Source organism: Gammaproteobacteria bacterium (assembly GCA_029881255.1).
Classification (GTDB): Bacteria; Pseudomonadota; Gammaproteobacteria; order S012-40; family S012-40; genus JAOUMY01.
In genome coordinates this window covers 115344-230686 of sequence record JAOUMY010000005.1, presented here as the reverse complement: position 1 = coordinate 230686, position 115343 = coordinate 115344, and the positions used below count along the sequence as shown (strand labels likewise).

At 48.1% G+C, this 115343-nt stretch carries 99 protein-coding genes and 2 pseudogenes (2 of these 101 cut by a window edge); 63 read left to right on the top strand and 38 right to left on the bottom strand.

Going from position 1 to position 115343, the window contains the following annotated elements; translation table 11 throughout:
• Positions 1-46, top strand: the 3' end of a protein-coding gene (locus OEZ43_12095; GenBank protein MDH5546326.1) for a tetratricopeptide repeat protein. It extends 2765 nt beyond the left edge of the window; only the last 46 of its 2811 coding nucleotides appear in the window; its start codon lies off the left edge, out of view; its stop codon occupies positions 44-46.
• Between the two features lie 177 nt (positions 47-223).
• Here OEZ43_12095 and OEZ43_12090 read toward each other — a convergent pair whose 3' ends face one another.
• Positions 224-1459: a hypothetical protein gene (locus tag OEZ43_12090; protein ID MDH5546325.1), complete on the bottom strand. Its 1236-nt coding sequence runs from the start codon at positions 1457-1459 to the stop codon at positions 224-226.
• 234 nt (positions 1460-1693) lie between these two features.
• Here OEZ43_12090 and OEZ43_12085 point away from each other — a divergent pair, with 234 nt between their 5' ends.
• Entirely contained in the window at positions 1694-3205 is a 1512-nt protein-coding gene (locus tag OEZ43_12085) for an ATP-binding cassette domain-containing protein (protein ID MDH5546324.1), read from the top strand.
• 21 nt (positions 3206-3226) lie between these two features.
• Entirely contained in the window at positions 3227-3988 is a 762-nt protein-coding gene (locus OEZ43_12080) for an ABC transporter permease (GenBank protein ID MDH5546323.1), read from the top strand.
• Positions 3989-4047: 59 nt separating this feature from the next.
• Here OEZ43_12080 and moeB read toward each other — a convergent pair whose 3' ends face one another.
• Positions 4048-4794, bottom strand: coding sequence for a molybdopterin-synthase adenylyltransferase MoeB (gene moeB, locus OEZ43_12075; protein ID MDH5546322.1), 747 nt, complete (start codon positions 4792-4794; stop codon positions 4048-4050).
• Between the two features lie 19 nt (positions 4795-4813).
• Entirely contained in the window at positions 4814-5740 is a 927-nt protein-coding gene (locus tag OEZ43_12070; GenBank protein MDH5546321.1) for a hypothetical protein, read from the bottom strand.
• Between the two features lie 529 nt (positions 5741-6269).
• On the opposite strand from OEZ43_12070, the gene moaA reads away from it, so the two are divergent.
• The 4 genes from moaA (at position 6270) to OEZ43_12050 (ending at position 8674) form a co-directional block, all read left to right on the top strand.
• Positions 6270-7367: a GTP 3',8-cyclase MoaA gene (moaA, locus tag OEZ43_12065; protein MDH5546320.1), complete on the top strand. Its 1098-nt coding sequence runs from the start codon at positions 6270-6272 to the stop codon at positions 7365-7367.
• 119 nt (positions 7368-7486) lie between these two features.
• The gene (moaC, locus tag OEZ43_12060) at positions 7487-7972 is read left to right on the top strand and encodes a cyclic pyranopterin monophosphate synthase MoaC (protein ID MDH5546319.1); all 486 of its coding nucleotides are present in this window, start codon (positions 7487-7489) and stop codon (positions 7970-7972) included.
• A gap of 5 nt (positions 7973-7977) precedes the next feature.
• Positions 7978-8208, top strand: coding sequence for a MoaD/ThiS family protein (locus tag OEZ43_12055; protein ID MDH5546318.1), 231 nt, complete (start codon positions 7978-7980; stop codon positions 8206-8208).
• A 4-nt stretch (positions 8209-8212) separates the two neighbouring features.
• The gene (locus OEZ43_12050) at positions 8213-8674 is read left to right on the top strand and encodes a molybdenum cofactor biosynthesis protein MoaE (protein ID MDH5546317.1); all 462 of its coding nucleotides are present in this window, start codon (positions 8213-8215) and stop codon (positions 8672-8674) included.
• 185 nt (positions 8675-8859) lie between these two features.
• On the opposite strand, the gene OEZ43_12045 is transcribed toward OEZ43_12050, so the two are convergent.
• From OEZ43_12045 to OEZ43_12025, 5 genes are all read right to left on the bottom strand, one after another.
• Positions 8860-9450: a class I SAM-dependent methyltransferase gene (locus tag OEZ43_12045; protein ID MDH5546316.1), complete on the bottom strand. Its 591-nt coding sequence runs from the start codon at positions 9448-9450 to the stop codon at positions 8860-8862.
• Positions 9447-11285, bottom strand: coding sequence for a DUF1566 domain-containing protein (locus OEZ43_12040; protein MDH5546315.1), 1839 nt, complete (start codon positions 11283-11285; stop codon positions 9447-9449). The genes OEZ43_12045 and OEZ43_12040 overlap by 4 nt, the downstream gene beginning before the upstream one ends.
• Before the next feature lie 20 nt (positions 11286-11305).
• On the bottom strand, positions 11306-11866 hold the full coding sequence (locus OEZ43_12035) for a hypothetical protein (protein MDH5546314.1): 561 nt from the start codon (positions 11864-11866) through the stop codon (positions 11306-11308).
• A 108-nt stretch (positions 11867-11974) separates the two neighbouring features.
• The gene (gene hemB, locus OEZ43_12030) at positions 11975-12991 is read right to left on the bottom strand and encodes a porphobilinogen synthase (GenBank protein MDH5546313.1); all 1017 of its coding nucleotides are present in this window, start codon (positions 12989-12991) and stop codon (positions 11975-11977) included.
• 16 nt (positions 12992-13007) lie between these two features.
• On the bottom strand, positions 13008-13655 hold the full coding sequence (locus tag OEZ43_12025; GenBank protein MDH5546312.1) for an adenylate kinase: 648 nt from the start codon (positions 13653-13655) through the stop codon (positions 13008-13010).
• 192 nt (positions 13656-13847) lie between these two features.
• On the opposite strand from OEZ43_12025, the gene ppa reads away from it, so the two are divergent.
• The 3 genes from ppa to OEZ43_12010 all read left to right on the top strand — a co-directional run bounded on the left by ppa (position 13848) and on the right by OEZ43_12010 (position 17067).
• Entirely contained in the window at positions 13848-14378 is a 531-nt protein-coding gene (ppa, locus tag OEZ43_12020) for an inorganic diphosphatase (protein MDH5546311.1), read from the top strand.
• Positions 14379-14409: 31 nt separating this feature from the next.
• Positions 14410-15345, top strand: coding sequence for a cation diffusion facilitator family transporter (locus OEZ43_12015; GenBank protein ID MDH5546310.1), 936 nt, complete (start codon positions 14410-14412; stop codon positions 15343-15345).
• A 207-nt stretch (positions 15346-15552) separates the two neighbouring features.
• On the top strand, positions 15553-17067 hold the full coding sequence (locus OEZ43_12010) for a SpoIIE family protein phosphatase (protein ID MDH5546309.1): 1515 nt from the start codon (positions 15553-15555) through the stop codon (positions 17065-17067).
• 50 nt (positions 17068-17117) lie between these two features.
• Here the strand turns inward: OEZ43_12010 and hemN are convergent, their stop codons facing one another.
• Positions 17118-18521 (bottom strand): oxygen-independent coproporphyrinogen III oxidase, encoded by a 1404-nt coding sequence (hemN, locus tag OEZ43_12005; GenBank protein MDH5546308.1) that lies wholly within the window; start codon positions 18519-18521, stop codon positions 17118-17120.
• Between the two features lie 110 nt (positions 18522-18631).
• Between hemN and dapF the strand changes: the two genes are divergently transcribed.
• From dapF to OEZ43_11900, 21 genes are all read left to right on the top strand, one after another.
• On the top strand, positions 18632-19462 hold the full coding sequence (gene dapF, locus OEZ43_12000) for a diaminopimelate epimerase (protein ID MDH5546307.1): 831 nt from the start codon (positions 18632-18634) through the stop codon (positions 19460-19462).
• Between the two features lie 33 nt (positions 19463-19495).
• Positions 19496-20191: a DUF484 family protein gene (locus OEZ43_11995; GenBank protein ID MDH5546306.1), complete on the top strand. Its 696-nt coding sequence runs from the start codon at positions 19496-19498 to the stop codon at positions 20189-20191.
• Positions 20192-20195: 4 nt separating this feature from the next.
• Positions 20196-21098 carry a tyrosine recombinase XerC gene (xerC, locus tag OEZ43_11990; GenBank protein MDH5546305.1) on the top strand — a complete coding sequence of 301 codons (903 nt, stop codon included), beginning with the start codon at positions 20196-20198 and terminating at the stop codon, positions 21096-21098.
• Between the two features lie 162 nt (positions 21099-21260).
• Complete coding sequence (gene hslV / locus OEZ43_11985; GenBank protein ID MDH5546304.1) at positions 21261-21803, top strand: ATP-dependent protease subunit HslV; 543 nt, start codon at positions 21261-21263, stop codon at positions 21801-21803.
• A gap of 24 nt (positions 21804-21827) precedes the next feature.
• Positions 21828-23162 (top strand): HslU--HslV peptidase ATPase subunit, encoded by a 1335-nt coding sequence (gene hslU, locus OEZ43_11980; protein MDH5546303.1) that lies wholly within the window; start codon positions 21828-21830, stop codon positions 23160-23162.
• A gap of 48 nt (positions 23163-23210) precedes the next feature.
• Positions 23211-23582, top strand: coding sequence for a DUF971 domain-containing protein (locus OEZ43_11975; GenBank protein ID MDH5546302.1), 372 nt, complete (start codon positions 23211-23213; stop codon positions 23580-23582).
• A gap of 9 nt (positions 23583-23591) precedes the next feature.
• Complete coding sequence (ubiE, locus tag OEZ43_11970) at positions 23592-24350, top strand: bifunctional demethylmenaquinone methyltransferase/2-methoxy-6-polyprenyl-1,4-benzoquinol methylase UbiE (protein MDH5546301.1); 759 nt, start codon at positions 23592-23594, stop codon at positions 24348-24350.
• A complete protein-coding gene (locus OEZ43_11965; GenBank protein ID MDH5546300.1) occupies positions 24350-24850 on the top strand; it encodes an RDD family protein in 501 nt (166 codons plus the stop codon). The genes ubiE and OEZ43_11965 overlap by 1 nt, the downstream gene beginning before the upstream one ends.
• Positions 24847-25458, top strand: coding sequence for an SCP2 sterol-binding domain-containing protein (locus OEZ43_11960; protein ID MDH5546299.1), 612 nt, complete (start codon positions 24847-24849; stop codon positions 25456-25458). Before OEZ43_11965 ends, OEZ43_11960 begins: the two co-directional genes overlap by 4 nt.
• Positions 25458-27101, top strand: coding sequence for a ubiquinone biosynthesis regulatory protein kinase UbiB (ubiB, locus tag OEZ43_11955; protein MDH5546298.1), 1644 nt, complete (start codon positions 25458-25460; stop codon positions 27099-27101). Before OEZ43_11960 ends, ubiB begins: the two co-directional genes overlap by 1 nt.
• Before the next feature lie 98 nt (positions 27102-27199).
• Positions 27200-28342, top strand: a complete 1143-nt coding sequence (locus tag OEZ43_11950) for a phospholipase D-like domain-containing protein (protein ID MDH5546297.1) — start codon at positions 27200-27202, stop codon at positions 28340-28342.
• 2 nt (positions 28343-28344) lie between these two features.
• On the top strand, positions 28345-29433 hold the full coding sequence (locus tag OEZ43_11945; GenBank protein ID MDH5546296.1) for a hypothetical protein: 1089 nt from the start codon (positions 28345-28347) through the stop codon (positions 29431-29433).
• 14 nt (positions 29434-29447) lie between these two features.
• Complete coding sequence (locus tag OEZ43_11940) at positions 29448-30197, top strand: outer membrane lipoprotein-sorting protein (GenBank protein ID MDH5546295.1); 750 nt, start codon at positions 29448-29450, stop codon at positions 30195-30197.
• Positions 30198-30206: 9 nt separating this feature from the next.
• On the top strand, positions 30207-31439 hold the full coding sequence (locus tag OEZ43_11935) for an ABC transporter permease (GenBank protein ID MDH5546294.1): 1233 nt from the start codon (positions 30207-30209) through the stop codon (positions 31437-31439).
• Positions 31436-32665 carry an ABC transporter permease gene (locus OEZ43_11930; protein MDH5546293.1) on the top strand — a complete coding sequence of 410 codons (1230 nt, stop codon included), beginning with the start codon at positions 31436-31438 and terminating at the stop codon, positions 32663-32665. The genes OEZ43_11935 and OEZ43_11930 overlap by 4 nt, the downstream gene beginning before the upstream one ends.
• A 2-nt stretch (positions 32666-32667) precedes the next feature.
• The gene (locus OEZ43_11925) at positions 32668-33363 is read left to right on the top strand and encodes an ABC transporter ATP-binding protein (GenBank protein ID MDH5546292.1); all 696 of its coding nucleotides are present in this window, start codon (positions 32668-32670) and stop codon (positions 33361-33363) included.
• On the top strand, positions 33360-34490 hold the full coding sequence (locus tag OEZ43_11920; GenBank protein ID MDH5546291.1) for a DUF1302 domain-containing protein: 1131 nt from the start codon (positions 33360-33362) through the stop codon (positions 34488-34490). The genes OEZ43_11925 and OEZ43_11920 overlap by 4 nt, the downstream gene beginning before the upstream one ends.
• Before the next feature lie 144 nt (positions 34491-34634).
• Positions 34635-35573, top strand: a complete 939-nt coding sequence (locus OEZ43_11915; GenBank protein MDH5546290.1) for a multicopper oxidase domain-containing protein — start codon at positions 34635-34637, stop codon at positions 35571-35573.
• 8 nt (positions 35574-35581) lie between these two features.
• Entirely contained in the window at positions 35582-36802 is a 1221-nt protein-coding gene (locus OEZ43_11910; protein MDH5546289.1) for a multicopper oxidase domain-containing protein, read from the top strand.
• A gap of 225 nt (positions 36803-37027) precedes the next feature.
• The gene (locus OEZ43_11905) at positions 37028-37330 is read left to right on the top strand and encodes a hypothetical protein (protein MDH5546288.1); all 303 of its coding nucleotides are present in this window, start codon (positions 37028-37030) and stop codon (positions 37328-37330) included.
• Positions 37331-37446: 116 nt separating this feature from the next.
• On the top strand, positions 37447-38403 hold the full coding sequence (locus OEZ43_11900; GenBank protein MDH5546287.1) for an alpha/beta hydrolase: 957 nt from the start codon (positions 37447-37449) through the stop codon (positions 38401-38403).
• Positions 38404-38455: 52 nt separating this feature from the next.
• On the opposite strand, the gene OEZ43_11895 is transcribed toward OEZ43_11900, so the two are convergent.
• Together OEZ43_11895 and OEZ43_11890 are read right to left on the bottom strand one after the other, a co-directional pair.
• On the bottom strand, positions 38456-39742 hold the full coding sequence (locus OEZ43_11895; protein ID MDH5546286.1) for a carbohydrate porin: 1287 nt from the start codon (positions 39740-39742) through the stop codon (positions 38456-38458).
• A gap of 7 nt (positions 39743-39749) precedes the next feature.
• Entirely contained in the window at positions 39750-40676 is a 927-nt protein-coding gene (locus OEZ43_11890) for a substrate-binding domain-containing protein (protein ID MDH5546285.1), read from the bottom strand.
• Positions 40677-40849: 173 nt separating this feature from the next.
• On the opposite strand from OEZ43_11890, the gene OEZ43_11885 reads away from it, so the two are divergent.
• A complete protein-coding gene (locus OEZ43_11885; protein MDH5546284.1) occupies positions 40850-43573 on the top strand; it encodes a response regulator in 2724 nt (907 codons plus the stop codon).
• On the opposite strand, the gene OEZ43_11880 is transcribed toward OEZ43_11885, so the two are convergent.
• Together OEZ43_11880 and OEZ43_11875 are read right to left on the bottom strand one after the other, a co-directional pair.
• Positions 43561-44874 carry a type II toxin-antitoxin system HipA family toxin gene (locus OEZ43_11880; protein ID MDH5546283.1) on the bottom strand — a complete coding sequence of 438 codons (1314 nt, stop codon included), beginning with the start codon at positions 44872-44874 and terminating at the stop codon, positions 43561-43563. The two genes, OEZ43_11885 and OEZ43_11880, sit on opposite strands and share 13 nt — an antisense overlap.
• On the bottom strand, positions 44868-45206 hold the full coding sequence (locus OEZ43_11875) for a helix-turn-helix domain-containing protein (protein MDH5546282.1): 339 nt from the start codon (positions 45204-45206) through the stop codon (positions 44868-44870). The genes OEZ43_11880 and OEZ43_11875 overlap by 7 nt, the downstream gene beginning before the upstream one ends.
• A 302-nt stretch (positions 45207-45508) precedes the next feature.
• Here OEZ43_11875 and OEZ43_11870 point away from each other — a divergent pair, with 302 nt between their 5' ends.
• A complete protein-coding gene (locus OEZ43_11870; GenBank protein ID MDH5546281.1) occupies positions 45509-47134 on the top strand; it encodes a hypothetical protein in 1626 nt (541 codons plus the stop codon).
• Between the two features lie 92 nt (positions 47135-47226).
• Positions 47227-47607 (top strand): SPW repeat protein, encoded by a 381-nt coding sequence (locus OEZ43_11865; GenBank protein MDH5546280.1) that lies wholly within the window; start codon positions 47227-47229, stop codon positions 47605-47607.
• Between the two features lie 180 nt (positions 47608-47787).
• Here OEZ43_11865 and OEZ43_11860 read toward each other — a convergent pair whose 3' ends face one another.
• The 4 genes from OEZ43_11860 to OEZ43_11845 form a co-directional block, all read right to left on the bottom strand.
• Positions 47788-49929, bottom strand: a complete 2142-nt coding sequence (locus OEZ43_11860; protein ID MDH5546279.1) for an EAL domain-containing protein — start codon at positions 49927-49929, stop codon at positions 47788-47790.
• 106 nt (positions 49930-50035) lie between these two features.
• Positions 50036-51154, bottom strand: a complete 1119-nt coding sequence (locus tag OEZ43_11855) for a DUF3570 domain-containing protein (GenBank protein ID MDH5546278.1) — start codon at positions 51152-51154, stop codon at positions 50036-50038.
• Positions 51155-51192: 38 nt separating this feature from the next.
• A complete protein-coding gene (locus OEZ43_11850) occupies positions 51193-52749 on the bottom strand; it encodes a hypothetical protein (GenBank protein MDH5546277.1) in 1557 nt (518 codons plus the stop codon).
• Between the two features lie 31 nt (positions 52750-52780).
• A complete protein-coding gene (locus OEZ43_11845) occupies positions 52781-52990 on the bottom strand; it encodes a DUF4266 domain-containing protein (GenBank protein MDH5546276.1) in 210 nt (69 codons plus the stop codon).
• A 354-nt stretch (positions 52991-53344) separates the two neighbouring features.
• Between OEZ43_11845 and OEZ43_11840 the strand changes: the two genes are divergently transcribed.
• The 3 genes from OEZ43_11840 (at position 53345) to OEZ43_11830 (ending at position 56915) form a co-directional block, all read left to right on the top strand.
• Positions 53345-55060 (top strand): flagellinolysin, encoded by a 1716-nt coding sequence (locus OEZ43_11840; protein MDH5546275.1) that lies wholly within the window; start codon positions 53345-53347, stop codon positions 55058-55060.
• 35 nt (positions 55061-55095) lie between these two features.
• A complete protein-coding gene (locus OEZ43_11835; protein MDH5546274.1) occupies positions 55096-55341 on the top strand; it encodes a hypothetical protein in 246 nt (81 codons plus the stop codon).
• Positions 55342-55439: 98 nt separating this feature from the next.
• Entirely contained in the window at positions 55440-56915 is a 1476-nt protein-coding gene (locus OEZ43_11830; protein ID MDH5546273.1) for a YdiU family protein, read from the top strand.
• A gap of 10 nt (positions 56916-56925) precedes the next feature.
• Here the strand turns inward: OEZ43_11830 and OEZ43_11825 are convergent, their stop codons facing one another.
• Positions 56926-57774 (bottom strand): sulfurtransferase, encoded by an 849-nt coding sequence (locus tag OEZ43_11825; protein ID MDH5546272.1) that lies wholly within the window; start codon positions 57772-57774, stop codon positions 56926-56928.
• A gap of 11 nt (positions 57775-57785) precedes the next feature.
• Positions 57786-58823: an aldo/keto reductase gene (locus OEZ43_11820; GenBank protein ID MDH5546271.1), complete on the bottom strand. Its 1038-nt coding sequence runs from the start codon at positions 58821-58823 to the stop codon at positions 57786-57788.
• A 222-nt stretch (positions 58824-59045) separates the two neighbouring features.
• Between OEZ43_11820 and OEZ43_11815 the strand changes: the two genes are divergently transcribed.
• The 8 genes from OEZ43_11815 (at position 59046) to OEZ43_11780 (ending at position 69682) form a co-directional block, all read left to right on the top strand.
• Positions 59046-59864 carry a methyltransferase domain-containing protein gene (locus OEZ43_11815; protein MDH5546270.1) on the top strand — a complete coding sequence of 273 codons (819 nt, stop codon included), beginning with the start codon at positions 59046-59048 and terminating at the stop codon, positions 59862-59864.
• Between the two features lie 86 nt (positions 59865-59950).
• Positions 59951-60931 (top strand): MBL fold metallo-hydrolase, encoded by a 981-nt coding sequence (locus OEZ43_11810; GenBank protein ID MDH5546269.1) that lies wholly within the window; start codon positions 59951-59953, stop codon positions 60929-60931.
• A gap of 115 nt (positions 60932-61046) precedes the next feature.
• Positions 61047-61619, top strand: coding sequence for a TetR/AcrR family transcriptional regulator (locus tag OEZ43_11805; protein ID MDH5546268.1), 573 nt, complete (start codon positions 61047-61049; stop codon positions 61617-61619).
• Positions 61620-61640: 21 nt separating this feature from the next.
• Positions 61641-61928, top strand: coding sequence for a hypothetical protein (locus tag OEZ43_11800; GenBank protein ID MDH5546267.1), 288 nt, complete (start codon positions 61641-61643; stop codon positions 61926-61928).
• Between the two features lie 10 nt (positions 61929-61938).
• Complete coding sequence (locus OEZ43_11795; GenBank protein ID MDH5546266.1) at positions 61939-62544, top strand: DNA-3-methyladenine glycosylase I; 606 nt, start codon at positions 61939-61941, stop codon at positions 62542-62544.
• Between the two features lie 424 nt (positions 62545-62968).
• Positions 62969-66580: a response regulator gene (locus tag OEZ43_11790; GenBank protein ID MDH5546265.1), complete on the top strand. Its 3612-nt coding sequence runs from the start codon at positions 62969-62971 to the stop codon at positions 66578-66580.
• A 29-nt stretch (positions 66581-66609) separates the two neighbouring features.
• Complete coding sequence (locus tag OEZ43_11785) at positions 66610-66996, top strand: response regulator (protein MDH5546264.1); 387 nt, start codon at positions 66610-66612, stop codon at positions 66994-66996.
• Positions 66997-67021: 25 nt separating this feature from the next.
• Positions 67022-69682, top strand: a complete 2661-nt coding sequence (locus tag OEZ43_11780; GenBank protein ID MDH5546263.1) for a response regulator — start codon at positions 67022-67024, stop codon at positions 69680-69682.
• A gap of 41 nt (positions 69683-69723) precedes the next feature.
• Here the strand turns inward: OEZ43_11780 and OEZ43_11775 are convergent, their stop codons facing one another.
• Entirely contained in the window at positions 69724-71430 is a 1707-nt protein-coding gene (locus tag OEZ43_11775) for a solute carrier family 26 protein (GenBank protein ID MDH5546262.1), read from the bottom strand.
• A 201-nt stretch (positions 71431-71631) separates the two neighbouring features.
• Between OEZ43_11775 and OEZ43_11770 the strand changes: the two genes are divergently transcribed.
• Positions 71632-72588, top strand: coding sequence for a sigma 54-interacting transcriptional regulator (locus tag OEZ43_11770; GenBank protein ID MDH5546261.1), 957 nt, complete (start codon positions 71632-71634; stop codon positions 72586-72588).
• Position 72589: 1 nt separating this feature from the next.
• On the opposite strand, the gene OEZ43_11765 is transcribed toward OEZ43_11770, so the two are convergent.
• Together OEZ43_11765 and OEZ43_11760 are read right to left on the bottom strand one after the other, a co-directional pair.
• Positions 72590-72940, bottom strand: coding sequence for a rhodanese-like domain-containing protein (locus tag OEZ43_11765; protein ID MDH5546260.1), 351 nt, complete (start codon positions 72938-72940; stop codon positions 72590-72592).
• A gap of 3 nt (positions 72941-72943) precedes the next feature.
• Complete coding sequence (locus tag OEZ43_11760; protein ID MDH5546259.1) at positions 72944-73831, bottom strand: hypothetical protein; 888 nt, start codon at positions 73829-73831, stop codon at positions 72944-72946.
• Positions 73832-74178: 347 nt separating this feature from the next.
• Here OEZ43_11760 and OEZ43_11755 point away from each other — a divergent pair, with 347 nt between their 5' ends.
• The 7 genes from OEZ43_11755 (at position 74179) to OEZ43_11725 (ending at position 83248) form a co-directional block, all read left to right on the top strand.
• Positions 74179-74712 carry a rhodanese-like domain-containing protein gene (locus OEZ43_11755; GenBank protein ID MDH5546258.1) on the top strand — a complete coding sequence of 178 codons (534 nt, stop codon included), beginning with the start codon at positions 74179-74181 and terminating at the stop codon, positions 74710-74712.
• Positions 74713-74738: 26 nt separating this feature from the next.
• Entirely contained in the window at positions 74739-75425 is a 687-nt protein-coding gene (locus OEZ43_11750) for an MBL fold metallo-hydrolase (protein MDH5546257.1), read from the top strand.
• Positions 75426-75500: 75 nt separating this feature from the next.
• Positions 75501-76775 (top strand): MFS transporter, encoded by a 1275-nt coding sequence (locus tag OEZ43_11745; GenBank protein ID MDH5546256.1) that lies wholly within the window; start codon positions 75501-75503, stop codon positions 76773-76775.
• 841 nt (positions 76776-77616) lie between these two features.
• Positions 77617-78558 carry a tripartite tricarboxylate transporter substrate binding protein gene (locus OEZ43_11740; protein MDH5546255.1) on the top strand — a complete coding sequence of 314 codons (942 nt, stop codon included), beginning with the start codon at positions 77617-77619 and terminating at the stop codon, positions 78556-78558.
• 135 nt (positions 78559-78693) lie between these two features.
• Positions 78694-79188: a tripartite tricarboxylate transporter TctB family protein gene (locus OEZ43_11735; GenBank protein ID MDH5546254.1), complete on the top strand. Its 495-nt coding sequence runs from the start codon at positions 78694-78696 to the stop codon at positions 79186-79188.
• Between the two features lie 30 nt (positions 79189-79218).
• Positions 79219-80748, top strand: a complete 1530-nt coding sequence (locus OEZ43_11730) for a tripartite tricarboxylate transporter permease (protein ID MDH5546253.1) — start codon at positions 79219-79221, stop codon at positions 80746-80748.
• 109 nt (positions 80749-80857) lie between these two features.
• On the top strand, positions 80858-83248 hold the full coding sequence (locus OEZ43_11725) for a hypothetical protein (protein MDH5546252.1): 2391 nt from the start codon (positions 80858-80860) through the stop codon (positions 83246-83248).
• A 50-nt stretch (positions 83249-83298) separates the two neighbouring features.
• Here OEZ43_11725 and OEZ43_11720 read toward each other — a convergent pair whose 3' ends face one another.
• The 6 genes and pseudogenes from OEZ43_11720 to OEZ43_11695 form a co-directional block, all read right to left on the bottom strand.
• Positions 83299-84201 (bottom strand): substrate-binding domain-containing protein, encoded by a 903-nt coding sequence (locus OEZ43_11720; protein ID MDH5546251.1) that lies wholly within the window; start codon positions 84199-84201, stop codon positions 83299-83301.
• Positions 84202-84360: 159 nt separating this feature from the next.
• A complete protein-coding gene (locus tag OEZ43_11715) occupies positions 84361-85482 on the bottom strand; it encodes a Fic family protein (GenBank protein MDH5546250.1) in 1122 nt (373 codons plus the stop codon).
• 438 nt (positions 85483-85920) lie between these two features.
• Positions 85921-87156, bottom strand: a complete 1236-nt coding sequence (gene glcF / locus OEZ43_11710; protein ID MDH5546249.1) for a glycolate oxidase subunit GlcF — start codon at positions 87154-87156, stop codon at positions 85921-85923.
• Complete coding sequence (gene glcE, locus OEZ43_11705) at positions 87156-88214, bottom strand: glycolate oxidase subunit GlcE (protein MDH5546248.1); 1059 nt, start codon at positions 88212-88214, stop codon at positions 87156-87158. Before glcE ends, glcF begins: the two co-directional genes overlap by 1 nt.
• Before the next feature lie 14 nt (positions 88215-88228).
• Positions 88229-89728 (bottom strand): FAD-binding protein, encoded by a 1500-nt coding sequence (locus OEZ43_11700; protein MDH5546247.1) that lies wholly within the window; start codon positions 89726-89728, stop codon positions 88229-88231.
• A gap of 20 nt (positions 89729-89748) precedes the next feature.
• Positions 89749-90977 (bottom strand): annotated as a pseudogene (locus tag OEZ43_11695) (four-carbon acid sugar kinase family protein).
• Positions 90978-90992: 15 nt separating this feature from the next.
• On the opposite strand from OEZ43_11695, the pseudogene OEZ43_11690 reads away from it, so the two are divergent.
• A pseudogene (locus OEZ43_11690) lies at positions 90993-91184 on the top strand (IclR family transcriptional regulator).
• Positions 91185-91265: 81 nt separating this feature from the next.
• On the opposite strand, the gene OEZ43_11685 reads toward OEZ43_11690, so the two are convergent.
• Positions 91266-93017: a histone deacetylase family protein gene (locus OEZ43_11685; protein ID MDH5546246.1), complete on the bottom strand. Its 1752-nt coding sequence runs from the start codon at positions 93015-93017 to the stop codon at positions 91266-91268.
• A gap of 229 nt (positions 93018-93246) precedes the next feature.
• Here OEZ43_11685 and OEZ43_11680 point away from each other — a divergent pair, with 229 nt between their 5' ends.
• Positions 93247-94686: a dicarboxylate/amino acid:cation symporter gene (locus OEZ43_11680; protein ID MDH5546245.1), complete on the top strand. Its 1440-nt coding sequence runs from the start codon at positions 93247-93249 to the stop codon at positions 94684-94686.
• Between the two features lie 10 nt (positions 94687-94696).
• Here the strand turns inward: OEZ43_11680 and OEZ43_11675 are convergent, their stop codons facing one another.
• Positions 94697-95671, bottom strand: a complete 975-nt coding sequence (locus OEZ43_11675) for an alpha-E domain-containing protein (protein MDH5546244.1) — start codon at positions 95669-95671, stop codon at positions 94697-94699.
• 2 nt (positions 95672-95673) lie between these two features.
• Positions 95674-97125 carry a circularly permuted type 2 ATP-grasp protein gene (locus OEZ43_11670; GenBank protein MDH5546243.1) on the bottom strand — a complete coding sequence of 484 codons (1452 nt, stop codon included), beginning with the start codon at positions 97123-97125 and terminating at the stop codon, positions 95674-95676.
• Between the two features lie 362 nt (positions 97126-97487).
• On the opposite strand from OEZ43_11670, the gene OEZ43_11665 reads away from it, so the two are divergent.
• The gene (locus OEZ43_11665; protein ID MDH5546242.1) at positions 97488-98267 is read left to right on the top strand and encodes a peptidase; all 780 of its coding nucleotides are present in this window, start codon (positions 97488-97490) and stop codon (positions 98265-98267) included.
• A gap of 24 nt (positions 98268-98291) precedes the next feature.
• Positions 98292-101582, top strand: coding sequence for a transglutaminase family protein (locus OEZ43_11660; protein ID MDH5546241.1), 3291 nt, complete (start codon positions 98292-98294; stop codon positions 101580-101582).
• Here the strand turns inward: OEZ43_11660 and OEZ43_11655 are convergent.
• Positions 101566-102594, bottom strand: coding sequence for a putative zinc-binding peptidase (locus tag OEZ43_11655; protein ID MDH5546240.1), 1029 nt, complete (start codon positions 102592-102594; stop codon positions 101566-101568). The two genes, OEZ43_11660 and OEZ43_11655, sit on opposite strands and share 17 nt — an antisense overlap.
• A gap of 19 nt (positions 102595-102613) precedes the next feature.
• Positions 102614-103930 carry a mechanosensitive ion channel gene (locus tag OEZ43_11650; protein MDH5546239.1) on the bottom strand — a complete coding sequence of 439 codons (1317 nt, stop codon included), beginning with the start codon at positions 103928-103930 and terminating at the stop codon, positions 102614-102616.
• A gap of 316 nt (positions 103931-104246) precedes the next feature.
• Here OEZ43_11650 and OEZ43_11645 point away from each other — a divergent pair, with 316 nt between their 5' ends.
• A complete protein-coding gene (locus OEZ43_11645; GenBank protein ID MDH5546238.1) occupies positions 104247-104786 on the top strand; it encodes a DUF1003 domain-containing protein in 540 nt (179 codons plus the stop codon).
• Between the two features lie 280 nt (positions 104787-105066).
• On the opposite strand, the gene OEZ43_11640 is transcribed toward OEZ43_11645, so the two are convergent.
• Positions 105067-105309 (bottom strand): hypothetical protein, encoded by a 243-nt coding sequence (locus OEZ43_11640; GenBank protein ID MDH5546237.1) that lies wholly within the window; start codon positions 105307-105309, stop codon positions 105067-105069.
• 188 nt (positions 105310-105497) lie between these two features.
• On the opposite strand from OEZ43_11640, the gene OEZ43_11635 reads away from it, so the two are divergent.
• On the top strand, positions 105498-106328 hold the full coding sequence (locus OEZ43_11635; protein MDH5546236.1) for a LysR family transcriptional regulator: 831 nt from the start codon (positions 105498-105500) through the stop codon (positions 106326-106328).
• A 77-nt stretch (positions 106329-106405) separates the two neighbouring features.
• Here the strand turns inward: OEZ43_11635 and OEZ43_11630 are convergent, their stop codons facing one another.
• Positions 106406-107383 carry a hypothetical protein gene (locus OEZ43_11630; protein MDH5546235.1) on the bottom strand — a complete coding sequence of 326 codons (978 nt, stop codon included), beginning with the start codon at positions 107381-107383 and terminating at the stop codon, positions 106406-106408.
• 74 nt (positions 107384-107457) lie between these two features.
• The gene (locus tag OEZ43_11625; protein MDH5546234.1) at positions 107458-107886 is read right to left on the bottom strand and encodes a hypothetical protein; all 429 of its coding nucleotides are present in this window, start codon (positions 107884-107886) and stop codon (positions 107458-107460) included.
• 303 nt (positions 107887-108189) lie between these two features.
• Between OEZ43_11625 and OEZ43_11620 the strand changes: the two genes are divergently transcribed.
• Positions 108190-109389 (top strand): hypothetical protein, encoded by a 1200-nt coding sequence (locus OEZ43_11620; protein ID MDH5546233.1) that lies wholly within the window; start codon positions 108190-108192, stop codon positions 109387-109389.
• 11 nt (positions 109390-109400) lie between these two features.
• On the top strand, positions 109401-109931 hold the full coding sequence (locus OEZ43_11615) for a PadR family transcriptional regulator (GenBank protein MDH5546232.1): 531 nt from the start codon (positions 109401-109403) through the stop codon (positions 109929-109931).
• Between the two features lie 41 nt (positions 109932-109972).
• Here OEZ43_11615 and OEZ43_11610 read toward each other — a convergent pair whose 3' ends face one another.
• On the bottom strand, positions 109973-110779 hold the full coding sequence (locus tag OEZ43_11610) for a methyltransferase domain-containing protein (protein MDH5546231.1): 807 nt from the start codon (positions 110777-110779) through the stop codon (positions 109973-109975).
• Between the two features lie 124 nt (positions 110780-110903).
• On the opposite strand from OEZ43_11610, the gene OEZ43_11605 reads away from it, so the two are divergent.
• The gene (locus OEZ43_11605; GenBank protein ID MDH5546230.1) at positions 110904-111797 is read left to right on the top strand and encodes a LysR family transcriptional regulator; all 894 of its coding nucleotides are present in this window, start codon (positions 110904-110906) and stop codon (positions 111795-111797) included.
• A gap of 104 nt (positions 111798-111901) precedes the next feature.
• Positions 111902-112762: an AraC family transcriptional regulator gene (locus tag OEZ43_11600; GenBank protein ID MDH5546229.1), complete on the top strand. Its 861-nt coding sequence runs from the start codon at positions 111902-111904 to the stop codon at positions 112760-112762.
• 131 nt (positions 112763-112893) lie between these two features.
• Here OEZ43_11600 and OEZ43_11595 read toward each other — a convergent pair whose 3' ends face one another.
• Positions 112894-115343: the 3' portion of a response regulator gene (locus tag OEZ43_11595; GenBank protein MDH5546228.1), read on the bottom strand. Its footprint extends 184 nt past the window's final position; 2450 of the gene's 2634 nt are visible here — the last part of the coding sequence; its start codon lies beyond the right edge, outside the window; it ends in the stop codon at positions 112894-112896.

Sequence of the window (115343 nt, the reverse complement as noted above, 5' to 3'; positions counted from 1 at the left end):
TGTTACAAGGCTTAATCTAAGCGGCGGATTCAATATGAACTTCTAGAGGTATTCTCTGCGCAAGTTCAAGAAAGCGATTTCAACGTTACAAACAAACACACAATCTGTATCGATTGCGCATGTTCGTTCTTTTTTGCTTTGCCCTCACTCGCCAACCCATTCAAAGTGATTGGCAATTCAGGTAAATCTTCTTACGTACAATAGTTGAATTGCGTGAGACTGACTATTTGGCGTGGCAGGTGAGACACAAATCACTTCCCGTGTTTCCGGTTAGCGTGTCAGTTCCGTCTGTGCTAGCAATGGTAACGCTTCTTCCAACACGTAGAAAGCTGGGGATGAAATGTGTCTCGGTTTTGTCGCCGGCCACCGCCACTTCAGCAGCTACGCCATGAGGATCGTGGCAAGAGCCACACTCCACTTCATACCCCTCTCCGGTGTCATATAGACGTACTTCATTTGGGTCGGCGTGTTGGTTATCGTTCAGATCCCAAAAAGCGATCTTCGTCTTTTTAATATCGGGTTCTTTATAATCTGCTTCAGGTCCAAATTCTTTTGGATACTGAACACCAATGGGGTGATCATCGGCCAGGAAGCGGGCTGATCCTATTGTCCCCAAAGCAAGCAAACCGTCACTATCAAGGCCGCCAGTTTGGGCCCTGGCCTGGTTTCCGATCAAAAATGCTTCAAAATTGGGGGCATTTCCAGCGCCGCCGGACGGGCTTGCTGAGTGACAGCTTAAACAGGGACCGGCGCCATTATCACCAAAGCCGTTTAGAGAATAGTGTCCAGTTCCCGCGCCATTAGAAGGGCGATCGGCGCTCAGATTTGGGTTGGGTTGAGAAACAAGTAATGGGTCACCATATTTGTCTGTTTGCTCAAATAATTTGTTTCCGTCGGCGCCCCAATTGTCCAGCCAGAACTCGTCTACACCGCTTTGTTGGTTGACGTTATAACCCGCTCGATAGGCGCCGCCAAGCTGCGTAGGCATATTAATAATCGAATCTATAGCTGTAACCCCATCGTGACAGGATAGACAAGTCAAAGAATTGGGGCCAGGTTGGGACATTTGTCCACCGGCAAGGCTGTTGGCATTGTTGTAAAGCGTGTAGGTGCGTTGAGTGACGGTACGGTTCCACAGTGGTGCCGCCGCAGTCGCATTGGCCCCATGCGGTGTATGGCAGTAAACACAGACTTCGTAGTAGTTATTTCGAAAAGGCCCCATGATGCCTTGTGCCTCTTCGCGCAAGTAGGACATGGTGAGGTTATGGCGAGTATTGGAAATGCCTCCCCATCTGGTCGCCGTATTGCCGTTTTTGTCTTCGTAGGTCGCATCAGGCTGGTTAGGCGCGCGCGAGGCGTTCCACCCGTCCGCCAGGACTGGCCCAAGGAATAGACCTGCAGCAGTGGCGCCTAGCACACCTGACCATAGTCGGCTTCCCCGAAAACGACGCTTTTCCATACCCCTCACTTGCTCTTTCTTTTCCTTTCGAGGCGCAATTAAACCTTAAAGCTGCGCCGATTCGAAACCAAGGTAATGTACGGGAGCAGATAAACCCTGTCAAACCCAAACATAGTTTTTACCACAGTATTTTGGCCAAGAACTGGCCGTATTTCGGATAGTTAGGATATTGACTTTGCAATTGGAGTGCGGGCGGTATAATGGCGAAGTCGTCAAAATATTGGTTAAGCGTGCATGATTAATATTCAAGGCCTGTCCAAAACCTATGAATCGGGTTTGCAGGCGGTAAAAAATCTGAATCTGGAAATAAAAGATGGCGAAATACTCGCCTTGTTAGGGCCGAATGGCGCAGGAAAAAGCACAACCATACGCATACTGACGACACTGAGTGGCTTCGACGAAGGAAGTGTCACTATAGCAGGGCACGACGTGGATCGTGAGCCAGAGCTGGTACGTCAGGCCATTGGATACGTGGCCCAGGATACCGGGATAGACTATTTTTTGACCGGACGAGAAAATCTGCGTCTACACGGTCAGATGTACCGCATGACCAAGCGCGACATCAAGGCGCGCATCGAAGAACTGGCCGAATACTTTGAGCTTAGCAGGCACCTCGATACCTTGGTATCCGCATACTCAGGCGGGATGCGACGCAAACTGGATATTGCGACCGCGCTTATGCACCGTCCCAAGGTGCTTTTCCTCGACGAGCCTACTCTAGGCCTTGATACCAAGAGCCGTCAAAACCTGTGGCGTTATATCGAGAAACTCAATATCGAGCTTGGACTCACCATATTGTTGACGACTCATTACCTCGATGAAGCAGACAAGCTTTCCTCTCGTGTCGCGATTATCGATCAAGGCGAAATCAAGGCCCTGGATACCGCTGAAACCCTCAAAACCGCGATACAGGGCGATGTGGTATCCATGGAGTTTGCCGATGAAAGCGACGAGATGCAAAACTTCAGTTGGCAATTGCGCCAACACGATTATGTAAAAGACGCCACCTGGGAATCAGACAAATACCATTTATATGTCACTAATGGTGCCGAGGCCATACCCAAGGTAATTCAGGCCGCAACCGGGGCCGGGATCACGGTTAAAAATATCAGCTTCGCTCGTCCAACCCTCGACGATGTGTTTATCAAACATACCGGCAGTAGTCTGCAGGGGGACAAAGAAGAAGGCGGCGAAGAGTGGTGGCACCAGTGGGCTGGAAAAGGCGGTGGTAGCGGCAAGTGGGCCAAGCAATGGCAAAAGTGGCAGAGCGCAGAGGAAGAGGAAAGCGCTGACAATAGCCAGGATTGGAAGAAGTGGCAGCAGGGCATCGGTCAGGAAAGTGAATCGAACGATAGCGAGCAACAGTGGCCCCAACAAGCGCAATGGCAGAATTCGAAGAATTCGGGCGAGCCTCCGGAGTGGCCAAATCAAGGAGAGTGGCAAGCTGGTGAAGCAAGCCCCGAGAGTGCAGAGATGTCCTCAAGGCCTCGGCAAGACGACGGAGTTGCTCAGGTAAACAGCACAAGAAATGAAAACGATTCGCAAAACTGGCCTGACCCCAGCCAATGGCAGGGCAAAAATGCCGCTGGTGAACACGCTTCCTGGTCTGATAAACAGTTATCAGACAAGTCTGGTGAAGATCAACAGTGGCCGAACCAACAATGGTCTGATGACAAATCGACAGAGGAGCAACCGTGGCCTAAGAAAGGCGATTGGTCGAATGATTCCTCAGATAAATCCAAGTAACGTGTAGCGAGAGAAGATTGCATGCTTGCAGATACCTGGCACCTGTTTAACAAATATATGGTCATCACCCGACGTATGCCGTTGTGGTCATTGTTCTCTTTGATACAGCCTTTGTTGTGGCTGTTTATTTTTGGCTCTTTGTTCGCCAGTTTTGCGAAATTGCCAGACTTCCCCGGCGGAACCTATATCACATACTTTGTCCCAGGTGTTTTGATCATGACGGTTTTGTTCGGATCGTCCTGGTCTGGCGTGAGCCTGCTACGCGAAATCAGTGCGGGTACGGTTGATAAAATGCTCGTCTCGCCGGTATCGCGAAGCGCCATAGTTTTAAGCCGTGTACTACACTCGGCAGTGCAAGTGGTGGTTCAGGCGTTTATCGTATTAATTGCTGCTTGGGCATTGGGCGCAGATACCAGTGCTAATTTGATTAACATCACCTTGGCGATGTTGGTGATATTGCTGTTGGGTGTTGCGTTTGCAAGTATATCCAATGGATTGGCCATCATGCTGCAAAGGGAAGAACCTCTGGTCATCATGGGTAATATGATGACGCTACCATTGATGTTTTTCTCTAGCGCAATGGTACCCGAGAACTTCATGCCGACCTGGATTAAATATGTCGCCAAAATAAATCCGGTGGAATACGGTACTAGCGCAGTACGCGCAATACTATCACCGGAGACAGACTATGCAGCCTTTGGACAAGGCTTGTTGGTGATGAGCATATTCACCTTTTTAACACTTATGTGGGCGATATCCGCGTTCAAATCCCTGCGAGACTAATTCGCGTCACGATAGCGGCTAATGGTTTTAATTCGTGCGTGTGTTGGCGTGTAAATAAATTATTTTGCGCCACAAACAGGACAGCCGGGGTCTTTTTTCAGTTTCATCGTGCGCCATTCCATGGTTAACACATCCATCAATAATAAACGCCCAATCAAAGGCTCGCCGAAGCCGCATAAGACCTTGATTGCTTCGGTGGCTTGAATGCCACCAACGATACCGACCGCCGGTGCCAATACGCCATTTGATGTACAGGTTTCGTCGAGGTCGCCCGTATCTTTATACAAACAGTGATAGCAGGGGCTGTCATCACGTCGTGGATCAAATGTTGAGATCTGCCCTTCCATTCTTATTACTGAGCCGGATACCAAGGGTGTTTTAGTTTCTACGCAATATTTGTTTGCGGCGAAGCGTGCGGTGAAATTATCAGTGGTATCGAGTACAACGTCAGCCTTTTCGATCTCAGTGCGTAATGCATCACCTTCGAGTTTCTGGTTAATAGTCTCCACACGGATGTGACGATTAAGTGATTGCAAAGTGTGCTTGGCCGAATCAACCTTCAAGGTTCCTACGTCAGCTTCACCATGCATAATCTGTCTTTGTAGATTATGTTCTTCCACCACATCGAAATCACAAATCGTGATGTGGCCTATACCGCTACTGGCGAGATACATAGCAACGGGCGAACCCAAGCCACCGGCGCCCATAATCAGTACGCGTGAATTAAGCAGGGTCTCCTGACCCTCGTAATCCATCTGAGGCAACATAATATGGCGGCTGTAGCGTTTGAGCATGCTGTTGTCCATATCCATCCGCTATCCTCAATTACCAGTGGTATACGACAACTGAGTCGACAGGTGTGCGGCCATCGTCAGCCCATCCGCCGACCAGGTAAATAGCCTTATCCATTACAGCGACCCCCATTGCGGCTCGTGGATAGGGCATAGGCGGTAAGGCTATCCATTCACCACTGCTCAGGTCGTAATAGCTGGCGCGATTGTGAATATTGTCGGTACTATAGCCGCCAAAAAAGAAAATCTTGTTATCTGTCAGGCACATACCGTGACCTGCGGCGGGCCAGGGCAATTTGATATCCGCGTCCTCTTGCCACTGATTTGACCTTGGGTCATAGACTTCAAAAAAGTCGAAATTGTTGAACCCCTGAGGTGTAAAGGCTACCCCTCCGCTTGTGTATATCTTCTGCTCGTGGCTGACAGCCGCAGCAGCAAATCGGGGAGTAGGCATGTCGGCAATCTGCTCCCAGTCCGCCTGCCCTGGGCGCCAGCGCTCACAAAAGCTGAAGCCAGGATCAGTTTTTGGACCACCGAGACAGGCCTCAGGGTGATGTCCTCCCAGAATATAGATGCTTCCATCTAAAAGACTCGCCGCCGGGTAGTCGTGGGGCTGGTGCATATCGGGGCCGCGAGACCACTCATCGGAACGTGGGTCGTAAATCTCTGTGGTGGGCAAAAACTGGAAATTGCCATCAGGCTTTTTGAAGCCGCCACCAACCACATACATGTTGTCGGCAATACCGAATCCGGCGGTGCCAGAACGCTTGGTAGGCATATGTCGCAGGTTTTGCCATTTCCCCTTTTGAGGGTCTAGGCACACGACGGAATCCAGACTTTTGAATTCGGGGCCACCGCCACCAAAGATGTAAAGCCGACCCTCATAGGGAATGACAGGGCTGTGGGAACGCGCCTCTGCCATGACTGGCAGAACCTCCCAATTACCGCTTTTGACAGACATAGTGTTCCTTTATGGTGATATTTGCTGACTTATTAATATTCAACATATTTATCTGCGGATTGAAACATGTTGAGCCATACTTGCCTAGTATCAAACGCCTGTAAAATTTAACCGTGCTTATCTGTCGTGCATCCCTCACACTGCCGGGCGATCTCAACTATATTTATAATAGCGACCGGTGGATAATATTTACCCTTTAAAAATTAGCCTATTGAACGATAACCGGGGCGAACTTCAACTAATTCCAGATGACTTTGCTCCAATAGCTTTGTTCGCGGACGAAATGTTTTTTGCAGAAACTTCGATATGCTAAGCCAATATTAAAATTTATAGGTGATATTGTCCTAACAAGTTGAAAAGCTCGGCTAAATTCTACGATAATACGCGCTTTCTTGTATCCCGAGGGACGATCGTGTAGGCTTAATAGCATAGAAGAATGCTTTGTTATTATCAGACGTGATAATAAACAGGTGGGAAGACAGGTTAGCCTGTTAAGCGAATAAAACTAATGGGTTTTGGGGGTGTGGACGTGTTTAATAACGCAAACTTCGGTGATACGAAGGACACAGATATAACAACAATTGATGGTCGTAATACACAACAAACGACTAAATATGCACCACTCAAGGACACTTTCGGTCGTACATTTGACTATGTCCGAATAGCCATCACTGAAAAATGTAATCTCCGATGTACCTATTGCATGCCCGAAGAAGGCGTGGATTTCAAGAATGGTGAGCAAATACTAACCGCTGATGAGATTCTGCGTGTAGTGCGGGTACTGGCCGAAATGGGAGTTAAGAAGGTTCGCTATACCGGTGGTGAGCCCCTGGTCCGAAAAGATATTGTAAAGCTGGTTGCAGGTGCGGCGAATACGCCCGGCATCAAAGGCGTACATGTAACAACCAACGGAATTATCTTTCCTAAATACGCAAAGCAGCTACGTGAGGCAGGCCTTACCGGTGTCAACATCAGCCTCGATACAATAGATCCCCAGAAGTTTCACGATATTACCCGTCGCCCGGGTGAAGACAAGGTGCTTGAAAGTATCGAACTGGCGTCCAAGCTAGGCTTTCCACGAGTTAAGGTTAATAACGTCGTGATGCGCGGTTTCAATGATGGTGAACTCGAAGTGTTCACCGAAATGACAAAAGACAAAACCATCACCGTACGTTTTATAGAATTTATGCCATTTGATGCAAATCAAATATGGGAAACAGGCGAATATTTTCTGAGTGCAGAAAGTATGATCAAGTTTCTCAAAAACCGTTATCCGGACATTGAGATCGCTTCTGGAACGCGCACGGAGCACCATATTTATCAGGTGCCTGGTTATAAGGGTAAGATTGCGATTATTCCCGCGTTCACGCGCAGCCTGTGCGGCAACTGTTCACGTATTCGACTGACGGCAGATGGTGGCATACGCAACTGTCTGTATTCTGATCAGGAATTTTCACTGATGGAACTCTTGCGTGGCGGTTGCACTGATGAAGAAATCGTTGCGATGTTCCGCCGTGCATTTCGTGAAAAAGCAAAAGACGGTTTTGAAGCCAAGAAACGCTCTGCCATGCGCGAATCGGTGGTCAAGTTTGAAGGCCGCACCAGCATGACGCAAATCGGCGGTTAACCTTTCATATAAAAAGGCCCGTATATTACGGGCCTTTTTCCTCAATGGACGAACTGGATGCGCTCCGCGCATCAATGAACCCCGCTGTAAGCGGGTAAAATACAGAAAGAGTGAAGACTATGCATAATGATCTGACACACTTCAATGCTTCTGGTGAAGCACATATGGTGGACGTGGGTAGCAAACATATCACTACACGTGAGGCGGTGACCGAAGGTCGAATTTATATGGAAGCAGACACGCTACGCCGCATCATGGAGGGAGATCATAAAAAAGGCGACGTACTGGGAATCGCACGTGTCGCTGGAATTATGGGCGTGAAAAAGACCTCGGACCTTGTTCCGCTTTGCCATCCCTTACTCATCACGAATGTCGAATTAGATTTAACACCTGAGCCGGAAACAAACTCGGTTTATTGCAAATGTGTAGTGCGTTGTAACGGACAAACCGGTGTGGAAATGGAGGCATTGTGCGGCGTACAAGTAGCCCTGCTGACTATATACGATATGTGTAAGGCGGTAGACCGTGGCATGAGAATAACTGACGTGCAATTAAATAAGAAAGCCGGCGGAAAGTCCGGCACCTGGGTACGTGAGGGGAAGTAAGAACGATGAAAATTTCAGTAAAATATTTCGCGAATATGCGCGATGTTATGGGTAAGGCCGACGATGTGGTGGAATTGACCGGTGGCGCGACGATTAAGGATTTATGGAGCCTAGTATCAAAAAACGCTATGCCTGAAAACACGCTGATTGCTGTGAATATGGAATACACTGACGTGGCGCATGCTCTGTCAGAGGGCGATGAAGTGGCCTTTTTTCCACCCGTCACTGGAGGTTAGTCCCGTGAAAGTCGTTGTACAAGAGGCTGTATTCAGTCCGTGGGAAGAATTGTCCCGCTATGAAGAAGAACATTTGGAACTGAGTAAAATTGGCGGCTCTGTTTCTTTCGTCGGTACCATGCGTGATTTCAACGAAGGTATCGAGGGCATCTCGACGATGTATCTTGATCACTATCCCGGTATGACGGAAAAGCATCTGGAAGCCGTGTGTAATGATGCCATGAAGGAGTGGGACATAATTGACGCCTTTGTCTTACACCGTGTTGGTCTAATTAAGCCTGCGGAAGCAATCGTGCTGGTTGGCGTTTGGTCAGAACATCGTGCAATGGCATTCGATGCCTGTCGTTTCATCATCAATGATTTGAAACATCGTGCGCCTTTCTGGAAGAAGGAAGCGACGCCTGAAGGTGAGCGCTGGGTGTCTGGAAATACTGCCGACGAATCCGCTGCCAGAATTAGCAAATAAATTTGTATTTTTAGTTCTAGAAAACGGCTATCCCTTGATAGCCGTTTTTTTTTGCTCTGGTTTTACAAATAATAAAAGTCGATCAATGCCAGGCGGCAACGGGCTAGGTCGGCATAAAAGTATGGCGTGGGAATTTCGTTTTGCCCTGCCTAGTCACCTTGCATTTGAATCTGATGGACAGATTGTTAATCTTTAGTCCATACCAGGGTACGATTGTTTGCGGGCATTTCAAAATCTTGAGTGAACGTCATACCGGCGGTATCTGCAAGCACGCATAAATCCTCGAAATTCTTGATGCCACTATTGTGGTCGCGCGATTTTAACCATAGATCGAAGCGTGCATTACTATCGCTGGTATAGGTGCCGTTATAGTTGAAGGGGCCATATAATAAGAAAACCCCGCCCGATTCTAAAAACTTACCAACGCCGACAAACATACATTCAACTTCGGACAGCGACATAATATGCGCGGTGTTTGCGCTGTAAACTGCATCGTATGATGGCATCTCCGGCCAGGGCGAGCACACATCAAGATCAAGAGGCGGTAACACATTCTGGAGCGAAGCTTCTTCAAGCCACATCAGAATACCAGAATGATTTTCCAGTCGATCTGAGGTTTGCCAATGTAATTGTGGGAATTGAGAGGCAAAAAATACGGCATGTTGTCCGGTGCCAGAGCCTATCTCTAAAACTCGTTTGCGTTGGGAAAGATAGGGTTTAAGAACAGTGAGAATAGGGTGTTTATTTTGTTCGCAAGATTCGGCAAAGGGCTTCATTGTAGTCGTGTCATTCTTCGATCTGCTATTGAATAGTAGATAAAGAATAACATAAGCACCGACATGAATATGCCGAAATAGGCGAGGGGGTGGCGAATGATTTCAGTAATTACCACGATAAGCTGTCGCGTAATCAATCTTGCGCTGTCGTGTTGGCGAATAAACTGAGCTATTGGAGGAGAAAGAGCGTAATAAGCGTTTACCAGCCATTTGCCGAAGGTATTAGTAATCAAGTACTGATCTCTAAACTCACGAAGTTGTTTCACCTGGGGAGCCAGATGGCTGCCATATGCTGCTGTTGCTATAAAGCAGGCAGGATTTCCGGCTACATCGTTTTCCAACCCAGTTCCTTGAACTTTGATGACTAACGCCTCCATTCCCATAGCGTTCGATGGAATGGTGATGTCCGCTTGACGTAGTCCAGCAGAGCGAGGTGAAAAGTTGATGTCGATGGCGCAGCTTTCGCCGGCTTCTATTATACGGTCAGAGCACTGATCTCGTCCGGGCGCAAATTCATTTCTGTTACTTGTTGTGATGACGATAGTCCCAATCTCTAGCCCGATCTTGCCTGTGTTAGTTAAGGTAATTGTTTTAGTGTCACCTATATCGCTTATGATGTGAAAGCTTCCGAATTCCAGCGCAAAAGGTTGAGGGTAAATATCCGCATAAAATTCGGCAGTTGCTACGGGCATAATTAATGCCGAGGTATCACTTTTATCGATATTAGGAATGACTTTGCCATTGTTCAGACTTAAGCCCATTGCCATAAATTCGGGATCCATGTGAGAACTAGTGGAACTAATGACTTTTTCATACGATGCAACGTTGAAAACGTTATCGCCCGCAAGCGGGGCTTGGCTACGGCCGTAGTCGAGCAAACTTTGTAGCTCGATGATATTGGCCATACGCCATTCCTTGCTTTGAACATTGGTGGCCAGGCACTCGTCGAAAGTGGCGGAAAAACGATTTTCTCTGTCGATGTAATTCAGAGCTTCTTCCCACGTCAGCGAATTAATACAATTTATATTTTTTAACCACAGCAGGCCGGTTAAACGGTCCAATACAGTTCCGTTTTGTTGATCGATATAGCGTTCGCCAACGAGTTTGCGTCCGACTTGCAGATCGCCATCGTCGCCGACGCGATAACTTGTCTGCTGTCCGCTGGACTGTAATATCGAATCTTTGGTAAAGCGAACAGCGGAAAAAATATGATAGTCCTTATCGAAAGAAGATTTATCGACTATCAGCGTTTCACTGCCTTTCAAGTTAACAATCCAGGCTTTGTTGGTATTTGCGGCTGCGGTGGTTGAGGTCCACACGGGCATGTGGACTTTTCCTGTATTCAGAAAGCCGTGTGAGGCCACGTCTGGGAGTAATAACCAGTCGAGCTGACTTAGACGAGTGTCGATACCGTGGTTGATTAGAGATGTCATTTCAACAATATTTGCAACATGCCAGTCGCTGTATCGTGCGCTGTATTCCATGCAGTGGACTGTTCTGGAGGTGTCGTTTAAAGCGTCTACAAATCGAAAGGCGTCTTCCCAATCACCACTGGCGCCGCCAGGAACGATTTTTATAGTATCCGAACAGCTAACATCTTTTAGCCACATTAATCCGGTTAAGTTGTCGGTGAGTGTGCCATCGCCGTTATCGGTGAATCGAGGTTCGGGCCAACTTCGGCCTATTTGCGTGGCACCATCGTCGTAGCGGGTCTGGCCGACTTTTCGTCCGGACTGGGGAAGGTCAACAACCGCGGCCTGGGCCGCAGTTGCTATGCATAACAAGCAAAGAACCAGTGTCTTTGTAATTGAAAAGCTCGCGATTTGAATAGCCATGGAGCTATCGCAAAGAATAATTAATGTACGTCGGCAGTCTGTTCAACCATTAGGGATTCTAGCCAGGACTTTTCCTGTGACAGATTCCAGTCCTCTATATTGACCGAAAAGACTTCGTTATTTGTCTGATTGAAGCTAACGGTAACGATGGTCGTAGCATCTTCCCATTTCAGTGTTGAAACACCATTGGGTTGAGTACTCAATTTTCCGTTCCCACCGAAAAATCCGGATAATTCGTCCTTAACGACGTTTAGCATCGGTGTATCTGGTGTGCGGGAAATCAAATAAAGTTCACCGTTGAGGAAAAAGAAATCGACCCCTTGAGCATTGCGGTGTTCAGGCACAAACTTTCGAATTTTTTCACTCGAAAGTGTGGCCAGTGTTTCTTTTTGTAAGCAAACGGGACAGGCAGCGGGAGCAATGTCGGTGAGACGAATAAAAGCACCCTCGCTCATACCTAGCTTGAACGGACCATAGTCGCGAGGAATATCCATTACACCAACGGAACCGCCGGCAAAAACAGGTTGAAATATTGCGCTTGCCGCCAAACTCACAACGATAAACAGATTTTTAATACGCATTTCGATCTCCCCCGGAGACGCCGGCTTAGTGTTTTCCGGCTTTATAAAAATTCTTGTTATTTTTGCCCTAACGGCTTAAACATCTCTTAATTCAACAAAAATCGGGACTTATACGCCTTTTAGCCATTGGGCTACTGTTTTCGCGTAATAGGTTAGTATGCCGTCAGCACCAGCACGCTTCATCGATAATAACGCCTCCAGAACCACGGCTTTTTCGTCCAGCCAGCCGTTTTGACTGGCGGCTTTTAGCATCGCGTATTCGCCGCTGACATGGTAAACAAACGTTGGCGCGCCAAAGGTTTCCTTGATGCGGTAGACGATGTCCAGATAAGGCATGCCTGGTTTGATCATAACCATATCTGCGCCTTCGTTCAGGTCCAGGGCAACCTCGCGCAGCGCTTCGTCAGAGTTGGCAGGATCCATTTGATAGGTGTATTTATTACCACCACCCAGGTTGGCAGCCGATCCAACAGCATCACGGAAAGGACCGTAATAACTGGAGGCATACTTGGCCGCATAGGCGAGGATTCGGGTCAGGCGGAAACCTTCTCTTTCCAATGCCTCACGGATGGCACCGATACGACCGTCCATCATGTCCGAAGGCGCGACGATATCTGCACCGGCCTCGGCGTGGGAAACCGCCTGCCGGATTAAAACTTCCACGGTTTCGTCATTTAGAACATATCCACTCTCGTCAATCAGACCGTCCTGACCATGAGTGGTGAACGGGTCCAGCGCGACGTCGGTGATGATGCCCAACTGGGGTGTATGTTTTTTTAACGCACGTACCGCACGCTGGGCCAACCCATCCGGGTTATAGGCCTCGCGTGCGTCCAGCGTTTTCTTCTCAACAGGAGTCACCGGAAATAGCGCAATCGCAGGTACCCCTAACTCAACCAATTGTTCCGCCTCTTTCAAGAGCAGATCGATACTGATTCGCTCTACCCCTGGCATCGATGGAATGCTTTGGCGTTGATTCTCACCTTCCAAAACAAACATGGGGTAGATCAGGTCATTGGTACTCAGTGTATTTTCCCGCATCAAACGGCGACTGAATTCATCGCGTCGCATACGGCGCATACGCGTGAAGGGAAAGGGGCCCTGAGATTCGTTTTCTAGTGACATGTATCAAATCCTGTCTTTAAAGTGCATCAACTACTTCGCTCAAGCGAGTAAATATATCATTGATGTCACCTTCTGCCATAATGCGTTTAAGCTTATCCTGGTTCTGGTAGTAGCCTACCAGCGGAGAAGTTTGTTCCTCGTATACGTCCAAGCGTTTACGAACGGTGTCTTCGTTATCGTCGCTACGGTGTGTGAGTGCGCCGCCGCATTTATCGCAGGAATTTTCCTTGGCTGGTGGTGAGAAATAGGTGTTGTACATCTGTCCACAATCACCGCAGGTGCGACGACCAGAAATGCGTTTTACGACTTTCTCTGGATCAATATCAAACAGAACGGCGCCATCAATAGACCACTGCAAATCTCTTAGCATTTGATCCAGCGCTTTGGCTTGAACCAGGGTGCGAGGAAATCCATCCAGGATAAATCCTTTTTGTGCATCTTTCTCAGCCAGGCGCTCGCGTATCATACCGAGCACGAGTTCATCGGATACCAGTTGACCAGCCTCGAGAATCTCCTTGGCCTGTAATCCTAATGGTGTTCCGGCCGCTACTGCTGCTCGAAGTAAATCGCCTGTAGAAATTTGTGGGATGTTAAGTGTTTCGACTAACATTTTTGCCTGAGTGCCCTTTCCAGAACCCGGTGCGCCTAACAAAATAATTCTCACCATAAATAGTTTTCCTTGACGTTGGTCGATGATTGAGATAAGGGAGATAAACTACCTTTGTGAAGGATATCAGTCAAATAGGATTCCCTAATGTCCCTATGAGACTTTGGATGTGTGGTTTCGCGGCAAGTTCGGTTATAATCCCTGCCTATTCGCCCATAATAAACGTATATACGCTTTCAGGAGATAAACATGAGCTACAACGATATACCGGCCGGCAAAGACGTTCCAAACGACGTCAATGTCATCATTGAAATTCCCGCTTTGAGCGAACCGATCAAATACGAAATCGACAAAGAATCTGGCGTACTGTGGGTTGACCGGTTCGTTGGTACTGCGATGCACTATCCTTGCAACTATGGTTACATTCCACAGACCTTAGGAGAAGATGGCGATCCAGTAGATATACTTGTGGTAACACCTATACCTTTACGCCACGGTTGCGCTATTCGTTGTCGCCCAATCGGTGTGTTACACATGGTGGATGAATCTGGACGTGATGAAAAGTTATTGGCGGTACCGGTCGGTAAGTTAACCACCAAATATGACAATGTAACGGAAAGCAGTGATTTGTCTCCCTTACTTTTGGACCGGATTAAACACTTTTTTGAGCACTACAAGGATTTGGAGCCGGGCAAGTGGGTAAAAATGGAAGCCTGGGGTGACGCAGCTGCTGCGAAGGCTGTTATCAAGAAAGGTGTGGAAGCCTATAACAAAGCATAAACACCAATTGCGATCAGATCCATGAGGGGCTATGACAACACATGATCACGCCCATGAACATGGGCACCACCATCATCACCATCATGCGGCAACAGGTAACACACTTGTTGCTGCACTTTCTATTACCTTCATCTTTGCGTTTGCAGAATTAATCGGCGGTTGGGTTTCCGGCTCGCTAGCGTTGCTAGGTGACGCAGGTCATATGTTTAGCGATGCGGCAGCCTTGGGTCTAGCCGCATTTGCTGCATGGATAGCTCGTCGCCCCCCTTCCAGTCGCCATAGTTATGGCATGGTAAGAGCGGAAGTGTTGGCTGCACTCGTAAATGGTTTGTTCATGCTGGCCATAGTTGCGGGGATAATAAACGAGGCAATAGACAGATTGCAGAAACCGACAGAAGTCGATGGCATGTTGGTGATATGGATAGCCTTTGCCGGTTTGATAGTGAATATACTTGTTGCTTATATGTTAATGCGTGGAGAGCAATCGCTGAATGTGAGAGGCGCATTATTACATGTTATGGGAGATTTACTTGGTTCAGTAGCAGCCTTGATTTCCGGCGTTGTTATCGTAAATTTTGGATGGAACATTATTGATCCGTTATTGTCGATATTCATCTGCCTTTTAATTCTCATTTCTACTTTTCATTTATTGCGGGAAGTCACCAATGTCATTATGGAAGGCGTACCCCTGCATATTGATTTTGAACAGGTAGGCAAGCGCCTGGCGGGTCAAGCAGGAGTGTTTTCAGTTCATGATCTTCATATCTGGACCTTGGCGTCCGGAAAAGTTGCGCTTTCTGCGCATATAGTTGTGCGTGATTTCGAAAGCTGGAGTGAAGTACTTGGTCGCTTGCAGTCATTTTTGCACGATGAATTTGAGATTGATCACGTAACCTTGCAACCTGAAACTTCGGTGGTTGAAATTCCAGTATCAAAAATTCAGAAACAACGCTTGCAACCCCAGTGATTTGCCTTACTCTTTCTGCGTTAGAGTGTAAAACCGTCTTCATCAACTATGCATTAAAAGGGTAAAAACTACCCTTTTTAACAATTGTTTTCGTATTTCTCCTTTCATAAGTTTGTTCTCCTGACATATATTTTCAATACGAACTAAGTTCTTTAGATCTTGGTATCAGGGGATGCACGGAAAAAAGAGTATACATTGGGGGAGAATATGGATACCGACACGATACAACAGATCAAACATATTAGCAGACGATTTGGAGATAAGATTTCAACCAAGGTAGACGAAATCGAATCATTGTGGTTCTCATCGAATGCGAATCCCAGTATCGAAGCAATCAAAGAAATGTTTCGCCTTTCACATACATTGGCCGGTTCAGCGGGAATATTTGGCTATGATACCGTGGGAAAGGTCGCACGTGACTTGACTGAGCTTCTTCGTCCTGCAGTTACCAAGGCAGAAAAAGTCGATAAACATCAGGTTACCCACAAGATTGTCGAATTGAAATCTGTGAGTGAAGTCGAAGTTGTGGTGCTTTCCAAATCTATCGTTGCGCAGCAAATTGATCCAGGTCAGGAAAATCGCTGGCGCAATCTGCTCACTGGTTTAACCATAATGGTAGTTGACGACGATGAAGACGTTCGACAAGTTACCCAGCAGATCGTTGTTCGCCTAGGGGCTTATGTTGTCAGTGCTGATTGTGGGAGAGCCGCAATAGAACGTTTTCGCAGTAGTCGTCCTGACATGATAATAATGGACGTTGTGATGCCCGATATGAGCGGTGATGAGGCGGCTTCTGAAATTAAGAAAATGTCTGATAACAGTTTCCTGCCTATCATTTTTCTTTCTTCCTTGAACGAATCTTCAGTAGTCAGTCAATGTATACAACAGGGTGGTGATGATTTTATCTTCAAGCCTGTTAACGAAGAAGTATTGCGTGCAAAGCTGTTAGCAATGAAGCGTATTCTGCACTACCACCAGGAATTGGAACAATATAAGCGCGAAGCGCAACTGGAGTTTTCGAGTACAAAAGAGCTTTACGACGCGCTTTTTTCTGAATATAAAAAGTCGCTGCCCAATATCGGTGTATGGGAAAAACCGGCAGGTGTCGTGAGTGGCGATGTAAAACTTTTTCGCAAAGTGGCAGGAAATATACTGTATGGCATACTCGGCGATATGACCGGGCATGGTGTCGCTGCGGCGATGGGAAGCATTGTAGTCGCGGAGATTTTTATCGGTATGACAGAAAAGCAATTTGGGATAAAAGATATTGCCCATGAACTGAATCACAAATTGCGTCAGGTATTACCCCGTGGTCACTATTGCGCAGCAATCTTGTTGAGACTTGAACAGGATAGTGGTCGGCTGGAGGTGATAAACTGTGGTTTGCCATCGGCCCATGTGTTGAGCCCTGCGAGTAAACTCTGTCGTTCATTTTCCTCGCGCTATTTACCCTTGGGCGTACAAACCCAGTCATACTCGGAATATTCACCCGAAACCACGCGCATGGGGCAGGATGAAAAACTTCTGATGTATACCGATGGCATAGTGGAACTCGAGATGTGTAATGGCGAGTTCTATAGCGACGAACAGTTAATGCATGACATCTCGCAGATTCCCTCACAAGTGGATATCGTTGACTACATCAAAGAAAAAGTCAGTCGAGAGGCCGATCTGCATCGACAACGGGATGACATTTCGTTGGTGTCCGTGGCGTTAAACTAAGCCAGCAGAATTTTATACCAATGCGCGACGGTTTACTGGCCGGACAGCGGCTAAATCACTTTTGAGAAGCGTTTCTCCGTGTTGTTGCGCAGGTAGCGGTCAAACACCATGCAAATATTGCGTATGAGCAGGTGACCAACCGGCTTGACCTCAATACAGCGTCCACTGATAGAGACCAGTCCGTCACCTTGCATTTGAGTGATTTCCTGTAGCTCGACGGCGAAGTACTCGTCGAAGTTGATGTTGAACTGCTTTTCAATGCGGTCCATATGCAGTTCGAAGTGACAAATCAATTGGGTAATCACTTCGCGGCGTAACAAGTCGTCGGCATTAAGTTCTATGCCACGATAAACAGGTAGTTGGCCGGCATCAATTCGCTCGTAATATTCTTCCAATGTTTTGACGTTCTGACTATACGTATTACCGACCTTGCCGATGGATGTGCTACCTATTGCGATAAGATCACAATCCGCATGGGTGGAGTAGCCCTGAAAGTTACGATAGAGACTGCCTTCGCGCTGGGCTACGGCTAATTCATCGTCGGGCCGTGCGAAATGATCCATACCGATATACACATACCCTGCATCGGTAAGTTTGTTGATGGCATGATGCAGGATGTTCAACTTTTCGTTGGCTGATGGTAAATCCTCGGCGTTGATACGGCGCTGAGGTTTGAACATCTCCGGTAGATGCGCATAGTTAAACATAGACAGACGATCGGGCGAGGCAACATTGATCACCCAATCCAAAGTTTTGTCGAAACGTTCGGTGTTTTGAAACGGTAGGCCGTAAATCAAATCAATGCTCAGTGATTTGAAACCATATTTGCGTGCGTTCTGAACGGCCGCCAGCGTTACCTCATTGGGTTGTATACGGTTGACGGCTTTTTGCACTTGTGGATCGACATCTTGCACGCCAAAACTCATGCGGTTGAATCCGAGTTCGCGCAACAAGGCTATGGTTTCTTCGCTGACTTCGCGTGGATCGATCTCAATCGAGTATTCGCCTGTATCATCATCGCAAAGTGTGAAGTGTTCACGCGTCACGCGCATTAATTCGCGCATTTCATCATGTGAAATAAACGTCGGTGTACCACCACCCCAATGCAACTGCTCGACTACGCGATTGTCGTCAAACAATGCGGCGTGCATCGCGATTTCTTTGTGTACCCGTTCCAGATACGGCGAGGCCTTTTCGCGGCGTTTGGTGACTACCTTATTGCATCCACAGTAGAAGCAAACGGTATCGCAAAAGGGAATATGGAAATAGAGCGATAGGGGAGTCGGTTTTGCGGAAGCACGGCTAAGCGCATTGGTCTTGTCGCACCAGGTGCGATAATCATCTGGACCAAACCCCTCATGAAACTGAACTGCCGTCGGATATGACGTATAGCGTGGCCCCGCTTTGTCATAACGGCGGATAAGATCGAGATCGAAAACGACGGTTTGTTGCATGAGATAATCCTGACTGAAACGCTTAGAAAAGCACCCGTAAATTATAGCGATTTACGGCTTGAGTGGCTATTGAGTTGCTATTTTTACGCTTCCACCCTATTCTCACGCGCATGAAATTGAATTTTGTCAAAATGCACGGCTTAGGCAATGATTTCGTTGTCATAGATGCGATACGGCAGGCGGTCGAGCTCAGCCCGGATCAGATCCGCTGGATTGCTGATCGGCACTTTGGCGTTGGTTGCGACCAACTTTTACTCGTTGAGCCCCCAGGCCATCCCGGCGTCGACTTTCGTTACCGTATTTTCAATGCCGATGGCGGCGAGGTCGAACAGTGCGGCAACGGCGCCCGTTGTTTCGCCCGCTTTGTGCGCGAAGAGGGGCTGACTGAGAAGACGCGCATCCCAGTGGAGACGAATACCGGCGACATCGTGTTAATCGCGGGCGAGGGTGATTTGGTCACTGTAGATATGGGTGTACCGCGGTTTCAGCCTGAGCAGCTTCCCTTTACGGCAGAAAAAGAGGCCGATTTCTACACGCTTGGGCTGGATGATACCGAAATCGATATTGGCGCCGTATCGATGGGTAATCCACACGCGGTATATCGTGTGGAAGATGTCGATACCGCGCCAGTTGAAGAACTTGGTCCGCGAATTGAATCCCATTTCTTGTTTCCGCGCCGCGTCAACGCGGGTTTTATGCAGGTCGTGGATCGTGGGCATATTCGTTTGCGTGTCTACGAACGTGGCGCTGGAGAGACACTGGCCTGTGGCACCGGCGCGTGTGCGGCGGTTGCAGTGGGGCGGCGTTGGGGGTTGTTGGACGAGACAGTGGTCGTCGATTTACCGGGTGGCCAGTTGAATATCCAGTGGCAGGGACCGGGGCATCCGGTAATGATGACAGGGCCGGCCCAAAGGGTGTTTAATGGCACGATTTCGCTATAATTGGCGCATATTTATCTGAGGAGAGTCAGTTACATGACGGTACAAGAGCAGCAGGGAAATCAGGTCAGAGAAATTAAAGTGGCGGACGTCGCCGAGTATCTGATCAAGCACCCGGACTTTTTTGAAAAGCACCCGGATGTACTCAAGCAGCTGGAAGTACCCCATGGCGCCAAAGGTACCATTTCTCTCATCGAGCGACAGGTTGGCGTGTTGCGTCAGGAAAATCGCAATTTGCGCGGTCGTATTCGGGAGCTGGTCGATATTGCCAAGGAAAACGACCAACTGGCTTCACGCATGAATCAATTGAGTGCCGAAATTGTTAAGTCGCAGTCACTCAGCAAGTGTATGCGTGTGATGAAAGAACGTTTGCTCCATGATTTTACGGCAGACGCAGTCTCCATTCGATTGATCGGAAGTTTTAATGGACACCCGGTGAATTCGACGCCGGAATTCGTCATCGAAACACACGAGGCATTGCCGCTATTTGAAACCATTTTGGCGCGCGCCAAGCCAGTGTGCGGTCGCTTCAATCTGCAACAGCTGGAATTTATGTTCGGTAGTGACGGCGATAAAATCAAATCTGCCGCAGTTATTCCGCTCGGTGAAAACTGTCTGGGATTTCTGGTGATAGGTAGCGTGGATCCGGAACGCTTTCGCGCCGGGATCAGTACCAGTTTTCTATCGTATCTGGGTGAAATCGCCGGGGCAGTCGTACAGCGTTTCCGTTAATCCCATGAAACAAACGCCTTCCAGTTGGATAGACCAGTTTCTGGGCTATCTGCGGCTGGAGAAATCCTCGTCCCCGCACACCATTAGCAACTATCGCCGCGATATCGTGGATTTTCTGAGTTATTGTCAGGCGCAAAGTGTAGACGACTGGGCGGCGGTGCGCGCCAGCCACTTGCGCCAATATAGCGCCCACTGTCATCGCAATAAACTCGCCGGAAGAAGTATTCAACGGCGTTTATCAGCCCTTAGCAGTTTTTTCCAGTATCTGATTCGCGAAGGACAGCTGGATGCGAATCCGGTTGCCCCCGTATCGGCGCCCAAGTCCGGAAAACGTTTACCGTCGGTGCTCGACATAGATCAAATGGAGCGCTTGCTGCGCATCGAGGGGGATGACGTCTTATCGGTGCGAGATCTTGCCATTATGGAACTGTTTTACTCTTCGGGGCTGCGCCTGTCAGAACTGACTGGTCTTGATCTTGGTGATGTGGATCTCAACGATGCGATGGTGCGCGTTACCGGCAAGGGCAATAAGACGCGTATCGTTCCCATCGGTCGCCATGCACGGACTGCACTCAGGCAGTGGTTGGATAGTCGGGCGCAATTGGTCGTGGATGATACGCAGGCACTTTTTTTGTCCCAGCGAGGTGGGCGTCTCAGCCAACGCAGTATCCAGTTGCGTCTGCGCGAGTGGGCGATCAAACAGGGGCTGGATGAGCAATTACACCCACATCGTTTACGTCATTCCTTCGCCAGTCACCTCCTGGAATCCAGCGGCGATATTCGTGCAGTACAGGAGCTGCTGGGACACGCTAATTTAAGCACCACCCAAATCTATACCCATCTCGATTTTCAGCATTTGGCCAAGGTTTATGATCAGGCCCATCCGCGGGCACGCAAGAAAAAGTAATATCCATTCTGCGGTTTGGTGTATACCCTGCGCCAAGATGTGAATTCTTTCCAGCCATTCCCTGCAAGACTAAAAAAACCAGGTCAAACATCGGACCGAAGGTGTCGTGATCTACGGAAACGTGTAAAATTCAGGCCTTTGTAACTGCAGAGGATATGGGCATTGGAACAGTACCGTGGAACAACGATTCTGTCCGTACGCCGGGGTGATACCGTGGTTATCGGTGGCGATGGGCAGGTCAGCCTGGGCAATACGGTGATGAAAGGTAATGCGCGCAAGGTGCGCCGCCTGTATAGCGATAAGGTACTGGCTGGTTTTGCTGGTGGAACTGCAGACGCCTTTACCCTGTTCGAGCGCTTTGAGGGAAAACTGGAAAAACACTCTGGAAACCTGGTGCGCTCGGCGGTGGAGCTTGCCAAAGACTGGCGTACAGACCGTGCGCTACGTCGTTTAGAGGCCTTGCTCGCTGTTGCAGATACGGAATCCTCACTGATAATTACGGGTAATGGTGATGTCATTGAACCTGAAAATGGTTTGATTGCTATCGGTTCCGGCGGGCCGTTTGCCCAGTCCGCTGCCAGAGCACTGATGGAAAACACCGAACTCAGCGCGCGTGATATCGTCGAGAAAGGACTGAATATCGCGGCGGATATCTGTATTTATACCAATCACAATCTGACCATCGAAGAATTGAACTGCAAGTAGTTTGAGACGGAAAGTACACTGACTATGTCCTACATGACACCAAGAGAAATCGTCCAGGAACTGGACAAACACATCATCGGCCAGAGTGGCGCCAAACGCGCTGTTGCTATCGCGCTGCGTAACCGCTGGCGGCGCGCCCAGGTGGATGAGTCTCTACGCAACGAAATTACGCCGAAAAATATTTTGATGATAGGACCAACCGGAGTTGGTAAAACCGAGATTGCACGTCGACTGGCGCGATTGGCCAATGCGCCTTTTATCAAAGTCGAAGCGACAAAGTTTACCGAGGTGGGATACGTAGGACGCGACGTGGATTCCATCGTGCGTGATCTAATGGATGTAGCTCTGAAGATGACGCGTGAACAGGAAATGCAAAAAGTACGTTTCCGTGCCGAAGAACAGGCCGAGGAACGCATACTCGATGCCTTGCTGCCACCGGCGCGACGCAGTGTTTTTGATGATACGCCGGCCGAAACCGATGCATCCAGTACACGCCAGAAATTTCGTAAGATGTTGCGTGAGGGCAAGCTCGACGAAAAAGAAATCGAAGTTGATGTGCGCGAACCCAATATTGGCGTAGAAATTATGACGCCACCGGGCATGGAAGATATGACCAGCCAGTTGCAAAGCGTGTTTCAAAATCTGGCTTCCGGTCGCACCAAGTCCAAGAAACTCAAAGTTAAGGATGCGATGAAAATCCTTACCGATGATGAAGCGGCAAAAATGGTCAACGAAGATGAGTTGAAGGCTACCGCGCTACATGCAGTAGAAAACCACGGCATTGTATTTCTCGATGAGATGGACAAAATTTGCAAACGCTCGGAACAAACCGGCGGCGATGTCTCGCGAGAAGGCGTGCAACGGGATTTGCTACCCCTGGTCGAAGGAAGTACCGTCAATACGAAATATGGCATGGTGAAAACCGATCATATTTTGTTTATTGCCTCGGGCGCGTTTCATCTGGCCAAACCATCGGACCTGATCCCGGAATTACAGGGACGTTTACCGATACGTGTCGAACTAAAGGCCCTGACTGTTGAAGATTTCGTACGCATACTCACCGAACCCGATGCCTCGCTAACAACGCAATACAAGGCCTTGATGGAAACAGAAGGATTGAGTTTGTCTTTTAGCACCGACGGTATTGCACGTATTGCCGAGATAGCCTGGGAGGTTAATGAACGTACCGAAAACATAGGGGCGCGACGTCTGCACACGGTGATGGAAAAGTTACTGGAGACGGTATCGTATGATGCGTCTGATCGTAGCGGTGAAACCATCAATATCACCCGCGATTATGTAGAGGAACACTTGGGATCACTGGTCCGCAACGAAGATCTGAGTCGCTATATTTTGTAGCGTCCGGTATTGCGGCATTCATTTTCATACTTTAGATTGAGGACAGGCATGAGTAACAAAAAAGTAATGCCAACAGAAATCAAGCTCCATCAAAAATCCCGTATACTCGAAATGCGTTTTGATGATGGATCGCATTTTGAATTTACCTGTGAGTTTCTAAGAGTCTATTCGCCTTCCGCCGAGGTGCGCGGGCACGGTCCGGGTGAAGAAGTTTTACAACTCGCCAAAGAAGATGTGAACATCGAAAAAATCGAGCCCATAGGGCATTACGCAATCAAGCCGACATTTAGTGATGGTCATGATACCGGTATCTTTTCCTGGGAAGAGCTTTATCGACTGGGCAAACATCAGGACGAATTGTGGGCCGATTATCTTAATCGCCTGGAACAGGCAGGGCACAAGCGCAAATCCTTACACTAGGAGTGAACCATGGCGCACAGTGATAACAACGAGACCACGCATTTTGGTTTCAAGGAAGTACCAGTAAGAGAAAAAGCTGCTCGTGTTGCCGAGGTATTTCATTCGGTGGCGGATAAATACGATGTGATGAATGATGTCATGTCGTTTGGCATACATCGGATCTGGAAGAAGATTGCTATCGAATTTGTGCGCGCCCGTCCCGGGCAACGCATACTTGATCTGGCTGGCGGCACGGGTGATCTTGCGGCGCAAATGTCTCCCCGTGTTGGAAAAGACGGAGAGGTGGTTCTGGGCGACATCAATGCTTCGATGTTGTCTGTTGGCCGCGATCGTTTAACCGATAAGGGAATAATCGGAAACGTTCGTTATGTTCAGGCCGACGCACAGCACCTGCCATTTCCGGATAATTATTTTGATTGCATTACGATTGCCTTTGGTCTGCGTAATGTAACCGATAAGCAAATGGCGCTTGAGTCTATGTATCGGGTGTTGAAACCGGGCGGGAAATTACTGGTACTGGAATTTTCGCAGCCGGTCTTACCTGGGCTAAAAACTGTCTATGATTTTTATTCATTTAAAATTCTGCCAAAAATGGGCAAGCTGGTTGCGGACGACGAAGACAGTTATCGTTATCTCGCCGAATCTATACGCAAACATCCTCCACAGGAAGAACTGAAGGCGATGATGGTGAAGGCCGGATTTGATCGCTGTGATTATCTGAACATGACCGGTGGTATCGTAGCCATGCATCGGGGTTATAAATTTTAATGGATGTGGAGCACAGGGAGTTTGCCAGTTTTTCCCGCAGAGCAGGTGCAACCCTGATAGACACCTTTGTGTATGTTCTAGCATCGGCGGTCATTAATGTGTTGTTGTTTGGTTTGCCCGATGTTTCTGTATTATTTGTCGAAGATGATGTCTATGCCAGTTCCGGTAGTTCGTGGATGGAACAAGTCATCAGCGCGGTGATTACCATTGGTATGTGGATGAAGTTTAAGGCCACACCTGGCAAGATGTTGCTGGACTGTGTTGTTGTCGATGAACGTACGGGTAAGCCGGTGGGGTTCACTCAAGGCGTGATCCGATATCTCGGCTATTTTCTCTCGGTAATTCCACTCGGCCTGGGATTTTTTTGGGTGATCTGGGACAAGAAGCGACAGGGATTCCATGACAAGCTTGCCAAAACCGTCGTGCTATATCACGTCAATCATTTTGGCGAAGACGAGTCCACCAAGCCTTTGCAGCAATTGATCAGGGAAGTTCGATGAAGTTACCGCAGCCTGTTTGGATGAGTATCGAGGTCGCGTTTAATCGAGCGCTGGAACTCGATCAGGATGCGCGTGATCGGTTAGTTGCATTGAGTGGCAAGGTCATCGGCATGGATATACGTGGTCTGGATTTACAGTTGTATCTCATGCCAGGGCTTGATGGTGTTGGTATTGCCGGTGAATGTGACAGCGAAGTCGATGCGTGGCTGAGAGGCGGTCTTTTTTCCTTGATGCATACGGCGATGACCCATGATAGAGATCGTTTTCTCAGCGGCGACGTGGAGATCGAAGGCGATATCCAGCTCGGCCAGAAGGTGCAGAACATACTCAAACATTTTCGTTTTGACTGGGAGGAATTGCTCTCCCGTGGCGTAGGTGATGTGGCTGCGCACCAGCTTGGAAACACTTTGCGCAGTCTTTTTGACTGGGGCAGTACCGCCATTGAATCTTTGGCGCGTGACACCGCAGAATACTTTCAGGAGGAACGTCGTGATATCGTCGGGCGCTATGAACTCGATCAATTCAGTCACGCGATCGATTTATTACGCGCCGATACAGAGCGTATGGAGCAACGCATCAATCGTTTATTGAATAAGGACAAGCCGTGATCCTGGGAATGCGTCAGCTATTACGTTTGATGCATATCAATCGGGTCTTGATGCGTCACGGTCTTGATGAAATTGTCTTTGCCACGCATCTATTTCGGCCGCTACGTTTCTTATCGTATGTTTTTCCGTGGAATTGGTTTCGTCGACACACGCGTACCCGCGGCGAACGCATTCGACTGGCTTTGGAAGAATTGGGGCCAATATTTATCAAGTTTGGACAGATGCTGTCCACGCGTCCCGATTTATTGCCACCGGACATCGCCCAGGAACTGGCCAGGCTACAGGACAAGGTGCCACCGTTTTCTGGTCAGCTTGCACGTCGTTTAATTGAATCTGCCTACGGTGAAAATCTCGATAATGTTTTTCAAACCTTCGATGAAAAGCCATTGGCCTCTGCATCGATTGCGCAAGTCCACCCGGCGACACTAAAGAATGGCCGTGATGTCATCGTCAAGGTCGTTCGTCCCGATATTCGCCCCGTTATAGAGCGGGATATTGGTCTGTTGTATACGCTCGCCGAATTGGCGGAACGCTATTGGGAAGACGGTCGTCGCCTGCGCCCGCGTGAGGTCGTTCGCGAATATGAAAAAACGATCATCGATGAACTCGATTTAATGCGCGAAGCCGCGTCGGCCTCGCAGATTAAGCGCAATTTTGCAGGATCGGATTTGCTCTACATCCCCGAAGTCTATTGGGAGTTATCACGTCCCAATGTGATGGTAATGGAACGCATTTACGGCATTCCTGTAAGCGACGTCAGCGCGCTCAAGGCAGCGAAGGTGGATTTGATCTCGCTATCAGAACGAGGCGTGGAAATTTTCTTTACCCAGGTATTCAAACACAACTTTTTCCATGCAGATATGCATCCCGGCAATATTTTTGTGTCTGATAAGGGGCAGTATATCGCTGTCGACTTCGGCATTGTAGGGACGTTGAATCCTGATGATCAACGCTATCTTGCGGAAAATTTTCTGGCCTTTTTTAACCGCGACTATCGACGTGTCGCTGAGTTGCATGTCAAGTCTGGTTGGGTGCCACCGGAAACACGTGAAGACGAATTCGAGGCCGCTATACGCACGGTGTGCGAACCCATATTCGAGAAGCCGCTAAAAGACATTTCCTTTGGGCAGTTGTTGCTACGTCTTTTTCAAACCGCGCGACGATTCGATATGGAGGTACAACCGCAACTCGTTTTACTGCAAAAGACCTTACTCAATATTGAGGGTCTTGGCCGCGAGTTGAATGAGGATCTGGATCTGTGGCGTACGGCCAAACCATTTCTTGAAAACTGGATGCGCGATCGGATAGGGCCTAAGGCGGTATTAAATTCCATACGCGAAAAATGGCCGTTCTGGCTGGAGAAATTGCCGGAAATGCCTGCGCTACTCTATGACAACTTGCGCTTGTCTCGCGAACAATATCAGCAGCAACAGCATCAGGCGCGACAACAAATTCTATTGCGCAGACAAATTCGACGAATATACCGCAGCGCCTATTATATGGTGTGTGGCATACTGTCTGTGGTTGCGGCATGGTTTTTGTGGAAAACGCCGGCTACCGATTATGTTTTGCCGTCTTTAGCGGCTTTTTGCGTTGTACTGGGGGCGACATTTTTCTTTATCGCGCGTCCGGGTAAGAATTAGCGTCTGCTTTGACTAAGGTCATCGGCATCTTTGTTGTTTTGATCGAATAGTTTCATTCAATGTCTGGGTTACAGGCGTCACAATCCTGGATTGTCGGCATGAAAAAACACCCGCTTCGTCACTATCAATTTCCCTGGCGTAAAGGAAATCGCTTCAAATTACTCATTGACGCAGAGCAATTTTATGCGGCAATGCTTGATGGAATTAAGAATGCGCGTAGCAGCTTATTGTTCGAGATCTATCTGTTTGAGTCAGGCAAGGTCGCGGACCGTTTCCTAAAGGCCTTTGTGGACGCCGCCGACCGCGGAATATGCGTGAGATTAATGCTGGATGATTTCGGGTGTCGTGGCCTGAATAAAGCCGATCGCCAGCGTCTGCAACATGAACACATTCAAATGACATATTACAATCCCGTGAAGCTTGGCGATTTGCGCAGATCGCTGTTTCGCGACCATCGAAAATTGATGATAGTCGATCAGCAAACCGCGTTTCTGGGCGGCGCGGGAATTACCGACGCGTTCGCAAGCGGACATCATCGACAATGGCGAGAAACCATGATCCAGGTCAAGGGGCCATGCGTGCAGGACTGGGTGAGTCTGTTCGCGTCGGTGTGGTCTTTCACGGGCAATGGCGAATTCGTCGAAGATGCGCTAACGAAACCGCGTGAGTATGCCAATGGCGACAATGGGCGTGCCACCTGCACTCATGCACTGGGTGATCATGAAATCAAGCGTAGCCTGCTCAAACGCGTGCGACAGGCAGAACGGCAGATATGGATTAGCACAGCCTACTTTGTACCATCACGAAAAATACGTCGGGCTTTGAAAATAGCAGCGCGAAACGGCATCGAAGTACGACTGCTCTTGCCTGGCAGACATACCGATCACCCAGCGGTACGTCATGCCGGTCGCCGTTTTTATACGCGACTACTCAAGTCCGGGGTCAGAATCTTCGAATATCAGCCACGATTTTTGCATCAGAAAGTCATATTGTGTGACAGTTGGGTATCTATCGGGTCGAGCAATATTGATCGCTGGAACTTTCGTTGGAATCTGGAGGCTAACCAGGAAGTGGAAAGCGACGAATTTTCTGGACTGGTGCAAGCGATGCTGGATCAGGATATGCACGACAGTCAGGAAATTCTATTGCGTGACTGGATACGTCGTGCCTGGTATCGGCGTGTGTTAGAATGGTTTTGGGGTTGGGTCGATCGCTTACTGGACAAGACGTTTCGTCATTGAATATGAGACAACAAATAAAGGGTTTTAAGGGATACCGGCATCTGTTCCTTGTGATTGCCGTATTGATCTCAGTCAATACCCTGCATGCTGAGATCATACCGCCGGACGCGGAATATGGTTGCGCCTGTCTGAATATTTCAAAAACCCGTTCCGTGGATGTGGTTCTCGCCTGTTATACCGATCCACGTTGCTATGATTACCGCACCGAGCTCAAGATTACGCTGCGCTCACTTGGCCGCGATGTGGGCGAGTCTCTGAAACACTATATCGCCCTGGTTAATAATCCGATTCTTGATGTCAAGGAACGACAGGATCTTCTCCACAGAATTGATCTTAGTCGCCATCGGTTGGAGTTGTTGAGAGATGCCATCAACTTTTCCGGGTATGAGGATTTGATCGAACCACTTTACGTGGACTTCGACAACCCTGAAAAAAACTACCATCGTCACTATTACTCTTTCAACGTTGGTTACGAGTACGTTAGTCTTGATACGATTTTCCAGAAGGGTTTTCCTCGTGCCGGTTTTGTCCTCTATCGTCGCTATGGGGAAGCGCCTACTCACAGGGAAGGGTTAGCATTATATGGCTTGCACGCGATAGGTTCGTTGCAGTTGGGGAGTTCCGCTGAACAGGACTTAGAAGGTGGTGCGTCACGACAGGTGCGAAATACTATCGAGGTTAATGCGGAACTGTACTTTCCGTTCTACCACTCCGTTATGCGTCTTGATCGTAGCTTGTCGGATTATATCGGCTTTATTTTCGCCTATGGCACCAGTAAAAGTCAGTTGGAAGCACACGCTAACAGTCGCCTCTACGGCGGATTCCGCAATGCATTCAATCCCGAAACCTACATCGATTTGCTAGTGGGTCGAACTCAAGGTTTGCATTCAAAACGCTTTGAGCTGCGCGCGCACATCCCTGTTTACAAGTTTGAACATGGTTCGCGTATCTTTTTCGGTTCAGTCTTTAATACCGCTTTACCCTGGGAAAAAGACGAAACCGATGAACGAGACGTTTACCGCTTTTATCTTGAATGGAATGCGGATTTCGGTAAGATACTCGAAGGAGTCACATCCGTCGTCGGCCTGTAAAACTGGGAGATAACATGACGTTTGCCCGTGTTTTTTTCATCTGTGTATTTCTTGTTTATACCCCCTTTGCTTTTGCGCAAAAAGACGCAAGACAAATAATCAAAGACGCGATTGACAAGTATCGTGGCGAGACTTCTTACACAGAAATGGAAATGGTAATACATCGTCCCAGTTGGGAGCGATCCATGAGTATGAAGGGCTGGACACAGGGTCTGGACAAGTCATTGGTGAGAATCACCGCGCCGAAAAAAGACGCCGGTGCGGGCAATCTTTTACTCAATGACAATATGTGGAGTTACACACCCAAAATAAATCGCGTTGTTAAGATACCGTCGAGTATGTCCAATCAAAGCTGGATGGGTTCAGACTTTTCAAATAACGATATATCTCGCGCCGACAATATTATTAACCAGTACACACATACTTTGGTGGCTACAGAAAAACACGAAGGCAAGGATCTCTATATTATTGAGTCCGTGCCTCATGACGATGCGCCAGTAGTATGGGGCAAGGAAGTCGTCAAGATTCGTGACGATGATGTTATTCTCGAACATGCCTTTTACGATCAGGATGGCAAACTGATCAAATCCTTGACCACCCGGGAGCTAAAGACTTTTTCCAATAGGACAGTACCATCGATTCAGCGTATGCAGTCAGTGGATAAACCTGACGAATGGACAGAGATACGCATGAAAAATGTGCGTTACGGAATAAGAATTCCCGAGCGCACCTTTACGCTTACAAATTTACGTAACCCACGATAGGACGGCCCGATGGGTTCTATATTCAAACTTGCCTGGCGCAACATCTGGCGTAATCGTCGCCGCACCATACTCACCATGTGCGCAATTGGCTTTGGTGCAACTCTGCTGGTGTTCAGTATTGGTCTTCAGCTTGGTCAGTACGATTTGATGATCTCGGGCTCAGTGCGCGTGTATCAGGGGCTGGCGCAGGTACAAAAGGAAGGCTATCTGGATGAGGCCAAAATGCGTAACAGTATTCCTGGTGCTCAGGCCTTGGCAGAAAACGTACGCAAACATACCGGAATACAGGATGTTTCTGTACGAGCAAATGGTTTTGCCCTGGTGTCATCGGAAGAGCGAACCTATGGTACGGTGGTTGTTGGTGTCGAAACAAAGTTCGAACCGTCCGTCTCTATCATTCCCGGCCTGGTAAAGGAAGGTAGTTATCTGAGTGCCGACGATGCTATGGAAGTGGTGATAGGGCGTAGTCTGGCAAAAAATCTCCGTGTAAAAATCGGAGACGAACTCACCATCATGGGCAGCGGGCGCGATGGCTCTATCGCTGCAAATATTCTCCCCATCGTCGGAATTTTTGAATCGGGTTCGCGCGACCTTGATCGCAGTATGGTGCAAATGCCGATCAAGACATTTCAGGACACCTTTTCCATGGAGGATCACGCCCACGCGATTGTGATTTATCACAAGGATGCGGAATATGCCGAGACACTACGTCAACAACTACAACAGCTTATTACACCGATAGACCAGCAGTTGGTGGCATTGACGTGGGATGAAATTCAACCGGGTATAAAAGAAGGTATCGAGCTGGATTATTCTTCGGGATGGGTGATGTACATCGTGCTGGTCGTCATTATCACCTTTAGTATTATGAATACTTTCCTGATGTCGGTACTCGAACGTACACGCGAATTTGGCATCATGCTGGCGCTGGGTTTCAAACCTCTGAATATCGGCAAACTAGTGATGATGGAGGCCATGTTGTTGACCGTGTTTGCGCTCATCATCGGTACCAGCATTGGGATTGCCATTAATCTCTATTTTTATGTCAACGGTCTGACCTTTGCGGGTATGGAGGAACTGGCTGCGCAATACAATATGCCGGCAACCATAACGCCACAGCTGTCCGCCGAATCTATTTTATTAGGTCCTTTTGTCATCCTGGTGTTCACCTTGATAGCGGCACTTTATCCGGCCTTGAAGATACGGAAGCTAGAACCGGTGGAGGCGATGCGACATATATGACCGATAGTCTGCAACTGATTTTTGCACTGGCCTGGCGCAATCTCTGGCGCAACCGACGCCGTACGCTACTTATACTCTTTGCGATCGTGCTTGGCGTTTGGGCAATGATCGTCACAGCGGCATTTATGCGCGGCATGATCATACAAATGGTCGACGACACGGCGGATAATCTTGTTGGACACATTCAGATTCATCACCCGCTTTATCTCGATGATCCGGTTATTGCCAACAGTTTTTTACCAAATAGTGAACTGTTGGATCATATCGCGAAGGATAGTCGCATTGAGTCATGGAGTGATCGTATTCGACTCCCGGCCGTCGTTGTTAGCGAGAGAGATACAGGTGGAGTCAGTCTTGTCGGTATAGATCCGCAGCGGGAAGCAGCGGTTTCATTTATTGCGGATAGCATCGTCGAAGGGCGCTTTCTTGAGTCTCCCGATGACAAGGGTATCGTGATCGGCAAAGCCCTGGCCGAGCAATTGGAAACCGGTCTGGGTAAACGTCTGGTGTTAATGTCTCAGGATAAAAACAATGAAATTGCCGACCGTGGTGTGCGAGTCGTCGGTATTTTTAAAGCGCCATTGGTGGCGTCAGAGAAGGGCTTTGTTTTTCTGGGACGCAATACTGCGGCGAAAATGCTTGGACTTGAAAACGACGTATCGGAAATTGTTATACGCGTAGTCAACACCGATACGGTTGATCAGGTGCTTGCAGATAATAAGAGCGTGGCAGAAGGTTTGGACATCAAGTCCTGGATGGAAGTAGAGCCGCTACTCGAATTGATGGTCAGCGTCTACGATTCCTCGGCTGTCATCTGGCATTTAATTGTGTTTCTCGCCATGGCCTTCGGTATCGTCAATACCTTACTGATGGCGGTTTTCGAGCGCACGCGCGAATTCGGTCTGTTTCAGGCGCTGGGTCAGAAGCCGCGTTTTATTCTGATGCAAGTATGGCTTGAAGCCATATTAATGTTACTCGTAGGCCTGGTGTTTGGAAACTTGGTGTCCTGGTTGACGGTACTGGCTATTGGTGACGGTATTGATGTTTCGGCCTTTGCCAGTTCTATGGAGTTGATGAATCTTTCGAATATCATTCCGGTCATCATTGTCTTCAAAGATTTGTTGGTGGCCAATATCACAGTGATAATTCTCGGTATGTTGACTGGGCTGTATCCCGCCTGGCGCGCCTCTAAACTCGTCCCTGCGGACGCATTGACAAGGGTGTAAACGTGGACAAGGTTGTTATTTGCAGAGATGTAAAGAAGGTCTTCAAACAGGGAGAGATCGAAGTACATGCGCTGAGCGATATAGATCTCGAAATTGAGCGTGGAGATTTTGTGTGTATGTCCGGGCCCTCCGGGTCGGGCAAATCAACCCTGCTTAATGTTATCGGAGGCCTGGATAAGCCCACCAGTGGGGAAATCACCGTCGACGGAGAGCGCGTCGATCTGCTGCAAAAGGCAAAGCTCGCGAATATGCGCCTGCATAAAATCGGTTTTGTTTTTCAGGCCTATAATCTGATTCCGGTTTTGACGGCGCAGGAAAACGTCGAGATGGTAATGCAAATGCAGGGCATACACAAACACGAGCGTAAGGAAAGGTCATACGCTATTCTCAAGGAAGTCGGCCTTGAAGGTTTGGAAACGCGAAAGCCACCAGAGCTTTCCGGAGGGCAGCAACAACGTGTCGCGGTAGCGCGGGCAATCGTTTCAAAACCAAGTATCGTGCTCGCGGATGAGCCGACGGCAAACCTGGACTCCGTAACCGCCAGTAATCTGCTTGATTTGATGTTGCAAATGAACAAGGAGCACGGTACCACGTTTATCATTTCCACCCACGATCCCATGATCATGGAGCGTGCGCGGCGTCTGGTTAAATTGCACGATGGGCGAGTGGCTTCGAACCAGGCACAGAATGGCCGATGAAGAGACAAGTCTTTCTTTTTGTACTTTTGTTTTTCTGCATCACGTCGGCTAGCGCCCAATGGGAAAATAAGGCGTCGATCAAAACACGCGTCATGCACTACTCCTTCCCCGAGCACTCGCCATTGTCTGGAGAAACCTATTCCATTATCAGTGCGCCGATTCGTTTGATGACACAAAAAGACTGGTCCAGCATCAGTGCAGCCGTTCATTATGATTTTTTATATTTCTTTTCTGTCCACCAAAACTTTCCCGGCGGTGAACCCGTTGACGATAATTTTTTTGATTTAACAGCGATAGTCAGTGATCAGGGCAAGCAGTTATTTTTGCATCGGCTCGATCGTCTTTTTCTCCACTATCGCGGCGAAAGGCTTTCAGCAAAATTCGGCAGACAGGCCCTGAGCTGGGGACATGGTCTGATGTTCCAGGTAATGGATATGTTTAATCCCTTTTCACCGGTTGCGCTGGATACGGATTACAAGAACGGCACCGACATGTTATCCAGCGAATGGTTGTTTGATAATGGCGATGATGCACAGGGTTTGTTTGTTCCCCGCCGTGAAGCTGATAACACCGGCTGGGACATTAGCGGCTCTTCTTACGCGATTAAATATCACGCCTTACTCGTGGATACCGATGTGGATATCCTGGTTGCCAGACATCGGGAAGAGGAGGTGGTCGGCGTTGGCTTTGCCCGACCGGTGAAGCAGTCGATGTGGCGCCTGGATGTAGTTATGAATCGAAACGCTACTACCGGAACACACAATGCGCTGGTGACAAACATAGATTACTCCTGGGTGTGGTTCGAGCATAATTTCTATGGGTTTGTCGAATATCTTTATGATGAAAAAGGTGCGCGTGAGCAGGGTGACATAACACTCATCGGTAAGCATCTGTTTGCCACCTCGGTGCGCATGGAATTACATCCCTTAGTCAATGCATCTGTCGGCACCATTGCCAATCTTGAAGACCAAAGTGGTTTGGGTTTGTTTTCACTACACTATGACTGGATGCAGGATTTTTCGCTCAGCGGTAGTATCACCACACCTTTTGGCGCAAAAGATTCCAGTTTTGCCGGACCGATGTCTACCAATAGCATTTTTCAGTTGCAGTTAAGCGCCTATTTTTAGCATGTCTCAGGCTTGGGAGAGTCAGAAAAAGCCTTATCCCGCATGTAAGAGTTAAGTGTTTTCTCTTGTTGTCTTGCGTACAATAACTCCCCAAACTCTACTCAATAAACATAAAACACCAGCATTTCGTGGGGAACATAGAATATGGATCGTCGTCTGTTTATAAAGGCAGGCGTCTCGGCAGCGGCCTTCGTCAGTTTTGCGGGTATGACGGCCGGTTTTTCTCGCCGTGCCGAAGCCGCCACCGCCGAGTTCAATCTGCTCGCATCACCTGTTGATTACCAGTTATCGGGCCTCAATCCGCCGGTGACTATACCTATGTGGCAGTGGGTGGATATCACCAACCCTGGGCCGCCGCTGTCTACTGTACTGCGAGTACTGGCCGGCGATACGGTTGTTATCAATGTTACTAACGCTTTGGCGGTAGACATAAATCTGGTCATCCCTGGCCTTATCGACAACGCGCCCCCATGCGCGCCGGGCGCAAACATTACCTATACCTTTACCGCACCGACGACGCCGGGCAGTTATGTTTTTCGCGACGGCCAGAATGGTTATGTTGGTAGCGCGATGGGCCTGGCCGGTGGATTGGTAGTCATGCCCGCCGATGGCAGTATGAATCTCCAGGGTGGCGTCGCTTATAATCGCGACCACACCTTGATACTTGGCGAGGTGGATAGCCGTCTTAACGCCGCAATCGCCACAGGCGGCAGTTATAATATCCAGAATTACGAGCCCAATTTCTTTTTTGTAAACGGGCGTGTCTATATCCGAGACGTGTCCAAGGTTGAGCTTCAAATGGCGATGGGAGAGAACGTCGCCTTTCGTCTGATCAATACCGGCCTAATTTATTATCCGATGCACTTCCACGGCTATCATGTCAGTGTGATTACCCGTGGCGCGGCACCGGAACCACTTGTACGAGACAAAGATACGGTAATGGTACAGCCCGGCGAAACCGTCGAAGCCATACTAAATGTCAATCAGCCAGGTTTGTATCCCTTGCATACTCACTACCTGCCAGGCGTCACCAATAATGGCGTTTATGCGGGTGGTGGTTTAATCATTATGAATGCGGCCTAGGAGTCTGTATGCAGGACATCAACGAACAAGAAGAGTTGAATACTGATCGTCGCAAGTTGCTTGGTGGATTTGGATTACTGTCAGGTTTAATTAGTGCCTGCTCTGAAACCATGCCCCATACTCGTAACGGACAGGAACAAGTCCTCGATCCGCGTTGTGGATGTATGCCGCCAGGTGCGACACCGCCAACAACGCCACCTGCCGCGCCACCGGCGGGAGCGCCTGCGGCGCCCGGAACAGGAGCAGTGGCTCCGCAAAATCCGGCGCAGTTAGGTAGTGCGTTTAGCAGTATTGGGCCATCGGCGGCAACGCTGACTGTATCCGATATGATGACCGGCGGTATCACCTTGTCTGATGGTGCTGTAGTACCGGCATGGTCATTTGCCAGTGGCGGCGCAGGGTTTAATGGCGATCGTCTGATGCCGGGACCGGTCGTGGAGTGTCTTGAGGGCGCGCCGATGGCTTTGACACTCTCGACTATGATGGCGCACACCATACACCTGCATGGACTGGATGTGGATACCGCCAATGATGGCGTGCCTTCCACTTCGTTTTACGTGGTCGGCACCATGATGGGTGGGCCTATTCCACCAAACATGTTGCCCCCAACAATACAAAACGATGCCGCACGGGCTTCACCTTTTACCTATAATTTCACCCCGCGTTTCGCCGGAACCTATATGTATCACTGTCATGTCGATACGGTGTTGCACATGGAAATGGGGATGTGGGGTACGATAATCGTACGTCCAGCCGATGGTAGTCGCAATACCGTGTGGACTGGCGGGCCCACGTTTAGCAAAGAATATGTCTGGCATCTTCACACCATGGACACCACTTGGCATAGTCAGACGCAAAGCTCTTCGCTTACTGCCAGATATCACCCCAATTATTTCATGATCAATGGCAAAGACGGAGCCAATCTGTTGACCGACCCCGCGACAGTGCTGACTGCCGCTGCCGGGGAGCGTGTGTTGTTACGTCTGGTTAACCCCGGATATCTGCCGGCAATGGTAAACCTTGGCAATCAACTGTTCGAAGTCGTCTCTTCGGATGGCCGGCCGTTGGTAGCGCCGATGATGACTACAACCTTGCTGGTTGGCCCGGGAGAGCGTTACGATGTTATTCTTAGCATGCCTGCAACGGCGTCGGCAGCAACAGTGAGTTACTACAACATCACGGGCTTATCGATATTGGGCTCAGCGACTACGTCTATTACACCCGCCTAGAATTTTCCGTAACTTTTGTTTTTCTTTTGTGATAAAAGCGGAACCCTGAAAAGGGCTCCGCTTTTTTTTGCGTGTAATTGAGTCTTATTTGCGTTTACTTTTTTTCTTTTAAATTGTCAATCAATTTGAACTTCTTTGTGTGTATCTCCTCTAAATATTTAACAAGAGCTGTATAAAAACACAGTCTGATTATTAAACCAGTTAATAGAATCTTGGGGAGAGAGAATGATGAACGTTAAATCAGTTGCTATGATGGTAGCGGTGTTGGGTCTGTCAGTATCCATGTCGGCTTCTGCGGGCATGATGGGCATGATGGGCATGCGAGGTGGCACCGGCGCGTTAGCTAATAATACGGTTAACGCAAATAACACGGCAAACGCAGTAAGAAGTGTTGGCATGATGGGGATGTTTGGCAATAACGTAAACAGTGTTAACAGCGTAAACCAAACACTGAGTGTCAATAACCTGGGCGTAAACAGCAACGGCGTTAGAATGATGATGGGTGCGCGGGGAATGGGTCGCCGCTAATCGAAAATCCGGTCTGATAAAAAAACGAGGGTTCGCCCTCGTTTTTTTATGTGTGTGGGCTTTGCGCGCGTGTACCTTTGCGGTATGGTTGACGCTTTCTGTTGTCGTATATGGTTATGTCTAGCATCTTGCTAATCTCAATAGCGTTGTTGTGTCTGTTTGCCTTAGGCCCACGGATTCGTATAGATACCGATGTATCCACACCCACTATCCCCGACGATGTGGAGAGCTACATCAATGACAGCGAAGCTCTGGTGGCGAATTTACGCCCTGGATGCGAAAAAAAGATCGTGTGGGCCGACCCTGAACAGAAGCAGCAGACGGAATTTTGCGTAGTTTACTTGCATGGATTTTCTGCCACGCGTCAGGAAGTCGCACCTTTGTGTGATGAGCTTGCCGAATCTATCGGCGCCAATCTGTTTTATGCGCGTTTGTCCGGTCACGGACGAGATGCCGAAGCCATGCGTGAAATGTCAGTCAACCGTTTATTGCAGGACGGTGTAGAGGCCCTGGTGATTGGTCGGTGTCTGGGCAAAAAGATTATTATCGTAGCTAATTCCACCGGCGCAACATTGGGCTACTGGTTGGCCTTGCATCACGGTTCGGGCATACACCGTCTGATATTCCTCTCACCCAATTTTGGGCTCTACCAACGCTCTTCGGAACTGTTGTTACTACCATGGGGGAAACTGATACTCTATCTATTGGTTGGCAAACACTTTCGATATGAACCACAGAACGCGTTGCAGGCACGCTACTGGAGTTGCGAATTTCCCAGCGTGGCGATGTTGTCCATGATGGGTTTGATTAAACTGGCGCGACGCTCTGCTATTGATAAAGTGAAGCAACCCTTGTTATTACTCTATTCACCCAGTGATGGGGTGTTGAATGTATCAAAGATAGAAAGATACGCCCTGGGGAAGGGAGAAGGGTATAAAAAAGTGATTCAAATGCCATCAGCGGGTAGTGGAAAATCCCATGTGTTGGCGGGTGATATACTTGCGCCAAATAATACGGAGAAAGTAAAACAAGCCGTTCTGGATTTCTTGCGGGAGTTGCAAAATAGCGACTAAACGCCTAGTGAAATGAGATGGTGTCGCTCGACAAATTGAGTTGAGCAGGCGATTACCACCATGATTCGACCTGGCTACCCACAGTCCAACCGCGTGTGCTGTTTGCGTATGCGGAATTGCCCGGAATGTTTCCTACCAGACCGCGAAAACTTTCACTCCACTGCGCCAGTGTGACAAACATTCGTAATACTGGCCGGCTCTTGAAACCGCGATCTGCCGCGATCTGCAATGCTGCAGTGAATTTTCCCAGGCCGCCACTGCGTTGATTGACCTCGTCTTTAACGTAGTCAAGGCCGGTCTCCAGGGCCAGATTCAGATGTTGAGAAAGATAAAACAATGGTCGGATACCGCTGCTAAACCAGGTCAACAAATTATTGCCCGCTGTGCCACGATCATCGCGCCGATACAATAATGAAAACTGAAAAGCGTAATAGGGTGAAGCTTCCAGCGTGAGTTGATTATTCACTTCGACAATGTTCGCTGAGTCCAGATTCCAGCCTAGATCCTCGCGAACCGCTCTAGGATTGGTGCCGGACTGCGTAATGGTGGCGCCCTGTTGAAACAGAGTCATCAAAGTGTTTTTGAGTTTGTCCGTTTTATAATCGAGCCAATATCCAAAGGCATACCCCGTTTTATTTTCATAGCTCAATACAGGCACTGCGCCTCTTAGTGCTGCTTGTGCCCATAGCGTAAGCTTTAGCGGGTCACTAAGTGTGAGACTGTGCCAACGAAAATCTGCTACGGTGGAGTTAACGACATTTGACGCATTAGCATCGACGTTGTCTTCATTGCGGAAGAGAGCGATATCCAGTTTGCCTGGGCCTGTTTTGAAGTTTTCGACACCTATGCCTGCGTGAGAATTCTGTCCAGGGTTTAACCAAAAGTGATTCATGATGTGTACGGACTTACGTTGGTAATAGCGTCGCCCCATCCACAAGCTCGTTGCATTCGAGGTGAATTGATTGAAGCTAAAATATGCCTGGGCCAGATGACCCAGAGCAAAACCATTGCTCTCGCCTTGGGTAGCATAGCCATCGAGCATAATGACGCTTTTGATGTTTGCGCCATTTTTTTCAGATTGACTCAGTGCATACACATAATCCAGTTGAAGTTCCATATTGGTGTCTGGTTCGTTTCCCAGTCGGTATTTTGCCCGTGCCCCTGGCAGCTGAAATTTCGACTGTGATTTTGCATCCTGAGAAATACCCATGCTACTGCGAAAATAACCGTGATAGGCGAAACCACTTTGAGTAGCAAGTACAGTGCTGCTGCAAAAAAATGAGATGAGTAATGCGTAGAAAAGTCGGTACCTTTTTTGTGTAAGTCTATGCTTTTCCATTTTTCCGCTAGTATACCGTGGCAACGGATTCTACGTTTTCACGCGTAATCAACTGGGAAGGCACTTTTATGTACTTCGGTACTTTCTTTCCCTGTACGAGGTCAATTGCCGCCTGTATACCGATTTTTCCGCAAGTGGGATATGTAAAACTGGCGGACTGTTCGCCATTGAGAATTGCCTGTTTGGTTTCAGGAATGAAATCAATACTGATGGTTGGGATGGATGCGGGAGAAATATTATTTTGTTTCAGCACGATTCTGGCGCCGGATGCCATGGCATCGTTATGCGCATATATGGCATCAAATTTCTCTCCTTTCGCGAGTAAGTTCTCGACAACGGCCGCCGCTTCTGCGCGTGAATAATTGCCGGTTTCGGATATGAGCTTGATGTTTGGATAGGATTTCAATCCCGCAAGAAATCCCTGCTTTCGATTGGCCGCTGTCGTGGTTGTGCGAACGCCTTCCAACATGAGTATTCGTCCCTTTCCTTTCAATCGCTCACCGAGATAGTGCGCCGCGCGACTGGCGATATCAAAATCGTCCGGGCTGATGTAAACATCGTAGTTATCACTTTCAATTTTTCTTGTTAACAAAATAATGCGTACGCCTTGTTCACGTAGTCGTGAAATTACCGGCTCCACTGCCTTGGGATTCTTTGGACCTAGAAACATTACATTGACGCCTTTACTCGCCATATCCTCCATGTCGAGAATGTTTTTGGCAATGCTGCCACCCGCGTCCGCCATAAAGAACTCTATTTGAGGATGTTTTTTAAGCTCTTCCAGTATCTCCTTCATTTGTGCAGCGCGCCAATCGTTTGACATATTGTCTTCTGGGAAACCAAGCGTAAATGAAGCTTGCGTAGTTGCCGATGCCGCAAATGAAACAGGCAGTAGGGCAAGCAAAATAAGATAGAGAAATATTTTCGAGCTCATTTCTAATGTCATCGCAACGCCAGTAAACATTGTAATTGTAGACCGAATTAAACTATATAACACGTTGCGTAAATAGTGATACTCTAAGTTCTGAGAGTTTTAGTAGGTTTTGTCTATTACATCGAAAATTAAGTGGTAAATTGACAGGGATTCTGTGTTAAAAATCAATTCATATGAAAATCCGCAATAAACTAATTGTATATACCTTCGCACTGATCCTGATTACGCTCCTGGTGGTGGGAGCGGTGATCGACAGAACAGTGACTGATTTATATGACAAGAATGCTGAAGATGAGCTCGCCTATATTATTAGTAGTTTTCAACGGCGACTATCCCATATCGAAAGTGATATTTTTTCCCAAAGTGAAAACATTTCTATCGATACGAAAATAATCGCTTTGGGGAATCTGATTAAACGTTATCAGGATAAGCAAAACTACGAACCGTTGATATTCGATAATGAAAAGAAGCGCGTGGCTGGTTTTCTGTTAGATCAGATTATTTTAACGGAAACAGACCAGGCAATATTCTATGATGACGCCGGAGATATTATTGCTTTTGCGATTGATGGCAGTAGAGGGCGGATGTCGGGGATTTCGTCCTATGATCAGGGCCGTCCAGTTTATTTTATAAAACAGGGTGTCGGAGACGAATGGGTTCAAGGGGAGTTGCCAAAGCAACTTGTCCTGACTGAGCGCAAACCTCTTGGTTTTCACCTGGCTGAGAATTATCGCCATGGCTTGGAATTTTTTGCGCATGAACTGGGAATTGTTGCCAGATACGACAAATTGGTGATTCGTGCCGGCCCCAATCGTAGTGAGGAAATTGTCGGCTATTTACGCGTTTCGAAACTGTATGATGAACGATTTTTCGCTAGCATTTTTGATGACACCAGTGCGTTGGTGTCGGCGGTGTTACCTGATGGCACGACGCTAAACGGCAGGGGTGACTTGCCAATATCTGAACAGTTTGAACGTACAGCGCCGTCTTTTTCGTTGCGGGCAATAGAAAATGTCCTGCCGTATATCGGTGAGAAATACTATATACAGGGATTTCGCTGGACGCTGGAAAACGGCGATAGTTTTCTGGTTGTCAGCTTACCAAGAACCAATCTGGTCAGCGCATTGAATCAAACGCGTTTCTATTTGGTGATGTCGTTTTTGGTTACTGCCGTGTTGGCGATATCGTTTGGTATTTTTTGGTTAAACCGGTTAATTTCGCGTCCTTTGCGTTCTTTAGTCGAAACAGTCAGTAAAAATCAGCAAAACTATCCCGTATTTCCCGTGAGTCGCGCCGACGATGAGGTGTCTCTGCTGGGCAAGGCATTGAACGATATGGTTCAGACTATCGAAGCACGCGAGTATGATTTAATGCTGCGTACCCGGCAGTTAAATAATGCGCAACGTATCGCCAAGGTGGGCGACTGGACATTGGATAATGTCAGCAGGAAGATGAGCTGGTCAGAAGAGGCATACAGTATTTTTGGTTATAAGCAGGACGAGATTGAGCCATCTGTAGAGGCTATTGAGCGGGTAATGCCGGAAGAGGAGGTTGCTAAAGCCAGAGCATTGTTTCGCGCGTCCCTGGAGCTACAAAAACCGTTTGATTTTGTGCACAGGATTATTACGGAAGACGGTGTGATAAAAGTAATCCATGTACATGGAGAAAATTTTTACCGCGATGGAGTGCCGATTGAGACGATCGGAACGATACAGGATATAACCGAACAGGTGCGTCGGGACGAGCAGTTGAGGCGCAGTCAGAAAATGGATGCATTGGGTAAGCTGACCGGTGGAATTGCCCACGATTTTAACAATATGCTGGGCGTGATCATGGGCTTTGCCGATCTCTTACGGGTGGTATTGAAGGGGTCGGGTGATAAATACGAAATGTATATCAACGAGATTCTCAATGCCTCGGAGCGTGCGCGAAAATTAACCTCCAAGTTGCTGACGTTTTCACGCAAGGAGACTTCAAACCCTACGATTGAATCCATCAATGATATTGTGACTAGCGAGAGACATCTGCTGGAAAAAACGCTGACGGCGCGCATACAACTCCAACTGGATCTTGAAAAAGATATCTGGCTGGTTCAATTGGATAGGGATGAATTGGAAGATGCCATTCTGAATATGTGTATTAATTCCATGCACGCCATCGTCGAGTCCGGAGTGCTAACCCTGTCGACACGTAACTTAGAAGTGCTCGATGAAGAAGCCGCTAGCGTGGGGATAGACGCTGGTGAATACGTTGTGTTGACAATACGTGATACGGGTGAGGGCATGGATAGCCATACCTTGCAGCATATATTCGAACCTTTCTTCTCCACTAAAGGTGACAAGGGGACCGGGCTTGGCATGAGCCAGGTTTATGGTTTTGTCGTACGCTCGAAGGGGAATATCTTTGTCGATTCCGCGCCTGGAAGAGGTACGGTTATCACGATTTATTTTCCACGACAGCAAATTGAAGATGCAGTTTCCGTATCGACGGCACCCGCGATTAGTTATGATTTATCAGGGCATGCCTCGATATTGGTGGTTGACGATGAAGATGCCTTGCGTGAGTTGCAAAAACAAATACTCACCGCCTCGGGTTATAAGGTCGTGTGTGCCAAGAATGGGCAACAGGCTTTAGAAGTACTACAAGAACAAAGTTTCGATTTGATGATTAGTGATGTCATTATGCCTGGTATGAATGGGTACAAACTGGCTAGCGAGGCCAAGCAAAGGTATCCACAAATGAAAATACAAATCGTGAGTGGTTATGCGGATGTATCAGGCAAGGAAGATGCGGAAAATGAGTGGTATTGCGATCGTCTGGAAAAGCCTTTTAACTCGAAAACGCTGTTACAGAAAGTCAAAAACATTTTGGCCCATAGCGAAGATCACGCGAGTTGAATACGTAGGTTTTGTGAAATTTGCTGTTGCACACTATCGCTAATACCTGCTTGCGAGGCAAATTCCGGCCAGCGGGATACGCAGTCGATGATTTCATCAACGATCTCGCGGGGTTTAGGCAGGCTAATCGCGTCGCCGACAGTAATCAAATCTTCCATCTTAAAAGCGTCACGTTTACCATTAATTGTCATCTGGTGTTGTTGCGTCCATTTGCCTGCCGGGTTGTGTGAATAAGTGATATCAAACGCTGGGGACAGCGACCATTTTCCCTGCCGGTTCATAAGAAAGGCGATATTCTTGGTGTGATCGTCCTGGTTGCGTGTCACCACATTAAACACCATACGACGGAATTGCTGGATGGCGTCGGCTTTGCTGAGACGCAAACGACGCATAATCATAAACGCCTGTTCATAGCTATAGGCCCCGGCCTGGTTGTAGTCATAGTGGGCGATACCACACAATGATTGCAGATGGATTTTTTCACCTCCCGTACGATCGAAGCGCTTAGTCAGAAAATGAGCGCGTCCACCTTCTTCCAACAGGCGAGATTCACTCATATGGATCCCTGCCGCACAGGCCATTTTGTAGTAGGCGTATTCGATGCGACCAAACTCCATGGGTTTACCCAATTCAAGATCGGTAACGCCGTCAAATTTGAGTATCCAGTGTTCGTATCCTTCAGGCGCTCGTGTCTGGCCTGACACAATATTGCCCGCGGCATTCATCGCGATAACGGCTTTGGGGCGCGCGCCACCGGCTGAGGTTCCTACGCGCAATATGTCCAGGATAGCGTCACTGCTGGGAGACTCGGCTTTACCTATGTTGGTTTCTAAATGCAGACGTTCTTCCATTACTTTCTGCGCAAGTGATACCAGGGCCGAGATTTCAACGGGCACTGACTGGTCAAAACGATCCATATTCGCTGGTTCAAATTCCAGCGCGCCCATGCCGCGTTTACCGGTGTAGCACAATCGCTCTACGGGGCTAAAGCTGGCAATATCCCGGCCCTGTCGCGCCAGCCAGGCGTCAATGATGTTGTTGCCGAATTTGTCCGGCAGCGTATCCGCAAGCAGGCCTGGCAGGCCGAGAAAAGTGTCATGGTTTAAGGCTGGAAAAGAAAAAATTCTGTCGCCACCGCGTGCCTGCTCGATAGGCATTTGTAAGGGCGCGATATCCCATCCCTTATTCAGGAAACGGGGCTCAAATTCAAAAACACCAACGGCGCGAGCATCCAGCCAGGAAATTGCGCCGACGGTTTCCCCCCACAGTTTGATCAAAGCAGTTTCGACGCGGTTTACCATGAGTCATCACCTTCAGTTGTTTGTCCGCGCGAGCCGCGCGCGCGTTGGCGTTGTTTGCCTTGCAAACGCGCCAACTGCAAAGGGCTGATCTGAGTTTCAGGGAGTAGATTTTCCAATTCATCCAATGCCTGCAATTCGCGCAAAACGGCAATCACGGTTGTCAGTTTGCCTTTTCCCTGTTCCAGGGCCTTGATGACATTCAGTGAAAGCGCCGTGGTCTCTGCCAGTTGCTGCTGTGTAATGTTGCGTCGCAGGCGCAGGTCGCGAAAACGCTGGCCGAGCATGTGCGCGATAGCCTTGTCTGTCATGGAGTAGAAATTGGTAATAGCCATAAAAAGGTCTGTTAATTGCCAATAAATCAAATAATAGTCGAAAAAAAGTATATTGTCTTGCGTCGTCGCTATGCGAAGTATAGTGTATTTAACGGCCTGTAAACAGGCCAATAAAGCTAGTTTTTATCAATAATAGTTAAATAAATGGCCGTAATGCTGTTTCTTATCGATAAGGCGAAGCACTGGCGGGAGAATAGGTGTAATCAAGGGTGAGGGCAGGGATAAAACTGTTTTAAATCCAGTAGCTTGTAAACGGCATGATTCTCTCATAAGCTGGACGGAGCCGATATCGGGAAACAAATATGATTGCAAATTTCGCACGCTGGTTTGACCGTACCATCCTGGAACTGGGTCGTGAGTTTCGTTGGACCTATCTGCCGCCGTTGATGGTTTATCTCGCCGCAGGTGTTTCGGGATTGACCGGCATTGTTGGCGCCTTTTTCGTTAAAGACTATCTGGGGCTGTCTGCAGAATTTCTGGCGGCTCTGGGTTTTTGGATCGGAATACCCTGGGCCTTGAAAATGCCTCTAGGGCATCTCGTCGATCTAATCTGGCGCTACAAATTTATACTTGTTTACCTCGGCGCAGGTTTAATCGCCGCTAGTCTGCTAATCATGATCGGCTTGTTGGCCGACCCAACAGCGATGGCCGAGGTGATGTCGGTCGAGGCCTGGTTTGTCATTTCGGAGTTGTTAGCACCCGTAGGCTTCGTAGTGCAGGACGTGGTCGCAGACGCTATGACAGTTGAGGCTGTGCCCAATGTGGATGATAAAGGCGCGCCTGTCGACGCGGCAACCAAGCGTCTTATGCATACCACGATGCAAACATTGGGACGTGTGGCGATTATCGGTGGCGGCATTTTTGTTTCACTGCTTAATGTGTATATGTTTGGCGGCGTCGAGTCTATGGACGAGGCGACAAAGATCGCGACTTATATCGACATATATCTGATGGCACTGGTGATACCGGTAATTTCTGTTAGCGGCGTCATCTTTGGTGGCTGGTTAAAGCTGCGTCAATACCGTGCGCTGCGTAATAACGGCATGAATCACATCGATGCCTGGGGAGTAATACATACCCAAGGCGAAAAACCGGAACCTAATTGGTGGATACTCGGCGGTAGTCTGGTGTTTGTCGTGTTTACGCTGACACTGGGATTGAGTGATTTTGAATTTAATCAGGAAGTCATTTTTCTTGGATCGTTTTCAATCGTCAGTTTCCTGATGTGGCGTCTGATGAAAGTGTTAGACGAAGACGCGCGACGGGTGTTGTTAGGTACGGCGATAATCATTTTTATCTTTCGCGCGACGCCCAGTATTGGGCCGGGTGGCAGTTGGTGGAGTATCGACGTCCTCAAATTCGATCAGCAGTTTTTTTCCGTACTCTCGCTCATCAGTAGCACGCTTACCTTATTAGGGATGTTTATATTCCGACGCTTTATGGCGGAAAGAAGTATTGCCTATATCATGGTGTTCCTCACACTGATATCAACCGTGCTCGCCTTGCCAAATATTGCCATGTATTACGGACTGCACGAATGGACGGCTTCGGTGACAGGCGGTGTTGTCGATGCGCGTTTTATCGCTGTCATCAACACTGCGGTAGAGTCGCCGCTGGGGCAGGTGGCAATGATTCCCATGTTGGCCTGGATAGCGAATTCTGCTCCGTCTCATCTCAAGGCAACTTTTTTTGCGGTTATGGCCTCGTTTACCAATCTTGCACTATCCCTAAGCAATCTCGGTACAAAATATTTGAATCAGATTTTTAGCGTGTCCCGTGAAATTCGCGATCGTGCCACCGGCGAGGTACAAACACCGGCAGATTATAGTGAACTCGGTTGGTTGTTAATCGTTGCCAGCCTGATTGGCTTGCTTGCGCCATTGCTTGCTGTATGGATGGTGCGTCAATCGCGTTTAAAGAGCGCGTAAAGCGGATCCATTGTAAAAGTAACTTAGTCACTGAACGCCACCGTAAAAAGGACTAGCGTAAGCACAGTTGTGAATTCGCACGGAGGTGCATCATGAAAATGTTTGGCCGGAAGATAACGGGTTGGCAGGATTTTCTAGAACTGGGTATCGCAAGCTGGCTGGTGCTATCGCCTTTTGCGCTTGGCTTTTTGAATGAAATTTCTGCGAGTGTCACTGCCATGTTATTGGGTTCGGTAGCCATCATGTTTTCAGTGCTGGGACTATCTACGCAAAAACCCTTGGATGAATGGGGCACAGAATTAACGGCGGTGTGTCTAGTCTTATCACCGTGGGTGTTTGATTATGCACATGTGCAACTGGCGGTGGTAAACGCGCTTTCCTGTGGTGTGTTGCTCGCGTTTCTGGCGTGGCTGGCCATGATGGAAGAAAAGGCAGATATGCGTAAAGAACAGGAAACTCGCATGGAGCACTGATGTTTGTATAAGGTAGAAGTGGTTCTGCCCACAAGGAACGGGGTCAGTCATTTTTTGCAAACAAAACCACTCCTACGCTTTTCCGAATATGTACGCGGGCGCACACTATAGATTATCGGGTGTTGGATAGATAGTGTGTTTTGATCACGACAACAAGATTTTTTCGGTAGTGATGTTGATTTATGATTTTTGCAGGTCGGTTGAGTCGAGCGGGCCGTTAAATTTCTGGATGTATTTGATGAAATCGAGTTTCGCCAGGGGTTTGCTGTAATAAAACCCCTGGATGATGTCGCATTGATATTCACGCATAAAAGCCAGTTGTGCTTCTGTTTCCACGCCTTCGGCGATAGTATTCATGCCTAGTCCTCTAGCCATGGTGATAATAGCTTTCGCTATTGCGCCAGCATTGTTGCGAAAACCGATGTCCTTGACGAAAGCGCGGTCAATTTTTAACGTGTCTAATGGTAATAATTGCAAACTTGCGAGAGAAGAAAAACCGGTGCCAAAATCATCCATTGATGTATGTGCCCCCATTTCTCTGATCGCATGTAAAATATTGATTGCTCTTTCGACGTCTGACATCGCAGAGCTTTCGGTGACTTCAAATTCGATATTTTCGGCTCGGATGCCGGAACGGGAAACGAGGTATTCAATCTTCTTGTAGAATCCAGGTTCGTTAAATTGTTTCGCTGACAAGTTTATGCCAACGCGAAAATTGCTCAGTCCATATTCCTCAAACTTCTTCGCCTGGTAACACGCAGTTTCGACTATCCAATCGCCCATGGGAATAATCAGCCCGCTTTGTTCCGCAATGTCAATAAACTCAAATGGCGGTATCATGCCGCGTTGTGGATGATTCCAACGAATTAAGGCTTCCATCCCGGAAATGGTGTGGGTAAGTATATGGACTTGAGGTTGGTAGTATAATTCGAGCTCGCCATTTTCAATCGCCAGTTTAAGTTCTGACTCGATTTTCAATTTCTTTTTGGCATTCTGCAGCATTTTTCCGGTATGAATAAGAAAGTCGTTTCCACCAAGTTCCTTGACCGCATGCATGGCAGTATCGGCTGCGGCGATCAGGCTGTTGGCATCATGTCCATCCATAGGGAAAAAGGAGATGCCAATACTCGCTTTTATGTTTAACGTGTGATTGTCCAGTTCGACCGTTTCGTTCACCAGTGCCAACAAGCTGGCTGCATATTCCTCTGCTTCAAGTACCGTGCAAAAGCTGTCGCTGATGAAAGAAAATATATCGTTTCCATAGCGGGACATGGAAACAACCTTGTCACTGGTCGTGCTGACACGTTGACCAACGATTTTGAGTAATTTGTCACTCCCCTCCGGCCCGAGGGCATCATTGACGGATTTGAAACCATCCAGCCCCATAAAGAAGCATGTCAACATGACTTCCTTGCTGATGGACGACGCTATCGCCTCTTCAACATTTTCCAGAAAGCTGGTGCGATTTGGCAGTCCGGTTACCGTATCGAAATACTTTTCTCGATAGAGCTTTTCGCGCGTAAATTTCATTTCTGTTTCGTCGCGCATGGTAACGAAAAACTCTTGGGTTTCCTCGCCGCCGCCTTCTGACGCTTCGGAGAATTCACCAATCTGAGAAACAAAGAACTCCTGTCCGTTAGGCATGCGTATGCGATGAGAAAAACTAAATGACTTGCGCTTTATAAAAGCCATTTGAATTTCGGCCATAAAGCGTTCCTGATCATCAGGATGAACAATGCCGAAGAGATCCTGATAGGTTGAAATCGAGTTTTTCGGGATATCGAGAATATTGCAAAACTCTTCGGAGAATGACACATTGCTCGGGTCGTCTTTCATGCGCCAATAGCCAATTCTGGCCATGGATTGTGCCTTTCTCAGACGCACTTCTTTGGTGTGAAGTTCAGCGTAGAAATCGGTCGACTTAAAGGCCATGGCCAGGCGCGTTTGCAATAGTGGCCACTTTATGGGTTTTAACAGAAAATCCGTAGCGCCAGCCTCCAGGCAGTTACTGACTTCTTTGGTTGTTTGGTCTTCAGATAGAACCAGTATCGGCAATTGCCAACTGGCGTATTTTCCTCGAATTCGTTGAACAAGAGCGCTACAGGTCACCCCGTGAGGGATACTGCCAATGATGACGGCATGATGGTGGATGTTGCTAAGTATTGGAGAATCCGGGTCAGATATCGAATCTATGCTATAGCCGAATTCTTCTAACATTTTTTCCGCTAGTTTACGGGTGAGTTTGTCTGTTTCGAAAAATAGAATATTTTTGCGGGAATCGGCAAGTGGGATAGGCGTATTGTCGTATTCCAAGGCAGACATAAATTGACAACTGTGATCGGCTAGACAGTATTTTATCGGCCATGCCTTAGGAAAAAGTAATATAGAGAATGTAACAGATTGTTTAAATATTGGGCTACTTTGGCGTTTAAAACCTGATACCAGTATGTAAAGAAAGAATTATAGCGTTGGTGAAACCATCATTTTCCAAATAGTAATCCAGGCTGGCGCGAATAGACCAGTCGTTATTGAATTTGGCAGGAGACCAGGTTGCTGAAATTCCGGTCAAGTGGGTATTGAAGCGACGCAATCGCGCATCGGCTGTCATTAAATCTTGTTCCTGGGTATAGAGCGGGCGATAAAAATCGGCGGCATCCTGATAGTAAAAGCGATAGCGCCAGGCAATACGCCAGGTATCGATAATGTATTGCGCGAGCCGACTTTCTATCGCGAATGCATTAATCCCCCAGTCATCACGGTAGACAGAAGTATTTACCACTAAAGCGGTACGTGTCTGAAAGTAGGACTTGTATTGCAGGTAGAGAAGTGCACGGTTGCGCAGCGTTGGGTGGGACTCATCATAAATATAGGAAACAATACTGCCACTTAAATTTTCATCAATCGAAATCTTCCGCAACGGACCACTCTGGTATCCGCTAATGTTTGCATATCCAAAACCAACTGACAGCAAATCTTTCGGGCCTAGCAATTGTGTTGCGCCCAGCAAAATTGACTGGGTTTGTTTTTGTTGGGTACTCACGCCCTGTGAGGCGCTGTTTACTTCGACCTGGTCCGCGGTATAGGCATAGTTTATGGAAAGCGTCAGGTTGCGTTGAAATGTTTCTCGTTCGATGCCAGCAGCAATACTTCGCGACTGAAAATGCGATTCATTGCTCATTGAGGTATTTACGTTGGTGTTCCAGCTGCCTCGTTTATATGCAATACCAGCGGAGGGTTCAATGCGTGTCTCGCTAAAGCCGCTGCCACTACCACCAACAACTGTTGTTGCGCCGGAAATTGCGTCCATGGCTGAGCCATTATTTGACGCAGTTTTGTTAAACGTTTCGTAGTTAAAACGACCATTAACCGAAAATGCATCAGATAGCTCATGCAGCCAACTGATCACGGGAGAGAAGACGCTTAGCCCGGTATTGTCCTGATAGTGTGCGACGAAGACATCGATTTCGTTTTCTGCTTTTGCTGGCGACAGCGCAAAACCGCTTACAATCGCAAATGTCAGCGAAAATAGTCGGGCGAGTATAGGCATAGAAGAGGGGGAGCGCTGTTGCCAGCGCTCCCATCCGATCAATGCGTGTGAGCTGTTTGATCGTGGTCGCCCACGGTAAACATCAGCGTAAGATCAGAGACATCGACGATACCCATAGAACCCGGCATATGCCCTTGCGTCTTGATCTTGGTAATTACCTTGTCACCCATGGTTTCGATAACGGAAATTGTCGAACAGTCTGCGTCCATCGTCGCGTGGTCTTCGCAATTTCCGCCGCCGTTAGGCATATAAACATGCATTCCATCAGGAGTGCCCTTACCGTTGCGATGAGCCGTACCATTCCCGATATCGGTAGTGATCGATTTGACTTCGGTGCCGGCCTTTTGCCCACCCGTCGCCGGATCAATCTCAATTACCTTGATAACATTTTGTGCCCAGGTAGTATCGACAGCGCCGTTAGTTGTTACAACAGATGCGCCGACATACACCTTATTAATGTGCATAGTCGTGTCTCCGTGATCCATTTCGCCGTGGGCGAAAACAAAGCTGCTGGCAGAGACATTGCCATAGTCGATGACATCAACAACAGTATCATTGGTGGCGTCGATGACAGATAGATAGCCTTTTCCATCTTTCTTACCGACCATGTACAGGAACTTGTGATCCATAGAGGTGTGGATGTAACCACCTGCCGGTACCTGATTGGCGCTAACATCGCTACCAGCCATAATACTGCCCGCGCGCACGGCTGCCATATCCGCGGGCAGATTATTGGCGTCAATAACCGCGACTCCCATGTCCTGGCCAGGTGTAATACCGATATAAAATTTGCCGCTTAGCGGTGAATACTCAAGGCCGTGCGGCGTATTACTCAAACTGGTATCGCCATTGACATAGGGTCCAAAGTCTATCGTTGTGACGTTCAGAAAATCCTGGCTTTCCGGATCATTGTTGATCAAAGAAACTGACTGATCGCTGAGATTATGTGAAGCAAACATCAACGGTACGGTGACGCTGTTTGCGATGTTGCTGTCGTTAAAGGCGAAGGCGCCTTTCTTGTGTCCGTTACCTGTTGCAATCTCGGTGACGTCGAGGTATTTGTCGCCGTCAGTGTCATCGGCGTCATCCAGATTCCAGTTAAAACGGAATACTGAATCTGCATCCGCATTGCCGGACGGTCCATCATTATTAATCCATAGATAGTTTCCATTAGGATCCGGGTAGGAGTGGACCAGGCGTGTGATGTTTGCTGTTTCATTCGATGCAAATGGAATAGTGTGTTCCACTTTTTGCGTTGCAACGTCAACGACGATAACGCCGCCACCAACGACGGTGCCGCTACTGTCGGTCATATTCGATTGCACGATGACAAAGGCCTTGCCTTTGTTGAAATGTACTTCGCCCAGGCCGAGAGCTTCGTTGTTAGCATTCTTCGGTTGTATAGATGCTAGGTGTCCTACATAGACTTCGCCATCGTCGCCATAAATATTGATGTAGCCACTGTGGTCTACAGCGTAAACATGGTATTTGGCTTTCGCCATGACGTGTTCATCGTCTTGCGCATGAAAGCAGCCGCCACTTAGTGCGGCAAGCATGGACAGAAGCAAAACAGTTTTTTGCTGACGCTTTTTCATTTCGGTCTACCTTTTCAATTTCGATTATTGGTTATTGCTCGCAACCGCAGCCACCACCGGCGACACTGCCGCCGATCAGACCCTGTGCCAAGGCTCGATGCATATGCATGTCGAAAGCGCGGTGCTCCCGTGCGTCGGTTTCCATCATGATCGGGTCTGCCAGATATGCTCTTTCCCACGCTTTGACGTTGACGCATCCCGCCGTCGTACACAGACCGATTAACAAAATAAAACCACGCACGTTCAGTTTCTCTGATTGCTGTTGTAAATAGGCGTGTTGCAGGCAATGAGCCAACTGCTAAATCTAGTAAAAACAATAAGATATGGGTGAGGGCAGGTGCCGAAGTGTGTGATTACACACAAAACGCTGTGTGTTGCGACACACCGACGGGTGGTCTGGGTTGTTGAACCGAGCCAGGGAGGGGAAGTAGCAGAACCGGAGGTCTACAATAGAGAATCCTGACAAAAGCTATATTTAACAGCCATATAAAAAAGAAAATTGATCAAAAAAATTAAAGTCAAAATATTGACGTGTCGTTATTTTCCATATACCTCAATCCGGGGATTTCCCCTGTTATTGAGCTTTGGAGAAATAGTGAAGATTTACACTAATATAGCCGCGCTGAACACTAACCGTGCCTACAATCGTAGCGCCAGCGGCCTAGCGACTACGCTCCAACGATTATCTTCCGGGCAACGGGTGAACAGCGCCAAGGACGATGCGGCAGGCTTGGCGATATCCGAACGCTTTACCGCACAAATACGCGGGTATAACGTCGGTCGACGCAATGCCTCGGACGCGGTTGCCATGTTGCAAACCGCCGAGGGTGGTTTGCAGGAAGTCTCCAATATGTTGCAACGCATGCGTGAATTGGCTGTGCAGGCGGCGAATACCGCAGTCATTGGCGTTTCAGAAAGGCGTTCGCTGCAACAAGAAATCAACCAGCTTTCGGCGGAAATGACACGCATGGCCAAAGACGCCAATTACAACGGCGTCAAGATTCTTGATGATGGATCGCGCTATTCCGCCGGTGGTAGTACCGACAAAGAAAAAACCGTACAAGGTTTGGCTAGTGCATGGTTGAATGAATCAGAAGATATGATTGCGACCTATTTCGGTATGCAAACACCGGGTGGGGCGACATTAACGATAGACCTCGACAGTTTTACCGATGGTGTTGGGAATATCCTCGCGCAGGTTGGTTATCCCGCGGTTGCAAACGCGACCACGCTGACGATGCAGATTGATATGGCGGATTTTACCGATGTGGAATTTCCCGGTGATGGTGGCACGACTGCCGGTGGTCTGGCCTACGATCGCATTATTGCGCACGAAATGGTGCATGCCGTTACTGCAAATTATGTGGACTCGACCGGACTCCCTGAATGGTTCCTGGAGGGTACGGCGGAATTTATACACGGTGCCGATGAACGTGTGTCAGGTCATGGCGGGGTGGCTGCGACATATGGATTAGTCGATTTAAAAACGGCATGGGGTAGTTCGAGCGAGGAATATGCTGCGGCATATTTAACCGTACGCTACATACACGAACTGGCAGGTGGTTATACCGATGGTTCTCCAACGGCTTCCGGCATCGGTCAAGTGTTTGATCTGTACAAGTCGTCGGGAAATCTATTGACGGCAATAAACACCGCTGCGGGAACGGCATACTTGTCCTTAGATGACGTTATAGATGATGCCGAAGCCAATACGATAGGTTCCGGTGCCGTTACGGAAGCGATGTTAAGCAATGATGACACGGGTGCAATTGGCGGGGCCGATGCTGAAGGCATGTCGTATCGCGACACCACAAACTCCGGTGTCGTACCCGACGTGGATGAGTTGGATTTGAATCCGACTGGCTTCAATGTGAAATTCCCGTTTAGCCCCGCGCGAGAAATTTCTACCGGATTTGTTACCTCTGTTATGTTTCAATTAGGCGCAAACGCGGGAGAAACCTTGTTGATAGGATTAGGTTCGGCCACGGCAGAAGCGCTGAATGTTTCTGATATCGATTTGGTGACCGATCCTTCATTGGCGATTAGCAAACTAGACGGCGCAATCGATGTAGTGGCGTTCCAACGCGCCCGCCTTGGAGCGCAAATGAACCGCGTGGAGTCTGCGATACGCAGTAGTGAAACCCTGACTGAAAACCTTTCTTCTTCACGTTCACGCATTGTCGACGCGGACTATGCCGCCGAAACAGCTGAACTGACTCGACAAATGATTGTGTCACGCGCAGGAACCGCAATGCAGGCTCAGGCGCAGGCGACATCAAACCTTGCTTTGATGTTATTGCGTGGCGTGTAATCGTTACCAATTTACATTTTTTGCGTCCATATGCGGTGTATTTTACCGATTCATTCGCGCTGTTTTTGTATCGCATTCCGTTAACAGGTAAAGGCGAATTGCCCGACGCGACGCAAGTTATCACCCACGCAGATTTTCGTATACCCACAACCGCCGCAGGTTTTGGTGATGCAATCTATGTCATCAATGCGCGTTTCGATGTGGCGCCACCGCCTTTCTTTGGCGGTCGATCAGATCCAACGCTGGAATACGAACTCGTGCGGGTTGAGGTTCACGACTAATACATATGGCGCGGTGAGCAAATTTATTTTTATGTGTTCACTGTGCCAGCTTTCCCGGTAAAATAAGACCTGTTTCGTTTCAATAGTTGTTTTTCAATATGGTCTTTCATAATCGCTACCTTGCGCTCGGTGAGGGTTTTTATCATCAAATGCCGCCGGAACCGGTAGCCAGCCCCGGTCTGATCAAATTTAATCACAGCTTCGCCAAAGAGTTTGTCGATAGTTTTGAAGACCTGGATGATCAAAAACTGGCAGCGATATTTTCCGGTAATCAATTGCCTGAAAGTTGTACGCCATTGGCCATGGTTTATGCGGGTCATCAATTCGGTCATTTCAATCCACAACTCGGCGACGGCCGTGCCATGTATCTTGGCGAACTGGAGCTGAAGAAAGGCGGATTTGTCGATGTGCAATTAAAAGGCTCCGGGCGTACACCTTATTCGCGTAACGGTGATGGGCGCGCTGCACTCGGTCCTGTTTTGCGGGAATATTTGCTGAGCGAGGCGATGTACAAATTGAGTATTCCTACCACGCGCGCAATGGCGGCGGTAAGCACAGGTGAAAAAGTGGTGCGTGAGGAGTATTTACCCGGCGCGGTCATTACACGAATTGCGTCGAGTTTTATACGCGTCGGCAGTTTTCAGTATTTCGCCATGCAACAAGATATCGAGGCAATACAAAAACTCGCCGATTATGTGATCGAACGAAACTATCCTGAGTTGGAAGCACACGAGAATCCGTATCTTGCATTTTTTGAAGCCGCAGTGATGCGTCAAGCCAAACTCATTGCACAGTGGATGCAGGTTGGATTTATTCATGGTGTGATGAATACCGATAATATGTCGGTTGCCGGTGAAACCATCGACTACGGACCTTGCGCGTTTATGGACGCCTACGGTCATGCCAAGGTGTTTAGTTCTATCGATAGGCTGGGGCGTTATGCGTACAATCAACAACCCTCTATCGGTTTGTGGAACCTGACACGTCTGGCCGAATCACTATTGCCTTTGTTTGACGACGACACTGATGTCGGCGTGCAGAAAGCGACAAGTATATTAAAGCAATACGAACCGGCTTATGAACAGGCATGGCTGACTGGTGTTCGGACAAAGTGCGGCATATGTGCAGTTGGCGATGACGCGGCAGACAAGGCTTTGCTGGAGACATTGTTTGATGTCATGGCCGATAACCAGGCAGATTTCACGCTGGTGTTTTACCATTTATCCAAACTCAATTCGCACGCCGATGATAATGATGAATTATTGCGTAGCCTGTTTAAGAATACACTGGCGATAGATCAATGGTTGCGTGACTGGCGCGACCGGTTAAAACGTGAATCGCAAAGTGATGAACAACGACAACAGCAGATGCAGTCGGTAAACCCGGTTTATATCCCACGCAATCACCAGGTCGAGGCAGTAATACGCGCCGCAGAAGATCATGGTGACTTCGGACCATTTCACGCCTTGCACGAGGTATTACAACAGCCGTTTGTTTATCAGCCGGGAATGGACGACTATATGCAGCCACCGTCGGCCGATGAAGAGGTGACGATGACGTTTTGCGGGACGTGAAGACTGTTAACTAATCGTTCCCTTTTGAGATGGCTCTTCCCGGTACGGTAATCCATTCACTCCATGATCCCGCATAGAGTTTTGAGCCAGCGAGTCCGGCAATTTCCATGGCCAATACGTTGTGGCATGCTGTCACACCAGAGCCGCAACTGTGTATCACATGATCGGGTCTGACATCGCCGATAGTCTGTGAAAAAAGTTGTCGCAGTTCGCTTTCTGATTTAAAACGACGAGTGTTGTTTATATTGTTTTCCCATGATGAATTTTTTGCGCCGGTGATGTGACCGGCGACCTTATCCAGGGGTTCGATATCGCCGCGGAAGCGTTCTGGTGCACGCGCATCGACGATGCAAAAATTTTCATCCAGTCTGACTTGATCAACCAGGTCTGCGTAGACTAATAAATCCGGATTGAGCTTGAGCGTGAATGTGGTCGAGGATGTCTGTGGTGTTTCAGCGTTGCAAGGATATCCCGACGTTTGCCAGGCCGCATATCCGCCGTTGAGCAAGGCAACCTTGTCGTGTCCCGTCCATTTCAACAACCACCATAAGCGTGCGGCGAATGCACCTGGACCGCCGTCATACACGATTACTTGCACATCGTTAGTAATACCCCACGCACTAAAGCGTGTCGCCAGTAATTCAGGATCGGGTAGTGGATGTCGCCCGGTGGTCGGGCCTATCGGCGATGATAAATCTTCATCGAGGTGGGCGTAGTGGGCATTGGGTATGTGATCAACATTATATGCTTGGCGTCCGGCCTCAACATTACCGAGATCGTAGCGACAATCAATGATTACCCATTCGGGATTGTCCAAATGACTTGCTAATACCTCTGCTTCAACTATCGTTGTATACATAGTCTTGTCTCTTAAAAAGGCATTGGGTGTTTACGTCGAACGGTCTCAATATCGCGTTGGACTTCGTCAGATAACCGGAGACTAATCGCCTCGATATTGCTTTTAAGCTGTTCCATTGTGGTCGCGCCAATCAGTGTTGATGTCACAAACGGTCTGGAGTTGACAAAGGCAATCGCCATTTGCGTAACATCTAACTGGTGACGCCTGGCGACTTCGATGTATTCACTAATAGCGGAGTCGGTCAGAGGATGGATACGATGTTCTGGGCGTGTCTCAATCGAAAAACGCGAACCTTCGGGCATGGCGCCATTGAGATATTTACCGCTAATCATGCCGCGACACAAAGGCGACCAGGCCAATAAGCCGCAATCTTCGTTGAGGGATATCTCGCTCAAGTCCGGTTCGAAGTGGCGACATAAAAGTGAGAATTCGTTCTGTATGGATACCGCTCGTGGAAGACCGTGTTGTTCGGCTACGCGCAACCACGACATCATTCCCCATGCGGTTTCGTTTGATAAACCGAAGTGGCGAATCTTTCCAGCGTTTTGCATGTCCTGCAAGGTTTGCAGTACTTCCAGAAAATTTTCCCGTTGCTCATCCACGTCAAAGCGTGGGCCGTAATTCCAGGTTCTGCCAAAGTGATATGAGCCGCGATTAGGCCAATGTAATTGATAGAGATCGATGTAATCGGTTTGCAAACGCTTGAGACTGTCCTCAAGCGCGAGTTGTAGATTCTTGCGGTTGATCACATCGCCGTTACGTATCCAGCTTAGTCCAGGACCGGTAATCTTGCTTGCGAGTATTACCTTGTCGCGGTTTTTCCGCGCGACAAACCAGTTGCCAATAATGGTTTCAGTCGTACCATAAGTATTCGGCGCGGGAGGAATAGCATACATCTCGGCGGTGTCGAAAAAATTAATGCCTTGCTCCAAGGCATAGTCCATTTGTTCGAATCCTTGCTCCTGTGTATTTTGTCGTCCCCAGGTCATAGTGCCCAGACCAATCAGGCTGACTTTTAGGTCAGTGCGACCGAGTTTGCGATACTCCATAGGGCCTCCTTTGCATGGCGTGGAAATGAGTCATGAAAGCGCACCAATGTGGCAGCATTCAATCCCAATTGCAAATTTTGGAAGCGGTATAGCACAAACCGGCATCTATCCATGAGCCAGTCAAATTCCCATATTGCGATTTTACTAAAAGCCAGGCTTTGAGCCTGCAAACATACACAAATTTCGCTGGTAAATATCTGGTTGCATGTCTACACTTCTGGCATGGAAAAAGTACAACACTATTATTCTCCCGGAAATCTGTATGATCGAATTCTCAAGGGACTGGAAAAGGCCGGCGCCGATCTGACAGATCTGGATCTTGAGGATTTACAACCCGTAGACGAGTTTCATATTCGTGGTAGTGCGGCGACGAAAGAATTGATTGCTATGTCGGGTTTTCACTCTGATATGCATATCCTCGACATAGGTTGCGGCATAGGCGGGTCCACACGACGTCTGACACATGAAACCGGTTGTCGAACCACCGGCGTGGATTTGAGCGAGGAATATACCACTACGGCTGCACGTCTTACCGAATTGTTGGGCATGCAGGACAAAGTCAGTTTTCGACCGGCGAGTGCGTTAGCGCTTCCATTTGAAGACAATAGTTTCGATGGCGCCTGGACTATCCAAATGGGTATGAACATCGACGACAAAACGAGCTGGTTGAAGGAAATGTATCGCGTCATGAAACCGGGTGCTTGCGCCGTACTTTACGAGGTTTGTGCAAACGTAAATTCGCCGATTTATTTTCCCGTACCATGGGCGCAAGACAGTAGCATGAGTTTTCTCGTTTTACCCGATGATTTTAGAGAGCAGGTAAAATCGACAGGTTTCTCTGTAGAAGAGTGGTACGACAAGACAGACCTTGCCCAACAAGCATTCGCGAACATGGAAGAGCCAAAACCCGATTATTCCCTTCCGGCACTCGGCGTGTATATGTTGGTCGGCGATGATGTTCCATACAAAGCATATAATCTACGTCGAAATCTTGATGAAGCACGCGTAAGTCTGATTCAAGCACTGATCGTTAAGCCCTAAAACATAAAGCCTTTCTTTTTATTTCCAGCTAACGGTTTCCGAACTACAATAAGCTCACACTGCTAATCAATAAGGTGAGCGCCCCAATGAACATAAATTCTCGTTCGATAACTATTTCCACTGTTTGGTTAATGTGTTTGCTTGTTTCGGCATCTGTATTCTCTGCTGACAGTGCCGTAAAAATAACCCCTCTAGGCAGCCACGACGGCGAATTTTGCGCACGCGACCGTGCCATGATATTCGAAGATCCGGACGGTACGCGTATACTGTACGACGCAGGTATGACCGTCGCTGGGGCTGACGATCCACGCCTTGGGAAGATCGACGCGCTTCTGGTCAGCCATATGCACGGCGATCATGTTGGCGCCGTACACATACCAAAGACCAACGAAGGTAGTTGTGTACAACCGCAGGCCTCGGTAAACGTTTTGCCTGACACCAATACAGCGAAAATAGCAGTTGCAAAACAAGCTAAGATTGTCAGTGGTAGCGAAATGCCCAAGTTCTTTGCGAGTAAATTAAAAACCTTAGGTGGAAATCCGAAGGACGCGCTACTGGTTCGTTTTGGTGCCTCATTAAAATTGAACGGCGTAACGATAGCCACGGTACCCGCAGTACACTCGAATGGTATTGCACCTGAGATGATAGGTGGGGAGCTTGGCAATATGATGAATGCCGCCGGGCTAACTGCACACGCAGGACCACCGACTGGCTTTGTATTGACGTTTTCAAATGGCTTAGTAGTCTATCTTTCTGGCGATACCGGCATCACCGCTGAACAAGAAGTTGTGGTAGGTGATCACTACAAAGCCAAACTCGCCGTTATGAATATAGGCGACACCTATACCACCGGACCGACAGAGGCCGCATATGTCATCAATGAACTGGTTAAACCAGCAGCCGTTATCGCTTCTCACGCCAATGAAGCAGCAACTCAAAACGGCAAAGTCATTCCCGGCACGCGCACCGATACTTTTATAAAGGCAAGCGAAAAGCCTGTCTATTTACCGCTAAGTGGCAAAACCATGTCATTTAGCGCCCAGGGAAAATGCATCACTGGCTGTTAATTTGGGTGAATTTGAGTAGAGTCAGATTCAACTTTTCTCAAATATTAGGGGAGAGTAGTATCAGATCTCTCTTTAGTGCTTGACTGAATTAGGACAGTTGTCCTAATATTTCGACATGCATCATAGTGGTACCCGTCAGCGTATAATCGAAACCGCCGATCTGCTGTTTTATCAGCATGGTTTTGAGCATACCTCTTTTGCCGATATTGCCGCCGCAGTGCAAATCTCGCGCGGCAATTTCTATCATCATTTTAAAACAAAAGATGAAATTCTTGACGCAGTGATATCGAGACGTATAGCAAACACCGAAAGTATGCTCAATCGCTGGGAGGAAGAAGGTGATACGCCGAAAGAACGCATACGCAGTTTTATCCATATTCTGATCATGAACAAAACCAAGATTAAACAATTTGGTTGTCCGATCGGGAGCTTATGTACTGAACTGGCAAAGCTGGATCATATTGCAAAATCTCGAGCGAACACACTGTTTACACTGTTCAGAAGATGGTTAACCGGTCAATTTGAACTACTCGGGCGAAAAAAAGACGCAGAACAATTGGCCATGCACTTACTCATGCGTAGTCAGGGCGTGGCGGTGCTGGCGAGTTCTTTTCATGATGAAAAATTCATACAGCAGGAAGTAGAAGACATGTGTGCATGGTTGGAAACACAAACTGAACAACAGTAGTCAATAATGGAGGGAACAAAAATGTTCGTAGTACTGCTTAGGTTTTCCGGCAATAAAGCCCGTGCGGGAGAGTTAATGGAGGGGCATAATCAATGGATTGCACAGGGGTTCAACGATGGAGTCTTTCTGGTGGTAGGCAGTTTGCAACCGAACCAAGGTGGTGCCATTATCGCTCACAATATAACGCGTGAAAAACTTGAAGAACGTATAAGCCAGGATCCCTTCGTAACGGAAAGCGTAGTGAGCAGCGAGATACTCGAAATTGGTCCGACGCGAGTCGACGAACGTCTACAGACCATATTAGGGTAAGGGTAATGCTATGAGCGAAACGGTAAAAGGACCAGACGGAAAACCACGTTGTCGTTGGTGTGAAGCTGCTCCAGAATTTTTTCACTATCACGATACCGAGTGGGGATTTCCTGTAGAGGACGACTTTCGTCTGTTTGAAAAACTATCGCTTGAAGGTTTTCAATCGGGCTTGAGCTGGAGAACCATACTCGCAAAGCGGGAGAATTTTCGCGCTGCGTTTCATCATTTTGACTTCAATAAAGTTGCCGGGTTTAAGCAAAAAGATATCGATCGACTACTCAAGGATGAGGGCATAGTGCGTCATCGCGGGAAGATCGAGGCTACGATTAACAATGCCAGACAGGCGCAAAAACTGGTGGAGCAGGAGGGTTCTTTAGCGGCGTACTTCTGGGCCATCGAGCCGCAAAAACAACCTAAAGATCCTCAAACCGCATCGACGTCTCCCGAGTCTATTGCATTGTCTAAAGATTTGAAAAAGCGTGGCTGGAAGTTTGTGGGGCCTACCACGGTTTACGCATTCATGCAGGCGATGGGAATGATAAACGATCACGTCGTAGGCTGTATTGTCAGAACGAAGGTCGACGATGCTAGAAAGCGCTTTGTGAAGTCACAATAAAAAATTGATAAATTTGCATTAGTCTTAGGGTTCAATGTTCGTGGAGCCTGCTTGCGGTAGTTTGGCCGATGAATTGGCAGATTCCTCAAATCGATAGAGTCCTGTCTATTTTTTAACCAACAGTAATACCATCTCCAAAAAATCCCAATATCCGAGTTATAGAGTGTGTTATTTGTTGGAATTGTTGGGTACACTCTTACGTAAATTTTATTTGGGATATCTATAGGAAAAAATCACATTTGAAGGTGCGATCTGAGCTACCATCGATTCGGGGATGCGTTCGTCCAGGCAAGTAGTGTTGAATGACAGGATTTGTCTTGTTATCCCTGCACAGCATAAGCCGCCGGTTGATTATTGTTTGAACCCTGAATATGTAATTGTTGCCCCTCCTGAGTGGGTTAAGTAAAAGAAAACAGGTGCATACATGCCGACTTCAAGTAATGCAGCGACAGAAAAATTACTCCTGCTACAGCAGCAGTTTTTTCAGCAACTACCCGAAAAGCTCAATGCGATAACGACTCTCTGGAACGGCATGAAAAGCCGGTCGGGGGAGGAGGGGCTGACCACCGACAGTTTGCACCGACATGTCCATAATTTGACAGGTTCTGGCAGTACTTTCGGCGCTAATTCCGTGAGTAGGGCCGCGTTTGAACTCGAGGTTGTTTTACAAGCACTGTCCGATTTCGGAAAACAAGATATTTCCAGTTACACCGAATCTGTTGAACTCCAGATTTCTACCCTGTTGGGAGAACTGGTATCAATTGCATCACGCTGGCATCCTACCGAGGCCCCGCTCCTTGATTACGAGGAAGCAGAGAAGGAGCCTATCGAAAACAACCTCATCTACATTGTAGAAGACGACCCATTATTTGGACAGCAAATTCAGGACTGTCTTGAAGCCGAAGACTATGTAGTTAAACATTTCGGGGCGCTTGATGAATTTGAGCAGGCATGTCATGCGCAAATACCTGGCGCGGTTATTATGGATTTGGTTCTCGAAGAGGGGAATAACGCAGGCGCTAGGGCAATTGAGCATCTGAATCAGCAGTTTTCAGAACCACCTCCGGTTGTTGTGTTGTCGATGCGTAAAGATATCGAAGCGCGTCTGGCGGCCGCCAGGGCAGGGGTAGTCCGCTACTTTAGCAAACCAACTAATATGGATGCGCTCGTTGGGACTATGCACGGGTTAACTGCAAGAGTCGCTTCGTCGCCCTATCGAATACTCGTTGTGGATGACGACGAGGTTTTGCTTGAATATTACTCGACGATATTGAGGCGAGCAGGTATGGAAGTGCAGACAGTGTCCAATCCACTTGCCAGTCTTGATGAGCTGGATCGATTTCAACCGGAATTGATTCTTCTCGATGTTTTTATGCCGCAATGTTCCGGTCCTGAACTGGCGCAAGTCATTCGTCAAGACGATTATTACGCCCACATTCCTATAGTCTTTTTGTCGACGGAAGCGAATATCGATCGCCAACTAGCCGCGATGAAACTGGGAGGAGATGACTTTATCACCAAGCCAGTGTCGCCTAAACATCTTGTCGATTCGGTCAGTGCGCGTACCAAGCGTGCACGCTGGATGAACAGAATTACCCGCGATCTCAAATCTGCCCTGCGCGAGAGTGAGTATCAACGCATAACCATGGATCAACATAATGTCGTATGTGTCATGGATGAAAGCGGACTGATATCTTCAATAAACGAAAAGCTATGCAAACTAAGCGGCTTTAATCGCGAAGAACTCATCGGAAGGTCTCTGGATATGTTGTATTCAGAACAATATCGACTGAAGTATTTTCAACAGATGTGGGACGCGTTGAAAAAAGGCCAGATATGGCGAAATGTGATCAGCCATCGACACAAGAATGGCGATGAGTATTGGCTCGATACCACGATTGTTCCGTTTCTTGATGATATGGGTACGCCGTATCAGTATGTTTCGACAAGTACCGACGTCACCGAGTTACGCAGGCGAGAAATCAGTCTCAAAAAAGCTCAGCAATTGGGACGTATCGGCAATTGGTCCTGGGATATAGATAGCAAAAAAATGCAGTGGTCTGATGAGATGTATTCGATACTCGGCTATGCACTTGGTGAAATTGAGCCGAGCTATGACATTTTTATCGAACGAATTCACCCGGACGATTTGGCGATGGTTAAGTTATCTCAAGGCAAGTCTTTTTCCAGAGGCGATAATCACAGCCTGGATTTTAGAGTCACGCAACGCGATGGACAAATTCGCTGGGTACATGTCGAAACACAGTTACAAAAAAATCAGAATGGTAAAATCAGCCGTCTACAAGGTATTCTGCAGGATATCAGCGAGCGTAAGTTCAGTGAACTTAAGCGTGAGGGCAGTACTCGGGTTCTCGAGATGATCTCTCGGGACGAACCTTTGACAGACATTCTTCTAACCATAATTCGACACGTTGAAATATTGCTTCCGGGCAGAATAGGTGCTTTTTTGTTTCTCGACGAAGAAGGACAACGTTTCAATGAAATACTCGCACCAGGGATGTCGGATTCTTTTGTTGCTCTGGTAGCTGAAGTTGATATTGCATCTGGTTCCTGCGCTTGTGGTGACACAGCGATGAACAACACGACTATTGTTGTTGACGATATTCTTTCGGATGTACGCTGGAATGCATATAGGGATACGGCGCAAAAAGCCGGTATACGCGCCTGCTGTTCGGTTCCTGTGTTGCTGTCCTCCGGAAAAGTTCTGGGTACTTTTGCGCTTTTCAGTATGCGTGCATCTGAATTCACCGATCAAATTGTAGAGTTGGCCAGAGAAATGGCAAATTTCGCTGCGATTGCTCTAGAGCAAAAGCAAACACAACGTATTATGCTGAAGGCGAGAGAGGCAGCCGAGCGGGCCAATCATGCGAAATCCGAATTTCTTTCCAAGATGAGCCACGAACTTCGTACTCCGCTAAATGCTATTCTTGGTTTCAGTCAACTGCTGCAAATTGAACCTTTGGATCTAGGTCAACTAAATAGTGTTGAAGAAATACACAACGCTGGTAATCATTTGCTTGAGCTAATAAACGATATACTGGATTTATCGAGAATTGAATCGGGAAATATGCAGTTTTCTCTGGAACATGTAGCGCCGGTAGATGTAATACAGGAGTGTGTTCCTCTGGTGAAATTATTGGCAGACAAACAAAATATTGTAATAAGTACAGAGAACAAGCTGACGCCAAAGATGAGAATTCTGGTAGACCCCATACGATTACGCCAGGCTTTGCTAAATCTGCTGTCAAACGCAGTGAAATATAATCGGCCAGGGGGAGAGGTCAAAGTTTTATGTAGGGAAAGAGATGACGGAAAGATCGCTATCTCTATATGCGATACTGGACATGGCCTTTCCAGGGAAAAACTCGCTAAACTCTTTACAGCTTTTGAGCGCCTGGGCGCGGAAAAAACCGATATTGAGGGAACCGGAATTGGGTTGCTGATTACAAAAAATATCGCCGAGATGATGGGAGGCGAGATTGAAGTCGAAAGTGAATTAGGCAGAGGGAGCGCATTCAGTCTGATTTTTTCGCCTGATGTGAATGACACTTCGAATTATTTTGGTGATCAGGAGACACTGATTTTAGAAACTACATTGAGTGAGACTAATGGTGTCGTAAACAATGGCAGAAAGGAATTCAATGTATTGTATGTAGAAGACAATCCGTCTAATCTGCGACTGGTTGCCACGCTTCTAGACAGAAAACCGTATATAACGCTTTACACCGCACATACCCCTGAGTTTGGACTCGAACTGATTGCTGTCAAACAATTCGATCTGGTTCTGCTGGATATCAATCTTCCCGGCATGGACGGATTTGAGGTCTTGCGTAGAATTCGTGAAGATGAGAAAAATCGGGATATAACGGTTTTTGCCGTGAGTGCGAACGCGATGAAAATAGATGTAGAAAAAGGTCTTGCAGCAGGGTTTGCAAAGTATTTGACTAAACCGATTGACATTATGCCATTTTATCAGGCAATTGATGAGGCCCTGGGGGTAGAGGTCACGGTTTAGTTAGTCCAGCTTAGAAGGTGACTTACACTATGCCAGAGTTACAACGAATTTTGCTTGTAGAGGATGAGCCGGATATTCAGCGGGTTGCGGAAGTTGCTTTGGAGATGATAGGCGGATTTACATTACAGATCTGTAGTTCCGGAAAAGAGGCCATAGACATAGCAGCATCATTTCAACCGGATATTATAGTGCTAGATGTGATGATGCCGGAGATGGATGGTCCGGCGACATTAATTGCCCTGAGAAAAATTTCCGAGATCGAAAAAGTGCCGGCAATTTTTATGACTGCCAAGGTGCAGGCAGATAAGCTGGTACAGCTAAATGCATTGGGGGCCGAGGGTATTATTGCCAAACCATTTTCAGCTATGAAACTGGCTGATCAGATACGGGAGATTTGGCAACAGTTTTCACAGTAGTACTTATGCAAAAGGGAAAACAACAATGACAAATGGGGTGATTCAAGAAGATAAGGTGGCAGCCAAACAAACTTCGTGGTGGTTTGCCTTTCTAACGACGGTAATTCCTGGCGCGGTGATTCCTGTTGGTCTAGCGTTACTATTTTCAAATACGATTTCAGATTGGCATTGGGACTATGAGCCGTTTCACGCCTTGGTTGAAAGTGTAGGTTCTTTTGCAGCTGTGTTGTTAGCAGTAATTATAATTAGCATGCGTCGTAGTGAGAACCTGAGCCCTTCGTATATTTGGGTTGCGACCACCTTGATGGGGATGGGGCTGCTGGATGGGTTTCATGCCGGTGTAGAACCAGGAGAAGTATTTGTTTGGCTGCATAGTCTGGCGACTTTTGTCGGTGGTGTTACGTTCGCCTTAGTTATACTTCCCGATCGCGTTTCACGAATACCCGGCATACGGAGTGTGCCCTATGTGGTGGCGTTTATCAGTGTACTCGTTGGTATATTGTCTTTAGCGTTACCAGAAAAAATTCCGGCGATGGTTGTCGAGGGCGACTTTACAGACGTTGCCGAATTTTTAAATATCACAGGTGGGGTAGGTTTTCTTGTGGCGTGGGTTTTTTTTGCCTGGTCGCATAAGTTTCACGTAAGAAGGGAAGAGCGACTACTGCTTGCGAATCATTGTTTACTTTTTGGTATCGCTGGTTTGCTTTTTCATTTTTCTGAGTTGTGGGATGCCACTTGGTGGTTATGGCATATGCTGCGTTTGTTTGCTTACCTCGTGATTCTGTGGTTTTTTATTGATGTTTATCTGCAAAATATTCGACATATCAGCGAAAACGAAAATAAACTGAAAATAGCTAGTGGGCGCCTTCAAGCAGTGCTCGATAACGTTGTGGACGGAATTATTACCATTAATAAGCGCGGTATCATTCAGAGTTTTAACTCAGCAGCGGAAGTTGTTTTTGGTTACAACGCAAGTGAGGCGATAGGGAAAAATGTAAAATTCTTGATGCCTAAACGATACTCCGATGAACACGATGGATATATTACCGACTATTTGACAACAAGAGAGAAAAAGGTTATTGGGCTTACTCGTGAGCTGACCGGGCAGAGAAAAGACGGCACCATTTTTCCGCTTGAACTGGCGGTGAATGAATTGAGGATTAGCGGTGAAGTGATATTTACTGGTATCGTTCGCGACATCTCGGAGCGTAAACGTATTGAGTCCATGAAAAATGAGTTTATCTCTACGGTTAGTCACGAGTTACGTACACCACTGACGTCGATAAGAGGTTCTCTGGACATTCTCAACAGTGGTACGGCAGGTAATTTGCCGGATCTTGCGGCCGAGATGGCCAGGATTGCGAGCAATAATACCGAGCGTCTGCTATTGCTGATAAACGATATCCTGGACATACAGAAAATTGAATCGGGCAAAATGGCCTTTAAGTTTCAGAATGTGGAGCTTATGCCGTTGCTTGATCAGGTAATACAGGAAAACGAGGCCTATGGTAAACAGTTTGGGGTTAACTTCGTTATAAAACAAAGATTGGAAGCTGTACGAATCTATGTTGATAGGGACCGATTATTTCAGGTATTTGCAAATCTATTGTCGAATGCGGCCAAGTTTTCGCCGGAGGGAGACACGGTCGAGATCAGTGTGGCTCGCCATCATCATGATACTTTACGTGTAACGGTTTCTGATCATGGCCCGGGCATACCTCTTGAGTTTCAGTCCAGATTGTTTGAGAAATTTACGCAACAGGATTCTACTGACGTTCGTCGTAAGGGTGGTACAGGTTTAGGTTTGAACATCAGTAAGACCATTATGGAAAAGCTTGGGGGTAAAATTGATTTCTTTAGTAGGCAGGGTGTAGGAACCAGTTTCTACATAGAGCTTCCCGAACTGATTGGCGTGGTTTCATCACAGCCTGAAAATAAACCTTACAGGCGAGTGCCAGATCATCAGCCTTGCATATTAATAGTCGAGGACGATCCTGATGTTGCTGCCTTGCTAAAACGTATGCTGGCTGAGCGTGGCTTCAACACCCTAATCGCCTACGATGCCCAGCAGGCTTACGAAATACTACAGCGAAACCCCAAACAGTTCCGTGCGATTACATTGGACTTGATACTACCGGGACAGGACGGTATTAGTTTTCTTGAAAAACTTAGGACTGAGGCCAGCACGCAACAGATCCCCGTGGTTGTGGTGTCTGTCAAGGCAGATGAGGCAAGAAGAGAGTTAAATGGCAGTGCAATTGGGGTAGTCGACTGGTTACAGAAGCCGATTGATCAAGCGAGGTTAATCAAGGCAGTGAAGCAGGCAGCTGGCCCAGGTGGAATGCCAAGTGTATTACACGTTGAGGATGAAGGTGACGTGCATACGATCGTCAAATCCGTTATTAATGATGTCTGTGAACTTACATGGGTGAAGACGATTGCCTCCGCACGAGAAAAGTTGGAAAGCACGGATTTTGATCTCGTACTTTTGGACATAGGCATGCCTGATGGGTCTGGGCTGGATCTCATCGATATAATCGAGAGACGGGTTTTTCCACCAAGAGTGGTCATATTTTCTGCACTTGATGTGTCCAGTGAATATGCCGACAAGGTAAATGCGGTTTTGTTGAAGTCGAGAACCAGTAGTCAACAGCTAGCAGACACGATCAAGGAACTCATCGAATAAAGTCGGGGACCAGGAAACGACTGTTCTCTGGTCCCCGAAGTTTAGGAATAAGAAACGGTCCTTGTGTTTAGACTTTTCCGTATGCTGTCGATGGCATTAGACAGACTCGCGAAGAAATGATCGCGGCCTAGTTTCTCATCCAACGCCGAACGATGCATTACATCCATTACCGGTCCTTTGACGTTGGCAAAGTAGAGCTCAATGCCTTGGGTGCGTAGTTCGTCTACAAGTTCATGCAAAGTCGAGTCGGCGGAGGAATCCAGCTGATTGATACTGGCAGCCTCGATAACGATTGCTTTGAGCGGTTTAGTCGCCTCAGCAACATAGCGCTTCACCGTATCTTTCAGGAAAGTCGCATTGCCAAAATAGAACTGGGCATCGACACGCAACACCAGTAAGCCGTCACTTGTTTTCGCCTCAGGGTGACGCGCAATATTGCGGTATGCATCTGAGTCCGGCATTTGACCGAGTTCGGCAACATGCGGGCGAGTTGTACGGATGATGACCCACAGTAAAGACACTCCCACGCCTGTTAATATGCCTGTCTCAATTCCCATGGTTAGCGTAGCAAAGAAGGTGACAACCAACAGCGCCAAATCAGAACGTTTGACGTGGTAAAGATGTTTAACTTCTTTGATATCCACCAGACCAAATACCGCCGTCATGATAATCGCTGCCAGTACGGCTTTAGGCAGGAAATAGAACAGCGGTGTCAGGAACAGCAATACAATGGCTATCAACGCCGCTGTAATTAGCGATGCTAAGGGCGTGTTTGCACCGGCTTGCCCGTTGACAGCTGTACGAGAAAAACCACCGGTTACCGGATAGGCTTTGAAAAAGCTACCGGCAATATTGGCAGCGCCAAGTGCGATCAGTTCCTGGTTAGGATTAACATCATAACGATTGCGTCGTGCAAACGCCTTGGCAACCGAAATTGATTCCATGAAACCGACCATGGTGATGGCAATCGCTGTGGGTAGTAGTTGTGAAACAACACTCCACTCAAAAGTTGGTAGTGACAAAGACGGCAAGCCTGCAGGTACATCACCAACAATCTTCACGCCAGACTTGTTCAATTCAAAGAACCAGACCACTAGAGTACTCAATACAACAACGAGTAACGCGCTTGGAAACATGGGCTTGATCTTTTTCAGCCACATTAGCAGGGCAACACTGGCAATGCCTATTGAGAACGTCGTGATTTCAATATTGCTAATCTGATCAAACGCATTCATGAGAATCTCATGAATGTGATGACTGCGCGGAATGTTCACGCCGAGCAAGTGCTTTAATTGGCTGAAACCGATGATCAAGGCGGCGGCACTGGTAAATCCGCTGATGACTGGGTGCGAAAGAAAATTCACCAGAAAGCCGAAGCGTCCAACACCGAGCGTAAGTTGCATCACGCCGACCATGAGTGATAACAACACCGCGTAGGCGATATAGGCTTCCGTGCTGCCGTTGGCTAGTGCGCCAACACCCGCAGCTGTCATTAGTGACACAATCGCGACCGGGCCGACTGCCAGTTGATTGGAAGTGCCGAGCAATGCGTAAACAATGACTGGAATAATTGAGGCGTAGAGACCGATGATGGGGGGCAGGCCAGCGAGCATGGCATAGGCCATTCCCTGTGGCACTAACATCACGCCGACGGTAAGACCCGCGGAGATATCGCCTTTGAGATTTTCCTTGCGGTAATTCATCAGCCAGTTCATGGCTGGAAAGAATTGCTTGAGTCGCGCGTTCATGTTTCACCTCTGATATTAGTTGATCTGATTTTTAGTGGTATTGCATCGAGTAGGCCAACTTTTTGTATCAATAAATAAACAGAATAAACAATAGGATAGGGCTATTACCTATACACGGGTAAGCATTGTGGTTACAAAGTGTTGCAACACGTTGCAACGTATCTGCTAGACTGGTTATTAACATCACCCAGGAAGCAGGCCATGAATATCATCAAACGACCAGATATCAAGATCACCGTGTTTCAGAATATCGTGACTGTTGCGCCGTGCATGCTCGATTTTTTCAAACTGATCGAACGGGTGGCGCGTACCGATACCAGCGTCCTGATACGCGGGGAAACCGGTACCGGTAAAGAGCTGGCGGCGCGCGCGGTGCACAATATCAGCCCGCGAACCAAAGGACCGTGGCAGGCGGTAAACTGCGCCACTCTCGGTTCGGATTTGCTGGCTTCGGAATTGTTCGGCCATGTAAAGGGCGCGTTTACCGGCGCGATTACAGATAAAAAAGGTTTGTTCGAACTGGCCAACCACGGCACCTTGTTTCTCGATGAAATCGGTGAGATGTCTATCGATGTGCAAGCGCGTTTGCTACGCGTGTTGCAAGAGCGTGTGTTTACTCCGGTAGGCGCTACTCAAACCCGTTCAACTGATGTGCGCGTGATCTCCGCAACCCATCGCGCCCTGCGCGAAGAAGTAGAGAAAGGTCGTTTTCGAGAAGACCTTATGTATCGTCTGCGCGTAGTAAAATTATTTCTACCTCCATTGCGCGAACGCAAAGGTGATGTCGAGGCACTCACCTGGCAATTCATCGAAGAATTTAACAAGCAGGGTTTTCGCTTCGTGACAGGTATTGCGCAACCCGCTTATGAGGCAATGATTGCCTATCAATGGCCGGGTAATATTCGAGAATTGCGTAATGCACTGGAAGGCGCATTCGCCATCGGCGTGGGAGAAACATTGCTACTGGAAGATTTACCACCCGAGTTACGTGGTGAAAATGAAATTACGCGAGAGCGTGGCGGTGGTGGAATGTCAGAACGACAACAAATCCAACTCGCCTTGCGTGATGCCAATGGACGCAAGGGTAAGGCCGCTGAGTTGCTCGGCATGAGCCGGGCAACTCTTTGGCGCAAAATGCGTGAGCATCAATTGATTTAATTTAGGCCTGTAATGCCTTGTAGGCGTTAAGTCCACCGGCAATATAACGCGCATTGACATAACCCATGTCTTTCAGCGTTGCAGCGGATAAGGCGCCACGATTATAAGCATTGCAATAGCAAATGACTGTTGCATCCAGGTTTGGAATCTCACCCTCGACATTCATCTCCAGTTTGCCGCGGCTGATATTCTTGGAACCAGGAATATGTCCCGCATCGTGTTCTTCCTTATCGCGTATATCCAGTGCAATCGCGCCCGCAGACATCAGTGCATCGACATCCTCAGGAGCGACTTCCGTCACACGGGCGCGCGCCGCGTCTGCCATTTGTTGAAACTTTTCGGTATAGGCCATAACTCACCTCGATTGGTTAGAAGATTCTGCTGAAACGACTACGCGGACCACCGGCAGATCTTTTGCCAGTGCATTGAGGGTATTACCCATTTGCAGTTCTGCGAGTCTTGCGATTTCACCTATAAGCAGATCAGCATTAATCGCTGTTTCTCCCATATAGGAAACAAATTTATTGATAAACCCTGCGTCACGACGATGAAAGAAGCGACGTGCGGCAGAGTGTGCCACAAAGCGTTGCTCATTATCATGGTTACACGCAAAGGGAATCGCCGAGTTGTCTTCGAGTTCCAGCTCGGAGTCGATAACGATGACTTGTTTTTCCTCGTGATCACCTTCAAGCATTTCCCAGTGCATGCGACGATTGCCTAGCCACATGAGTTGGAAAAAACTGGTTAGCGTCTGAAGTACCAGGGATTTACGCACCTGATATTTTTGTGGCTGTTGAATAAGCAGTTTAAGGTGGCCGCATCCAATATGTTCGGGCATCAATAGAAAAGGCAGAAGCTTGTCCGACATTTCTTTGTCGATCAAAATGAGCGCGTCGAAAAATTTTCGGGTATTGCCATTAAATGATCTGGCCCAGTCCTGCAACTCGGGATCTTTTTCGATACGACTTAATAGACGTTTTACCGCGTGCGTATCGGTATGCATATAAAAGCGTCCAAAACTACTCGCGTAATTGGCCAGCAGCTGCTCGAGTTGGTGAGATGAAAAATTGAATTTCCCCAATTTTTCTGTCGCTGACAACATTAAAATCATCTCGCCGATGTTTCCACCAGGAGCGCCAACCACACAATGACTATGACGACCATCGATACACGAGATCTGTCCACTGTTTTCGATTTCAGCGATCGTCGTCCAATTTGCCTGACTAAAAGTTTCCGCATTCATATTTTATAGCTCGTTACAAAGTCGATATTTGTCCTTGCATAGCAGTTGATATGCCAATCTATAACTCGCTGAATTCCTGATCAATAATTCTGAGATAGCGCGGATGTTGTCATATATGTTGCAACATACGACGCAACATGTGAAACAAATAACCTATGAAAACGCTATGGAATAACAATATGGTTTATCGGTTATTAGAAAAAACACCTCATGAAACTCCAGTAACTCCCGATAAAACAAGCGAATAAAAAACCTTCTCCGTCCTGGCTCCGAGTGCGTAGAAGATTGGCACGACAATAGCAATTAAGAAAATCAGCAGATGCTAATAAACGAATCGGAGATATGTCATGGGTGAAGTCATTATTGATGTGCGGGAGCGTGATGAATATGAACTGGAGTATGTACACAACTCCATTAATGTTCCGCTTTCTGCTTTTACTACGGTAGCACCGGGTGTGCTGAATCAACTCACTGATCGCAAGATCGTGTTCATGTGTCGTAGCGGCATGCGTGCACAGCAGGCATTTGAACAGGCCAAAGGTCTTGGGTTTGATGATGCACATACGTATAGCGTTTATCCCGGCGGGATCATGTCGTGGATAGAAAAAGGTAATCCAGTGCGCAAGGCTGGCAAGGCACCTCTGCCTTTGATGCGTCAAATGCAATTGGTAATGGGCGTAATGTTCATGGTCTTCGCCACACTGGGAGCATTTGTCAATCCGTGGTTTTCCACGGCAACCATCGCCTTCGGCGCAGGTTTGTTTTATGCCGGGCTGACGGGTAATTGCGCAGTTGCAGGTGCGTTGGCAAAAGCGCCGTGGAACAAAGCCGATCCAAAATTGAAAGACGAATTTTGTCGCGCTTCCGGTTCATGTGATTAATTCTTAGTTAGACAGGAGATATCGAAATGAAAGTAAGACAACTCTTTGATCAGGATACCTGGACTTATACTTACTTGTTGTGGGACGAAGCAACAAAAGAAGCAGCAATTATAGATTCAGTGAAAGAGCGCGTTGAGCGCGATGTGAAATACGTACAAGACCTTGGTCTGACGCTGAAGTATGCATTGGAAACACACGTACATGCTGACCACGTGACTGGCGCAGGTCAATTGCGTGAAAAGCTGGGCTGTAAAGTTGGCGTACATACCGACGGTGGTGCCAAGTGTGCCGATATGCAACTGGTGAACGACCAGGAAATCAAACTGGGCAAGCAGACTATCAAAGTTTTGCATACTCCAGGACACACCAATGGTGACGTTACTTACGCTATCGAAGGCGCATTGTTCACAGGTGATGCACTGCTGATACGTGCCTGTGGCCGTACTGATTTCCAACAGGGAAATTCTGAAACGCTGTATCACTCGATCACTGACAAATTGTTTGCTTATCCGGATGACACAGTTGTCTATCCTGGTCACGACTACGATGGTTTCACTGAGTCGACTATCGGCGAAGAGAAACTCAACAATCCACGTCTCGCGAACAGCAAGCCTAAAGCAGCGTTCACGGCGATCATGGACAACCTTAACCTACCAAAGCCAAAACGTATCGACGTTGCTGTTCCTGGCAACCTCGTCTGCGGCATGGCTTAACTCCCTCGGGGTCAGATCACGATTGTTTGACGTGGTCTGACCCTTATTTTAATTGTTATGACTTATCAATTTGGCATGCGGGAGAATCTCGCACAGTTTCTCAACCAGCTACTGCAAGTCTTTCTGGTGGGTTTGACCATCGGTATGATGCGCAACGTAGTGCCCGCACTCGCCAGTGATGAATTCAATCTACCGGCCAATTCGTTTACCTTACTAGCCTCGTTCGTAGTGGCCTTTGGTTTTGTTAAAGGTGCGATGAATTTTGTTGCCGGTCGTCTATCTGAAAAACTCGGACGTAAACGTGTTTTATTTTTAGGTTGGTTGTTTGCCCTACCGATTCCGTTTCTCATTCTATACGCCGAGAATTGGTATTGGGTTGTCACGGCGACCATCTTTCTCGGCATTAATCAGGGTCTGGCCTGGTCGATGACGCTGACGTCCAAATTAGACCTTACGCGTCCCACCCAAAAAGGGATGGTCAATGGTCTGAATGAATTTTCCGGCTACTTTGCGGTGGCCGTTGCCGGCGTTGTGACGGCGTATCTGGCCTTGAGTTTTGGTACGCGTGAAGGCTTGTTCTGGTTTGGTTTGACGGTAACACTAAGTGCAATGGCGCTGGTGTTATTTACGATCAAAGACACCTTGCCCTGGGCTATGGCCGAAAGCGCGCAATTGCAACAAAACGGCGCTGTAAACACTTCCGCCGTGTATTCAAAAACTATTTCTGATCACCCCACGACTGGCGAAGTATTCAAACTGATGTCCTGGGGTGATAAGCGCATGTTCGCCTACTGTCAGGCAGGTCTGGTGGAAAAATTTGTCGACGCCATCGTGTGGGTGTTTTACCCGGTGTTTCTATTGAGCAAAGGCCTGGACATCAAACAAGCCGGTTGGGTCATTGGTGTATATGGCACCGTATGGGGCGCATCACAGTTATTGACCGGACATTTGTCCGATCGCATCGGACGTAAAATTCCCATCGTCACCGGCATGATAATGTCCGGTATCGGTGTGGGTATGATGCTGTTGTCCGATGGTATTGCCTGGTGGTCGTTTTCATCGGCAGTCGCAGGCTTCGGCATGGCCTTGTTATATCCCAATCTCGGCGCGGCGGTTGCCGATATTGCGCATCCAAACTGGCGCGGCTCCGCGCTCGGCATTTATCGTTTCTGGCGTGACCTCGGCTATGGTATCGGCGCACTGGCGCTTGGAATAGCTGCGCAACTTTCTGGCGTGATTGAGCCTGCGTTTTGGTTAGTCATGGTTGCGATGATCGTATCAGGTTTGTTCGTATTGGTGTTTACCGGCAGTGAAAAGTCTAAGGGGAAGCATCTGTGCACGAAACTATAGTTTGGCCGTTTTGGCCAATCCTTGGTTTTGTAACAAGCTGCCACCGAATGCGTGGTGGATTTTTCAAATAATGGGCAGCTTTTCGCTAAGGGAGATGCTTTCGACGGCCGGGCAGGACAACGAGGTACACATTCGGATCCCTTTTACATGAATACCTATATTAAATATTTTGATTTAAATGAGGGTGTTTCCAAGCCATCCCTAAATCTGCATCGAAGACCTTGTCATCTCGCTCAAACAGCAATATTTCGACAATCGCATGGGAAAGATGCGCCTCGAGAAGTTGAGTCAGCTTCAAAATAGTAACAAGAAGAGTCGATAGCAGCCGGAATCTAATGAATTATTAGTTGTGACAAGTACGCAGCATTGTTAGACTTCGTTCACCCCTTTTTTGTTTAGTGCTTTTTTGTATGCAAAGGGATATTAACATTGGCGAATACACTTAATCCTTTGAGTGACGTTCGTCTGTTTTTCTTGCGTCGCATAGACGACAGACAGGATAACCGTTAATGATATAGAGTAGTGCAGTCGCTTTGTTTCAAACGATATAGTTGCCCGGATCATATATACATCGTAACAATATTTATTGAAAACAAGTGGTTGACTTCTTTAGGGCGTTTTCAAATGGAGTATGGCGCATTGACAGGGAAAGTTTTGTTTTACCAAATTTGCAATTCCCCGAACTGGCATGCTGCCCGTCTTCTGAAGTTTATTCCCATTTTTCCAATGTTTCTGTCTGTACAACGATTTCTGTTCGTCAATGCAGCATGTAGAAGGAATAGGCCGTTCTTTCAATTCAATGGCCGGATTTAAAACTGACAGATAAGCAAGGAGGATCGCAATGAGAAGATTTTTAACCCTTGGCGTTGGCCTATTAATGGCTACGATTACCACCAGTGTATTCGCCGCGGATTACCCAAGCCGTCCCATTACGTTCATGACGATGACACAACCGGGTGCGCAAATAGACCGTCTCACGCGCGGGCTCGCTCAGCGCATGAGTACACTCCTGGGACAACCCATAAATGTTAAGAACGTCACCGGTTCTCACGGCACGGTGATGGCCACATCTCTTAGCCGGGCCAAGGCAGATGGTTATACTATCGGTGTTACTTCCTTGACGGCTTATACCTACGCCCCCCATCACGCGAAGATGCAATATACGTCCGATGATTTTGATTATCTGTCGCTGGTGGCGCTGAACTCCAGTGGTTTCATCGCTAAAAGCGACAAGCCTTATAAGACACTGAAAGAAGCATTTGCCTGGGCCAAGACGCAGAATGGCGGAAAAATTCGTGCAATGTTCCATGGCGCGGATGATAAGGATGCCATCGTACGCATGGCGAAAAAGGAAGGTGTTCAATTAGCCTTGCTTCCGTCGAAAGGTGGCCCGTCAGTTATCCAGGCAGTTACCGGCGACCATGTCGATGTTGGGTATGTTGGCGCAATTCTATATAAGCACGTAGAAGCGGGTACGATAAAATTAATTGCCTCTGCCCTCGGCGAACGTTTACCGCCTATCCCCGAAGTTCCTACGCTGAAAGAGCAGGGATATGACGAGCAAATTGAAATGATTGTTGCTTTGATCGCACCAAAAGGCATTGATCCTAAGGCGAAAGCGAAATTGTTAGCCGCTGCAGACAAGCTTGCCAATGATGCAGAAACGCAAACATTCATTACCGATAATCTGAAGATGCGCCCAGTTACCTGGGGTGAAGAGACCGCAGATAAAACGGCAAGTCGCTTGTATGCCACCTTTGGTGCGCTGGCAAGTATGAACTAGCAGCTTGACCAACACTTGAATCGCCAGGCGATTAGTCGTCTGGCGATTTTATTTAAGTCGCTTCTGCGTATTCTACGCAGGTGAATTTGTCTAGGTCGGAGGTGACGTGGCTTGACAAGAATAACAAGAGACTCGATGGCATATTTGCTTGTAATCGGGTTTTGCATTTTGATGCTTAGCTGGGGAATTCCTAATTACACACCTGCCTATCCGGGTTACGGTGCATCATCTTCTCTGGTGCCAAGCGTGGCAATCAGCATAATGCTCTTTATGGCGTGTTTGTCGCTGTTTTTTGTCTTCATCGCGCGCTATTTTAAAAAGCCGCTCCCGCGCAGCGAGACAACGTTTCCGGAAGATAGAGGTGACGAAGGTGGCTTCACGCAAATAGGCAGAGTCAATCTGCGTTGCCTGATGAACGTGATGTTTCCCAGTGTTCTGCTGATTGTCGCTATTGAGTACGTTGGTTATATCATTGCGTCATTTGTATTCCTGATGTTATTGCAATATGTGATTGGCAGTCGGCGCTGGTTGCAATCAATCATGCTCGCAGTCATCTTAACGGCTGTGTTGTATGTCATCATGCGTTATGGTTTTGGGGTACCCGTTCCGGGGCCACAACTTTTCGAATAAACAAAATCAACAGGTGGAAATTATAAAGCCATGGAAATGATACTTGCGGGATTGCTGGATTCTGTTTCACCCGCCAGCCTGATGTTTCTCCTCCTTGGTGTAGCGATTGGCGTATTAGTTGGTGCTATTCCCGGCATAAATGGTCCGATGGCGATTGCGTTGTTTATCCCCATCACGTATTACATGACGCCACTGACGGCGATCGGTTTTTTAGTGGGCTTAAACAAGGGCGCGTTTTATGGAGGCGCCGTTTCTGCCGTGTTATTAAGAACACCTGGCACACCCGAAGCCGCTGCTACTTCCTGGGACGGCTATCCGCTTACGCAAAAAGGTCAGGGTGAAAAGGCCTTGCGCATGGCCTTATATAGTTCGGTTGCCGGAGATTTTCTTTCGACTATCGTATTGATCCTGGTTGCGGCGCCATTGGCAATGGTGGCCTTATATATGGGGCCGGCGGAAATTTTCGCGTTGATCACGCTCGCCTTAACCGTTATCGCCGGTATCGGAACCGGTTCAATCGGTCGTGGACTGATTGCCGCCGCCTTTGGAATTGTACTGGGTTTAATCGGCACTGAGCCGGTGACGGCATTACCCAGACTGACCTTCGACGTTTATCAACTCGGCGGCGGCTTGTCGCTCATTCCGGTAGCCATTGGCTTGCTCGCTTTTTCGGAAATCCTGATCCAGTTGGAAAGATTCGCGGGCAAAGCAAGCGTTGAACAATCCGCAAACGTTTTTTCTAAAAAGCGTGAAGATCGAATCGTGTCGATCAAGGAATTTTTTGGCAATACCAGAACATTGCTGCGCGGCACTCTTATCGGAATAGGCGTCGGTGCTATGCCTGGCCTGGGAGCCCCGGTAGCATCGTTCATGTCTTATGACCAGGCGATGAAACGATCAAAGCACAGAGAAGAGTTCGGCAAGGGCCGTCTTGAAGGTATTGCAGCGTCTGAGTCCGCGAATAGTTCAGTGGTTGCTGCCAGCCTGATTCCCTTGTTCGTGCTCGGCATTCCCGGCAACCTTGCCGCAGCCATGTTGATGGGTGCGTTTATGATACATGGCATGCAACCGAGCCCCTTGTTGTTTAAAGAGAATGCGCAGCTGATGTATGGCATCTACGGCAGCCTGGTAATAGCCAGTTTGTTCCTATTGATTGTTGGCCGCGTGGGTCTGCGCTTTTTCTGTAAAGCCGTGAATATTCCTGCCCTGGTTTTGTATCCAATCGTTATCTTCACCTGCATCATGGGTGCCTATCTTGGCAAGTCCGACATGTTTGATGTGGGCGTTATGCTCGTGTTCGGTTTTATCGGTTATTTCATGCGAAAATTTGACTATTCCTATGTCGCCTTGTTGATCGGTTTTATTCTGGCGCCGGAATGGGAGCGTACATTACAACAAGTTGTCATTATCTCGCAGCAAGATACCTATATGTTCTTCCAGCGTCCGGTTGCCATGGTATTGATGGCGCTAACGTTGTTCGTCGTCGTTCGCACTTTCTGGACCAGCATCAAGGCCGGACGCAAGAAAAGAAAGGACGCCGCTGCTGAGTCTACGCAGTAGCGAGTTTAGTCAACATTTTCGCTCAATGGCGTTGCTATTTTTTTCATGAGGTGCCGTTGAAACTATTTCGATCAGTATGTTTTAGGAAAATGAACAAGGGGTTTTAGCTATGAAAAAAATGACGGACGCCGAGTTAAAAGAAAAACTGGGCGATTCATATTTCGCACCCGCAGGTCTGTACCAAAAGACCAAGGACATGCCATTTCTTGGTTCAGTCACCTGTAATATCGAAGAAATGGATGCCGGTTCGTGGCAGGAAATCATTATTGTATACACGCTTGGGCAATCGGGCATGGCAGACGGCTCCTGGTTTAAGGCCACATTTCGCTTCTATTCAGACTGGGAACTTTTCCAAACAACTCACCCAAGCGGCGCCAACTATGTATCCGCTGAATACCATGCATCGCCTACGCTTGAAGGACAAAGCCCAGCGTCTGTGCAAAAGCTTTCCGTACGCTTTGATCAGAAAGGCCACGAGCGTCCTTTTCAGAAAGCCATTATTGTTGATACCTATGACGGCTATTTAAAGGCTGGTGATCAAATCGTTATCCGCATGGGAGACCGACGTTTCGGCGGTCCGGGCACCCGTGTACAAACGTTTACAGAAGAATTCTTCAAGTTCCGCTGCTATGTGGACCCACTTGGCACCTCACGTTTCGCAGCGGTAAATCCTGATCTAACGATCAATATCAAACCGGGTCGCCCTGCATTACTACAATGGGCCGGTTCGCGTCTGGTGAAGCGGGGCGAGAAAGTGCCATTGCGAATTCGCGCTGAAGATGAATGGGGTAATACCTGCTGGAATCGCGCTGACAGGATTCGTATCAACGCTACGCTTGATGGCGTCCCTTGCTATGAGAGCGAGATCAGGTTGCCGGAAGAAGGTTGGTCGGTTCATCTGCTGGAAGATATACCAACGGACAAGCCGGGTGAATTGGTAATCAATGCCAGCATGCCGGATCATCCCGCGGTCCAGCCAAACACATTCTATGTTACGGTCGATAAAGAACTCGAGTTTCCTAGAATCTATTACACCGACTTGCATGTGCATTCAGATGATACGATTGGAACCAATTCTACAACGTATAACCTGAATTACGGGCGTGATGTAACCGGGTTGGACGTGCTGGCGTTTGCGCATAATGACTTTAACATCACCCACGAACGCTGGAACAAAACAGTAGAGCTGATACGCGAAATCAGTAAAGACGGTGAATTCGTTGCTTATCCCGGAACAGAGTGGTGCGGCAGTTCCTGCGCGGGTGGTGACCATAACGTCATCTTCCTGCACGATGGCGAACCTGAGTTTCCATTTTTGAAAGATGGCACCCACGTGCGCTCGGTTGACTGGAATGAAGATTCCGGCACAACAGAAGCCATTCCCGGTGCCTGGCCGCTAGAAGAATTATGGGCCGCCTATGCGAGCGATCCTGAAGGTCACTTGTTAACGCCTCACGTCGGTGGGCGTCGTTGTATTCTGGACTGGCATCATCCCGAACTGGAAAAATTGATTGAGATCGGATCGTCCTGGGGTCACTTTGGCTGGCTGTATCAGGAAGCCATGCAACGCGGCTACAAAATCGGTGCAAGCATGGCAGGTGATGAACACCGTGGTCGTTGCGGTGGCGGTGTGCCGGGTACAGCGGTATTTGGTACCAAGGGCGGTATCTCCGGAGTCATCTCTCCAGAACTATCGCGCAAGGCTATCGGCATCGCCTTACGCCAACGCCATACCTTCGCGTCGACCGGCGAGCGTACCTTCGGATTGATTTCGTGTGGTAAGCACATTATGGGTGATGAGTTTGATCACCAGGGAGCCGCGCAGGTGGACTATCGCTTTCTTGGCGACGCCGGTTGGGATGAAATCGTTGCCTACGATCAGGATGGCGAGTTTTGGCGGCGCGATCTGCAGAAGGAACTGGGCTATTCCGAGCGTAAGATTCGTTTCCGCTGGGGCGGTGCACGTATTAAGGATCGCTATCGTTGGGCCGCCTGGAAAGGCAAGATCACCATCACGAACGCCGTTATCAATGAGTTTGTAGGCCTGGGCTTTGAGCACAAAGAAGAAACCTGCTGGCGCGAAACAACAACGACGATCGGATTCAAGAGTGATACCTATGGCGATGTCGATGCCATCGAGATGGACGTTTCGCATTTAGCGACGGCGAAAATCAAAATCGAAGGCACGATTGATGGCTATGTAAAAGTCGGTGATCCTTTAAAAGGGAATCCATTTGTGCATTGCCCAACGTTTTCCTGGGAGTTTACCGGCGAAGAATTGCTCGAAGCATCGCGACTGAAAAAGGATTTACCCGGCGTCGAAATGTTTCTTGCGATGGAGCGCATGAGTGACTCGAAGGCACCACGTGAAGTCACCGGAAATTTTGAAATCGCACCGAAAAACGGCCCACACGGTCATCGCCCGGTCTATGTTGTCGCACGTCAGGTTGACGATGCCAAGATCTGGACATCGGCCTTGTTTATCACGTTCAAGAAATAACTAGAAACTTGTTCTCACACAAATATGCCACCTTCGGGTGGTATATTTTTTTATGGGCGTTGCAAACCATGTTTAGCATAGAGGCTCGTCACCGTATCACTGAACATAAATTCAACGAATGATTGCCCCCATGTGCCCCCATCACCTACCGACCCGACGTGGTAAGCGGTGCAGATATTATTTTCAGTATAGTTCGCTTCACCCTTCAAACCGCTCAAGGGGACAATATCAAAATGTTCCGGAAAAATGCGCGTATATCGCAAGGCAAGATGGTAATAAACTATAGCCACGTCGGCGCTGTCATCGAACACACGCTGTGGCGCCTCTCGGTGATGTATACGCTGCCCGGTAACAAGTCGTTTTGATGCCTCGCTAAGTAAATCTCTTATCGTGTCCTGGCTAATATTTTTTTGCCTAGCCAGTGCAAGAAGCGTTTCTTCATAAACCTGGTAACTAGCCTTTTCCGTGTTCGGGTTAGATATAAACAGTTTTATATCCTCACGGAGCAGGTCGGCGAGGCCCTGTATGTTCTTGGGATTGTTCTTGCGTACCAACAGAACATTACCGCGACTTTGCATGAAAACCTGGTGAGATGCCACATAACCGTCTGACTGTAACTTGTCCATAATCCCTTGCGGACTGATAAACACATTGGGCAAGCGCGAGAGCGTCAGGTTGCCTAGGTTGATTTGACCGTTCTTGAGTAGATTCACTATCACGCCAGGTGGCGTCGTCGCATAGAAAACATCGTTCACTTCGGGGTGTAGATTTCTGAATTGCCGAAGACAGGCCTCTAGCGCCATGTGGTGATTGCCATCAGAAAATACCACCAGCCCGGCCTTTATTGGATCACCATGAAAGTCGAGACAGATATTCGATTCCGGCTGGCACCAGCGGTTTTCCGTGTCCGTTTGGGATGCGGCCTCTATTGGCCAATCAAGATAATCAGGCATGCGACCAGCATAGATAAATGCCCCAATATTTTCAATAAGGTTACAATTTTAACTCAGCGATATTGTGTAACCATCCCCTAAACTAGGGACCATGGATTCCTACCCGTCCTGGCGACGGAGTTTAACGAGCTGTTGCGGTGACAGGTTAAATCTAAGAGCCTAAAAAGTAATTTGTTCTAAATTGACTTCGTAGCGCGTACTTCTACCACCGCCTGTTTGTTTAAACACACCCTTTTCGATGAGGTATTGTAGGTCGCGAGTCGCAGTGGCTTTAGAGGTGCTTGTGATTGCGATATATTTCTTTGCAGACATGCCTCCCTCGAATCCTTTCGGCCCTTCATCAAGCATACGCTTGATCACTTTGGTTTGGCGCTCATTGAGCACGGAACCAAACCGGTCGAAAAATTTAGATTTCTTGAGAATGAATTCGATTTGGACTTCCGAGTCTGTTTGTGCGTCCAGAGTGAGGTTGGCGAAATACTTTAGCCACGGCGTAATCTCGTGTGATTTCTGAGCTGTTTCTAACGCTGAGTAATATTGTTTTTTATTTTTCTCAATGGTGCTGGATAGGCTTAAGAGGACGGGGTATCCGAGGCCTTGTGAAAGCGTTTTTTCTGCAATTGCACGTCCAATACGACCGTTACCATCTTCGAATGGATGTATGCTCTCGAAGTAAAGATGAGCGATTGCGGATCGAATGACGGGAAATTTTATATGATTTTCTCCGCCAGGCGCGCTCCGATTAAACCAGTTAATGAAGGATTCCATTTCATCAGGAACACGACTCGACGCTGGAGCCTCGAAGTGGATTGTAGTTTTTCCAACCGGACCCGAAATAACCTGCATAGGTTCCTCATGTGAGCGCCAATCTCCAATAGCGATTTGCGTGGGTGTTTGTTCGAAAAGCATGGTGTGCCACTGAAAAAGCTTTTCTTTCGTAAGTGGGGCAGCATAAGTATTTCGAACATCTAGCATGAGTTCGGCGATTCCCGATGCTCGTTTATCCCGCACATGTTCAGTCGGCTTGTTCAAGCCTAGTTGGTTGCGAATCGATGACATGACATCTTGCCGACTGAGCAACTCGCCCTCGATTTCTGAAGTCTTTATCGCTTCCGCAAGCACCAGGTTAACAAGGGTATCAGTCTGTAAATTTTCAGAGAGACCTTTTACCAGACCACTAACATGTCCGAATTTCTCGGCCAGCATGACTAAGGTCTCTTGGAGACCTGTGAGGTCATACCGAAAGTCGGTCCAATTCGCTTGTTGCCAGTTGTATTTCATGAGCCGAATATAGTCTCTAATCGGCTCACAAACAAGTTAAATATGAGCCGAATAGGAGTCGTGTTCGACTCATTATCCGGGGAGGGATGCTAGAAGTTAGGCGAAGATCCTAGATGGAGAGTAAATAAGATTTAAAAAATCATGATGTTATGGATTTTCACTGTTTCTGGGTTAAAGCCTGAGACTCGTGGGGGCCTCTTTTATATTGCTACCCCCTCAAAATTTCACTACGTGTGTCTTGACCGTTCGGTTCGTATCATCGGCATTAAACCAACTTCCGTCTTTACCTGGATTAAGGAATGACTGGAACCAGTACCTTTTTGCCTTTTGTAGATGTCTAGGATAATGTCCGCTCTAAGTCGGTATTACGCAATCCGTTCTTTACTATTTAGGTAGAAACAAAAAAGGTCGCTTACAAATCTGGCCAAACTATGCTTTTCAAAAGCGGCCATCCTTAGGTTTGGCGAACACATCGTCCAGCAATTCTACCCAATGCCTAACCGGCACCGAAGCCTTGGTGGCCATGTGCATCTGGCAGCCGACGTTGGCGCTGACAATGACGTCTGGTGCGTCTGATTGAAGGGAATCCAGTTTGTTATCTAATAGCTGTTGTGACAATTCGGTTTGCAAGATCGAATATGCGCCCGCTGAGCCGCAGCATAGGTGCGGGTTGCTGACCTCAGTTAATACAAAGCCAGCGTTGCGCAATATGCTTTCGATAGTGCCTGTAATCTTTTGTCCGTGTTGAAGCGAGCACGGCGAGTGAAAGGCGACGCGGGTTTCCGTCTTTCGAGCGAACACAGACAAATCCTCTTGCGATAAAATTTCGCTTAAATCTTTTGCCAGTTCAGATATGTGTTTTGCCTTGTCCGCATAACGTGTATCGTTTGCTAACAACATTCCATAGTCTTTGACCACCACGCCGCAACCGCTAGCGGTGTTGATTATCGCTTCGACGCCTTGATCTATATGCGGCCACCAGGCGTCGATGTTGCGACGCATATAGTCGAGTCCCTCTTCGTGGGCCGACAGGTGATGACTGAGTGCGCCGCAGCATCCGGCACCGCTGGCGCTTACGAGTTGTATACCGAGTCTGTCGAGTACGCGTGCGGTCGCGGCATTGGTTCTCGGTGTAGTGACGGGTTGCACGCAACCATCTAACACGAGCATCTTGCGTGTATGTTGCGTCGTCGGCCACTCGCCAGACTTCTGTGTGACCGGTATCTTTTGTTTTAAACTCGTCGGTAACACCGGTTTAAACAGGCGACCAAGGTTGAGCAAGGACTTGAATACGGCGCTGCGGGGTATTACCACACGTAATAATTTGCGTTGTACACGATCAAACAGCGGACGACGCACCTGGTGTTCGACGATATCGCGCCCGATGTCGACTAAACGACCATAACGTACACCCGAGGGGCAAGTCGTTTCACAAGAACGGCAGGTGAGGCAACGATCCAGATGCGTCTTCGTTTTGCGCGTGACCTCTTTGCCCTCTAGCAATTGTTTCATTAAATAGATGCGCCCGCGCGGACCATCGAGTTCGTCGCCGAGCAACTGATATGTTGGACAGGTTGCAGTGCAGAAACCACAGTGTACGCAGCTGCGTAGAATCGATTCGGCCTCTTTGCCTTCGGCCGTTTGCAGATAGCTATCCAGTATTTGGGTTTGCATTAAAACTCCTGATACATCCGGCCCGGGTTGAATACACAATAAGGATCGAATGATTGTTTCAACTGTCGATGCAAAGTCATGAGCCCTTGATTGAGAGGCTGAAATATCTGCCCACTTCGATCATGGGTCTTGTAACAACTCGCATGTCCACCGGCGATTGTGCATGCGTCAAATATCTCTTGCGCTGGAAGGTCTGTGTATAGCCAGCGTAGGGCGCCGCCCCATTCCATGAGTGTATCTCCTTCGAGAGAAAGTTCTGCATGGGTGGCGGGTAGGGAAATACGCCACAGTGTTTTTTCGTTTTGAAAAAAGGCTAACTGATGTTCACGCAATTGAGACCAGAAGGCCTCGGCCGATGTGAGTTCTTCACCACCGATATAGCGTCGTGCGGTTTCGATCGCATTGGCACTGCCTGAGAGACGCATATACAACTGCTCATTACACCAGGCGCTTGCGGAAAGTGGTATCGGCATGCTCGCACACTGATTCATAAAGGCAATCGCTTTGCTCGCGCTCATCTCTTGCACCAATGTCATTTCCATTGCAGGTCTGGGTAACACCTTGAGACTGACCTCAAGTAAAACCCCGAGCGTACCCATCGCACCACACATCAGGCGCGACACGTCATAACCGGCAACGTTTTTCATCACCTCACCACCAAAGCGCAAAACCTCTGCCTTGCCATTGATGATTTTTGTGCCGAGTAAAAAATCCCGTGCGGCGCCGCTAGTAGCCCGTCTTGGGCCGGAAAGATTGCACGCAATGGTTCCGCCTATAGTAGCGTCGGGACCATAGTGTGGCGGTTCAAAGGCCAACATCTGATTATTCTGTCGCAACAGGTGCTCGATTTCTTCGAGACTGGTACCGGCACGTGCGGTGATGACCAGTTCGGTTGGATCATAGTTTGTTATGCCGTGATGGTCTTTGATATTCAATGTCTCACCATCTGAAATTCTTCCCAGCCAGGCTTTGCTGTTTCCGGCAACGATGTTAAGTGGAGTTCTATCGTTGACTGCGAATGCAATTTGTTGCTGCAAATATTTTTCTTCGTTGGCCACAAATACCCCTACACTTAAAACCGTTCAAGTTCAGGAAACGGTAGCTCGCCCCGATGTACATGCATCGCGCCGAATTCAGCGCAACGGTGTAAGGTAGGAACGGCTTTGCCGGGATTGAGTAAACCGACAGGGTCAAAGGCGTGTTTCACCGCGTGAAACTGCGTCAACTCAGCACTGTCGAATTGCGAACACATCTGATTGATTTTTTCCATGCCAACACCGTGCTCGCCGGTGATAGTGCCACCAACCTCAACGCACAATTCCAGAATCTTGCCTCCGAATTCTTCAGTGCGCTCCAACTCGCCTGTTATGTTCGCATCGTAAAGTATCAAGGGATGCAAATTGCCATCGCCAGCATGAAACACATTGGCCACTGGCAAATTATAGTGTTTCGACAGATCGGCAATACCACGCAATACTTCGGGCAGACGTTTACGTGGAATCGTGCCGTCCATGCAATAGTAGTCAGGCGCGAGGCGGCCGACAGCCGGAAAGGCAGACTTACGTCCCTTCCAGAAATTTACACGTTCCTGTTCGTCTTTTGCGGTTCTGACTTCGGTCGCGCCACTGCGTTCAAGTACGTCACGCACAAGCATGACTTGTTCGGAAACTTCCTCGTTGGAACCATCGAGTTCGCATAGCAGTATGGCCTCGGCGTCACGCGGGTAGCCGGCATGCGCAAAATCCTCGGCGGCCTGTATCGCCAGCTTGTCCATCATTTCCAATCCGCCGGGTATCACACCGGCGGCAATAATATTACCGACAGCGGCACCGGCTTTTTCCACGTCGTCGAAGGCTGCGAGTAACACTTGCGCACGTTCGGGTACCGGCAGCAGTCGCACCGTGACCTCGACGATAATCGCAAGCATGCCTTCCGACCCTGTCATTAATGCCAACAAATCATAACCGGGACTGTCCAGCGCCTGACTGCCTATGGTGAGTAACTCACCGTCGATAGTGACAACCTTGAGTTCAAGAATATTGTGTACGGTAAGACCATATTTTAAACAATGCACACCACCGGAGTTCTCGGCGACGTTACCACCAATACTGCACGCGATTTGTGACGAGGGGTCTGGGGCGTAATACAGTCCAAAACGTTTTGCTTCGTTTGAAATGGCCAGATTGCGCACACCGGGTTGCACGCGTGCGGTGCGCGCCAGGGGATCGATATCGAGTACGGATTTGAACTTTGCGAGACTGAGCACGACGCCTTGTTCAAGCGGTAAGGCACCGCCGGACAAACCTGTGCCTGCGCCGCGGGCAACTATTGGTACGTTGTGTTCGCGACAAATACGCTCGATGCGCTGTACCTGCGCAACTGTTTCCGGTAGTAACACCATCATCGGCAGCTGGCGATAGGCGGATAGCCCATCACATACGTAGGGCCGAAGATCCTCGTCCTCGTGTAACACAGCGTCGCTCGGCAAAAACTGCTGCATCATGTGTAGCAGTTGCGCTTTACTGACTTTGGCCTGTGGTATGTTGTCGGTCTTTTCTGAGACTGCGTGCATATTTTATCTCGTTGTCATCGTCAGGCAGAGGCGGCCTTTTCCTGTTCGGAAACATTCGGTTTTGTCATTCCGCTGAGTCGATGGTAGGCAGTAGCCAACGCATTATCGTCACCCACGTTGCCCGGAAATATGACTACTGGCAGATTGGGGTAGCGCGCGTGTTCCTGCGGACAACGAACAACAGAACAACCGGCGAGTATCTGTCCGACAACCCGAGAGGTTTGCAAGGCGAGTCCTGAGCTTAACACATCATTCGATGTGATTCCGCCTTTGCTAATCAGAAAACCGATGTCCTGCGGAAGATTGCGTACCACATCCATCAAAAACGCCGATACGGTTTCACCAAATTGCAGACGCGTTTGCTGATCGGGAAAGCTCAGCTCGACGCGGCTGGTAAATATTGCCGGAGTATTGCCTTGTTGATGTGCAGCCGCCGCCGCATTGACGATGTATTGCAACAATTCCTCGCCTTGTTCTTCGATAAGTGTGACGTCGATTTCAATCGGTGTCACACCGGCTTGATTCAACAAGGCGTTTAACTGCGACGTGGTCTTCTTCACATGCGAGCCGATAATTACCGCACCTGGCTTGCCACCACGCACATACTCACGCATGGCCTCAGCGGCGACAGGTTGTGGCGGTAGTTGCGCCAGCGAGGTCAATAGACTAGCGGCGCTGCGGAAAAGAAAACGCTTACCTTGCGCCGCCGCTTCACGTATTTGTGCAGCAAACCGATCGAGGTCCGATTGTTGTTCGCAATCGACAACACAGCACTGATTGTCGCGTAAGGCGAGTAAATCCGTCAGCGAGTCACCACGTACCTGCTCCAGGGCAAAATGTTTTACCTCGGAGGACTTGATGCGGCCCTTGGTCTTTTCCTCGACATAGTCAGGCATGTAACTGTGTTTGTAGCCAAACACAGAGTCACGCGCGAACTCGGTTTCATGTACCGCCACAGGCTTGCCATCAACCATGAGATAATGCACCCCATCGCGTGTGATACGCCCACCTTCGAAAAAAGCCGGGATCAAAAAGTGCGCATCGAACGGCCCCATCTCCTCTGTGATTACATCGGTCTCGACCGGATAGTGTCCACGTTGAGTAGAGTCCGAACGACTGACCATAATCGGGTTGATGGATTTACCAACTGCTTTCAATTCATTTATAGCAACGCGCAGATTCTGACATACCGCTCGGGTGACCGCCGCCTGCGTGGCATCCAGCCACGGGTGTTAGTCAACACATCGAACGCGATATGCATAACGGTTTTGCACTCGACGACGAAGAGGCGGAAATCGGAGTCGGTTGCATCGGTGTGTTAGTGCGTGACTCGTCGGGTGCCGTTGTCGCAGGACTTTCCGTATCCGCGCCAATCGAACGCAGAAAATCTGAGTGGATAACACCGCTACTAGAAGCAGGCAAACGGATATCGGCAAGACTCGGGTATTCGGCTTAAGTGATAGATCTGCTGAGGCTATGATTGAGACGATTGTTCCTGACGTGTCATTGTTAACGCATAAAGCACATCGAACTGAATTCAGTGACTCGTTGCTGGTTTTTTCTTACTAAAACCTTCCCAAAGACCGGTGAAGAAATGTTTTGCATTTGCGCCCAGGGTACGCGTCCGGTAACCGCCTTCCTGTACTACTAATATAGGCTTGCGCAGTTCACCAATCATGCGGCCGTTTTCAAAAAAATCCTTGGTCTGCAAACGCCAGGTTCCGGTCGGATCGTCTTTCGCTGTGTCTAGCCCAAGACTTAACACTACATAAACCGGATCAAATTTTTGTATCAGTTTGAGCGCGTCTTTCAGTGCCTGACGATAACGCTCTGCTGAGGTCTTTTCCGGCAAGGGGAAATTGGCATTGAACCCCAATCCCTCGTCTTCACCTTTTTCGTCTGCGAAACCGGAAAAATGTGGATAGGCAAAATGCGGGTCACCGTGTATGGAAACGGTTAGTACATCGGCGCGTTTATAAAAGATGTTCTGCGTACCGTTGCCATGATGAAAATCAACATCGAGTACGGCAATCTTGCCGTACTCACTAAGATAGTGGGCAGCAACAGCGGCGGAGTTGAAATAACAAAAGCCACCAAAGGCGCGTCGCTCCGCATGGTGTCCCGGTGGTCTTACCAGGGCATAGGCGATCGCATAACCCCCCAGAATTTCCTGCGCGCCGGTCAGTGCGCAATCGACCGCGCCGCGCGCGGCAAGATAGGCATTGCGATTAAGCGGCGTAAATGTGTCCATGCAATAGTAACCAACCTGTAATTCGATATCCTTTGGTGGTCGGGTTAAATTACGGATGGGAAAGATAATCGGATATATCGACTTGGAAAATGGAAGCGAGGCACAGGCCTTGTGGAGATAATCGACGTATTTTTTATCGTGTACTTGCTTGATATGTTTTTCCGGCATACGTCGGGGCAAAACGCGCTTAAACAAACCTGTCTTTTCAATCTGGTGCAAAATCGCAGAGATACGCACCGGCGCTTCCACATAGCCACGATCTTTGACGTGATGGATATCATGGCCATCGTTGACAATCAGGGCAATGCCACGCGTATGAATTTGCTGTCGTTGTGTCTTTTTGGTTTTGGCATATTTTAGTGGGCGCAACTCAGTGGGTTCGTCATTGAAAGATTGCACCACTTCTTCAATTTGTTGTTTCGGAATCACGTCGCCATATTTTCGTTCAAGAATGGCGCGAACGATCTTTCTAGTGATGGAGCGCTTCAGTACGACACCCTGGCCAAGGTCATCATAGACGAGATAATAGAGATCCGTATCGCCCGGTTTAACCGGAGAGGCATAGCAGTTATTAATGATAGGTCTGGCGCCGTAGCGTTCGTAAAATCTCAGGCGGGCAATGTTTTGTTTCAGCTCTGTCTGGTCGCTAATCAATGTTTCATCATCGACGCTACTCTCGAAAAAAATACCATAGGTATTCAAAGACAACGCTTCTTCTCTTACCCGTTCGTATAATGCGCCACCTATTCCTCCTCCTGTGCCAGTCGGCGCGGCGGAGATGAGTTCCAGATAGAGAATTTCCACATCTACCAGATGTAATAACATGGCAAAGCCTTTGACTTTACCAACGCCATCTTCCGCCACAAGTAAAATGGAACGGTATTTAAACTTTACCGGATCGGTCAGTTGAACCGGCATTTTCTCTATGTCAACCGGACGGGTTTTGGGAAACTGCGCCTTCATGATAGCCAACACCTGTCGTATCGCCTCTTGATTGCTGGGCGAGACGGTGTCGAAGATCTTTCTTATTCTAAACACAGAGTCCTCTCATAGGATTATGGCGCAACTATGCGCGATTGTATTACCTTACATAGCCATTTGGGAAAAGAAATATAGGTTTTTTACTTAAAAGATGCAGAAGAAAACATCGGCGTGTCGCCAGTGAACGTATATCTCGATAACTTTATATGGCTATAATAAAGCCAGTTTACATAATGCATTCCTCAATCCAGCGTAGACGTGTGAAACATTCCGACGAGCGGGAAATATGAAGATCGTAAAGCTTTCAGCCTCACCTTTGGAGCTCATTAATCCTCAGTCGCTGCGTTATCTCAGTGACAAACTGGCAGATCTGGTTAGCAAGCGTTTGTGGCTAAAGGTCATGATTGCGATGGTGTTAGGCATAGCCACCGGAATTACCATGGGGCCATCGGTCGGCCTGGTTCCACCGTCTATTGCCCATGTCGCAGGTAACTGGTTGGCGTTGCCTGGTCAGCTGTTCCTGGCGCTGGTGCAAATGATCGTCATTCCCTTGATATTTGCCTCTATCATTCGCGGACTGGCTGCGAGTGAAAACCTTGAGCAATTAAAGAAAATCGGGCTGCGCGTATTTCTGTTTTTCATCGTAACCACGGCGATTGCGACTACGATAGGGATCGCAATCGCGATGCTAATTAAACCCGGTTTGTCGATTAGTGCCGAGTTGGTGAAAAGCACGGTTTCGGCAGTCGCGACGGCGCCTGCGTCGACGACTATGACCCCACCGGGGATTGCGGATTTACCGCGCGCATTTGTCACCTTATTACCGCAGAATCCGCTTAGCTCCATGGTTGAATCGCAGATGCTACAGATCGTGATTTTTTCGATGATCATCGGCGTAGCGTTGATCAGTATGTCGCCAAAAAATTCTCGTCCCATGCTTGATCTGCTCGGTTCTTTACAAGAAGTGTGTATGACCGTAGTTCGCTGGTCGATGCGACTCGCGCCGTTCGCGGTGTTTGGTCTGTTGGCGCAGTTGACGATGAAAGTTGGCTTGGATGCGCTTTTGGGCATGGCTGTTTACGTGGCGACAGTATTACTCGGTCTGTTGTTGATGTTGCTTATTTATTTAATCATTGTTGCCGCTTTCATACGCATGAACCCGTTTAAATATCTGGCGGCGGTACGCGAGGTTATGCTGCTGGCGTTTTCCACATCCAGTTCTGCGGCAGTAATGCCATTATCCATAAAAACCGCCGAAGAAAACCTGGGTGTAAGGCCTTCGATTTCGCAGTTTGTTATTCCACTCGGCGCCACCATCAATATGAACGGTACGGCGCTTTACCAGGGCGTGGCCACGGTGTTTCTGGCGCAAGCGTTTGGCGTGCAGTTAGATGTGATGTCGATGTTGCTGGTAGTCATTATCGCCGTAGGTGCATCAATCGGTTCACCAGCTACACCTGGAGTGGGCATCGTTATTTTATCTATGGTATTAACGACGGTCGGTATCCCTGCAACCGGCGTTGCACTGATTATCGGTGTCGACAGAATTCTCGATATGAGTCGCACTGCGATTAATGTCAGCGGCGATTTAATTGCCGCCAAGGTGATGGATAAATGGGTGGGCGGAAGTACCTCGGCAGAAGAGTCACTGGCGCAACAGGAAATGCTACAGCGTATCCGCGAGAAATCGGGAGAAGATGTCATCATCGATGTCGATGACAGATAAGGCCGGAGATCTAGGTCGTCATGACCTGTTTTTGCTGCGCAGGCTTTTGTGCATTACGCTCGAGGGAAAAATAACTTGAGGTTATGGCCTGATGCAACTGCGCCAATTCTATTTGTAGCTCGTCGATCAATAAATACAGTTTATCCACCGCCAGACTCTCGAACTTGAGTCTTTCTACGTTCGCAAGAATGCTATCAGCGAGGGTAATTAGCTGTTGGCTTCTAGGCATGTTTGAAAAACAACTACGCACTTCCTGGATACAGTGCGCGAAGGAGCGCGGGAAGCGACGGTTTTGGGTAAGAAAACGTAATACATTATCGCGTCGAATAATACCCTGGACTTCCTGACGGAAACTCTGATAGGCGGACATGGAGTGTAATACGCTGACCCACTGGATTTGTTCAAAAGGAACCAGATCCTCGGTCTCGGTTGTCACGATGCTTTCCGTACGCACGTCGATGATGCGTGTGGTCATGTCGGCCCGTTCCAGATTGCGCCCCAGCTTCAAAAAACTGTAGCCAATATTGTGGAGCATCGTTCCCGCAAGCAGACCGGTTATCTGTTGAGTCTGTGCGATAATTTGTTGCAGAAACGCAAAGCGATTTTTTCGCGACAAGCCATTTGGCAATTCCTGTTTACATAAGTCATGCAAATTATTGATTGCCTCCCAGACATCATTCGGCATGATGTCGCGGATGGTGCGTGTGTTTTCTCTCGCATAACGTATGGAATTTACCAGTGAGCCCTGATTGCGTTGATCGGCGATTAAAAATTTGACCACTGCGCGTTCCGTAGGCTCGTCATAAAGTTCGTCAAACTGGCTACGGTTGCCGCTGATGTCTACCAGGGGTGACCAACCAACGGTGACTATTCTTGGTAGATCAAGTAACAGGTGAGAATTGACATTAACCAGACGGGCGGTGTTTTCTGCGCGTTCAAGATAGCGTGCCATCCAGTAAATACGTTCGGCTACACGGGACAGCATTACTAGGCCTCCAGGTCTACTATCCAGGTGTCTTTACTACCGCCACCTTGTGATGAATTTACAACAGTTGAACCTTTGCGTAAGGCGACTCTGGTCAAGCCTCCCGTCGTCACATAAGTTTCTTTCCCAGAAAGAATAAATGGGCGCAAGTCAAGATGACGCGCCTCCATGTGTTTGTCGATTAAGGTTGGCGTAGTCGACAGCTTCAACATGGGTTGCGCAACATAGTTGCGTGGGTCGTTGCGTATGAGTTTTATAAATCGCTCACGCTCTGCTTTGCTGGCATGCGGACCGATTAACATGCCATAGCCGCCGGATTCATTCGCAGGTTTTACAACCAGATCGCTGATATTGTTCAGCACGAATTCGCGGTCATCTTCGTAATAACACACATAGGTTGGAACATTGGGAATGAGTGCTTTTTCATTTAGGTAATACTCAATCATTTTGGGTACAAAGGCGTATATTACTTTGTCGTCGGCAACTCCTGCTCCCGGTGCATTAGCCAGGGCGACATTGCCTTTTTTCCAGGCGCGCATCAGTCCTGGTACGCCGAGCATAGACTTGGGATTAAAGACTTCAGGGTCGAGAAACTCATCGTCTATGCGACGATAAATGACATCAACCCGTGTCAGACCGTCTACGGTTTTCATATACACGCAATCATCATCGCCAACGATAAGGTCCATGCCTTCGACTAATTCGGCACCCATTTGCTGCGCAAGATAGGAATGCTCAAAATAGGCAGAGTTATAAATTCCTGGGGTTAAAACCACGATTTCAGGCGTTGTCGATTTTCGTGGGGATAGCGCGGCCAGCGTTTCATAGAGTTGTGATGGGTATTCGTTTACCGGTTGGATATGATAATTTTCAAACATCTCCGGGAATACACGTTTCATGACATGACGGTTTTCCAGCATATACGACACGCCGGAGGGGACGCGCAAATTGTCTTCCAGTACATAGACTTTTCCGTCGGCATCGCGAACCAGATCTGAGCCACAAATATGCGCCCAGATACCAAGTGGTGGAGTGATACCTACGCATTGAGGACGGAAGTTTTTTGAATCTTCGAGTAACTCTGCCGGCAGGATGCCGTCTTTGATTACAGACTGTTCGTGATAGATATCTTGGATGAAAAGATTGAGTGCTTTAACTCGCTGTATCAGGCCTGCCTGTATGACATCCCATTCCTGCTTCTCGATAATTCGCGGAACGATGTCTAGTGGCCAGGCTCGGTCAATCGAGCCTTCTTCATCGGAATACACGGTAAAGCTGATGCCCATGGACTTGATCGCCAGATCGGCAGCGGCGCGTCTTTCACTAAGTTCTTCATCGCTAAGTTTTGCGAGATAACGACAAATAGGCGCCGCGCTTTTTCGGGCCCGACCTGATGAGTGGATCAATTCATCATAAAACCCTTCGGCCTTATAATCTTTCCAGCGTATGCCCATAGTCCAAACCGTTGCTGTTGAGATGAACGCTTACGTTGTATGACACACTAACACACGGACGAGAAATTGTCCTGTTTTTATACTGGGTCAAAACGCAGGGTTTGCCTAAATAGAGAGTTTGAAAAAACCAGTATGTTCATCAAAATGAATGCTTTCTGAGAGTTACGCGATCAAGGCATTCCGCTCTACTCAATTTGTAAAGTCATGACTCGTTTGTTGAGAACTGGGGTCAGCATTCGGGTTCAAACGGCGATGACAATGGAAACGAGCTGGAATATTTTTTGAGCATAATATTGCTGTTTATCTGTTCTGGACTCAGCTAGAATCAGTTTTTCAATTCTTATAATAGAAGTGGTTTGGCAATGACATATTGTGTAGCGATTTCAACTAACGACGGCCTGGTATTTTGTTCTGATTCCCGCACCAATGCCGGGGCGGACATGTTGTTCTCTCATAGCAAAATGCACGTATTCACCCCTGGGCCAGATCGTTTGTTTGTCGTACTGACGGCAGGAAATCTTGCCACCACTCAAGCGATTATCGCGCGCATCGAGCAGGAAATGGAAGACGCCAGCAGCGGCAACAGTTTGCGTACCTGTGACAAAATGATTAGCGCGGCCAGATACTTTAGTCAGGTCAGCCGTGAAGAGCAGGCGCGTGCGGCGGAACATACTATTGCCGGCGTGGATACCTCGGCGACATTGATTTTAGGTGGACAGATTAAAGGTGGGCCGCCAGCAATTTATCTCATGTACTCCGCGGGAAATTTCATTTCCGACTCAGACGAAACTCCATTTCTGCAAATCGGCGAAAGCAAGTATGGCAAACCAATTCTGGATCGAATTCTGAATCGTGGGACCACACTGGAAGACGCCGCCCGTTGTGCGATTGTTTCCATGGATTCAACAGTGAAATCCAATGCCACGGTAGGCGCGCCAATCGAAGTGTTGGTTTATGAAAAAGACACCTTTGAAGCCGACCATTACGTTCGACTCGAAGAAGACGATCAATATCTACGGGACATTCGAACCACCTGGAATGAGGCGCTAATGCATGCCTTTGATGTATTGCCACGTTTTGAATGGGAAAAACGCGTACGTACCAGAAACAATGTGCTTCCTATAGTGCCGGAAAAAAAATAATCGCCAGTTGGTGAGGAGACTGTTATGTCGATCAGGGTAGCAGTCAGGCACCGGACTTCTTATCAATACGATCGCCCGGTTCAATTGTCACCCCATTTGGTTCGCTTGCGTCCTGCCGCCCATTGCCGGACGCCAGTTCTTGCGTATAGCCTGAACGTCACCCCTAAAAAGCACTTTGTAAACTGGCAACAAGACCCCTTTGGTAATTTCGTTGCCCGTTTTGTATTTCCCGAAAAAGTCAGTCATTTTTCCGTTGATGTGGAGTTGATCGCCGAGTTGACGGTAATCAATCCGTTCGACTTTTTTGTCGAGGAATATGCCGAAACCTGGCCGTTTGAATACGATGAGGATTTGCTGCAACAGCTGCAGCCTTATCTCAAGATACGCGAAGATGGCTCGCGCCTGCGCGAATGGGTGAGGGGTGTTAAACGCGAAAAGACGGCGGTGGTGAATTTTCTGGTCGAACTTAATCGGCGCCTACAACAGGAAATTGGCTATATCGTACGCATGGAAACCGGCGTACAGAGTTGCGAAGAAACATTAACCAAACTCACCGGTTCCTGTCGTGACAGCGCCTGGTTGCTGGTGCAGATATTGAGGCATCTGGGTCTTGCCGCAAGATTCGTTTCCGGTTATCTGGTGCAACTGGTCGCCGACGTTAAATCCCTGGATGGTCCTTCGGGAACTGATAAAGACTTTACCGATTTACATGCCTGGGTCGAGGTGTTTGTGCCCGGCGCGGGCTGGATAGGTCTGGACCCTACTTCCGGACTGTTTGCTGGTGAAGGACATATACCGCTAAGTTGTACGCCCGAACCTGCCGCCGCGGCCCCAGTAAGTGGTCTGGTAGAGCCCTGCGAAACCACATTCAGTTTTGAAAACAGCGTGGAGCGCATACACGAAGATGCGCGGGTAACCAAACCCTATAGCGAAGAACAATGGCAGGCCGTGCTTGCCTTGGGTGACAAAGTGGATGAAGACATCCAGGCAGACGATATTCGTTTGACCCAGGGTGGCGAACCGACATTTGTGTCTATCGACGATATGGATAGCGCGCAGTGGAACACCGCCGCACTCGGAGAGGCCAAAGAGAAACTGGCCCGCTCCTTGTTGCAGAGATTGTCGCGGCGTTTTGCTTCTGGTGGTCTGTTACATCATGGTCAGGGTAAGTGGTATCCGGGCGAACCTTTGCCCCGTTGGGCCTATAGTTGTTTTTTTCGCAGCGATGATGAACCCTTGTGGCACGCTCCTGAGTTACTCTCGCCGGTGGAATCGCCGCGATTCAATATAGGTGATGCCAGGCGTTTCATCCAAACCCTGGCGCGAAAACTTGCGGTAAACGAACGCGGAATTACCGCTGCATATGAAGACGTTGTGCATTATTTGCGTAGCGAATCCAGCCTGCCCGTTGATGTGGATCCACGCAAGGCCAATCTGAAAGACCCGATGGAACGGCGACGTTTGGCCAAAGTTCTCAGCGATGGGCTTGATGAAATAAGCGGGTATGTTTTGCCTTTGCAGTGGGTGGCGGCGAAGGAGCGCTGGCATAGCGCGCCCTGGACTTTCCGTCGTGAACGCCTGGTATTGTTGCCAGGGGATTCGCCGATGGGATTTCGCTTGCCACTGGATTCCATTGCTTTGGACAAGGCGCGCAAACATGAGCAACCCCCACGTGATACTTTCGAGGAACGAAACCCGCTGGTGTCTGCCAGTGAGATTGCCAGGCGTTATAGTTTATTCGACACGACAGTTGCGTCGACGCAGCCCATATCTGAACAGTCTCCAACAGAGGACAATGAAGACATTCCCCGCACCGCCTTGTGTGTCCAGCCACGTGACGGTCGACTATGGGTATTTTTACCGCCAGTAAGCCATCTCGAAAACTGGATTGAGTTGATCGCAGCAATTGAGGCGACAGCCAAAGAGTGTGAACTGGCGATAGACATAGAAGGTTACGAGCCACCGGCGGACGCGCGTATACGTAAGTTGGCAGTAACGCCGGACCCCGGCGTCATTGAAGTAAATATACATCCGAGTCGTGACTGGCGTGATCTGGTAAGCAATACCGAAACACTTTACGAGGAAGCGCGACAGACTCGGCTGGGTAGTGAAAAGTTTATGCTGGACGGGCGTCACATTGGCACCGGTGGTGGCAACCATGTTACGTTCGGCGCACAGCGGGCGTCAGATAGTCCTTTCCTGCGTCGTCCCGATTTACTCGCCAGCCTGATTTTGTACTGGCAACATCATCCTGCTTTGTCATATTTGTTTTCTGGTCTGTTTATTGGGCCGACTTCTCAGGCACCGCGTATCGATGAAGCGCGCAACGATGCTTTGTATGAATTGGAAATTGCCTTGCAGCAGGTGGTGCCTGGAGAAAGTACCGAGCCGTGGTTGGTGGACCGCCTGTTTCGCAATCTATTGGTAGACATAACCGGCAATACGCATCGTGCCGAATTTTGTATCGATAAACTTTACAACCCGGCCGGGCCTGCTGGTCGACAGGGTTTGTTAGAGTTTCGCGGCTTTGAAATGCCGCCGCATTGGCGCATGAGCGTTGTGCAGATGTTATTGCTGCGTGCCTTGATTGCCACCTTCTGGCGCAATCCCTATCACGGACGACCAGCGCGTTGGGGTACTGCACTGCACGACAGGTTTATGCTGCCGTTTTATGTAAAACAGGATTTCCGGCAGGTGTTAGACGATCTGGCGCAGGCGGGTTATTCCTTCGACGCTGAGTGGTTTGAACCGTTTTTCGAATTTCGCTTTCCCCACTTCGGCGAGATACACGTACAAACCATGCATTTTGAATTGCGCGGGGCGATCGAGCCCTGGAATGTGCTCGGCGAAGAGGTTACTTCGCAAGGCACGGCGCGATTCGTGGACTCATCGGTGGAACGCGTGCAGCTCAGTCTGCGAAATTTTAATCCCGAGCGCTACGCTTTGTGTTGCAATGGTAGACGAGTACCTTTGCAATCGACCGATGTTACTGGGGAGTATGTTGGCGGCGTACGTTTTAAGGCCTGGCAACCGGTATTCGGATTACACCCGCGTTTGCCTACCGATGCGCCATTGCGATTTGATATTGTGGATCTGGCCAATCGGAAGAGCATAGGCGGTTGTACCTATCATGTGGCGCATCCCAGCGGACGTAATTACGAAACCTTGCCTGTGAATGCGTACGAAGCGGAAGCGCGTCGTATCTCACGCTTTTGGAGTCATGGTCATACCACAGGTACGTTATCCGTGAGAGAAGAGCGAGCCAATCCCAATTTTCCTTGTACGCTCGATTTACGTTTCAGGCCGGTTGACTGAAGTTCTGACCGAGTGTGATGATCGAATCATTGATAAAATGCAGTTTGTCTGCAATTCCAGGCGTAATGACAAAAGGATAGGCATCGGCGAGTCCGAGGCTGCGATTCAACTCATTCAGTGTCACCGCAAGACCATCCCATATATTCAACAAATCTTCGAAACATTCGTTGCCATTGAGTGGAGCAATAGCGCCGCGTGATGATGCAGTTTCGATAGTGTCGGTCATGTGCAGGTAATGCGCAAAACACTCCGCCCAGTCTTCCAATGGATGGGCGCTGGCATAGGCACTAATGTGGTTCTGTTCCCAGCCATCAAGCGGACCTTGCTCGTAGAAACGTTTCAATGCATCCGCATAGGGAATACCTGGATCGCCGAACAGGCGTTGAAAACTCGTCGTTTCCGTCACCAGAAGTTCATAGTAGTAGTGCCCGGCTTCGTGTCTTAGATGACCGAGCAAGGTGCGATAGCGTTCATGACTCTGTTCTTTTTGCCATACACGTTGTACCTCATCGGCCTCAAGTACATTAATGGTAATGACGCCGTTGAAATGTCCGGTAGATACATATTCAAGCGTGGCGTCAGGATCAGTGCGCCTGTCCTGCAAAAAATCAAAACACAGACCGCGCGGAAAACCAGCAACAGGCGCATTCAGTGGTAGACCGAATTTTAGCAGGCCATAAACCAGACGACGCTTGGCTTCTTCCAGTTTCCCCCAACGTCGCAGATTACCCTCTTTACTGAGATCCGGAATGGTACGATTAAGGCGGCAGGTCAGACACAACTCATTCGGATCGTTTACGTCGATCAAGGCATTGCACACGCCATGTTGTATACCGTTGTGACAGGGTTTTACGATAAATCCGGAACGTGCAATGTGCCAGTTTTTTCCCCTGTTGGACAAGGTTAACAGTTGACCCGAAAAAGGTTCATAGCCCAGGCTATTATTGCATTGCGTACAGTGACGATTTTCCAGGAAAATTTCCTGACCGCAATCACAGAAGAATCTGCGCATAGTTTTCTCGCTCTCAAGCTTACGCTGTTGAATTCTCTCCCACCGTGACTATTCGCACTTCACGTTGAGGGAAGGGGATTTGGATGTGGTTGGCTTTTAGTGCTTCCCAAATCATGAATAACAAATCGCCGCCAACACGATTTTCGCCATCGTCTATACCTTGCATCCAGAACTCAATCAGTATGTTGATACCCGATTCGCCAAATTTTGCAATCTCTGCATCGGGGCGTTCTTCAATTGGCACATCGTCACCGCTGATAACTTTCGGGTGCGATGACACGACATCCTTCAATATTTGAAAAAGTTTGTGCAAATCGGTGTCGTAGGCAACTTGCAGTTCTATTGAATAGCGCTGCTTAGCGTTTTTGTGCGTCCAGTTGGTGAAACTCGTCGTAATAAATTGTTCATTCGGCACCATGATGTCCTTGCCATCATAGGTTTCCAGCAGGGTAGAGCGCATATTGAGTTCGCGTATGGTGCCTTTGCGTCCGTCTGCCAATTCAATATAGTCGCCAACGGCCAGGGAACGATCTAACAACAGGATGACACCGGATATAAAATTGGACGCGATTGATTGCAGGCCAAAACCTAGCCCGACACCGAGCGCGCCGCCGAACACCGCTAAGGCAGTAATATTGATACCCATAATCTGGAGTAACAATATGAATATCGCGACAAACAGAGCAACCTGGTAGAGCTTGGAGAACACTTCGCGGGTGCCCGGGTCGAGTTTCTCTTGTTGACGTATGACTCGCTGGCCGAACTGATTAGATAAACGACCAAGCCAAAAGAGTATCGCACCGAAAATGAATACCCGCACAATGCCATAAGCGGTAATTTTAATATTGCCGATTTCAATATATAGCGATTCAAGATAAGCGACGACATTGTCCAGCCAGCCAAATATCTGAAGAATGGCCACTGGTATGGCAACGTACTTAAGCAAAACCTGTATAAACAGGTTGTTGACCGCGCGTGATATCAGCGAAAAAATCAGCAAAATAATCGCGATTCCTTCACCAATGCGCACCAGCCAACTGTGTTTGATCATAACGTCGCTGATTTCAGTCGCGATGAATAAGGAAATAACTAATATCAGCGGGAACAATAAATCACGGCTCTGGTACACCACGTGACGCAAGGTGAAAAAATATCCTTCTGCCGGCTTGTTTCTGAATAGTGGAACGCGAAATCGTATAAAGGCAGATATCGTATAGGCGATCACGAAAGCGAACAACGCCAAGCCAGCTTGCTCGTATACGTCAGGTCGCGTTGCCCAAGTTATAACATCGGTGGAAAACTGAGTGAATAATTCGTGTAGGTTTTCAAAAGTCACTTTTATATACCTGAAAACGAGCTGGCGGCTAACGAGCTTTCAGCCTGATTCTGAAATCAGCGCTGTAGGAATCCTAGCACATGAGAAAATATTGCGCTGTAAGTTCGGCGAACCTGGGCCTTGTAACAATACTTTTTTCCGATACGGAAAATAAGGCTTTGAACGGTAGAATGATGGTAGATAAGCGCTAAACGCTACCTGATGGCCGTAGTGACGGATTCTACTTTGATCGCGAAGGCGAGTATTTGCTTTCAATATAGGCGCACTACATTTTTCGGGCTAGAATTAGGCCAATCATATATGACAGGAGTTCGCCATGTTGAGATATTTCGAGAATCTGGCCAGGGCCTTGCTGGGCATGAAATACGATGAACTGTCCAAGACTGAGAAGAAGGTCATTGCCAGTATCGCCAATTCAGAGCCGGTGGCGGAGAATATTAACCAACGATTTGTTGAGGAACAGACGCTAGGTCAGCGTTTAGCCGACAAGGTAGCGACGTTTGGTGGTTCCTGGACGTTTATATTTAGCTTTATCCTTGTGATGGCGGCGTGGATGATTATCAACTCCGTTATGCTCGCCACTCACGAGGCCTTCGATCCTTATCCCTATATTCTGCTTAATCTGGCGCTATCCAGTTTGGCTGCCTTGCAGGCACCGATCATCATGATGTCTCAGAATCGCCAGGCGCAAAAAGACCGGCTTAAAACACAGGCCAGTTACGAAGTCGCACTGAAGTCTGATCTCGAACTCATGCTATTGCATCAGAAAATAGATCGCATCATGGACCATTTAACGGTGGAGAGTTTTGTGCAGAATAGTGACATGAAGCTGCACAGACCTGATCCGACTCGATAGAGAAAAAATGAAAAAGGGCGCATCACCAGACAGTGAGCGCCCCGACGGCACTAACAGTTGTGCGTCTTGAGGAAAATCTTAACTCTCGCTATTTGCCCAATCGTCGTAGTAGGTCTGATCGTCTTGGGGATGCCTTTTTCTAGAAATCTTTTCTCTAGTTGGCTTAAATTCCCAACTAGGTGAATCACAATCAAAGTCATCGATTTCATCGTCGGCGTTAAAATCATAATCGAGAGTATTCATACAACGTACCTGTCAAAATGGTTTTCAATTAAGTCGATTAATTAGCAGCAGTAGCTTCGTTTGAACCAGCTTCTTCGGTGTTGGCTACGCCACCGTTAGCACTCATGCAATCTGCCATGAAGTCCTGACGGTCTTCGGCGCTTTCGAATGACATGCTTTCGGCTTCTGCTGCACAAGCTTCCTGGGCAGCGGCCTGGTCTTCGTTGGCGAATACTACAGAGGCAGAAGTTAACATCAGTGCTGCCATGGCAGCGAGTAAAGTTTTAACAACAAGTTTCATATCTTTTTTCCTCAATTTGGTCATCTAAAAAAGAACAGCATGGTCTTAATGCCATCTGCTTATGGCTATTAACGGAAAAAAATACGTTCGAGTAAAGCGCAAAAAACAGGTAGTTACGATCGAAATATTCGATTATTATACTGTCTATAAAAGACGACAGTTTTTAACCGATCACGAGGAGAAAAGTCCTGGATACTGAACAACTTAGAACTTTTCTGGAAATCAGCCGCACACGCCATTTCGGGGCTGCAGCGAAGAATCTCTTCTTAAGCCAATCAGCCGTTAGTTCCCGTATCCAGGCGCTAGAGGATCAGGTGGGCGCGCCACTGTTTGTGCGAGAACGCAATAACATCCAGTTGACCCCTGCGGGACATCGCCTACTTCATCACGCGGAGGACATTTTAGCCGCCTGGAATAGGGCAAGGCAGGGCGTTGCTGCCGGCGTTGAGCGGGGAGATTCTCTGGCCATCGCCGGAACGCCTAGCCTCTGGGATATCCTGCTACAGGATTGGATACATCATTTGCACAAGGAAATGCCGGCGGTCTCCATTTATGGCGAAGTTTGTGACGCGGAGGTTATCCATCGACGCCTGCTCGAAGGAACCATTGATGTGGGTTTCTCTTTTGAGGGTAGCCACAACCCTAAACTGGTATCGGAACGAATCGCGCAGATTCCCCTTGTTTTGGTGTGTACCGATGCGTCTGTCAATATTAATGACGTGTTTAATTACAACTATGTGCTGGTTGATTGGGGAGTGTCGTTTGCAATCGATCACGGACGCTTGTTTCCCGATATCAACCCGCCGGCGACGCGCTTACCTCTAGGGCGTATTGCGTTGGCGTATTTGTTGGATTGCGGAGGCGCTGCCTATCTCGCCGAACCCATGGTGGAGGAGGCCATAGAGCAAGGCAAACTTTTTCGTGTCGAGGGCGCGCCTGTTATTAAGCGATCGGCTTATGCCATTTATGCCAGTCGATCCGAGCGCAGAGAGTTTATTAAGACGGCGTTGAATATTTAGTTCTGGCTTGCGTAGTATTACTTTGAAAAGATTTTGTATGGGAAGAAATAGAGCATGAATACTTCAATAGAAAATTATCAAAAATAGAATCTAAGACTGGTAAACAAGGCAAATTGGTTAAGTTTTACGTCGTCGATTTTATGCGTTTCGAGGTGATCATATGTTACGACGTATCCAAGTTGAGAACTCCGATTCATCATATAGTCTAATCGAAGAAAAAGACCTGGGAATTTGTCGGTGAAACGGGTAGAGGGATTATCCGGCGTGGATAGGTAAGAGGAAATCGGAATAGTCGTACCTGCACCCAGTCTTAGCCTTTCATTTAGTGCAATGGGTTTGTGCATTCCCAGTTTTATAGACGCTTGAGAAAAGAAATATTGGGATTGTTGCACTGTTGAAAAATACGCGGTTCGTGTCGCGTGCAAACCAATTGAGATGTCGACTTTTAAGGGGTAAGTGACTCTAAGGTTGACACCCGGAAAAATTGCGGAGCTAAACTTCGGCGCCGATTTTTCAAACACGCCGTTTATAACAGACTGTTCAATACTAGAACCCAAGTGAAAATCAATAAACATGGCGGTGGGAGCCCTCTGTGACAATATGGGCTTGTAACAATCGCACTCCTTGTCTCTATGAAACCATTCCCAAAAAACAAATTGTTGATCTTCGCCAAACATACCAATTCTAGTATCGATACGATAATTGCCTTTTTGCCAACTTGAGCGATGGATGTTTGGACTAGCCAAATAGATTAGTCCTGCTTCCAAACCGATAAAACCAGCAAATGCAGCTATTGAAAGTGGATCTGGAGACAGGGGGATAAGCGGGAGCGAGGCCGCAGCAAGTGCTTTCGTTGAATCCAGTACAATTTCACCTTTTATTTTTCGTATTTTGTCTGGTTCGCCCCAATCTTTAACCAGGCTAGGATAGGTTTGTTCATCAACCAAGGGTATGCCGTTTGTCTCTAAATGATAGCGTTCGATGTCTGGGAATTGATCCATCAGTTCTTTGGGTTCGAGAAGAAACGCATCTTCATTTGACGGATACTTTGACAAGCCATTGCTTGCACAAGCACTGCAACATATGATCGCGGTGCAAACAAGCAATAAGTTTATATACTCAGATTTCATCACAGCTGAAAACCCAGACCGCCAAAAAAGGTGTACATCATTAAATAAGTTTTTCCTTCAAGATACGACGCGCCTAGTTCAAATGAAAAAGAAGAATAGAAATGTTTAACGGATCGCTCACGTCCGAGTTCATACGTCAACGCATAACCTCGTGTTTCTTGATCGTCTATCAATTGTCGAAAGGAATGTATGTTTAAGCCGTGAAACCAGGCAGTATCAAGATATTTTGGAAACGTGAAACGATATCCGAGCCCAAACCAGTGTTGAGGGGCAGTAGCGTTCTCGCCCGCAAAACTATAAAAAGCCCTAATGCCGTGACCACTTCGATGTGTCAATGTAGTCTCAATAGGTAGTATAAGTTCATCCTGATACACCATTGCCAAGGGATAGGCAGCGACGGAAACGCTGTTTTGGCGTGGCGTGGACACACTCTCCGCAAAGGCTTGGGAAACGCAACAAAAGAAGAGGAAACACGAATAAAGGAAGTTTTTCATTTTTCTAATTGTTAGACGGTGAACACGAGTCGGAATTTTATCCTGTAGATTCAACACTTGCCAGTATGAAACGTGAATACTACTGATTCAAGTCTAAGGAACTCCTTTCGGGGCTGGTCATTTCTAGTTCAATCCGCAATGTGATGTGAATCTCGCGGGCCAAACCAGGGGCTAGACAAATATATCTATACGATATATCGTAACGATACAAATCGTTTTGGCTCAAAGGTAAAGTATATGAAAAACAATAGTCTAGTGATTTTTGCTTTCATCTGGCTGCTGTCGGCTTGCTCAGATCACATTCCGCCACCGCCACTTAGTGGCCCCTGGAAAGCGGGAAGCACGACATTTGAGATTTCAGATAGTAGCCGTTGGCTACAGGTCAGGGCCTGGTACCCCAGTGAGCAGGAGACGGAGAACAAGTTGCTGTCCAGCGATGAGCACAGTAATAGTGCCTTTGCCGATTCTATCGATATGCCGCGATTTCTCATGGGAGGCGAGGATGTAAGTCGCTCCAGTTTTGACGTAGAGATTGCGGCCGGTAAGTTTCCGGTGTTGATCTTCAACCACGGCCTTATGTCGTTCGCGAGACAAAACGTCACGCATTTTGAACAACTCGCCAGCCATGGTTACATCGTGTTGTCTGTGGCGAATCCGGGTGTTTCGATGGTCGTCGTGCGTACGAATGGGGAAGTGATAGTCGCGGACAAAAATAGTCCGGCCTATCTCGCCCTGGAAAAACAAAAAAATGGTGCGAAAGAACTCGCGCCTGCGTTGGTAAAAGATATCGAGAGCGCGAAAGCAGCCAAAGACTTCACGAGCTTTAGTGAGTCTATGGCAGTGCTCGCCAAGAACCCGGTATTCGAACCAATGACAGCTGTTTTCGAGTCTGTGTATGCCAATAACGTGTTACTGTTCTCGACATTGAAAAAAATTCAAAACGGGACACTTGCCACACCTATTGCGGGGCATCTGGACTTGGACAACATCGGCGCATTTGGTCACTCTTTTGGTTCGATTATGTCTGGGGTACTGGCAATGGGTGATTTTGGAGTGAAGGCCGCATTTGGAATGGACGCACCACAACTAAACCTGGCGATAATACCTTATCGGCAATTTGATGTGCCGGTTTGCTATGTCTACGCAGACAACGTGAAGTTTGCAGACGAGATACTTGACACAGGATTTATTAATAAACCCTTGTTAAAGACAAACAACAGCTGCGAGGCGGTGTTTAAACAAAGCGCCCATTATAACTTTACCGACTTGAATTTGGTTACTCCGTTACGTTTTTCACCGATGTTAGGTAAGATAGACAATGCGTTGATGGCAAACAATATCGAAAAATTGCTACTGGGTTTTTTCGATCAACACCTCAAGAAAAAGACGTCGCTATCTAGCCTGCAGCTCGATAGCGTGGACTTGCGTATCTACTAAAGAGCGAACCTATGCAGGATAAGATAATACTCGGGATGCTTTCACTGCAGCCTATGAGTGTGTATGAGCTAAAAAAGAACATGGACAAGTCTACCTCCATGTTCTACAACACCAGTATTGGATCGATACATCCTGCCTGTCAAAAGCTGTTGGCAGCTGGCTTGGTTGAATGTGAAGAGGACATCGAAAGTAAACGTGCCAAAAAAACGTTTTCTATTACGCCGCAAGGTAGGAAAGTCTATAGGGAATGGCTAGAAAGTCCCTTGGGTATCGGAAAAATAAAAGATGAACTATTGTTAAGATTGTTTTTCTTTGCCGATTCTGACGACAAATGGAAAGAGGTTTTGCAATCATATCTCAAAGACGTTCGTTCTATGCGGATGGAACTTGAACAACAAAAGGCAGCAGTGGATCGAAATGCTATCCCACAGGTCTTTCAACGTGCAGCACACTTCCAACTCGCTACACTTGATCTGGGTTGCGACTACTACGAATTTCTCGAAAACTGGTTGGTGAAGTTTATGGAGCAAAAGGTTCCTTGATCATTCGGGGCCCGCTCTGCGAACAGGCCCCGAATATCATTTTACTTCGTGCCCACTGCCAGCCATGCCTTAGCAGTCAAACTCGATTTTGAAGCTACGGTTTCACGCAAATAGGTCAGCGCAATTTGTGTACTTGCTTGCCATTGTTCGTCGGTCATACTTTGTTTTAGCATCACTAATGGCGCGCTGCCTTTAACCATGTCGTCCCAATATGTTTCAAGTGAGTTGATTTTCACTTCACCTACAACCGGTTTTACATCAACGTTTTTAAATCCAGCACGTCGCATTTCATCACCAAAGAAATCCGGATTCTCGAGTGACTCCACTTCTTCCTGTGGTTCAGGCATATCGGGTTTTATTGCGCGTAGTGCACCGAACACTGCGTGCATTGCGGGAGAATGTGACAGCGGTGCCCAACTGGAAATAACCGCTTTTGAACCGGGTTTGAGCACGCGCAGAACTTCGGCGTAGCCCTTGGCGCGATCGGGGAAGAACATCAGGCCGAACATGGAAAAGGCTGCATCGAAAGAATCGTCGCCATACGGAAGTTGTTGTCCGTCGCCGTAATGAGTCATGATGTTGTTTATCCCTTGTTCTTCTATTGTTCGATCCAAGATGTCGAGCATCGGCGCAGAAAAATCCAGCGCATGAATTGTATTGGCCAAAGGTGATGCCGCCAATGCCAAGGTTCCTGGTCCACAAGCGATATCAACAATGTCATGTCGTTTGTCTATACCGACGAATTCCAGTGCCGCCAGCGTGTACGCGTGGAATAGCTTCATGGTGATTTCCGCATAGCCCGGCGCGACCAGATCCCAGGGTGTCTTATTGCTCAACATTCCGCCCATCGCTGTGTTCTCCTTGTCTGTTTGTATTTGCCTCAGTCGGTGTTATCTTAGGTTGTTCGTTATTGAATTTGAATTAGCTAAATACGGAAAATCCATTTGCAAAAATAGACAGGCTGGGTGGCTCATGACAGATGCGACAAATATGGACTGGAATGATCTTCGGATAGTGTTAGCGATCTGCCGCGAAGGGAGTCTGGCGGGCGCGGCCCGGGCGCTGGGCAGTAGTCACAGTACTGTTTTTAGACAAATCAATAATATAGAAGAACGGTTCGCGACCCGCTTTTTCAACCGAACCCCAATCGGCTACGAGATGACAGAGGCTGGGGAGCTGGTGCAGCGCATGGCCGGTAATATCGAGGAGGAAATACTGGAGTTGCGGCGCGAGCTCCAGGGCAAAGATACGCGCCTGCAGGGAAACATCCGTTTGACCGCGCCCGAAGGTGTCAGTTACTACCTGCTGCTGCCGCACCTGGAAAGCTTCTATCGTAAACACCCTGAGATAAATATCGAATTATTAGTCTCGCCAGTGGATTTCGAGATGTCACGCGGGGAAGCCGACCTGGCGCTACGCATGACGGATGCGCCGCCGCAAAATTGTATCGCCAAGAAAATTTGTGATTTTAAAATGGGTTTGTATGCCAGTCATAGCTATCTGGATCAAGTAGGAACACTGGATCTAAACGAATATGAATATGTGCTTTGCCGACACTACATACAGCCGTTGCGCAATACGATCTGGAAGGACAAAACACTCCCTCGTATGAAACTGGTTTCTGACAATATTCTGGTGGTCGCCAGGGCCGCTGTCGCCGGCATGGGTGTAACGGCCTTGCCCTTTCTCATTGGTGAGCAGGAATCTTCACTAAAACGCATTAGCATTCCTGACATCGATAAATTCAAAAGTGTGCTGTGGATACTCACCCATGCAGACCTGCGTCAAACCGCGAGGGTGCGTGCCTTGATGACTCACCTGCATGAGAGTATGCAGCAAGACAAGCGCTTTATTGAAGGTGAGTAAGGTCGACACGATACAACGCTCTAAAATAGCAAGCACGGAAAAGCGTCAGCTGTTCTGATCAGGCATTCTAATGCCGTGTTCGCAGCAAACAGTCGGAGAAAGTCATGGAACGTAGTGCTACCAAAGATCAATATGCTGAACGGCTGAATAAGGTCAGACAGTATATACAAAAGCATCTGGATCAGCCTTTATTGCTAGCCAAAGTTGCCGAGATTGCGTGTATGTCACCGTTTCATTTTCACCGGCTTTTTCGCGCACACACTGGAGAGTCGCTTAGCGCCTATGTACGCAGACTTCGTCTGGAAAAAGCGGCGCTACAATTAGTGGTAAGTCAGGATGATATAACTCGCATTGCACTCGATGCGGGTTATGAAACACCGGCGGCATTTAATAAAGCCTTTAAGCAGCGATTTAATATGTCACCGACCAGCTTTCGACAACACCATGCCATTGTTAGCGAGTACCTTCCAGACGATACAACGCTGGAGTTGATCAAGATGAACGCAGAAATTCTAAACATCGAACCAATTGAAGTTCTTTATGTGCGCAAGACAGGAGAATATTCCAAGGCAGCAGAAGCCGCGTGGGGCGGCATGATGTCGTTTGCCTATCCCAATAAACTAATGAAACCCGATACAAAGATGATAGGAGTAAGTTACGACAGCCCGGACATCACCGCCGCCGACCAACTGCGCTATGACGCCTGTATTACCTATGAAGGGAATGTGCAGGAAAAAGGGGAAGTGGGCAAACAAACACTCGCTGGCGGGCGCTATGCAAGATTTTTACACAAGGGTAGTTATGATCAACTTGATAAAGTCTATAACAGCATCTTTGCCGACTGGCTGCCCAATAGTGGGGAACAGGTGCGTGACCAGCCACTATTCGAAATATATTTGAATCGCGATCCGCGGAAAACCAAACCCGAGAATTTACGTACGGAGATTTATCTGCCTTTGCAATAGTAGTGATAGTGTGAGGTATTGGAAATAGTAGACACCGGGCTTGAAAACGGCCCGGTGTTTTTTTTCGGACAATTGAATCAATACTTTCCTGGAGTATATGTATTTTTGACTACGCCTACTTATTATGCGTACTAGCTCGGACGCTCGAGAGACTGTAAACCACCGAGTACAAGGTTAAGCGCTCTTATTACTTTATCCGTATAGGAATCCAAGTCGGGTGCATGTTCTTTACACGCCAATTCCAGCTCTCTCGCGGCGGTGGACAGGGTATCAGCGCCGATGGTGCCGGATAGTCCCTTGAGTGAATGCGCAAGCCGGCTGGCCTCCTCAAAATTTCCTTGTTGTTTTGCGGCAAAAAATTTCTGTTCGAAGTCTATGTAGCTATCGCGAAAACCGGTCAACAGTTTTAGATAGAGACGCATGCGATGGTTGAGTCGGCCCAACGCAGTTTCGGTGTCGAGTCCTGGCAATTTTAGCTTAACGGATTCATCTTGCGTTTCTGTATTTGTGGCCGCTGCTACGGGCTGTTTGGGTTTGATCCACCTGGCGAGCGTGCGAAACATTTCACTAACGTTTATCGGCTTTCCAATATGGTCATTCATGCCCGATTCGATAGCCTTTTCCTTATCACCAGACATCACGTTAGCCGTCATGGCAATAATGGGTAGGTCGCTGCAATTGGATTTTTTACGTATTTCGCGTGTCGTGACATAGCCATCCATTACAGGCATTTGGCAATCCATGAGTATTCCATCAAAGCTATCGTTTTCCAGTGCATCCAAGGCCTCAGCGCCGTTATTTGCTAAGACGACAGATATGCCTTTCTCGGTAAGTATCTCAGTGGCCAATTCCTGGTTGATATGGTTATCCTCCACAAGCAAAATTTTGCTGCCCTGCAACTTTGTAATGGCGCTTTCAACATCGTGTTTTAGCACGCGGGCGCGGCTGCGTAACACCATGCCCTGGCCGAGTGTTTCTTCGATAGCGTCCAAAACAGTGGACGATGTAATCGGTTTGGTGAGATAGGCAGCGAGTTCGACTTGTTGCTGTGCAAACTCCTTGTCCGCAAGTGACTGGGCCGTTAGCATCACAAACTTAGGTAAGACTTCCAGCGTTTCATCGTCTTGAATTTGGCGTATGGTCTCTATGCCATCGAGACCAGGCATGCGCCAATCCATAAATACCAGATCATACGGTTGTGTGCTGTGTGTTTGTCGAATGCGTTTTATCGCGTCTTCACCATTTGTCGCGGTATCTGCTTTCAATCCAAAGCTTTCCAATATCTCTACTAATAGCTCACGCGCCAGGTGGTTGTCATCGACGACCAGAACAGGTAATGCACCAAAGCGCGTGGCTACATCGCGCAGATTGACTTGTTTATCGCTGACTTTAAATCGCAGGCGTGCGTGAAACGTACTACCTTCACCGGGCGTGCTCTCGGCCCAGACGTCACCGCGCATCATCTGAGTTAGTTTTTTTGTAATCGCCAGGCCTAGACCTGTTCCCCCATATTTTCGCGAAGTGGAGTTGTCCGCCTGACTAAACGACATGAAAAGTCTTTCCAACTGTTCCGGTTCAATACCAATACCAGTATCGCGCACCGAAAAGTGTAAACATATCTGCTCGCCTTGGCATTCTTCTACATTGATGCTAAATATGACATCTCCCCCTTCGGGAGTGAATTTAACCGCATTGTTTCCCAAATTGGTCAGTATTTGTCCCAGACGCAAAGGGTCGCCGATCAACTGTCGTGGTACCTGGGGATTGATTTTGTACATCAATTCAATATTTTTCTTCTCAGCGTTGAGTCCCACAAGTGAGGCAAGATTGTTCATCACATCATCGAGATGAAAAGACAGATTTTCCATGTCGAGCTTTCCGGCCTCAATTTTGGAGAAATCCAGGATATCGTTAATGATCCCGAGCAGATTTTCTGCGGAGCTATGAATTTTTTCAACGTAGTTCTTTTGCTTTGGATTTTCTGCTGATTGTAGCGCCAGATAAGACATGCCGATTACGGCATTCATTGGGGTGCGTATTTCGTGGCTCATATTGGCGAGAAAGGCAGATTTTGCAAGATTCGCCGTTTCTGCCTGTTCCTTTGCCAAAAGCAAATCTTTTTCATAACGAGCAGAAAGTTGCGAGAAATGAATGAGTATGGCAATCATCGCGGCAAATATGGTAAGCATGGTAGCTACGCCAGAATACTGCACAGTTGCGGCGTCCAGCTCCAGGTTTATTCCAAGAAAGTGATCACCGACATACCAACTCAGTCCCCATACTAACACCGACAGTATTGAACTATAGATGACGAAGATTCTCTCGTGTTGCCAGGAAAAAAGTATGAATGGAATGGCGGCGGTAATTATTGTGTTCTGACCGGTGTACGAATCAAACCCTGAGAGTTGTATTCCAAAGAAGACGGCGATGTTTGTTGTCGTCAACCATATGAGACGGGCCGAAGTGTGCCGGTTTTTTCTATGTAATACGCTTGCCAGTATGAAACCACCCGCAGCGACAGTGGTGTTTGCGGCTAAAGTCGTGTAGTCAAGCGAGTAGGCGATCAGCGCCCACGCAACGC

Excerpts from the sequence above, each read along its gene's own strand:
- OEZ43_11600 (MDH5546229.1), top strand. The coding sequence starts at position 111,902 with ATGGAACGTAGTGCTACCAAAGATCAATATGCTGAACGGCTGAATAAG.
- OEZ43_12055 (MDH5546318.1), top strand. The coding sequence starts at position 7,978 with ATGAAAATTTCAGTAAAATATTTCGCGAATATGCGCGATGTTATGGGT.
- OEZ43_12015 (MDH5546310.1), top strand. The coding sequence starts at position 14,410 with ATGACAACACATGATCACGCCCATGAACATGGGCACCACCATCATCAC.
- ppa (MDH5546311.1), top strand. The coding sequence starts at position 13,848 with ATGAGCTACAACGATATACCGGCCGGCAAAGACGTTCCAAACGACGTC.
- OEZ43_11890 (MDH5546285.1), bottom strand. The coding sequence starts at position 40,676 with ATGAGCTCGAAAATATTTCTCTATCTTATTTTGCTTGCCCTACTGCCT.
- OEZ43_11670 (MDH5546243.1), bottom strand. The coding sequence starts at position 97,125 with ATGGGCATACGCTGGAAAGATTATAAGGCCGAAGGGTTTTATGATGAA.
- OEZ43_11680 (MDH5546245.1), top strand. The coding sequence starts at position 93,247 with ATGAAGATCGTAAAGCTTTCAGCCTCACCTTTGGAGCTCATTAATCCT.
- OEZ43_11865 (MDH5546280.1), top strand. The coding sequence starts at position 47,227 with ATGAAAATGTTTGGCCGGAAGATAACGGGTTGGCAGGATTTTCTAGAA.
- OEZ43_11815 (MDH5546270.1), top strand. The coding sequence starts at position 59,046 with ATGGAAAAAGTACAACACTATTATTCTCCCGGAAATCTGTATGATCGA.
- OEZ43_11950 (MDH5546297.1), top strand. The coding sequence starts at position 27,200 with ATGAAAAAACACCCGCTTCGTCACTATCAATTTCCCTGGCGTAAAGGA.
- OEZ43_12040 (MDH5546315.1), bottom strand. The coding sequence starts at position 11,285 with ATGGCTATTCAAATCGCGAGCTTTTCAATTACAAAGACACTGGTTCTT.
- OEZ43_11905 (MDH5546288.1), top strand. The coding sequence starts at position 37,028 with ATGATGAACGTTAAATCAGTTGCTATGATGGTAGCGGTGTTGGGTCTG.
- OEZ43_11880 (MDH5546283.1), bottom strand. The coding sequence starts at position 44,874 with ATGGTAAACCGCGTCGAAACTGCTTTGATCAAACTGTGGGGGGAAACC.
- OEZ43_11945 (MDH5546296.1), top strand. The coding sequence starts at position 28,345 with ATGAGACAACAAATAAAGGGTTTTAAGGGATACCGGCATCTGTTCCTT.
- OEZ43_11745 (MDH5546256.1), top strand. The coding sequence starts at position 75,501 with ATGCGGGAGAATCTCGCACAGTTTCTCAACCAGCTACTGCAAGTCTTT.
- OEZ43_12045 (MDH5546316.1), bottom strand. The coding sequence starts at position 9,450 with ATGAAGCCCTTTGCCGAATCTTGCGAACAAAATAAACACCCTATTCTC.
- OEZ43_11800 (MDH5546267.1), top strand. The coding sequence starts at position 61,641 with ATGTTCGTAGTACTGCTTAGGTTTTCCGGCAATAAAGCCCGTGCGGGA.
- OEZ43_11820 (MDH5546271.1), bottom strand. The coding sequence starts at position 58,823 with ATGGAGTATCGCAAACTCGGTCGCACTGACCTAAAAGTCAGCCTGATT.
- moeB (MDH5546322.1), bottom strand. The coding sequence starts at position 4,794 with ATGGACAACAGCATGCTCAAACGCTACAGCCGCCATATTATGTTGCCT.
- OEZ43_11720 (MDH5546251.1), bottom strand. The coding sequence starts at position 84,201 with ATGCCTGATTATCTTGATTGGCCAATAGAGGCCGCATCCCAAACGGAC.
- dapF (MDH5546307.1), top strand. The coding sequence starts at position 18,632 with ATGAAATTGAATTTTGTCAAAATGCACGGCTTAGGCAATGATTTCGTT.
- xerC (MDH5546305.1), top strand. The coding sequence starts at position 20,196 with ATGAAACAAACGCCTTCCAGTTGGATAGACCAGTTTCTGGGCTATCTG.
- OEZ43_11910 (MDH5546289.1), top strand. The coding sequence starts at position 35,582 with ATGCAGGACATCAACGAACAAGAAGAGTTGAATACTGATCGTCGCAAG.
- OEZ43_11645 (MDH5546238.1), top strand. The coding sequence starts at position 104,247 with ATGTTGAGATATTTCGAGAATCTGGCCAGGGCCTTGCTGGGCATGAAA.
- OEZ43_11730 (MDH5546253.1), top strand. The coding sequence starts at position 79,219 with ATGGAAATGATACTTGCGGGATTGCTGGATTCTGTTTCACCCGCCAGC.
- OEZ43_11780 (MDH5546263.1), top strand. The coding sequence starts at position 67,022 with ATGACAAATGGGGTGATTCAAGAAGATAAGGTGGCAGCCAAACAAACT.
- OEZ43_11735 (MDH5546254.1), top strand. The coding sequence starts at position 78,694 with ATGGCATATTTGCTTGTAATCGGGTTTTGCATTTTGATGCTTAGCTGG.
- OEZ43_11830 (MDH5546273.1), top strand. The coding sequence starts at position 55,440 with ATGGTCTTTCATAATCGCTACCTTGCGCTCGGTGAGGGTTTTTATCAT.
- OEZ43_11760 (MDH5546259.1), bottom strand. The coding sequence starts at position 73,831 with ATGAATGCGGAAACTTTTAGTCAGGCAAATTGGACGACGATCGCTGAA.
- OEZ43_11775 (MDH5546262.1), bottom strand. The coding sequence starts at position 71,430 with ATGAACGCGCGACTCAAGCAATTCTTTCCAGCCATGAACTGGCTGATG.
- OEZ43_11855 (MDH5546278.1), bottom strand. The coding sequence starts at position 51,154 with ATGCCTATACTCGCCCGACTATTTTCGCTGACATTTGCGATTGTAAGC.
- hemN (MDH5546308.1), bottom strand. The coding sequence starts at position 18,521 with ATGCAACAAACCGTCGTTTTCGATCTCGATCTTATCCGCCGTTATGAC.
- OEZ43_11860 (MDH5546279.1), bottom strand. The coding sequence starts at position 49,929 with ATGTCTGCCTTGGAATACGACAATACGCCTATCCCACTTGCCGATTCC.
- OEZ43_11605 (MDH5546230.1), top strand. The coding sequence starts at position 110,904 with ATGACAGATGCGACAAATATGGACTGGAATGATCTTCGGATAGTGTTA.
- OEZ43_11790 (MDH5546265.1), top strand. The coding sequence starts at position 62,969 with ATGCCGACTTCAAGTAATGCAGCGACAGAAAAATTACTCCTGCTACAG.
- OEZ43_11640 (MDH5546237.1), bottom strand. The coding sequence starts at position 105,309 with ATGAAACTTGTTGTTAAAACTTTACTCGCTGCCATGGCAGCACTGATG.
- OEZ43_11770 (MDH5546261.1), top strand. The coding sequence starts at position 71,632 with ATGAATATCATCAAACGACCAGATATCAAGATCACCGTGTTTCAGAAT.
- OEZ43_11915 (MDH5546290.1), top strand. The coding sequence starts at position 34,635 with ATGGATCGTCGTCTGTTTATAAAGGCAGGCGTCTCGGCAGCGGCCTTC.
- OEZ43_11785 (MDH5546264.1), top strand. The coding sequence starts at position 66,610 with ATGCCAGAGTTACAACGAATTTTGCTTGTAGAGGATGAGCCGGATATT.
- OEZ43_11615 (MDH5546232.1), top strand. The coding sequence starts at position 109,401 with ATGCAGGATAAGATAATACTCGGGATGCTTTCACTGCAGCCTATGAGT.
- OEZ43_11850 (MDH5546277.1), bottom strand. The coding sequence starts at position 52,749 with ATGAAAAAGCGTCAGCAAAAAACTGTTTTGCTTCTGTCCATGCTTGCC.
- OEZ43_12080 (MDH5546323.1), top strand. The coding sequence starts at position 3,227 with ATGCTTGCAGATACCTGGCACCTGTTTAACAAATATATGGTCATCACC.
- moaC (MDH5546319.1), top strand. The coding sequence starts at position 7,487 with ATGCATAATGATCTGACACACTTCAATGCTTCTGGTGAAGCACATATG.
- OEZ43_11610 (MDH5546231.1), bottom strand. The coding sequence starts at position 110,779 with ATGGGCGGAATGTTGAGCAATAAGACACCCTGGGATCTGGTCGCGCCG.
- hslU (MDH5546303.1), top strand. The coding sequence starts at position 21,828 with ATGTCCTACATGACACCAAGAGAAATCGTCCAGGAACTGGACAAACAC.
- OEZ43_11870 (MDH5546281.1), top strand. The coding sequence starts at position 45,509 with ATGATTGCAAATTTCGCACGCTGGTTTGACCGTACCATCCTGGAACTG.
- OEZ43_11960 (MDH5546299.1), top strand. The coding sequence starts at position 24,847 with ATGAAGTTACCGCAGCCTGTTTGGATGAGTATCGAGGTCGCGTTTAAT.
- OEZ43_11875 (MDH5546282.1), bottom strand. The coding sequence starts at position 45,206 with ATGGCTATTACCAATTTCTACTCCATGACAGACAAGGCTATCGCGCAC.
- OEZ43_11805 (MDH5546268.1), top strand. The coding sequence starts at position 61,047 with ATGCATCATAGTGGTACCCGTCAGCGTATAATCGAAACCGCCGATCTG.
- OEZ43_11885 (MDH5546284.1), top strand. The coding sequence starts at position 40,850 with ATGAAAATCCGCAATAAACTAATTGTATATACCTTCGCACTGATCCTG.
- OEZ43_11795 (MDH5546266.1), top strand. The coding sequence starts at position 61,939 with ATGAGCGAAACGGTAAAAGGACCAGACGGAAAACCACGTTGTCGTTGG.
- OEZ43_11920 (MDH5546291.1), top strand. The coding sequence starts at position 33,360 with ATGAAGAGACAAGTCTTTCTTTTTGTACTTTTGTTTTTCTGCATCACG.
- OEZ43_11940 (MDH5546295.1), top strand. The coding sequence starts at position 29,448 with ATGACGTTTGCCCGTGTTTTTTTCATCTGTGTATTTCTTGTTTATACC.
- OEZ43_11665 (MDH5546242.1), top strand. The coding sequence starts at position 97,488 with ATGACATATTGTGTAGCGATTTCAACTAACGACGGCCTGGTATTTTGT.
- OEZ43_11765 (MDH5546260.1), bottom strand. The coding sequence starts at position 72,940 with ATGGCCTATACCGAAAAGTTTCAACAAATGGCAGACGCGGCGCGCGCC.
- OEZ43_11975 (MDH5546302.1), top strand. The coding sequence starts at position 23,211 with ATGAGTAACAAAAAAGTAATGCCAACAGAAATCAAGCTCCATCAAAAA.
- OEZ43_11930 (MDH5546293.1), top strand. The coding sequence starts at position 31,436 with ATGACCGATAGTCTGCAACTGATTTTTGCACTGGCCTGGCGCAATCTC.
- OEZ43_11655 (MDH5546240.1), bottom strand. The coding sequence starts at position 102,594 with ATGCGCAGATTCTTCTGTGATTGCGGTCAGGAAATTTTCCTGGAAAAT.
- OEZ43_12010 (MDH5546309.1), top strand. The coding sequence starts at position 15,553 with ATGGATACCGACACGATACAACAGATCAAACATATTAGCAGACGATTT.
- OEZ43_11660 (MDH5546241.1), top strand. The coding sequence starts at position 98,292 with ATGTCGATCAGGGTAGCAGTCAGGCACCGGACTTCTTATCAATACGAT.
- OEZ43_12090 (MDH5546325.1), bottom strand. The coding sequence starts at position 1,459 with ATGGAAAAGCGTCGTTTTCGGGGAAGCCGACTATGGTCAGGTGTGCTA.
- OEZ43_11740 (MDH5546255.1), top strand. The coding sequence starts at position 77,617 with ATGAGAAGATTTTTAACCCTTGGCGTTGGCCTATTAATGGCTACGATT.
- OEZ43_12085 (MDH5546324.1), top strand. The coding sequence starts at position 1,694 with ATGATTAATATTCAAGGCCTGTCCAAAACCTATGAATCGGGTTTGCAG.
- OEZ43_11620 (MDH5546233.1), top strand. The coding sequence starts at position 108,190 with ATGAAAAACAATAGTCTAGTGATTTTTGCTTTCATCTGGCTGCTGTCG.
- OEZ43_11935 (MDH5546294.1), top strand. The coding sequence starts at position 30,207 with ATGGGTTCTATATTCAAACTTGCCTGGCGCAACATCTGGCGTAATCGT.
- OEZ43_12035 (MDH5546314.1), bottom strand. The coding sequence starts at position 11,866 with ATGCGTATTAAAAATCTGTTTATCGTTGTGAGTTTGGCGGCAAGCGCA.
- OEZ43_11895 (MDH5546286.1), bottom strand. The coding sequence starts at position 39,742 with ATGGAAAAGCATAGACTTACACAAAAAAGGTACCGACTTTTCTACGCA.
- ubiE (MDH5546301.1), top strand. The coding sequence starts at position 23,592 with ATGGCGCACAGTGATAACAACGAGACCACGCATTTTGGTTTCAAGGAA.
- OEZ43_11810 (MDH5546269.1), top strand. The coding sequence starts at position 59,951 with ATGAACATAAATTCTCGTTCGATAACTATTTCCACTGTTTGGTTAATG.
- OEZ43_11995 (MDH5546306.1), top strand. The coding sequence starts at position 19,496 with ATGACGGTACAAGAGCAGCAGGGAAATCAGGTCAGAGAAATTAAAGTG.
- OEZ43_11715 (MDH5546250.1), bottom strand. The coding sequence starts at position 85,482 with ATGAAATACAACTGGCAACAAGCGAATTGGACCGACTTTCGGTATGAC.
- OEZ43_11675 (MDH5546244.1), bottom strand. The coding sequence starts at position 95,671 with ATGCTGTCCCGTGTAGCCGAACGTATTTACTGGATGGCACGCTATCTT.
- OEZ43_11700 (MDH5546247.1), bottom strand. The coding sequence starts at position 89,728 with ATGCACGCAGTCTCAGAAAAGACCGACAACATACCACAGGCCAAAGTC.
- OEZ43_11755 (MDH5546258.1), top strand. The coding sequence starts at position 74,179 with ATGGGTGAAGTCATTATTGATGTGCGGGAGCGTGATGAATATGAACTG.
- OEZ43_11825 (MDH5546272.1), bottom strand. The coding sequence starts at position 57,774 with ATGTATACAACGATAGTTGAAGCAGAGGTATTAGCAAGTCATTTGGAC.
- OEZ43_11750 (MDH5546257.1), top strand. The coding sequence starts at position 74,739 with ATGAAAGTAAGACAACTCTTTGATCAGGATACCTGGACTTATACTTAC.
- OEZ43_11900 (MDH5546287.1), top strand. The coding sequence starts at position 37,447 with ATGTCTAGCATCTTGCTAATCTCAATAGCGTTGTTGTGTCTGTTTGCC.
- hemB (MDH5546313.1), bottom strand. The coding sequence starts at position 12,991 with ATGTCACTAGAAAACGAATCTCAGGGCCCCTTTCCCTTCACGCGTATG.
- OEZ43_11965 (MDH5546300.1), top strand. The coding sequence starts at position 24,350 with ATGGATGTGGAGCACAGGGAGTTTGCCAGTTTTTCCCGCAGAGCAGGT.
- OEZ43_11725 (MDH5546252.1), top strand. The coding sequence starts at position 80,858 with ATGAAAAAAATGACGGACGCCGAGTTAAAAGAAAAACTGGGCGATTCA.
- OEZ43_12070 (MDH5546321.1), bottom strand. The coding sequence starts at position 5,740 with ATGTCTGTCAAAAGCGGTAATTGGGAGGTTCTGCCAGTCATGGCAGAG.
- glcF (MDH5546249.1), bottom strand. The coding sequence starts at position 87,156 with ATGCAAACCCAAATACTGGATAGCTATCTGCAAACGGCCGAAGGCAAA.